Below are 115,343 nucleotides of genomic sequence, written 5' to 3' on the forward strand. Positions count from 1 at the left end.
CAACGGTTACCGCTACCAATTTTGTTACTGCTAATAAAGCCGCTTACGCGCTAAGAGGGTTAACCCTTACATCAAACGGCGCTCAGTTAATATGGACTATTGCCGCCATACCGGCACCGCTTGCGGGAAGTACTGTGCCACGTGCAGCACCTGCCGTTGGCCAGACAGGCACGGCTATTGGCGTACCGTATGACCCGGCAACGGTAACAAACCTTACCGGTGATCTTGCTGGAAACCCGCAACCACAGCAGAGTGGTAACTTTTTATCTGATCTGCATAATCGCCAATTCAGAGATATTTTAATCTCCATGGATGCTAAACTTAAAGCAGCAGGTTCCGGATTAAGAGTGGTGTACTTTAAACGACTGGATAACATTACCGGCCCAAGCCAGGTTACTTTGGCAAATTTTAATAGCATTACTTATGATAATGAGTTCCCCACAATTTTAGCTGATGTGGAAACAACCGGTAAATTATATACTGATGCGCTTGGATTTAGCCAGGTTTGGGGTTTTTCGATGAATGATGGAAGAAAAGGCCTGATCAGAACGTCAGATAATTCATATACAAACCCGGTAACCGGTGGTGTAGAAACTGTTGATTCATTTACTGGTGGTAATTATTTATTATTTGGTGTTATAAAAGTGCAACAGAAACCATAGCCCATTATAAGCAATTAGACGTAATTGTTAATACATTAATATGAAAACAGGAAAAAGAAACAATGTAAATATACAGGCCATTGGAGGCCCATAAATAACATTAATACCTCCTCCGCCTATACCCCTATACCTATCTAATTAAATTATTGATCACTAGACTAAATGAGAAGCCCCGCCTGTAAACAAGTGGGCTTCTTTATTTCATCACTCCTTTGTAAATACGCTTGTTTCTGCCATATTAAAGCAGGCTTAGTAATAACTAGTAAAACATTTTTTAGATTATGTGGAATAACACTAATACTCCGAACCGAAGAAAACAGAACAATTATTTGTTAAACACTTGTGTTATATGTATTTGTTTTTGTTATAGTGCGGCTTCGGCTCAAAATGCACCACGCAGTGCAAACACTCAATTACCAGGCAAACTGGCTGATGTTGCTAGTAGTTACAGTAAAATAGTGCCTACAGAGAACATTTTTCTGCATACAGACAGATCTTATTACTCCCTGCCTGACACAATATGGCTTAAAGCCTACCTTTTAAGCGGGTTAACACATACTTTTTCAACTATCAGCGGACTGATATATGTAGAGTTAATTTCTGATAGGAACAATGTGGTTAAACGCATTTCAATGCCGGCCGAAATAGGTTTATCGTGGAGCCAACTAGCGTTGGACAAGAATCTTCCGGATGGTTATTATACCCTGCGTGCTTACACAAACTGGATGCAAAATGCGGGTACCGACAAATTCTTCACCAAAAGGATATACATATCAAATCCGGCTACCAATAAATGGCTGGTGAACCAACATTCACACCTATCAACTGAAGGAAAGAAATCTTTTGAAACAATAGATGTGACATTGAAGGACTATAACGGAAAGGAATATGGCACAGACGATGTTACCTGGACATTTAAAGCCGGTGACCTAACGTTGGACAAAACTACTGTAAAAACTAATGCCGACGGAAGCTTTACGGCAAAGTTATCCTTGCCGGATACCAGTAAAGTTAAGGGCCCTTTTAACCTTATTATCAACGGCAAACTGCCATCGCAAAATGCGGTAATACCCGTACTGGGTGATATTGACGGAGTCGATCTTCAATTTATGCCTGAAGGGGGGTATTTAATTGCCGGTTTGCCAACTAAAATTGGGTTTAAAGCCATAGGGACCAACGGCCTTGCTAAAGATATTGAGGGATATATAATAGATAATAAGAGAAAAAATATCGTTTCCTTTAAATCTGCACATAAAGGGATGGGGGTATTTAATTTAACTCCCGAAAAGGGAGAAACTTATACAGCCATTGTAGCTAATAAAACATTTGCATTGCCGTTAGTGTCTACGTCGGGGATTAACCTGCAAGTGGTAAATACACTTGGTTCCGATTCGGTAAAAATTTCAATAAATAGTAGTATAGATCTATTAAATAACCAACCTCTTTTATTAGCAGGTTTTGTAAACGATGTACCATATTACGAAACCAGCATTATTGCTTCGGGCCAGAAAAAAACAGTTTCTTTATCAAAAGACCTGTTTCCATCAGGCATTGTACATTTTACGGTATTTAATAGCCTGGGCCAACCGATTAGTGAACGTGCGACCTTTGTTGATCATAGTGACCGGCTTATAATTTCGGCCATGCCATCAAAAACAGCATACCACACCAGGGATAGTGTCTTTCTTGCTATCAGTATGAAAAGTAAAATTGGCGACCCGATATCTGCTGGTAGTTTATCAGTAGCTGTTACTGATGATGGGCTTGTAAAGCAAGACAGCCTTGAAAATAATATCGTTTCATCTATGCTTTTAACTTCGGGCTTAAAAGGTACAATTGAAGATCCGGCTTATTATTTTAGCGATGCGCCATCTGCAACCACCGATATTGACCTGCTGTTATTAACCCAAGGTTGGGTAAGTTATAACTGGCCTGAAATATTACAACCGGGTGCCCAAACTAAATTCACTCCAGAAAAGGGATTAATATTAAGTGGTGCAGTTACCACAATGGCAGATAAGCCGGTTGTTGGAGGACATGTTTTGGTTATGATTTCCGGAAAAAAAGTTTCTATTATGATGGATACCGTTACTGACGCCAACGGTCGTTTTGCTTTCAAAAAATTGCCAAAAACAGATTCGTTGTCATTTTATATTCAGGCCCGCAATGAAAAAAACAAGAAAGCCCGATTGCAGGTTAAAGTCGATCAGTTTACGCCTGCCGGCGGCATTAAAAAAGCATTGCCGGGGATGCCATGGTATGTAAATACCAAAGACAATACGGCAGTTAAGCTGGCCGAAGATAAACTGGAATTTCTGAAGAAACAATTCTTATTCGAGGGAAATAATTTGCTGGATGAGGTAAATATTGGAAACAAAAAAGGGATACGGGGTTCGCGTAATTTGAACGGGCCGGGTGGTGCTGATGAAGTGATAGATCAGTCGCGAATAGAAGCTGCCGGTGAAATAACGCTGCTTGACTTTCTACTGAAAAATGTTCGGGGAATGAATATGCTCGATAACAAAGAGGGCCGGAGCTATCGTATACGTGACAAGACGGTGCAATTTGAAGTCGATGGGTGGTTATCCGACAGGTTTTTAATTGATGATGGCGGTGGTCCCAGCTCGCGATACGACCAACTTACAACAGCACTTAACGGTATCAAAATGAAGGATATATTGGGTATAGAGGTACTGACATCTTCAAAATATACCAATGCTTACGCATTGATGAATTCTTTAGATTTATCGGACAAGAATAGCAGGGATGGCGCATATATCGAAATAACCACACGCGGGGGTAAAGGCCTGTCATCAAATGTATCATCTGATGCTACTGATTACAAACCTGTCCCTATAACATGGCCAAAGCAGTTTTATCGCCCGCGCTATACTGCCTCAAGCGTAATTACCGACTTACGCCCAACTATTCACTGGGAACCGCAGCTGGCAACATCTAAAGCGGGCAAAACCGGTACATCTTTTTATGCTGCTGATAAACCAGGTATCTACACAGTAATAATTCAGGGGGCTGATCTTAGAGGTTTAGTAGGATTTAAGCGGTTAAAACTTTCTATTATTAAATAATCCAGCAAGAATGTATTGCTGATATGGTTTGTTTGAAATTTGGCATTTGATACCGCGTCTTGTTTACTGGAGTAAATACCCCCCACCAAATGTGGGGGCTTTGAATAAACCTTATAGTTTTTTTGTACAAACAAATTTGGAATCGGCGAACATATCAAATCTATAAAGTAAGTACAGATTGGCATAGCTTTTACCCCTAACCTACCGCCTTTGACAGTGGTTTTTTAGTGGAATAAAAATGCCCCATAGTACTATGGGGCATAATGGATATTCTTAATTTTTTTTATTTCTCCGGATTTGCGCTTTGCAACTTTACCGGGCCAATTAACCCCGATGGATACAGCGGCGTATCTTTATTAAACTTGTGCATATTGGTTAGCGTAAAGCGTTGATCTACTGGTAAACCCTCATCGCCAATTAAACGGTTGGGCCAAAGGTTTACAACAGTGATTTCTAACTTGTTTTCGCCTGCATGTATCGCTTTGCTTACATCTATTTGCGCGGGTTTGGTCCACACCACACCCAAGTTAATACCATTAACTTTTACAACCGCTTCTTCATGCACTTCGCCTAGATCAAGGATAATCTTTTTGCCGATTGCTCCCTTATCCAAATTAAAACTTTTATAATAAACTGCCGTACCCGAGTAATGTCGGATATTAAAGTCAGTAAACTTTGTCCAGTCCATTAACGAGTCTATCTCGATTTTTGCCGGGCCGCCCCATTTAGGGTCGAAATGCAGCTCCCATTTTCCGGTGAGTTTAGCAGCGGTCGTAAAGGTTGGGTAATTCGAAGTTGTTGTGCCTTTGGCTATTGTTGAGATTGGTTTTCTAAACACAACAAACACAGATCCGCGCGGATCAAACTCCAACGGAATTATGGTGCGACCATTTTTTTGACTAAAAGCCGTTATAGTTCTTGTCTCGCCGGTAACCGCGTCCCATAGCTCCGGTTGTTTCCCGCTTACGCGGAAAGTGCAATTGATCTTCTCTTTTGCATCCCACCGGCTGGCTACAAAGTAAATATCTTCGCCCCCTGCTTTACGGTGTATCCAGTCAATATCGCCGTCTTTGCTTAGTCCGCTGTATTCAAAATCTGGCGCAACACGTAAGGCCTGCAATACTTCTGCCGGTGTTTTATCTGCAATTACATGGGCTGATCCATTGTTACCTGTCGGCCATAACTTGTCTATCGACTTTTCCAACCTGGCTTTTTGAGTCGTATTGCCTGCAAGCCCGACAATACCTTCGGGGCGCGGACCAACAACTGTACCGCCAGCGGCCACTAATGCTGCAATTTTGTCCAACACTTCAGGAGCAATTTTTGAATGATCGGGCAATATCAATATTTTATAGTTCATGCCATCGGGCAATACAAAACGACCATTTTTAACACTTACGCGGGTAAGCAGGGCATCCAGATTGCAATTATCATGGTCGTAGCCCGGTGCGGGTATAGCGGGTTCTGTTTTCATGGGTTCGCCGTGGCCAATGTCATCGCCACGGTAATAAAGCGCATCGGCAACAAAAAGCCCCTGCTGCAGCATGTAGGAGCAACGACCAATATAGGCGTTAAATGCCGGTGTTTGTTCCCACCAGGTAACGTTGCGGCTGTAATGTGTGCCTGCAAAATAAACAAAGCCAGGTTTGGCCGTTGTTGATGATGAATGACTAAAATTGTGGAAAACATCCAGATTAGCGCCATCGCAAAATGCCTGGTCGGCGGTATTTTTTAAATCGAAAAAGCTTTCTTCCCAATGCGGGCCCACGGATGTAAACGCTTCGCAAGCCGTTATTAATTTGCCATAGATATGGTTGGCGCTTGCGGTATTGCGCAATAAAAAGCGCCTATCAGGCGTAGCACGATGTACTGATGGGATCCAAAACTCGCCCATGGCTACATCCATCCCCCTAGAGTTTTGCATGCCATCCAATTGCGCCGAATTTGGCCCCGAGGCCTCCGAGTAACTTAACAAGCCATTTTTATTTGCCAGCTCGCGCAAATGGCCGTAATGGTTTTTGGCTATCAGGTCGGCAATGGTTCTGTAATAATCGCGTCTTACACCGGCAGATTGAGTGGTATCTCCAATGGTCATACCTGCAATTGCCGGCAGCCATTTTATCAGGTCATAATTGTGTTGCTGTTTAAATTTGTCGGCAAAAAATTTGGTCCAGGTTGTTTCGCCGCCTTCCCAGCTATCATCCTCAATACCTATTAAACCCTTTTTCTCTTCGGGTTTCATTTCTTTTAAGACTTTACCTATGGTGATGCTCCAGGTGGTGTCTAAAGCCTCGGCGCTCATGCCATCGGTAAACAAGCCCCAAACATCGCCTTTCATGGTTGGCTGATAGGCAAACCGCATAATTTTCCATTTTCCCGCAGGTGCATCCCAATGCAGGCGGCCCTCGCTATCCATTTTATCGGATAAGTTAATGATCTTTGACACATCACTTATACCATCGGTAATAGCAAGCACCGCGATTTCATGCCCTATAAATTTCGATTTTTTTAATGCCATTGCTTCATTCGCTGCTTTTTTAATATAGTCCAGGCTTATCGCCGCAGGCGATAAATTGGTTGCAGAAATGGTTTCTTTAGGATCGGGCAGCATATCATTAAATGATACGCCACCTTCAATATCTTTTTCAGACCAAAGCATCCGTTGCTGTCCAAACTCGGCTGGTATTGGGCCTGATGTGCCTGCCAACCCTACGCTTAAAACAAATTTTATCCCTATGCGCCCAGCCTCTTTGGCGGCAAATCTAAACAACTGGCGTACGCGGCTATCCCAGGGTTGCAAATGCTCGGTGGGCAGCTCGGTCATGTAGGCCCCTTTAAAGTCCTGGGTTGGGGTAACTACATATTTTTTATCCTTCAAAACCATGGTTGCCTTGGTCGAGCTTAGTTCGCTGCCCACACCACTTTCGTATAGTATGGTGCCCTCAATGCCTTTGGCGTGCATTTCTTCCAGGTCCTTAGTTATGGCTTCCTCACTGGTGTTTACGCGCAGCCACATCCAAAAAACCCATGGGCGGGCACTTTTAGGCGGTGTTTTAAAATTGCTTTGCATTGCCGCGTCAGGAAGGGTTGATGTGGTATTAAATGCTCGCTTTTGTGCGGATACCTGGTTAATTACCAGCGCGGTCACGATTATAGCTAAGTACTTTTTAGGGCTCATTTTATTGATTTGGTCTTATTTTTCATGATGAATAATATTTGCTCTCATAACTTTTTTTAAGTTACTATTTTGGCGGCAAATTTTGTCCGAAATAATAGCTTATTGTGGTTGAACAATAAGCGGCCACACTTTAAGTTGCAATGTTTCTTTTTGGTTTAATACAAACGGCGGCCAATTTTAAAAATCAAGTCGTATTTAAGGCAAGCAATTTCTGATAGACATCTTCCCAATAGGCTTGCAAATCTTGATCTATTGCTTTGCGATGGGATCAAGATGAAAGCCCCTGCATGTCCGTGGGGCTTTTTATGCTTATTATTTTTTACTGTACATTAGTAGGGCGGTGATAACAACCACCATAGACTGAATTATGTTTTGTTTATGAAGTCTAATTTATAACACCAATTAATATTCAAATGAAAATAGTCTTTGCCTTTATAACTTTACTTCTACTTATTCCAAATGTTGTTTTTTGTAAACCATCAGATGTAAAAATTGAAAACCTTAAATGCGAATATCTTTTAAATCCAATTGCAATTGAGAGCCAGCATCCAATTCTTAGCTGGCAATTGGTTTCATCGTACCAGGCTAAAAGTCAAAAGGCATATAGAATTATAGTAGCGAGCAATATCTCTTTATTAGCGCAAAATAAAGGCGATTATTGGAATAGCGGTATCGTATATTCTTCTAATTCTACCCAAGTTAGCTACCAGGGTAAGGCGTTAACCTCCCGGAAGAAAGTGTATTGGAAAGTAATGATCTGGGACGAAAAAAACAGCCCGTCTAATTGGAGCCAGGCAGCTTCCTGGTCTATGGGTTTACTGTATCCTACCGACTGGAAAGCTAAATGGATCGGGGCTTTCGAAAATCCATACCCTGACTCGGCTATAACTTACCCGGCGCCTTTTTTCCGTAAAGAATTTATAATCGCAAAAAAAATAAAAAAAGCAACAGTTTATATAAGTGGCCTGGGTTTTTATGAACTGTTTTTAAATGGGGAAAAAATTGGCGACCAGGTATTGGCTCCTGCTGTCACCAATTATGATCAACGGCCGCTTAAAAAATTGCTTTACCCCTATGATGATCAGTCCACTCAAAGAGTGCTATACAATAGTTTTGATATCACCGGTAGCCTTACGCAAAAAAACAATGCTATTGGGATATTACTGGGTAATGGCTGGTATAACCAACGCGACAGAACAATTGAAGGTAATATGTGGTATGATCTGCCAAAATTGATCTGCCAATTGGAGCTACAATATACAGACGGAACCACAACCGTCATAAGTTCGGACAATACCTGGAAAACCACAACCGGCCCGTTAATAAAGGATGGTATTTTTACGGGCGAAAAGTATGATGCACGTTTAGAATTAGGCGATTGGAATAAAACAGCATATAATGCTATTAAATGGAAATCAGCCATTTTTGTAAAGCCCCCTACCGGCGCTTTACACCCGCAACTGGCACCTTTTGATAAAGTTACCCGTACGTTAAAACCCACTTTTGATGGTAAAATAAAAGACTCTGTTTATTTATATCATTTAGATGAAACTGTAGCAGGCTGGGCATCCTTAACTGTTAAAGGCAAAGCTGGAAGCAAGATTAAAATAAGATATATAAGTGAAGAGGGCAATGATTATGGGCAATATGATAGTTACATTTTAAAAGGTAACGGAATAGAAACCTGGGAACCCAAATTTACCTGGCATGCTTTTCGGAAAATGGAAGTTGTTTCCAAAGATGTGATTCTCGATGCGGAAAGTATCCAAGTAAAAGATGTACATACCGATGTATCATCAAATGGAAGTTTTGAGTGCTCTAATCCATTCCTGAATAAAATAAATACAGCTTATTTAAAAACACAAAAAGCCAATCTGCATGGAAGCGTTAGCAGCGACTGCCCACATAGAGAAAGGCTTGGTTATACAGGTGATGGACAGGTGGCTATGGAAAGTGCCTTGTTATCATTCGATATGTCGCGATTTTATCCTAAATGGTTTGATGACATGAATGATGCCCGAAATAAAAAGACGGGGTTTGTTACGCATACTGCGCCATTTGCCGGTGGTGGTGGCGGCCCGGCCTGGGGATCGGCCTATGTAATTATGCCATGGTTGTATTTTTCTTATTATGGTGACACCACCATATTAAGGAAGCATTATAATGGCATGAAACAATGGGTTGAATATTTAGAAACAAGAACCGATAAAAATGGGCTGATATCCCATGAAGAACCTAAGGGCTGGTGTTTAGGCGATTGGTGTACACCTACAAAAGTTCAAGTTCCGGAGCCTTTGGTTAATACAGCTTATCTTTATCATGTTACCGATCTGATGACACAAGTTGCCGGGATATTAGGGAAAGATGATGACCGCTTAAAATTTGCAAACCTTGCCCGGCAAATCAAGACCAATTTTAATAACGCCTGGTATAACGCTTCAACAAAAACCTACTGGGAAGGCAGGCAGGGCGCTGATGTATTTGCATTGGCTTTCGGCCTGGTGCCGAAGGAAAATAATGCCACCGTTTTTAATTCTTTACTAAACCATCTGGATAAAATAAATTATCATTTTGACACCGGCATCCTGGGGACGCCGCTATTGTTAAAAGTGCTATCACAAAACGACAGGGATGATATTGCCTACAAAATAATGAATCAAAAAGATGCTCCGGGTTTTGGCTATTTATTAGACGATAAAAACAGCACCTTATGGGAAGAATGGAAAGGTGGCGGGTCGCATAGCCATCCAATGTTCGGCAGTGTCGTAACGTGGTTTTATTCTGCTATTGGCGGTATAAAACCCGACGAGGCAAATGCAGGTATGAAGCATTTTATTATCGAACCCAAACCCCTAGCAGATCTAACTTATTGCAAATCATCCTATAACAGCTTGTTCGGTAAAATACGTTCAGAATGGAAAAGAAATAAAAAAGGTACTTTGGAGATACTGATCGAGATACCTAAAAACACCTCGGCAACTTTTGTTTTACCCCATCATAAAACGAAAATAAAGGATGACGCCGGTAAGGATATTATGGTTAAAAAATTAAATGATAATTATGAGATTGAGTTTAGATCCGGGGTTTATCGGTTTGAAGTGTTGTAAAACACCTGTTGCCATCTTACATAAAAAGCCCTGCTCCACATTCTCCCCTTAATTGCTATTTTTGGTAAAACGCATTATGGCTACACAATCGCTCACCAAACCCACCTTTTCTATTTATTATTTGAGTGAGCGGGCCGTTACTATTGACTTTGGGCAGCAAATAGCCGAACACTTGTTAGATGCGATCAGCGATTTTAACGCATTACTTCATCAGCACCCCTTTGCGGGCTTTTGTACAACCGTACCGGCTTATGCTACTTTAACTGTTTTTTTTGATCCGTTAGCGGTGATCAAATCGGCTATGCCGGGTGCGGGATGTTTTGAGAAGATATCAGGCTATCTAACTAATTTAAATCAGCAGAAAAAAAAGAGCATTAAAACTATTGGGACTACAGTCACCATTCCGGTTTGTTATGGCGGCGCGTTTGGCCCCGATCTGGAGGAGCTTGCCCATTTGCATCAATTAGGTATAACCGATGTTGTTAAACTGCACACCTCAGTAATTTATACGGTTTACATGATAGGCTTTGTGCCAGGGTTTGCTTATTTGGGCGACATGGATGAACGGCTGGCCACACCGCGCAAAGCCGCTCCCCGGCCGGTCATACCGGCAGGATCTGTTGGTATAGCGGGGCAGCAAACAGGTGTATATCCGTTGCAAACTCCGGGCGGCTGGCAAATTATAGGACAAACACCTTTGAAATTATTTGATGCAACCAAACTGCAGCCATCGCTATTAAAAGCAGGTGATAAAGTTGTGTTTAAACCCATAAACCTGAAAGAGTTTAACCAATTAGCATCCGGGTAATATGCAGATACGAATAGTAAAACCTGGCTTATTGAGCACTATACAGGATATGGGGCGTGATTTATATTTATCACAAGCTGTGCCCGTATCCGGCGCGATGGATAGCTTATCAGCCCGGATTGCAAATAAGGCTGTAGGTAATACTGATAACGAAGCCGTAATAGAGTTTACTTATGCCGATGCCGAGTTTATAGCAGAAACAGACCTGCTGATTGCCTATGCCGGAGATGGCGCTATTTTAAAAGTGGTCGATCAAAAACTCCCGCCGGAACGCCCAATATATATCCCGGCTGGCACCAATATTAAACTAACCAATAACCCTACAGGCAGCCGTACTTACATGGCCATTGCCGGCGGTTGGGATCTACCCGATGTTTTAGGCAGTAAAAGCACTTTTATTACTGCCGGGTTTGGTGGATTAGAGGGCCGGTCGCTAAAAGCCGGTGATCAGTTGACTAACATAGATAAGTTATCAAGCATCGCACAAAAAATATTTGACAACCTTAACGCAGAACATATCAATTATCCCAACTGGAGTATCCCGCGCCAATTGCTGTTACCTGCTGATCGTAAAAGCATCAGGGTGGTTGCGGCAAACGAATTTGACTGGTTTGATAAGCAAAGCATTGTCGACTTCTTTACTATCCCATACGTCATCGGCCAGCGTAGTAACCGTATGGGTTATCATTTGGAGGGCGCAATTATTAATCGCGTAAAAAAAGATGAGTTATTAAGCACCGCAGTAACGCCCGGCACCATCCAAATTACCGGCAACGGCAGCATGGTGCTGTTAATGGCCGATTGCCAGATTACCGGTGGCTACCCGCGTATAGCCCAGGTGGCTGCGGTTGATATGCCTTTATGCGCCCAGCTTAAACCCGGCGATGCCATTTATTTTAAACAAATCAATCGGGATGAGGCAGAAATGCTGTATCTTGAACGGGAACGGGATTTACAAAGGCTAACAACCGCTGTACAGTACAAATTTTTATAAATTAACAACACCATGCAAAGCATAGACCTTAATTGCGATATGGGCGAGGCATTTGGCAACTACCCAATGCCCAATGATGATACGTTGATGGACTATATTACATCGGCCAATATAGCCTGCGGTTATCACGCCGGCGACCCTGAAGTAATGCAGCATACGGTTGCTATGGCTATTAAAAAAAATGTGGCTATAGGCGCGCATCCTGGATTACCCGATTTGCAGGGTTTTGGCCGTAGGGATATGAAAATATCGGCTAACGAGGCTTACCAAATCACCCTATATCAGATTGGTGCTTTATATGGTTTTGTAAAAGCGGCAGGCGGCAAATTACACCATGTTAAGGCACATGGGGCGCTATACAATATGGCCGCTAAGGATGCCGCGCTGGCTAAGGCTATAGTACAGGCTGTACATGATTTTGATTCGTCATTAATATTATATGCCCTTGCAGGCAGCGAAATGGTGGAGGCCGCCAAAAAAACCGGGATAGTAACCGCGTCTGAAGTATTTGCCGACAGGACTTACCAGGACGATGGCTCGCTTACCCCACGTACCCAAAGCAATGCTTTGATAACTGATGAGCAGCAGTCTATTGCCCAAGTTTTGCTGATGGTGAAGAACCAACAGGTAATATCAGCCAATAAAAAAACTATAAACCTAAAAGCCGAAACACTTTGCCTGCATGGCGATGGCGCGCACGCCGTAGAATTTGCCAAAATGATAAACAAAAAACTAAAAAGCGAAGGCATTACCATTAAAGCCCCTGCGCAGTAAATGAAAAAACAGTACAACTGGAGCGTATTAATTGGTGCTGCTTTCCTGATGGCATCATCGGCCATTGGTCCGGGATTTTTAACGCAAACGGCTGTATTTACGGCGCAATTAGGTGCCAGTTTTGGATTTGTAATATTACTTTCTATTATACTGGATGCAATTGCCCAGCTAAACATTTGGCGCATAATTACCGTTGCCGATAAACCGGCACAGGATATTGCCAACCAGGTTTTTCCGGGGTTGGGTTATTTTGTATCGTTCCTTGTTTTTTTAGGGGGAATGGCTTTTAATATCGGCAATATTGCCGGGGCCGGTCTGGGATTAAACGTGTTGCTTGGCGTAAGCGTTGGGCAGGGTGCCATCATGAGCGCCATTGTGGCCATAGGCATTTTTGTATACAAAGAATCGGGCAAAGCCATGGACTTGTTTGCCAAATGCATGGGCTGCCTTAAAATAGCCCTGGCGCTATACATCGCCTACGTCAGCAAACCACCGTTGGCCGAAGCCGCTATAAGGGCTATAAACCCATCACAATTTAGTTTTACCGCAGTGTTGACTATAGTTGGCGGAACAGTCGGCGGCTATATCACTTTTGCCGGAGCGCATCGCCTGCTGGATGCTCGTATAACCGGCGAGAAAAACTTGCCTGTTGTTAACCGGGGAGCGTTAAGTGCCATAGGTTTAGCATCTGTAATGCGGTTATTGTTGTTTATCGCCGCGCTGGGTGTAATTACCGCAGGCGGCAAGCTTGATCCATCTAACCCGGCTGCTTCGGTATTCCGTTTGGCTAGTGGTGAGTTGGGGTATAAACTTTTCGGCGTTATCATCTGGGCGGCGGGCATCTCATCAGTAGTCGGTTCGGCTTATACTTCGGTATCATTTATAAAAAGTTTTAGTCCGGTGATATTAAAACGTAACCGCGAGATCATTATCGGGTTCATTATCGTATCCTGCGCTATATTTTTGGCGATAGGTAAGCCGGTTAAAATATTGCTTGCAGTTGGCGCCATCAATGGTTTTATACTACCTATTGCATTGGGTGTTATGCTGATAGCCGCCTATCGTTCAAAAATTATAGCTACCTATAAACAACCACTGCTATTAACTATTTTAGGCGTACTGGTGGTAGGCACTATGACGTGGATGAGCGTTGGCGCAATCGCCCAAATGTTAAGTCATTAATTAAAAATCTGTAAATGAAATTGTCTTTAAAAATCATCTTATTATTACTTTGCTTAAGTACCGTAGTATATGCACAAAGATCTATTAAACCGGTTACTATAGAGCCGGGAGTATCGTTGCAATTAGCTACATATCGCCATTCGGCTATCAGCAATATACAATACACGCTTGATTTTAATATCCCTGCAGACAAAAGCCAGCCAATAAACGCGAATGAAATTATCGATTTCAGCTTATCAACTACCCCTCAGCCATTACAAATAGATTTTAAGCAAAATGCAGATCACATAAAAGAAGTAAAAGCTAATGGCAAAATTATTCCTGTTGAGTTCAAAGCCGAGCATATCATCATCGCGCAGCAATACCTGCATAGTGGTTTAAATAAAATTTCTGTTGAATTTATTGCCGGTAACGAGTCACTTAACCGTAACGCCGATTACCTGTACGCTTTATTTGTACCCGACCGCGCACGAACCGTTTTCCCATGTTTTGATCAGCCTGATCTGAAATCACGTTTTTTACTAACCTTAAGTGTCCCTATCGGGTGGAAAGCATTGGCTAATGGTATCAAAAAAGACTCGATAGTAAACAGTATACAAACTGTTTATCACTTTGCCAATTCGGATAAATTACCTACTTATTTATTTTCGTTCACCGCAGGCAAATACACCGATCTGAAACGGCAGATTGACAATCGGGACATAGAATTTTTACACCGCGAAACCGATCCTGTAAAAATAAAGTTAAGCGTTGATTCTGTTTTTAAAGCACACCAAGATGCTATCAGTTTTTTAGAGAATTGGACGGGCATACCCTTCCCATTCCAAAAGGTAGGTTTTGTGGGGATACCTGATTTCCAGTTTGGCGGTATGGAGCATCCCGGCGAGGTGCAGTATAAATCGTCGGCTTTGTTTTTGGATGAGGGTGCTACTAAAGATCAGTTTATAGCACGGTCAAATCTGATCTCGCACGAAACCGCACACATGTGGTTTGGTGATATGGTAACGATGGAGTGGTTCAACGATGTGTGGATGAAAGAGGTATTTGCCAATTTTATGGCTGATAAGGTGACCGAAAAATTAATGGGTACCGAGACCTTCAACCTTAAATTTTTGCAGGATCATTACCCGGCAGCGTATGGGGTTGACCGTACTATGGGTGCAAACCCTATCAGGCAGCAACTGGATAACTTGCAGGATGCCGGCTCGCTGTATGGCAATATTATTTACCATAAAGCCCCTATTATGATGCGTCAGTTGGAGAAGCTGATGGGTAAAGACAATTTCCAGAAAGGCATACGCGAGTATCTGAAAAAATATGCCTACGGCAACGCCACCTGGAACGATCTGATAGCTATTTTGAGCAAGTACAGCAGCACAAACCTATACACATGGAACAAAGTTTGGGTTAACCAGCCAGGTCGCCCGGTATTTGATTACCATATTAATTATACCGGTAATAAAATTAGCAACCTAACCATTACCCAACACCCCGAAGTTGGCGCGCCGCGTGTATGGCCGCAGGCATTTAGCATTACGCTGGTTTATCCCGATCACAGTAAAACCATCCCGGTTAATATGAACGCGCGGCAGATAGTTTTAAAAGCTGTTACGCGCCTGGTAAAACCATCGTTCATTTTGTTTAATGCCGATGGCATGGGTTACGGGTTGTTCCCTGCGGATAAGGCCATGACGGGTAGCTTGTTTAATTTAGAAAGCCCTTTACAACGCGCGTCCGCTTATATTAATGGATATGAAAATATGCTGGCTGGCCGTGCCTTTAAACCCGCGGAGTTGTTAAAACTTTATCTAAAAGGCATCAGCATAGAACAAAACGAAATGAACCTGCGCCTGCTTACCGGCTACATCACCAATATTTATTGGAGCTTTATTTTACCTGCGGATAGACTAGTATTAAGCTCCGAATTAGAACACACCTTATGGGCAGCCATGGAACAGCAAACCGCTACCAACAATAAAAAGATATTATTCGGTGCCTATCAAAGTGTTTATTTAAGCGCCGATGCTAAAAGCCGTATCTACCAGATCTGGCAATCGCAAAAAGCACCCGAAGGTATTAAACTGGCCGAGGATGATTACACTAGCTTGGCGCTTACCATCGCCCTAAAAAGTGATACCGTTACTTCGGTTTTAAAACAACAGATGGACAGAATAACCAATGCTGACCGCAAGGCCCGGTTAACTTTCATGATGCCGGCACTATCTCTAAACGTGCAGGATCGCGACAACTTCTTTAACAGCCTCGCCAACAGAAAAAACCGCCAAAAAGAAGCCTGGGTTACCGCCGCGCTGGCTTATTTAAATCACCCGTTAAGGCAAAGCACTTCGGTAAAGTATCTGCCTAAGAGTTTGGAATTGGTCGAGGAGATACAGCGCACGGGCGATGTATTCTTCCCGCAATCATGGCTGGCGGCTATATTCAGCAGTTACCAGACTAAAGATGCCTACCGTGTGGTAAGCGACTTTTTGAAGCGGCATCCACACTATAACCCTAAGTTAAAGGACAAAATATTGCAGGCTACGGATAATTTATACCGTGCACAAAAAATGTTATAGTATTCTTTATTAAGTTTGGGCTCATTTTAAACCGATTATGAAAAAGCTGTTTGTATCATTAGCGATCATAGGGTTGCTAACCTCGTTCGCTCCAAAAAAAGATATGTCTTGGGCGGCTATTGGCGACTCGATAACTTTCCATAACGGGCGAATACAATATACAAAAAATCGCATAACCAAAGCTTACCTGGACAGAGTTACTGATGAGTTGCCGTATATCCACTCTTTTAACCATGGATATGGCGGCTGGACAGCAAAAGCTATGGCCGACAATATTAATAACATAGGCCTGGAAAAGGCAGACTTTTATACCGTATTTTTAGGCACTAACGACTGGTGGACCGCCTTGCCTATCGGTACGTTCAGCGATTACCAGAATAGTGCCGGCAATAGCACCGTATATGGCTCATATCGCACCATTGTAAACAAGATAAAGACCTTAAACAGCGATGCCGTGATTATATTAATGACACCACTACAACGTACAGACTATGTTGATATAAATGATATTAACAGTATTATACCCGGTGCTTACAAAGCCAAGAATGGTCATTTTTTATCAGAATATGCCGATGCTGTTAAGACTATCGCTCAAAAAGAAAGCTTTAAGCTGGTTGACCTTTATTACAAAAGCGGCATAACTATAAAGAACGCCGTTAATTATAAAAGACTACGCGACCCCCAAACCGGCGAATATAAAAACTATACCTACCCCGATTATATCGGCATCCCATTTAACCCCAAAACGGATGATTACCCCTACCCTATTGATGCCATGAATTTTATGTATGATGGGCTTCATCCATCTGATAAAGGCCATGCCGTTATCGCTAAAATGCTGGTTAAAATCATGAAGAAGTATTAGGCTTAATTAAACACAATAGTGGTGATTGAACGTGGCAGTAGCTGTATAGCTCCGCTTAAATTTTGTTGGGCCGATGGTTTAAGATCATCGTTTAAATTTGCCGTGGTTATATAAGTTCGATACTTTTTTATCGCTTTAAAATTCTTTAGATCAGGTACAATTGATCTGGGTTGTTGGGTATAATTAATTACCACCATTACCAGTTTATTTTCACCTCCTGTAAATGCAGACACCATTACATCTTTGGCAACCTGTATGGGGGTTAACCCATCATTACGGCTGGTGTTTAACCTTGTCACACCCGGGCGAATGAAACGGCTGTAATTACCCAGCCCCCATAAGTTTTTGGTGATGGTAAACTCGCCATCAGTATAGGCTGTATTGGGTTTTAAGGCAAGCAGGTAATAACGCGTATCCCATTCGGCGTTGCCCGGCTCCCAGGCGTTCCATAATTGCCAAGCCGAAGCATTGCCTATGGTTAGGTCATGATTAATAACTTTAGCTAAAAACAAGGCGCAATCCATTTGGCTCCGCTTTTGTTTAGTGCCATCTCTAAATCCCTCGCCAAGCATGGAGTATTCCGACTCCCAATAAGTCACCCCATATTTACGGGCAGTATCTGCCAGATGTTTACGTACGGTATATAAAATGCTATCGCCATTATCGGTAAAGTAACTATGGCCCGCTACTATCCTGGGTACGTGTTTTAGTTTACTAAAACTATATTGACCGTTATCGGCAAAAAGCTGTTGTATCTGGCTTGCCGATGGCGATTTACCATCATACAAATAAGTAAGGTCGCCTGCTTCGGGCGTAAGTATTTTTGTTGTGAGTTTCTTTTGATCTAATGAAGCATCCAACAAAGTAACTACATGATTAATTTCGGCATTGCTCCACGGGCTTCCTTCCTGGCTGGCCTGGCCGGGTTTGTTTGCCCAATCCCATTGTGGCTCATTAACCGGGCTTATGTAACTAAAATGCACACCCTCGCTATCAAAATGTTTAATTACTTCGGTTATGAAATCGGCGTAGGCATTATATTTATCAGGCTTTAAATTGCTTTTATGATCTTTTACCGTTTTATAACCCAGTCCGTTTTGCGTAAACTGCACCGGCGGTGTATTTATAAAAGCAATCAGGTTTTCTACTCCATAACTTTTCGCCTTGTGTAAAAACCATTGGTAGCCGGCTTGTTTGTTCCAATTGTAAGTGCCATCGGGGTTTAAAAAACATTCTACTCGCTTCCTAAAATCTCTGATACCACTGCTATCGCCCTGCTCTGCCGTACCGCCGCCAATATTAAAGCGCCATGCCGAAAGCCCAATGCCTTTAGGTGTACCATCAGCCGCAGTTTGTTTGCTAAATAGCAATTCAGCCATTTTTTCGCGTTTCTCCACAGGCCAGTTTTTGCCGATTCCCTCACTGAACCAACAACCGGACGCGCCTATGTTTTGTATGGTTTGGGCGGTATTTTTAGCATCAACCGTTATTATCAACGGTTTGTCTGGTTCTGTTTGCGCCTTTACGCAAATTGATATAAAAAGTAATGAGACGAATAAAAAATATGTTTTCACAAGCGCAATTTATCAATAAAACAGCTTGAAATAGAGACCTGAGTAAACCATTTTAAGTCGTTTCTTTTTATAGAATTGTATAGGTTTGAACTGCAAAATATACATTTCATGTAGCAGGCAGGTATAAGTGATTCACAAAATAGTGAATCACCTGAATCACTATTTGCTTGTAACCTATTAACAATCAATATTTTGACAAAGCCGAGTAATCACCCTGAATCAGTACAAAAACTTGAGGTAAATAAATATAAGTTTCTTTAAATAAACATTTTAAAGATCTTTTTGACTTTTCGACTAATTGAGGTGAATCATACAAAGTGAATCACTATCCTGGTGAATAGCACCCACATTCAATATACAGATTTCAGATCGTACTTTCGATAGTGATCTTGCCTTCATGATAAAAGTCCGCTTGACAAGGATGTAATTATTTATGAACGCTATTTACCACCACTTCAACGGAAATTTAATTTCATCAACAGAGCTAACGACCATATCTGGCTTGAATGCATAATGCCCAAGTCTGTCTTTAGTGGATATCCCGGATAATACCAAAATTGTTTTATACCCCATTTGGACGCCGCCCTGTATATCTGTTTCCATTGTATCTCCTACAACCGTAGTTTCTGCTGTTTCCAGTCCCAGAAATTTACGTGCCGAACGCATCATAACCGGGCTTGGTTTTCCTGTTACAAAAGCTTTCCTGCCGGTTGCTTCTTCAATCATAGCTGTAGTTGCAGCAATACCTAAATTATTCCATCCCGGTTTTTTTGGAGACGGGTCGCGGTTAGTTGTAATAAACTTTGCGCCGGCTAATATCATATCTACCGCCCGCTGAACCATTTCTAAAGTAAAATTCCTGCCCTCTCCTAATACCACAAATTCAGGGTCGGTATTTACAAGGGTAATACCGTTTTCATGTAAACTGCTTAATAAACCGCCTTCTCCTAATACATAAGCCGTTCCATTGGGGCTCTGGTCTCCTAAAAATTTACCTGTGGCCATAGCGCTGGTATAAATATGCTTGTCTTCCACAATAATCCCCAATCCTTTAAGCTTCCGTACTACTTCCAGGCTGGTTCGCTGGCTGTTGTTTGTCATGAAAGCAAATGGTATATCCTCGTCAATTAAATGCTTGATAAATTTATCGGCACCAAATATAAGCTCCTCACCGCTATAAATAACGCCATCCATATCAATCAAAAGTCCCTGTTTCATATAATTATAATCTTATCATCAAAAACGAATAGTTATTCGTACTACACAAATATACCATTTTGACAATACCTATCTAAGGTATAGGGTTTGGTTATATTTCCTGAGCGAGCATCCCAACTTTGGTTCGATAACGCAAGTCGCAATTGCCCCCTTAACTTGTCCTTTTTGCACATTTGCACGTACGTGGCGTTGCTGTATCTTTGAATAAACTAAATCAGAAAACACTTATGGCAACTCAAATTTTTGTGAACCTACCCGTTAAAGACCTCAACAGATCTGTAGCGTTTTTTACTAAACTTGGTTATACTTTTAACCCGCAATTTACCGATGAGAAAGCAACATGCATGATCATCAGCGATACCATTTACGTAATGCTGCTGACAGAGACCTTTTTTCAGACTTTTACTAAAAAGGAAGTTGTAGATGCCCACAAAGCGGTAGAGTGTTCTATTGCCTTATCTGCCGATAGCAAAGATGCCGTTAACAAAATGGTAGACAAAGCAGTAGCAGCGGGCGGCACGATACCTAATGAGGCCAGCGACTACGGCTTTATGTACCAACACAGCTTTGACGACCTTGATGGCCATCATTGGGAATTTGTGTGGATGGACCCTAACGGCGTGCCCGAGCATCAGGGGTAACAACCGGTAGTTTCAAAAGGCAGGGCAAACTTGTTCAGCTTGTGATCGGCAGGATATAAGCCCGCTATTATTAAACCAAAAAGCGCCGTCCAAATAACCGGGGACGGCGCTTTTACAATTTACTGTATATCGCTATTGCTAATTATTTTTTAGCATTTAATTTATCATGCAGCATTTTCATATAGTAACCGCCAATTACGCTACGCGCCTGGAAACCGGTTTGTTTACCGTTAGTAGTTTCGTGCCAATCGCTAAGCGGTACACGGGTTGGAGTTTCTAAAGCGTATTTGTAAACCGGGTCAACCAATGCGTCAAACTCTTTGCGGGTTGGTGCAAAGGTGGCGGTCCATAATATCCAGTCAGATTTGGTGTAGGTTCTGCGGCTATCTAATGGTAAACCAAATTCGTTTTGTTTGCTGATGTAGTATTTAGTCTCGGTATCATAAACCGACTGCGGGAACAGGTCAAGACCCAAAACTTTATCCCAAACCAGGTTATATTTCTGGCTCCAGGTTCCGGGGTTTTCAAATGTTAAGGTATAGTGATCTTTATCGCCGGCCAGTTTCATCCAGCGGCCCACCATTTCTTTTGCAATAGCGCGGTATTTGGTAGCTGTCGCTTTTTCGCCTAAAGCATCTGCCATCTGCGCGTAGCAGCCAATACCCACAATGGCTTTTACAGATAAGTTGGCATTACGCGCCAAGTGGCCTGCAAAGTCATCGGTACAAAGTTGGTTGGCCGGGTCAAAACCTTCTTGCACTAAGTAATCAACCCAGGTAGTCAAAGTTTTCCAGTGCAGTTTGGCGTAAGCAGGGCTTCCTTGTGCTTTGCAAATAGCAGCGGTAAGGATGGTCATGTTGCCCGATTCTTCAACCGGCATACCCTCGCCATAAGTTTGGCCGTTTGCATGCGGGTAGCTACCCAGATCATGCGCTGCAAATTTATGATCGAATTTACCACTTTCGCTAAAGTAGAAGATCCCATTCAGCATACCCTGCATTAATTTAGGGTTGTAGATCAGGTATAACGGAGCCGATGGGTAAGTAACGTCAACCGTATTAACAAAACCACCGCTAAAGTTTTCTTTAGAGAACCAAAGGATCTCGCCCTGCGGACTTTTTACCAATATATGCGCGGCTATACTTTGGCGATATGCCAGTACGCAAAGATCAGCGTAAGCTTTACCGCCCGATTTTATAGCATCAGCATAAAGGCTTTTGTTTAAAGCACTGCATTTTTGCAGTATAACCGGGTACTCGGTAGCAGCTTTGGTAAGCTGGCCCTCTATAGTTTCTTTGCCAGAGTTGTTCCACCACGGCCTTAGATTTGTTTTAAAGTACTGCATAGAGTAGATATCATCATACCCTATCTCTATAAATTTAGATACCGCCACCGCACCAACTTTACCAAAAGGTATTATAGTGTTTAATGCCAGGCGAGTGCCTTTGGTATCTGTAGTTTCGGTGCTGCCTTTACGGAAAGCATCAACAGATCCACGTCCGGTAGTTATAAATTGAGTAGCACCGGTTGTTTTAGGGGCAGCTATATAAACATACCCCCAGTCGATACGCACATCATCACCATTTTTTTGCAGGATAGGCTGCTCGTCAGTTCCGGCTTTAAGTATAGATAATCCGGCGGTGCTGTATTTGGTAGCCGTAACAGGCTGTGTTGGCTTGTTAACCGCCAGGTCTGTAGACGCGCTAAAGAATACTTTTACATTATGCGTTTTGCCATCATTAGCTTTTACTTTGTAGGCGATGTATGATACCGGCCTTGACAACAAGTTCAGATCAGACAAAATCAATGGCGAAGTAAATGTTACGTCCAGATCAACCTTACCGCATTTAAAGCTGTAAATGGTTTGGGTAGCGTTGATAGATACATTTTTCTGATCGGCAACTTCAAGCTCTTTAGTGATAGCAGGTTTTTCTTTATCAACCAAACCCATATCGGCCCGTGTGCCGCCGCCTGTGTTTACCACATGCATAGCCAGGATATTCTCGCCTATTTTTAGTTTGCTTTTTTCAAGCGGCACCATTTCATAGCCTTTGCTAACGCCAACTTTATCAAATATTTTTTCGCCGTTAAGTGATACTTCTATGTTATCATCCCATGATAATTTTAAAAGTAGTTTATTAATATCATCCGTTTGGGTGATGGTAAAAGCCCTCCTGATCCAGATATCATGTGACCGCCATCTTATTTTATTCTCACGGCCATCACCTATTGGCGCCATGCCTTCTTTCCAGCCGGTAGCAGCATATTGTGCTGCTGTCCAGTCGCCATCAGGTTGGGTTTCGGTATATTTTACCGCGTAAGATTTCTCATCAGATGCAGGTAATATGGTTCTGAAATTTTCAGGCTCTTTACCTAAAAAGCGGTAATCGGTACCGTCCACATTAATTAAACCTATTAATGATTGCTCTGCACCTGTCCAATGGGTAGTGGTCGATCCGGTCAACTTATCAGAGTTTGACCATACACTGAAATAAGTATTGTGTGTTATCAGCGGGTAAGAAGGCGCTTTCCTTTCTTGTGCCGATGCATATTGAAAGCTTGTTAAGAGTACCAGGAATCCAAATAGCAGATTTTTTCTCATGAATGTAAATGTTTGAAAGTTTTGTTTATTGTACAGTTGGTTTAACACATTTATCCTGCGCATTAATAGCGGGGCAGAATAATTGGCTAAATAACATCATTTTATGCTAAAATCGCTTAATTATTTTCAATATGTTAATTGTAAATGTATTCACAAAGCATTTATTACTTCACCAACGCAGGCCAATCATCCGTACGGAAAGGCCTTGCAGGCAAACCATCTTTATTATACAAATTGCCCGGCGGGTTATCGGCCCAGTTATATCTTACTGCTTCCGGGTTTGTAACACCATCGGCAGTAATAACAACCTTATTCCCTTGTATAGTGGCTTTGGCCCAAACAAATTTATGGTCGGCACCGGCTATGCCGAAGCCTTTTAAGTCAGGAGTATCACTGTTTACCACCTCATCGCCAACCAAACCGGCAGCAACCAAGCCTTTATTTATTTCATTAAAGCTGATAATGATCTTGTTGCCATCAACTTTCATTGATTTATATATGGGGCCCGATGCTACTATCTTTTCGCCATAAACATTGTGGCGGGCAACTAATACCAATCTATTAGCCGGAACCAATTTATTAATTGGGTGTATATTCAATTGTTCTCCCACATCTATAACTACAGGCATGCCTGTTTTAGCCAACGATAATGTTTTTTCCTGCGCCTCGCGCACCCACGGCCAGTTGTTTTCTGACGGTGTTACGGCAGGCTGCCTGAAGTTGGGCAGCTGCATGTACAGGAATGGGAAATCGCCCTGGCCCCATTTTTTTCGCCAATCATTGATCATCCGCGGGAACACATTTTTATAATCAACAGCATCAGCAAGGTTATCACCGTTTGATTCGCCCTGGTACCATATCGCCCCTTTTATGCCATAGCCAAAAATTGGTGCTATCATCGCGTTAAAACAGTCGGCAGGGGTAGAATTATTACCGATAGGATTACCCGGCGAAATTGGCGCGGGACGCGATGGTTTTGGGCGTACAGGTATGGGCTGCGCGGTTGCTTTTGCCTGCAATACATCAGCATCCCATTTCTTTATGATCTCATTAAATGCGATGCCAACTTCAGTGTTCCATATTGTCAAACTATCGCGATAAAGCGCTTGTCTTCGCGGGTAAGTAGCTTTATCAGCCTCATAATTATCAATCAGTTTTTGCCGGGCATCCACATATTTGGTAAACGCCGGGCTTTCCTGCAAACCTTCGGCGCTTATCCAGGCCTGGGCAGGTGTACCACCTATATAACTGCCGATCATCCCGACAGGTACACCGGCTGACTGACGTATTTGCTGTGCGAAATAATAACCAACAGCAGAAAACCCGTGCCATGCGAACCTTGGATTTGCCAATACTTCGGGCGAGCAAACCAACCATTTGCCGTTAGGCGAATCTGCAGATTGTTTAGCTATGTCAGCTATCGGCTGTAATGACAGCGACATCGGCACATAAAAAAAATGTATCAGCCCGTCAGTAGCTTTTGATATAGCATCTGCACCATGTTTTTCGGTTTGTATACCAAACTCCATGTTCGATTGGCCTGATGCTACCCATACATCGCCTATTAAAATGTTGGCGTAAGTTAACGAGGTGCTTTTACCTTTAACATTCATGGTATAAGGGCCGCCCGCTTTGTACGATCCTAACTTTACCAGCCATTTACCATCGGCACCGGTGGTGGTTTTATAGGTTTTACCCATAAAATCAACCTGTACCTGTTCGCCGACATCGCCCCAGCCCCATACCGGCACTTTCATACCGCGCTGTAAAACCATGTTATCACCAAATATGGCGGGTAATTTAAATTGGGCAAATGCTTTAGTGAAGCCTGAGATTAAAAAGCAAATAATCAGAAATTTATAGGTCGATGTTTTCATTATTGAATATAAAAAAATGAAAGCTCCCACACAAAGGCGAGGCTTATATTTAAAAATTATTTAATTTACTGTAGCTGCCGACATAGACGGCGCGGCATCTGCCGGCGCGCTGCCCCAGTTTTTGTTAGGACGCGATCCCATTACCAACGTCAACTTGCCGCCTTTTACAACATCGCTGTTATTCATCCACGGCTTGTTCCATGCCATACCATTTAAAGTAGCCGACTGGATATATTTATTAGCTGCTGATACATTTTTAGCTTCGATAACAAAGCTTTTGCCGCCGCCAACATTAATAGTACTCTCCTGGAATAGTGGGCTGCCTATATCAAATACCGGCCTGCCGGGGCATTGCGGGTAAAAGCCCATGGAATTAAACACATACCAACTTGACGTAGCACCGCCATCCTCATCGCCTGCCAAACCTTGTGGGGTTACGTCATACCAAAGATCCATCAATTGGCGCAAACGGCTCTGGGTTTTCCATGGCTGGCCTGCGTAGTTGTATAAATATGGAATATGATAAGCAGGCTCATTACCCTGCGGATACATACCCACCAAACCTGTCATATCAGGGAACTGGCCCAAAAACGCCAGCTTATCCATAGAGTGACCTGTCGAAAACAATTCGTCCAGTTTATCAACAAACGCCTGGCGGCTGCCCATCAGGTTAATTAAGCCTTGTATATCGTGCTGTACACTCCAGGTATAAACCCATGAATTACATTCGGCAAAGTATCCCTCGCCGGCAAACCCGCCCGAGTATTTTGGGTCAAACGGCTCAACCCATTTACCATCGGCAGTTTTTGGTGCCATTAAACCGATAGTCGGTTTATAAAGGTTCTGGTAGTTATGCGCACGGTTCATAAATAGAGTATAATCATCGGTTTTACCTAATGCTTGCGCTATTTGCGCCAGGCACCAATCGTCATAACAATGCTCAAGCGTTACCGATACCGATTGCCTTCTATGCCATGAGTCAACCTCTGGCACCCATTCTTTAACCTCCATCGTGGGTGTCCACCTAACCTGGTAAGGCAGGCGGTTATATATGTCTACTGTAGCTTTCGGATCAGCATCCGCGCGGATAGGCAGTGCCGGGTAAAAGCCTTTATCATAATAACATTTCTCTAACTCTGTTGTACCCGGCCCATCTTTCCATGGGATCATGGTGGCTTCCATAGCGTTTTTGCGCATACCGGCATAGGCTTTCTCTACATCAAAGCCACGTAAGCCTTTAAAATAAGCCTCCACAATAACTGATGTGGAGTGATTACCTATCATAGCGCCCGAGCTTGGCAGCCAGCCGGTAGTTTCATAAGCCTTAATAAACCCATTAATGGCTTTTTCAGATTCTTTTGGTTTGATCAAATCCTGCAAGGCATAAGCGCTGCGATAAGTATCCCACACGTTACCCATACGTAACGCACGGGTGCGATAAAGGGTGCTGTAAAATATGCCGCGTTGGCGCTCTGTACCGCCTTTAATTTTGATCAGGTTTAGCTCGGCGTTCCAGCGGTCCTTCAGTTTACTTTTTACTTGTTCAAAGGTTGATCTACCTATTTCTTTGTTAATTGATGCTTTAGCATCGTCAATACTGGTATTTGAGATACCAACTCTTAACTCTAAAGTTTGTGGCTGTGAAGATGCCGTCCAGCGCAAATAAGTGCCGCTGCTCGCACCACCACGATTACGTCCTACACCCGTTGGTGCCTCTTCTTTCCAGTCGCCATGGGTTGATGCGGCTTTACTTACTTCGGCATAAAAATATCTTTTTTCCGCCGCTCCGCCGCGTCTGCCAAAAGACGCGCCAGAGCCTTGAAGAATTTTATTGTCTTTCACCTCGACCGCAGAATTACCAGACAATAACAGGTTTGTAGCCTGATTAGCCGGAATTGTGAAGCGGAATATAGCCGCATTATCGGTCATAGTGTACTCAGTATTAATATTCGGATCTTCCAACAAAACCCGGTAGTAATATGGGGTAGCTGTTTCCAGGTCATGGTCAAAATGCGATGCGTTCTCGCGGGCGCCGCTTTTGAAGTCGCCTTCACTAATCATCAGATTGCCAAAACCAAGCGGGAAGTCGAAAATTTTATCAGACAAATAAAAATCCTCAATGGCCGGATTAAACGCCGGGAAGATATTCATGTTACCACCCGGAGCTTTTATAATGGGTGAGGTACTACGTGTTTTTGGATTGATAGAGCCTATGTACAAATCAACATAATCGGCTGGCGTTTTGCCGGTTGAAGCGGCTGTTTTTTTACCGGCCTTTTGTTGTGCAAACGCGGTGCCGCACAGCACAAACAATGCTAAAAGGGTATGTTTTAGTTTCATAATATTGGTTTACCTTATTACTGATAATAAGTGTATTACTTGGTTATACTTTGGTATCTCAATACTATGAAAATTAAATAACTTAATGAAAAGATGGAGAGGTAATTGTTTTGATACAAAGCCTTGGGTTATGAATACGCGCCGTCGACTCACCCGGTCTACGCCAAGGGTTAACGCGGTGTCAATATTTTAATCCCGTCCGGGCCGGCAATTATCGCTTTGGTCGCCAACTGATAAAACAGCGAATGCTCCACCACACCAGGCACCATTTTTACGGCGTTTATTTTATCTAAAGGCATAACTTCTGCAAAATATACATCCAGCAGGTAGTTGCCGTTTTCTGTAATAACAGCGCCGTCTTTTTGGGTACTCATACGCATTACGGTTTTAGCATCGGGGATGTTTTTGGTTAGCCATTGGCTTACCAATTGTAAAGCGGTGGGTAAAACTTCAAGTACCAACGGATAGGTAGTATCTAAGCTCTTTACAGATTTACCGGCATCGCCCAATAAAATAAACTGTTTCGCTAATGATGCCATGATCTTTTCGGATGTATGGATACCTCCGCCAGATTTCAAGGCATTCAACCTGGCATCAAACTGATCGCAGCCATCAAAGTAAATATCTATGTATTTTACATTGGCACTCCCCAATAAATTAAAACCATGATCCATTATTAAATTGGCAGTTTTGAAGGAGGACGTTGCAAAAATAAGTGAACCAGAAAGCTCACTATCCGCAGCCAATAACGAAAGTAAATTGGCAATGGTCGATCCTGCCCCAACACCTATGCTTTGCCCCGGTTTTATAAATTGCAGGGCAGCTTTGGCGGCTTCCATTTTATAGTCTGTCATAGTTGTTTAATTGATAGGCTAATATCTGTTTAATTATTAAAAACAGTAGCCAACATTTAAGATTATTGTATTTTTAGCATTATTATAAAACCCGTTAAAATGCCGCTTAATCTTATTATACGCCCTGTAACTCAACAAGACTATGACCAATGGCTTCCTTTATGGGATGGTTATAATGCATTTTATGGCCGTTCTGGAGATACCGCGCTAGCACCCGAAATAACCCAAACCACCTGGGCCCGTTTTTTTGATATTAATGAACCTGTACACGCGCTTGTTGCCGAACTTGATGGAAAGTTGTTGGGACTAACGCACTATATTTTTCACCGTAGCACCACTTCGCTCACTACAAATTGTTATTTACAGGATCTGTTTACCACACAAAATTCGCGCGGAAAAGGTGTAGCAAGGGCGCTAATTAATGGGGTGTATGAAAAGGCAAAACTAGCCGGATCTGGCCGTGTATACTGGCAAACCCACGAAACTAATGCCACCGCCATGCTGCTTTATGATAAAGTTGCAGACAAATCAGGCTTTGTAGTTTACCGCAAGTTGATATAAAAAAAGCACCTGCAAACTAATACAGGTGCTTAACATGAAACTATCAACTGATCTTACTAATTGATGTCTTTACCCTCTTGCAGGCCTTTTACTATTCTATCCAACGTAGCCTGATTAGGCCCTGCCGGAGCTTGTGCACGGGCCTTTACGGCATAAGGCAAAGCTTTTTTATAATCGCCTAGCGCAGAATAACCTCTTGCCATACCCACATTGGTAAAAAACTGATCGGGGTATTTATCATAATCCATTTTAAATACATCAAAAGCCTCTTTACCTTTTTTGGCGCGGGTTAAACCACGGCCATAAAAATACAGCTCGTTCATATCGCCATAAGGCAATGCTTTTTTCATTGCGGCAATAGCTTCGGAGCCACGACCAAGGCTATCTAATATAGCCGCTTTGGTGCTCCAGGCGGTGAAGCTATGGCTACCACCAAAGTTTACACTGGTGGCGCTATCGGCCCATAATAAGCCTTCTTCCAAATTGGTTTTATGTTGGGCGCAGTATTGTGCGGCCTGGTCCCACGGCTGCCAGGTAAAGCCGGTTTCGGTACGCAATTGCTTTCTTAAAGCCGCTATCACATTTTGATCCAAATCAATCTCTACTTTAAAAGGAATGATCAGTTTTTCCCATTCTAATTGTATGGTAGCGCTGTTATCGGTTTGGTTAGTAAATTCATACCTTAACCACTCAACGCTTTTGTCGGCAGGTACAGGTTTTACTTTTACACGTAAAGCGTCTTCGGTTTGATTATAATAAAAGCTACCCCATGAGGATGAGTTTTTAGAGAAGATTAATGTACAACCCAGCGGATCATACGATATAAAAAAACCGTACTTACCCGCAGCTAAAGGCTGGCCTTCGATCTTTACATCGGTAGAGAATTGGATGCTGGTACTCTCGTTAGCGCCTGCACGCCACGGCGCTGCTTTTGAGGTACCGAATCCCTGGTCTACATAACCAACCGGTACCAGTTTGCCCCAGATCTGGCCCTCGCGCTTGTTAACGTGCGGACGGTTGTAAATAATATTGATATCGGTCAAACCAACCTGCTCATAAACCGATGCCCGCTTGTTGCCACCGCTGGGTGATACTTTTAACTGCGCATGGCCCGGGGTTGTAAATTCGCATACCAGCGTTACCATTAAAATGGCTGTAAATAATTTTTTCATATCGGAAAAGTTTTAAGTGTTTGTGGTTTCAATAATTTATGGAATAAAGCTTGTTTTAAAAATCCGCAAGCGCAAAACATTTCAACCCGTGGGGCTTTATTTTAAATGATTGACGCAAAAAAATCAACGGTATGAATTATAAAACACCACGCAACTATTGAATAAAGCGACCAGTTTGTTTAAAACAGTTGGGCAAACTAAAAAAGCTTTGTAGATTTAAAAATGAATTTTATTAAGAACATGGCTATCACTACGCGCCTGCAATGGCTCATTTGGATAGCTGTTTTCCTCATCCTGTTTTTCTCCATTTTACCGGTTGATGGTTTTATACACGCCATTACTTTCACCCCTATAAGTTTTGCTTTTTACCTAATAGTTATTTATGGTAATATTAGTTTCCTTTTCCCTCGCTTTTATCAAACGGGGCGCAAAGTTCAATATGTAATTTATGTAATTGTATTGCTGGTAACAGCGGGCATGGCGCGGGGTTATTTGATCATGTATTTATACAATAAAACCATGGCTAAGCCCGAACCGATAATGATAGGCAGCATGCTGAACTTCATTATAGCCGGCTTTTTAACTTATCTATTAAGTTTTATTTTCCGCATAGCGATAGCATATTTCTCGTTAAAGCAACAGTCAGAAAAAATACTGGCGCAAAAAAGCCAGGCCGAGCTTGATCTCTTAAAATCGCAGGTGCAGCCGCATTTTTTGTTTAATACACTGAATAATATTTATTACGAGGCCTATCGCGAAGCGCCAAATACGGCCAAACTGATAGAACGCCTATCAGACATTATGCGGTATTTTGTAGATGAAAGCCCCAAGGATCTGGTATCGATAACCACCGAGATTCAGTTTTTGGAGAATTACATCGCCTTAGAAAAAATAAGGATGCGCCATGAGCTTGACCTAACCTTTGTACAGGATTGTAACGCCGACCTTCGCATCCCACCAATGCTGCTCATGACCTTTGTAGAGAACATTTTTAAGCATGGTATTGATAAGTCAAGCAGCGATAATAAAATCGATCTGTCTTTAATTCAGCAGGATGGCTATTTGGTGTTTCAAACCAAAAATCCGGTTTATAATATCGCTGGGGGTGCCGAGCATAATGGTTTCGGTATAAAGAATTTAGAGAAACGCCTTAACTTGCTATACGGAACGGCGTTTGAGTTATGGACCGGCACAACCGATAATTTTTTCACAGCTTATTTAAAAGTACCCCTAACATGAGTTTAAGCTGTATTATTATTGACGATGAGCCTAACGCGGTAAACCTGCTGGAAATACTGATCACCCAAAATACCAAGTGGAGCCTGCTTACAAAATGCTATAATGCTTTAGAGGCCATGGCGTTTTTAAAGGATAATCAACCCGACTTTGTTTTTTTGGATATCAATATGCCGCAGCTAAGCGGCATGGAACTGGCCAGCTTACTATCAAAAGATATTAAAATTGTTTTCACCACCGCCTACTCTGAATATGCTGCCGAGAGCTATACTTTTCAAACTATAGATTACCTGTTAAAACCCATAACCCTTAAACGTTTTTTAGCGGCGATGCAAAAGATAGAGGGCTATTTCACTAATCCTGAAACTAGCGCAAAAACTGCTGCTGCGATAAGCGATGATTATTTCTTTGTAAAATCGGGCAAGGTGCTGCGCAAGATCTTACTGGCCGAGATCCAATATTTTGAAGGCGAGAAAGAATATGTGCGCCTGGTAACCCCTGCCGAGCAGATATTGATCTATCGCCGGTTAAAAGATATTGAAGAACAGTTGCAGCCGCCTTTTGTGCGCGTGCATAACTCGTACATCGTAAACACAAAACAAATCAATAAAATACAAGACAACCATATTTATATATCCGATAAGCAGATACCCATAAGCGAGAAGTTCAAGGACGGGTTTATGCAGGTGATTCAGCAAAGGATATTTTAGCGGGGCTGTCTTTTCTAAGTAATACTATCAACCCCAAAACAGGCCCAACAGCCAACAACACATAAATGTACTGCGCGTTCTCTACCGTACGCAAAGCATTTATTAACTGTATGCTGATGATAGTAATAGCAAACCCAATGCAATTTACAATAGTTAGAGAAGACCCTTTGGATACCGCAGGCGCATTTTGAGCAACAAGGGTTGAGAACAATGGCGAATCGGCAATTACCGCCATGCTCCATATAAACAGGAAAATGATAAAGGTTACCGTAGCGCTGTTAAACAACAACAGTGGCGAAATAATACAACATACACACGAAGTAAATAAGGCGATGGTCGCCATTCTCTTTACTCCAAAGCGTTGGGATAACAACCCGCTTAACGCGCAGGAGATACTGCCGATGCCGATAACAAAAAACGATAACAAAGGGATATTCAGATTGGCCGAGGGATAATGCGCTTTATAGGCTGTTAATATAACCGGCACAAATGCCCAGAAAGCATATAGCTCCCACATGTGGCCGAAATAACCAAACGCCGCAGCCCTGAATTTTTTATCAGCAAACCCATTTAAAAACCCGGCGAAGTTTAGCTTTTGGCTTTGTTTGCGGCCCGGTCCGTCTGGCACTAATAGCAGCATGGCGCAGCCGCCAATGGCCGACAGTAACGAGGTTGAGTAGATCACATATTTCCATGGCAAAGCCGCCGTCATGCTTTTTAATAAATGTGGAAATGCCGTACCCAAAACCAATGCGCCTACCAAAAACCCTAACGATTTGCCTAGGCCCTGCTGGTAATGGTCAGATGCTATTTTCATACCTACGGGATAGATCCCCGCCAGGAAAAAACCGGTGCAAAAACGGCATAACACCAGTGTTGCCGGGGTTATATTAGCTATACTCGCGCCCAGGTTAATTACAGCGGCTATCAATGCGCAGGTAAAGAAAACTTTAACCGGCGAGAATCTGTCGGCTATACTCAGTATGGCAAATATCAGCGTGCCCGTAATAAACCCTAATTGTACCGCGCTGGTTAGGTGGGCCAGGTAGGTTGGCTCTAAATGGAGCTGTTTGGCAATATCGCCCATAATGGCATTGCCTGCAAACCATATTGAGGTACAAAAAAACTGCGCGATAACTATAGTAGGTAGTATTCTTTTCATTTAAGTAGTTGCGACAAATATCTATAAAAAAACCAATTGATGATTAGGATGTTAATGTCTTGTATGCCCTTTATAATTGGCTATTATAACCATTACGTATCAACCTAAACAAAAGTAACTTAGCAAAAAACAAAATTATGTTTAAGGATTCAAAAGCATTCAGCAGTTTTTCTGTAAACGATTTACAGGCCGCCAAAAAGTTTTATAGCGAAGTTTTAAGTTTAGAGGTAAGCGATAACCCGATGGGAATTATCGAGCTGCACATAGCAGGCAGCAGCAATATTATGGTTTACCCAAAACCTAACCATGAGCCTGCGACTTTTACCGTACTCAACTTCCCGGTGGCTGATCTGGAAAAAGCCGTAGACGCACTTATAGCCAAAGGAATTGTGTTTGAGCAATACGATAGCGAATACATGAAAACCGACAAAAAAGGCATTGTTCGCGGCAACGGTCACGGACCGGATATAGCCTGGTTTAAAGATCCCGCAGGTAATATTTTATCGGTGATAGAGGATAAATAGATTACGTTTTTTTTGTTTTAGCATTTGCCGCTATTAAAAAAGCGATGCCGCTAAATGCCAGCGCCTCAAAAACGCTTACAATTTCATTGCCGTTGCCGCTTACCGGGTCGGCAATGGCGCGGGGAATGTGCAGGGTTATAAGCCATATAAATATAATCGCACCCAATAAATTAGCGGCTAACTGTCGTTTAATATTAAGGATGATACCTGCCGCACCTGCAATAAGTGCTACCCCTGCCAAATACCCTCAGAACGTATGCCAGGGTAGCCACGCGGGTACCAGCATTGCTACAAACGGCATATATAAAAAGTGCATTATACCTGCTACCAAAATATCTATCGCAAAAAAACACTTGCCATACGGAATAAGTTTAGCTAAGACTGCCATAAACCCGTTTTGACTTCCGGTTGTTGGCAATGACCCCGCCACCACGAATGCCCCGCCACTCAACGCTAATATTTTAAGTGGGTTTGACCATCCGGCCAGAAAATGCCAATTATTTTGAACCTGGCAAGGCAGATGCATGGTTATAAACAACAGCAACAAAAAAGCACCCAGCAGCAAAGCCGCCGTGCGAGCATACTTACTAAAGCCGGTAGCCAAACCTGCTGTCACTATCATAAAAACACTAACCAGCCAAATACAGGATACACAACCGGATAAAAAAGGGATGCTTGACGGCACAATTACCGGCATAAGGCTGTGTAACACTAATTGCTGCACGGCAATACCTATTATAGCTATGCTATAAAATAAACGCCATGTGGTGGTATATTTTTCCATAAAGCTGCTGATTAGGTGCGATTTGCTTATTGCAATTTATAAAATTATCCGCAGAAAAAACTAACAGACTATTGTTATTAAGGCATTACACAGGGTTTCAATCTCCTCTTTCGTATTGTAATAATGCACCGATGCGCGTACAATGCTGGTTAAATGATGCTTATCCATATAGATCAATGTAGATTTTGCCAAACCTACCGATACATTAATATTTTGCTCGAACAACCTGGCTTTTACTGCCGGACTGTCTATACCGCTAACAGAAAACGTTACGATCCCGCATTTTTCATCACCCATGTCGTGAACGGTTATGCCATCAATTGCTGTGAGTTGTTGACGCAGCGCATCCGCTAAAAACTGTACTCGTTGCCAGATCCGGTCAACACCAATATTTAAAGCATACTCAACCGCTTTGCCCAGGCCAAGGGTTATGGCGCGGTTTTTCTCGTACAGCTCAAACCTACGCGCATCCGGCCTAACTTTATAATCTGTTTGGCTGATTGTGGGCGTACTAAAACCATCCATAAACAATAGCTTGAATTTGTCCTGCATGTTTTTGCGCACATATAGAAAACCCGTACCGCGCGGCGCGCGCAAGTATTTACGACCGGTTACCGCTAACATGTCACAACCTATTGCTTCCACATCTATAGGTGCCTGGCCAGCTGTTTGGCAAGCATCAACCAAATATAAAATACGATGCTTGCGGGCTATTTTCCCTATCTCAACTATAGGTATCATCCCGCCTGCTGTAGATGGGATATGTGTTACCGCTATAAGTTTTGTTTTGGGCGATATGGCAGCCTCCAATGCGCTCAACATAAAATTACCCTGCTCATCATTAGGGATTATGTGTAGTATAACGCCATGCGTTTTTCGCATATTGATAAACCCGATAAGGTTGGTTACATATTCCATTTCGGTAGTAATGATCTCATCGCCTTCATTAAAATCAATACCATGAAATACCAATCCCCACGCTATGCTGGCATTTTCTACCAAGGCAATTTCATCTTTGCCTGAGTTGATGAGTTTAGCTATCAGATTATAAGTATACTCTAACTGGTCCTTGTATTTAAACTCGGTTTCATAGCCGCCCAATATGGCTTCTTCTTGCAAGTAGTCTATAACAGTATCTACCACAACATCAGGCGGTAAAGATGACCCGGCATTATTAAAGTGGATGCGCTGCGCGGTTCCTTTTGTTTCGGCGCGGAGTTGTTGTATTTCCTGTTCGGTTATGATTTTCATAGTTCAGCTTTAAAAATTATCTCCATCATAATGTCAGATCGCTCATAGGTGCCGGGCAGTACCGGTATTTCTGTAAACCCCAGTTTGTGGTAAATGTGTATGGCATTTTCCAGTCGGCGATTAGAGTACAATATCAATCGCTTTAAACCCATCTCTCTGGCTTTATCTATACCCGCCTGGCATAAAAATTTACCCGCGCCGCCACCACGATAGTTTTTATCTACCGCCATTTTGGTTAGCTCAAAAACGCCATCCTCAATAAAACGCAGACCTACGGTACCAATAATAGTTTCGCCCGCTTTGGCGAAATATATTTTGCCCCCGGCTTTTATAATAGCTTCATCAGGGTTTTCTAAAACGTATTTGTCAAATGCCTCAACAGTAAAATACTCTTCCAGCCAGGCTTTGTTAAATTTTTCAAAATAGGGCTGGTACTTGAGTTCGTAGTCTATCAATTTTAGTTGCATCTCGTTATCAATTATCAATATACAAAGTAAAAACATTGACAATTAGTAAAACAGATTCAGTTTTATTAATTTTGACCATAACAGATTAACATGAAAATGCAAGCTACCGAATCCGACACCGATTTTTTATACGTACAAATAGTGTCGCGTATTGAAAAGCAGATCAAACAAAACCTGCTTAAAACCGGCGATAAGCTGCCATCTGTAAGGGCTTTAAGCCAGGAACAAAACATCAGCATAAGTACCGCCTATAAAGCATATGTAGAACTGGAGAACATGGGCATGATAGAAGCGCGGCCAAAATCAGGTTATTACGTAAAGTTCTCGGCTGCGCAGCATACCAAAGCGCCACAGATCAAACCTCCACTTAAAAAAATAGCACAAACCAGCGTTACCGAAATGATAGCCATGGTTTACCAAAATATGGATGAGGCTGAAGTACTGCTTCTGTCGCGTTCAATCCCGCCCATCAATTTAATACCGCTGGCAAAGCTTAATAAATCTATGATGGAGGCTATCCGTAAGAGTCCGTCCGGAAACATTCATTATGAGAACTTGCAGGGCAATGTATCCTTACGTAAGCAGATAGCTAAAAATGCGTTTAACTGGGGTGTAAACATAACAGAGAACGATGTGGTAACCACCCAGGGTTGCATGGAAGCATTGGTATTTTGCTTACGGGCCATAACCAAACCTGGTGATACGGTTGCTATTGAGAGCCCAGCCTATTTTGGTATTTTTAATGTAATGCTTAGCCTGGATCTGAAGGTTTTAGAGATTCCCGTTAACCCGGAAACCGGCATAGACCTTGAATATTTAACCCATGCCATGGATAAAGTGGATATTAAAGCCTGCCTGTTTGTGCCCAATTTTAGCAATCCGGTAGGCAGTTGCATGCCCGATGAGCGCAAGCAACAATTGGTAAGCCTTTTAGCCGAACGGCAGATCCCGCTTATTGAGGATGATATTTATGGCGAGATATATTTTGGCAAAAGCCGCCCGCGCAACTGCAAGAGTTATGATAAAGATGGTTGGGTGATCTTGTGTTCATCAGTTTCTAAATCATTAGCGCCGGGTTATAGGGTGGGTTGGTGTATCCCGGGCAGATTTAAAGATCAGATCATCAATATTAAAATGATGCATACCATCACATCGGCCACCCCTACCCAGGCAGCCATAGCCCATTTTTTTGAGACAGGCCGGTATGATCTGCATATGCGCAACCTGCGCAAAGCTTTATACACCCAATGTTTAAAATATATCCAGGGTATAGCCACTTATTTTCCGGCGGATACAAAAATTAGCCGCCCGCAGGGTGGTTACGCTTTATGGGTAGAGCTAGGCAAAAATGTAAATGCTTTCGAGCTTTACCAAGCCGCAATGGCGCATAATATCAGCATAGCCCCCGGCCAGATATTTAGTACTGATGGAAGGTTCACTAATTTTATACGCATTAGTTTTGGTTTGCCTTACGATACTATGGTGGAGAATAGTTTTAAGGTTTTAGGGGAGTTAGTAAAGGAAATGGAGTAATACTGCGTATTATACTGCCGCTACCGCATCAATCTCTACCAAATAACCATGATGCAACTCTGGTACGGGCACTACCGCACGGGCGGGTTTATTGTCGCCCAGCATTTCGATATAGATCTGGTTAAAGGCTTTCCAGTTTTCAACACCTACCACATAAACAGTTACTTTAAGCAGATCTGACGCATCACTACCTGCTGCTTTAAGTACAGCTAATAAATTACTTAGGGCAACCCGTGCCTGTACCTCGAACGGTTCGGTATAAGTATGTGTGCCATCAGCATTCACAGGCAATTGGCCCGAGATAAATAACATGCCGTTATAAACTACACCCGGTGTATAATGCCCCGCCGGTGCCACAGCTCCATCTATATATATTTTTTTTATTGCTTCTTTCATATTACGTTAAAAAGGCAGCTTACCCAGGTCCACATTACCGCCGGTTATAATAATACCTATTTTTTGCCCGGCAAATTTATCCTTATGCTTAATAACTACCGCCAACGGTACCGCGCTTGATGGCTCTATAATAATCTTCATGCGCTCCCATACTAACTTCATAGCCGCAATTATTTCTTCGTCAGATACGGTTAAAATATCGCTCACATGCTCGCGGATTATGGCCAGGGTGCGTTCGCTTAAATTGGTCAGCAAACCATCAGCTACAGATTTTATGTAAGGAGCCTTTTCGACGTTACCGGTTTTAAAAGACAGTATCGCATCGGCAGCACCTTCGGGTTCGCAACCAATAACTTTTGTTTGGGGCGATAAGTAATGAACTGTTAGTGCGGTTCCGCTTAACATACCGCCACCGCCTACAGGAGTAAAAATGGTATCGAATAGATGATCCTGCCCTGCATCTTCCAGCAGCTCTTTGGCCGCCGTAGCTTGCCCTGCTATTACCCGGTCATTATCAAACGGATGTACCAGTACCGCGCCGGTACGGTTTATTACTTCAGCTACACCATTCTCACGGGCGGCAAGGTTAGGTTCACATTCAATTACCTCGGCACCGTAACCTTTAACCGCGTCTTTTTTAACCTGCGGAGCGTTGCTGGGCATCACAATATAAGCTGGCAAACCCACCAATCGCGCAGCAAAAGCAACCGCCTGGGCATGGTTGCCTGATGAATGTGTAGTAATAGCTTTACCTTCCTTATTTGCCACTATCTGCAAAATGGCATTTATACCACCGCGGGCCTTAAAAGCGCCTATCTTCTGAAAATTTTCGCACTTAAAAAATATCGATGCGCCAACCAGTTCATTAATGGTTTGATTAGTAAGTATAGGGGTGCGATGGATATGTGGTTTTATACGCTCATGCGTTTGGATAATAGTGTCTAAGGTAATTTGCTGATTCATTACCGTAAAAATAGCGATTAACAGCTTTATTAAGTTGATTTAATTTGATAAACAAAGCATTGCAAAAATTTAACAGGTATATGCTACTTTAGCAGTGCAATTATAAGCCGGATGTTTATGAAAAACAGGTTGATTTTTAAAAAGCTACAGATAATAGTTTGGCTATTATTTATAGGTAGCATGGCGCATGCCGCGCAAAAAAGTATCAGGGTTTTAATTGTAGGCGGCGGCACTTCGCACGATTTTGACCGTTGGTATAAACAAGCCGATGCGGCAACACTTAGCGCAGGTGGTCTTTACATAGTTACCTATACCGCCAATACAGATTCGATAGCTATTTATTTAGCTAATACCGATGTGCTATATTTAGCTACCAACCAAAACATCAACCCTGCAAACCGTGCCGCTATTTTCGCCTTTGCAAATGCGGGTAAAGGTTTAATATTTGGCCATCCCGCGTTATGGTATAATTGGAAGGACTGGCCCGAGTACAACCAACAACTGGTAAGCGGCGGAGCCAGTGCGCACGATCGTTATGGCAGTTTTGACGAAGAAATAGTTAACTCAAATCATCCCGTTACAAAAGGCATCGAACAAAAGTTCACACTTAAAGATGAACGCTATCATTATGTTGCTGACCCGGCTGGTCCCGGTATTGAGGTCCTAGCCAATAATCATGTCGCCGGATCAGACGTTGTATACCCATCTGTATTTGTTGTTAAAAACCCCAAGGCACGTATTGTGTGCATTGCTTTGGGCCATGATACAGCATCGCACGATATTAAACCCTACCAAACCATTTTGCGCAATGCGGTAAAATGGGTGGCACACCAATAAAATATTACCTTATGAAATACATTTTATCGCTTTTACTTACAGGCGGTTGCTTTTTACAAGTTAACGCTCAACAAAATTTTGATGTCGAAGCACATCGCGGGGGACGCGGTTTAATGCCGGAGAATACTATCCCTGCCATGCTTAACGGTGTGCGCCTTGGCGCGCGTACGCTGGAGTTAGATACCCATATTACTGCTGACGGCAAAGTTGTGGTATCGCACGATGGGGTGATGACCGCGGCAATCATGCAAAAACCAGACGGTACTAACCTAACCAAAGCCGAAGAAAAACAGCACGTGCTTTATAAAATGACCTATGACAGTATCAGGATGTATATCGAAGGAGTTAAAAACTACCCGATGTTTCCGCAACAGCAAAAGGTTAAAACTTATAAGCCATTACTAGCCGATCTGATTGATAGTGTCGAGGCTTACGTTAAAGCCAATCACCTTAAACCGGTTTATTATAACATCGAAACCAAAAGTAAAATTACCGATGATAACATAGAGAACCCCATCCCAGCCGTATTTGTAAAGCTGCTGATGGATGTTATTAATCAAAAACATATTACCGACAGGGTGATTATACAATCGTTTGATGTGCGCACATTACAGATACTGCATCAGCAAATGCCAATGGTTAAGACAGCTTTACTTATCTCAACCGGCGATTACGATACCAACATTAAGCTGCTGGGCTTTACCCCTACTATACTTAGCCCTGAGCAAAAAATTGTTACTGCCGATATGGTAACTACCGCCCATAAAAATAATGTACAGGTTATCCCCTGGACAGTAAATGATGAAGCCGCTATGAAAGCACTTGCAGATTTGAAAGTGGATGGGTTGATATCTGATTATCCCGACAAGTTGGTTAAACTGTTTGGCAGTTATCAAAAATAACAAGCAACAAAAAACCCGCCTTTAAAGCGGGTTTTTCTTTATATAATGTTGAGTTGATTATAGCCTAATTTTCTGCGTAGATGGGTTTTTTAACACCGTTATCATAAGCTTTAAGGTTTTTCTTTAGCAACTTGCGTGCCACGTGGATGCGGGTTTTAACTGTACCTATCGGGATAATTAAATGCTCAGCGATCTCGTGGTATTTATGGCCCTCAAAATACATGGTAAAGGGTACATAATAATCAGCAGGCAGTCTGTCTAAAGCTCTTTTAATGTCATCCATTACAAATTTGGCCTCGCCTTGGTTTTTGGTCGAACTAAATACCAGGTTAGGCGATGATATCTCATCAGACTTGGTAACGAATGTGCTCATTTTAACAAAACGGCGGTAATTATTGATAAAGGTATTTTTCATGATGGTATATAACCATCCCTTTAAATTGGTACCTTCTTTAAACTTATTGTAATAAGTTATGGCTTTCAACATGGTGTCCTGGACAAGGTCGTTAGCATCATCTGCGTCATGTGTAAAGTGTAAGGCATATGACCTTAATGAACTTGCCTGACGTAGTACTAGGGTGTTAAACTCAATCTTTGTCATCTTGTTAATGTTTTAGTATTGGTATGTAGACAAACCTCATACCATTAAACAAATCCATTAACTACACTCCTTACTCATATTATCAACGAAAATACAAGTGTACAACATACACCAATATTGAAATAATATACTTATTTACAGATATTTACATGCAAATAAAAATAACAATAAAACTCCATGACAATAGGATTACATTGCCGAATATTTACCTGAAATGAAAATAAATTAATTTATAATATTCACCTCGCGTTGTAGGGAAACGCCAAATTTGGTGTACACACTGTCTATAATTTGCGACGAAAAGTTGTACACTTCTTCGCCCGTAGCTCCGCCATGGTTCACCAAAACCAGGGCCTGGTTCTTCCAGGTACCGGTGTTGCCAATCACTTTACCCTTCCAGCCGCATTGCTCAATCAACCAGCCTGCCGCTAATTTAATAAACCCATCACCAGCCGGATAGTTTACAATTTCAGGGAATTTATTTTGTATAGGCTCAAACTCGGCAACGGTGATAACCGGGTTCTTAAAAAAGCTGCCCGCGTTGCCAATTGTTGATGGATCAGGAAGTTTAGCTACGCGGATGTGGGATACTACCTGCGATACATCTTTTATAGTAGGTGTTATTATACCACGGTTTTGCAGTTCCTGCTCTATCGCGCCATAACGCAAGTTAACATTGGGGATAAGCGATAATTCAAATTTTACCGATACAATAATATACTGCCCTTTCAACTCGCTTTTAAAAACACTTTCGCGATAGCCAAACTTGCAATCTTGTTTGCTGAAAGTTTTAAACTGACCTGTGCTGATCTCGAACGCTTTGCAGCTATGGAAAACGTCTTTAAGCTCCACGCCATAAGCGCCGATGTTTTGTATGGGTGATGCACCTACCGAGCCGGGTATCAGGCTCAGGTTTTCCAGCCCGGCATAGTTGCGCATTACGCAAAAGTTTACCAGGTCGTTCCAAACCTCGCCGGCACCGGCCTCTATGTATACCTGGTTATGGTTGATACGATGCTCGATACCACGGATATTTATGCGGATAACCAACCCGTCAAAATCGTTTATTAATAACAAGTTGCTGCCGCCGCCAATAACCAGGCGTTGGGTTTGCTGCCATTGCGGGTCCATAAATAGTTCCACCAGTTCGTCTTCGTGGTTTATTTCGGCAAAAAAGCTGGCATTAGCTTCTACCCCGAAAGTATTAAAGTTTTTTAACGAAACGTTTTGTTGGATTTGCAGCATGGTGGCGAATTTCGGAATAAAATTTATAATTATCATGGTGCTATTGTAGGGTTCCACTTTAAAAGTGTAAACCTATTCAGGACAAGTCAATCGATTTGGAACGCCCCTTCTTGCGATTCGGAACACCATAATAATTAAGTATGTTAACTTTAAATGGAGTGACAGAATGTTGTCAGTATTAGGTTCGATATAAGACTTACGAAGTTTTAAAAACTTCGTAAGTCTATTTTCAGGTAATAATTTCACTAATAGTTGGTCCGGATTTGTAATCTCAGACTAACGTAACGTAAAACGTCAACAAAAAAGCCTCCTACCGGTAAGTAAGAGGCTTCAAAAGGGGCTATCTAATTAACAACCTTTTTTCTTGCATTCTTTAGAACCTTTAACGCATTTGTCGCTTTTAAGGCTTTTGGTGGTTGTTGCTTTAGGGGCTGGCTTTTTAACCGGCGTTTTATCTAAAGCCATTACTGATGATGCCGCGATCATTATCGCCAGCATACTTAATGTTATCTTTTTCATATTGGTTTTTTTAATGTTGTAATCAATTGTGCTATTTCAAATGTAGTTATTTAATTCATCAATACCCCCTCGTTAATTTAGTTTTTTGAGAGTGATAACACAACACCAATTGTTAATTCTGATTTGCAATCCCGGATTTAATAGACATAAAATATTCCGCGTAGCGATATAACAATAGTATGGAATACTTTTGATCGGGATCGGGGTGAGTCCATGGCGCGCGTTAATCACCGCCACCATTAATCCACTTAAATTTTCGTATATTGTTACAACCCCATTAATATTCTAGTAAATCATTTAACAATAAAAAACTAGTACTTAATTTTCTTAAAAACATCTCCCGTTCTTTAATTTTTAAATAAAAATTTCATTTACAGTTAGTTACCAAAAAAACCTACTACCGGAATAAGACATTATACCCGATAAATGATAAAAATCACTACCGACACAACCCCAGATACCCGAAAAACTGCATTTTTTACTACCGGCAAAACCTCTGATACCCGAAAAATGGCAAAAATCACTACCAGCTAACCTATCAATACCAGTAGTAATTGTTGCATTGGCGTACGTACAGTAAATCCAACCCCGATAGTTATCGGGACGAACATCCGAAATCTCCGGGCAGACGCATTAAAATATAAACCTTTTCCCAACCCTCTTTGCGTTTAGCGCAGAGAGGGTCGACAAGTGTAACGATGTCGGTGTGAGTCCACGGCGCGTTCTATATCAACAATATTTTTGTAGCTTTAAACAACCAATCAGCACTACCAAATTATGAATAATATCTCCCGCAAAAATTTTATAAAAGGCGCTGCTATCGCCGTAGCGGGGATACCTTTTGGCAAATCTGCTTTGGGTAGTGTGTCTAAATTGACGTCTGCTCCTTTTAAAACGGAAGCGATAGTTGATAAAGTAAGTTTAAGCATATTCTCTAAACACCTGCAATGGCTTAATTATAAAGACATGGCCAGCCTCGCGGCACAATTAGGTGTTGATGGTATTGATTTAACCGTACGTGTAGGCGGGCATGTATTGCCCGAACGGGTAAAAGACGACTTGCCGAAGGCTGTAGAAGATATAAAACAGGCAGGCTTAAATGTGTATACCATTACTACAGATATACGGGATGCCGATGAAAAATATACGGCTGACGTATTAAAAACGGCATCGATGCTGGGTATTAAAAGCTACCGCATGGGTTGGTATAGTTATGATAGTAAATTAGATACATTAGCCAATATAGCCGTAATAAAAAAACGCATTACAGCTTTGGCGGCTATTAATGAACAATATAAAATTCATGGCGATTATGAGAATCATACCGGGCGTTTTGCCGGACCGTTATGGGATTTGTGGGAGGTACTAAAAGACCTAAACTCCCAATGGATGGGCTGCCAGTTTGATATACGCCACGCCACCGTTGATGGCGCCGAAGCGTGGCCCGTAACGCTTGATCTGCTGAAAAACTATATCGGCTCTGTCACTATAAAAGATTTCCGCTGGACAAAAATCAATAACAAATGGGTAATAGAGGATGTACCGCTGGGGCAAGGTATGGTAGACTTTAAGAAATATCTGGCCCAGCTAAAGAAACTAGATTTACTGCGGCCTATATCATTGCATTATGAATACCCACTAGGTGGCGCAAATGATGGCGCAACCAAACTAACCCTACCTAAAGAGGATGTTATTAAAGCGATACAGCGGGATGTAAATACGTTGAAGGAGTTATTAAAGGATAGTGGGTTGGTATGACACCCTTCGCCAAGTCTATTAATCTTCTAAATCCGAAATCGAACATCCGAAATCTTTACATTATATTCTCTAAATACTTATACCCACTACCCGTATTCAGCAACAGCACTTTTTCGCCGGATTGTATCCATTGGCTGGCTTTTAGCTTTTTGTAAGCTTGCCATAAGGCCGCTCCTTCCGGTGCGAAAAGCAATCCTTCGTTTCTGGCAATTTCTTTAACTGCGGCGCTCATTTCATCATCGCTTATGGTGATGGCGCTGCCGTTGCTTTGGTGCAGTACTTTTAATATTATTTTATCAGCATAAGGTTTAGGCACACGCAGGCCGTTGGCTATGGTAAAGCCGCCATCCGTAAATTCGGACACGGTTTGTCCAGCGTGGAACGCCTTAACAATACCATCGCAACTTTCAGACTGTACCGCTACCATGCGCGGACGCTTACCGCCAATCCAGCCTAGCTGTTCTAATTCGTCAAAAGCTTTCCAGATGCCTATTAAGCCTGTACCGCCACCGGTTGGGTAAAAAATAACATCGGGCAGTTGCCAGTTAAACTGCTCGGCAATTTCATAGCCCATCGTTTTTTTACCTTCCAGGCGATAAGGCTCTTTTAGTGTTGATACCTGGAACCAATTATTAATTGCCGCATACTCGTTAACCAATTTGCCGCAATCGCTAATGCTGCCATCTATCTCTACCAACTCGGCACCATACAGGTGGCATTCGTCTTTAAAAACTTTTGGGGTTTGTTTGGGCATGTACACAATAGCCTTTACACCTGCGGCAGCCGCGTAAGCCGCCAGCGCGCCGCCTGCATTGCCTGCAGTTGGTGTGGCAATAATTTGTATACCCAATTCTTTTGCTTTTGATACAGCGGCGCTTATACCTCTTGCTTTGAAAGACCCGGTAGGGTTGCCAGATTCGTCTTTCCAGAAAACTTCGTTATCGCCGGTAAATTTCTTGAGATTGTTAACCGGAATTATTGGCGTAAAGCCCTCACCAAGCGTTACAATAAATTTTTCATCAATAACCGGTAAAAACTCTTTATAGCGCCACATGGTAGCGGGCCTGCCGGTTAAAATATCCTTGCTGACGCCGGTGCTTAAATTGTATTGAGCAAATAAGGTAGATGTACAATTAGTGCAAACCGTGTTCACCACCCCGGCATTGTGTATGGTTCCACATTCGGGGCATTCCAGATATGTCAGTAACGATGCCCGTTCCAGTTCAATGTTGTTGATCATTATTATATTTTTTAATTCTATTACAGGCTATCTCAAATGGTAGAGAGCACGTTGTACAATACGCTGACTTTGCGCATTAGGTTGTACAACATTAGCCTGGCTTGTAAAATTTGCTCATAATATTTCAACTTTACAACATTTCAACCCTACAACAACATTATATATGTATCGGCCTGTTGTCCGTTGCTGCTAAACACGCTTCACGCATGGCTTCTGTATAGGTTGGGTGCGCGTGGCTTATCCGCGATATATCTTCAGCACTTGCCCGGTATTCCATGGCTACTACTGCCTCGGCAATCATATCCGCGGCGCGTGGGCCTATCATGTGCACACCTAATATTTCATCGGTAGTAGCATCTGCCAGTACTTTTACAAAACCGTCTAAATCGCCACTGGCTACTGCCCTGCCACTTGCACGGAACGGAAATGAACCTGTTTTATATTTTACGCCTTTTTCTTTTAATTGCTCTTCGGTTTGGCCTACGGCTGCAACTTCGGGCCAGGTATAAACTACGCCCGGTATAAGGTTATAGTTAATGTGTGGTTTTTGGCCTACAATGGTTTCAGCAACGTAAGTACCCTCATCCTCGGCTTTATGGGCCAGCATGGCGCCGCGTACAACATCGCCTATAGCATAAACACCTTTAACGCTGGTTTGCATGTGCTCGTCAACAGTAATTTTGCGTCCACGCTCTTCAACGGTAATACCAATTTTATCCAGTCCTAAACTATCCGTATAAGCAATACGGCCGACTGCAACCAGGCAATAATCGCCTTTTAATTCTTTTTTATCACCGTTAGGGGCATCAAAAGTGACTGTTACCTCTTTACCTTTTACGGCAGCGCCGGTAACTTTATGGCCCAGGTAAAACTCCATTCCTTGTTTTTGCAGCACCTTTTGCAATTCTTTGCCCAGGCTTTTATCCATAGTTGGGATAATGCCATCCATAAACTCAATTACCGATACTTTAGCGCCTAAACGCGCGTAAACCGATCCTAACTCCAAACCGATAACACCACCACCTATCAATATCAAATGCTTAGGTATTTCCGGCAGGTTTAATGCTTCAGTTGAAGTGATGATGCGTTTTTTATCTATCTTAATAAACGGCAGGCTTGACGGTTTTGAGCCGGTAGCAATAATGATGTTCGTTCCGGTTATTTCTTGCGTAGTACCATCAGCTTTAGTTATAATGATGGTGTTTTTATCTTTAAAAGATCCCATGCCCTGGTAACCGTCAATTTTGTTCTTCTTAAACAAAAAGCTAATACCGGCAGTATTTTTGGCTACTACATCGGCTTTACGTTTTATCATCTGGCCAAAATCAACCTTTAAATTACTTAGGTTGATACCATGGGTAGCAAAGGCATGGCCAGCATTGTAAAAATGTTCGGACGAATCAAGCAACGCTTTCGATGGAATACAGCCCACATTTAGGCAGGTACCGCCGTAGGTAGCGTATTTTTCAATACAAGCTGTTTTTAAACCAAGTTGGGCACAACGTATAGCGGCTACATAACCACCCGGACCAGAACCTATAACGATAACATCATATTGCATAGTAGTACTTTTTTGTGGGGCAAAGTTACGTTTTTTAGAGATTAGAGATTAGTTAATTGGAGATTAGTTGACTTAGTAATTACCATTTTACGCTATATTTAGTTTCTTTTATGAAAAAGCTGGTTATTTTACTGTTTGTCTTCATCTTTTCGGCAGGTTATAGCTGGGCTCAAACGCTTTATGGGGCCGATGCTTACGGCGTTAAAACCAAAGCCATTGGATTTTTAGAAGAAGGTAAAATTTATTCGGCTGATGTATATGGGCTAAAAAACAAGGTGATTGGCTTTTTGCAGGACGGTAGGATTTATTCAGCAGACGCTTATCAACTTAAAAATAAGATAGCCGGGCATGTAGAAGGCAAAATCATATACTTTGCAGATGCTTATCAATTAAAAGACAAACCCGCCGCGTTTTTAGAAGATGGCAAGGTGTACGCGGCAGATAGTTACGGAATTAAATCTACCCTGATTGGGTTTTATGATGGTGGTAATAACGCTGGTGTGGCTTGTGCCTCGGTTATATTGCTTTTGCATCGCCATAAATAACCCACATAATATTATATTTGGATATAATTAACTTGATTTCATGAAACTATACCGATCACTGCCGGCTCTGCTGGCAATTATCTTTATTGCTATTAGCGCCAAAGCACAGCTAGGCATTCCTAAAGAAAATTTTACCCGCGCCGACACCTTGCGCGGAATGTTAACCCCGTTACGTACTTGCTATAATATTAACTACTATCATTTGGATGTGAAGTTTGATATCGATAAAAAATTTATCAGCGGCAGCAACCTTTTTAAGTTTACTGCTACGCAGGATTTTACCAAACTACAGTTTGACCTGTATGCCAACCTTAATATTGAAAAGGTGATATACAAAGGCAAAGAGCTGCCCTACACTCGCGAGTTTGGCGCAGTTTTTATCACCTTCCCGCAAACTATTGCTAAAGGCAGTAAAGACGAATTTACGGTATACTACTCGGGCAACCCAACCATTGCCAAAAATGCTCCCTGGGATGGTGGCGTAGTTTATACTACCGACTCGTTAGGCAGGCCGTTTGTGGCGACAGCCTGCCAGGGTGCCGGTGCCAGTATTTGGTGGCCCACTAAAGACCACCAGGCTGATGAGGTGGACAGCATGCTGATCAGCATTAGCGTACCTAAAGGATTAACCGACGCGTCAAACGGGCGCCTTCGTAAAAAGACAGAATTAAAAGATGGCTATACTCGTTTCGACTGGTTTGTTGGGAGCCCTATTAATAATTATGATGTCGAGGCTAATATTGCCAATTACACCCATTTTGGTGATATATACAATGGCGAAAAAGGTAAGCTGACTACCGATTTCTGGGTGTTAAGCTACAACGTTGATAAAGCCAAAAAGCACTTTGCCGCCAACGTGCCGCGTATGTTAAAAGCTTTTGAACACTGGTTTGGCCCCTACCCCTGGTATGAGGATGGTTATAAATTAATAGAAACACCGCACCTGGGTATGGAACACCAAAGCGGTGTTGCTTATGGCAATCATTACGTCAATGGTTATTATGCTGGCCATCGTGGTACGCCAATGGGTATAGATTTATCGGGTACCGGAATTGGTTTGACCTGGGATTATATAATCGTACATGAAAGCGGGCACGAGTGGTTCGGTAACAACATAACATCCAAAGATTTGGGCGATATGTGGATCCATGAGAGCTTTACAGATTATTCTGAATCCTTATTTGTAGAGAATACATCGACCAAACAAATGGGCCAGCAATATGTAAGCGGCCAACGCAGAGGTATACAGAATACCAGTCCCATTGTTGGCCCTTATAATGTAAACAAAGAAGGATCTGGTGATATGTACCCAAAAGGCGCGGTAATTTTAAATATGATCCGTACTATAATTAATGATGACGAGAAATGGCGCGGGATTTTGCGGGGGCTTAATAAAACCTTCTACCACCAAACGGTTACGTATGATGATATTACAAAATACATAAGCGACCAATCAGGCATGAACCTGCTGCCTGTATTTGACCAGTATTTACATTATGCCGATTTGCCGGTGGTTGAGTTTGCTACCATCAACGGTAAACTGTCTGCTAAATGGATTGCCAACGCAACCGGCTTTAATATGCCGATAAAAGTAAGAATGAAAGGCGGCGAATATAAATTTATTAAACCCGGCAAAGGCTATTTTACCCCCGTAAATATTGATGGTATTACTAAAGATAATTTAGAGGTTGATACCTTTAACTATTATGCAGGTGTAATTGTAGACTAACTTTATTTTTAGTGTAACGCCTTGGATAAAAAAAGCGTCATATATCAAAACTTAAACAAAACTATTATGAAACTGATCAGAATTTTTATGGCCTTGTTGCTTGTTGGCACCGCGGCGCAAACATTTGCTAATACCGAAGACCGCCATCTTACTGGCTTTCATGCTGTTGATGTAGCCGGATCATTTGATGTGTACATCACCCAAGGATCGACAGAATCTGTTAAGGTGGAAGCACCCGCGGATATCATCGGTAATATATTAACTGATGTTAAAGGCGGTACTTTAATTATCCACACCAAAAATCATTTTAGCTGGAACAATATTTTCGGCAATAAAAAAGTGGTAGTGTATATTACTATAAAAGACGTAACCGGCATAGCTGTAACCGGCTCTGGTGATGCTTATTTTAAAGATGGTATAACTGCTAACAACCTAAGTTTACATGTAACCGGTTCTGGCGATGTTGCCGGCAAGATTAATGCAAAAACTTTAGAAAGCAGCGTAACCGGATCTGGCGATATAAAAATATCGGGGCATGCTGATAGTCAGAGGGTATCTGTAACCGGATCGGGCGATTACGCTGCCAAAGGTTTAACTACTGCAAGCACCACGGTTACCGTTACCGGATCCGGCGATGCAAGTGTATATGCAAGTGCAACCCTTAAAGCAGGCGTTAGCGGATCAGGCGATGTACATTATGCCGGCAACCCTAAAAATATTTCGAAAAGTAAAAGTGGTAGTGGCGATATTGAACGCGATTAATCGCTTTTTACATTAGCAAAAAAGGAGACGCGAGTGTGTCTCCTTTTTTGTTAGATAGCAGCTTATAGAATGCGCCGTAGCGCTCTTAGCGTCGCAACACGGTAGTTAAATGAATATTTATTTGGGGATTATCCGCATGCAAATTAATCCTGCGAAAATCGTTTCAACACTTTCCTGCCCAGATCATAACTAATTCTAAAAACCTCCTGGTTATCATTCAAATTACCCGGCGAGAAATGGAAACTTGCTACAAATTGCCCCTTTATCCTATTAAATAAAAACGGCGTGTAAATAATATCAATACGGTTATAGGTTGGTTTTGAATAGTATGAATCGCCATAAACAATAGTACTGCCCTGGCCTTTGTAAAACTCTTCGTACAACGCTAGTTTATGATAGCTTAAGTAAGCGCTAAACACAAAGCCTGCCGGTGTTTTAAAGCCATTTACGCCACGCTCGCGTTCTAACGAGAACATGCCGCCTGCTTCAAAGGTTAATGAGTCTAATACAGTTTTATGGCTAAAATCCAGTCCCAGCTTTACTTCTCCTGCGCCGTTATCGTTAATATGGTCATTTGATACAGATATTTCTGCCCCGGCATCATGCATCAGGAAAAAATAATGCGACAGGTAAAACGGCCCGTAAGCATTAGGTTTATATACGCCTTCAAATCCAAATAAAAACTGCTCGCGGCGGGTAGCGGTTTGCCTGCTTACCCAATCTATCCAGCCGGTTTCTGTAAAGTTTTCGGTTTGATAGCGTGCTAATAATCCTTCAACATTAGGTCGATAATAGCGCAATGTATCATTCAGTAAAGCTCGCGGATAATTGCTTAACAAGCCCTCGCGAGGGAACTCTCCGGCATAAAACTGCCATTTGGCACCCTGGTATTTATAATACGCTACCGGATCTACCTTGCCAAAAAACGGTTGGGCGCCAAACTCGTGCAGGGCAGTCGCGCCAACTATAAAATGGTTAAGGCTATCTAAATTCAATCCAAAATCAAGTGTTGTAAGCGTACCAGAGTAGGTGCGTGAGCGTGGAATAAACGCTTTATACTCGCGGTTATCTAAAAAACCAAGCGCATTAAAGTTAACATCCAAACTTTGCTGCGCTAAGGCCGCTGTGCTGGTAATTATAAAAATGGCAAGGAACAGGTATATTTTTTTAAACATAAGTCAATTTTATTGTGCTACAAGATTAATGATCTTGCTATTCTTGCTCCCTTCAAAAGGCTGTGTACGTATAGAGAAGATCATCTCGTACTTTCCTTTTATGCGGGGGGCTATCAGGTAAAAAGTGTAATGGGTACTTTGGCTGGGCTTTAACTTTATGTTGTTAAAATTATCGCCGCTTTTCCGCGCAAATATCAAACCATCGCTCTTAAAAAATACAGATGCCAGTATTACGTGGTGCTTTGCTTTTTTATTGCTAAAATCCACGCTGTAAGGATATGGATTTGTGATGGTTAAATCAATAGGGGTTTCCTCACCTACATGTAATTTTAAATTGCTGATATTAGCGGCAATTTGTATTTTTTGATAAGTGCGCACATCATCAATCCAGGCCGCATACCATTTACCGGCTTTGGTGTTTATAGTATCAGTAACAAAATTAAAAGCCGAATCTATTAAATGATAAGCGCGCTGGTGCTGCATCTGGTCTTCAATTGGCCATATATCAAACTGGGTATGGCGATAGTAGCGCGAGTCGTACGAGAATGCTTTCAGGCTATTGGTATAGTAATTATACTTAGCCGGGTTCTGGAAACCATCGTCCATAATAACAAAGTTGTTGCCTGCCTTTTGTTTTACTACTTGCGCCCATTCTTTAAAGCCATAATAACTTTTTATCTGCCCTATACGGGTAACAACCGGTATCGAAAACACCATACCCAACCGTAAAGCTACAATCAGTATGATATTAATTATCGCAACCGTATTAAACCACTTAGAGATACTACCCCATTGATTAAAGCGGATAAGCACCAGCATAATTAAAGGCGCGAAGGCTATCAGCGTCCAATGTGGTTGGGCTTCGCCCCTAAAAGTGGTTAGAAAGATAAAGACGAATGTCCCTATGGAGTTTACCAATAAACACCTTATAAAAGCGTCTTTTATTTTTATGCTGAAAGCCGAGTAAAACAAGAACCAGCCAATTAACGGCCCCGCCATTAACAACTGACCAGGGATATATAAATAGCTATTCTCGGGGTTATAGATCTTTACCGCGCGTTCATACAAATGATAATTTACCGATGGAAAATCATGGTTTATCTGCCATAAAATATGGGGGATGTATAGCGCAACCGCCAATATCGTGATAGCATAAAATGATGGGCGTTTTAATAGTTTGATATTACTTACCACCGTAAAAGCTACCAGCAATACCGCGTGATATTTACTGTACAGCATACAGGCAATAATCACTCCCAATATTATGGCTAGCGACCATTTATCTTCATCAATATAACGCTGATAAAAGTAGTAGAACAACACCGCAAAGAAAAACAACGGCGCATCGGGTGTGGTGGTAAACCCATAAATATGAAATATCAGCGTACCTGATACTACCAATATAAACGCCCATACATTAACCGTGTATTTTTTAAGGGTGAGCCATAATATATATATGGCCGCGCTGCTGGTTATTACGGTAATGAGCCGCAGCCCAAATTCGTTATGCACCAGGCTATCGCCTATGCGAATAAACAGCGCCACCATGGGTGGATGGTCGAAATAGCCCCAGTCTAAAAATCTGGAATACATCCAATAGTATGCCTCATCGGCATGCAGTTCGAGGGTGTACGCCTGTACAATGTTTAAAATAGTCCAGGCCAACAAAAAATACCAGATTGGTTTGTCAGATTGTTCTAATTTTTGTGCAGGCGATATAGACATTTAAGCGGCTAAATACATTTACGCAAATGTATATAAATGTATTTAAGTGGATAATCATAAATTAGCCGAAATTATAAAACCATGACCAAAGCAATTGAAATTATAAAAATGCCCCGGCTGCGTATTCTCGAAGCCGTTGATGGATTAACTATTGACCAGTTAAACAAGATCCCCGCAGAATTTAATAACAACATTATATGGAACCTTGGCCATATGGTAGCTGCGCAACAAGGTGTATGCTATAAACGCGCCGGAGTCACCGCTATTATTGACGATGAATTTTGGAATACTTTTAGACCGGAAACCAAACCCGAGCGCTTTTTTGATGAAAGCGACTTTGAAAATATAAAAAGGCTATTTATTTCGACCATTGACCAACTGGAGATTGATCTTGCAAATAACCTTTTCCCTAACTATACTCCATGGACAAACCGCTATGGCGCCGAGTTAAGTAATATACAAGAAGCAGTTAGCTTTTTACCTTTTCATGAAGGATTTCATACGGGCTATATTTTTGCTTTGAAACGGGTGATATAAGCCCCTAGTCCTCTGTAGGGGAAATGATGGCGGGAGGTTGTTCAGTTCTTTTCTAAAACTGCTTTATGGTATTAGTTAAATGCGCCAAATGGTGCTTGCCATGCCAGGCGTATAAAGCCAGGTTTCTTTTTAATGGGACGTTGGCCCCGGTTTCCGGGTGTACAAAATAGCGGTTCCATTGTTCCTCATTAAAACTTTCAAATAAAGCTACCAGGTGCTGATGTATTCCTTCCAACATTTTTAGTGAGGGCTCAACGGGCAGTTTATAATCGGCCTGTAGGGCCCAGCCGGCTTGGTCATATGCTTTTATAATTGGGCTGTCTTCGGTTAATGCCCATTTAAAACGAATCAGCGAGTTCATGTGGCTATCGGCCAGATGATGAACTACTTGCCTAAGCGTCCAGCCACCGGGACGGTAAGGCGTATCTAACTGTGTTTCATTTAGGCTGATGATAGCCTGGCGCACTTTGCCAGGTAATTCTTTGATATCATTTATCCAACCTTGCATATCCTGACTTGTATAAGATACAGGTACACTAAATTCTCCAATAGGGTATTTAAGTTGGTCGTCTGTCATAAATTAATTGCGTTTTTGGATATTATTATAAGGTTTTTATAACGTTTGCACTAAATTAGCGTTTTAAACGCGTTTATTTAGTTGATGTTGAAAAAATTACTAGTACTAACCTTAATTATATATTCTACTTTCACCTATGCCGAAACTATAAAAACCGATGTGCTGGTTATTGGTAATGGTGTGGGCGCGGTATCGGCGGCTTTACAAAGCTCGCGCAGTAAATTAAGAACGGTTTTGTTGTGTAAAGGCAATTGGTTGGAAAACATGCAAGGCAAAAGCATGATCACTATCGGGGCTAATCGTAATATATCGTCAGGGATATGGGGCGAGTTTCGTAAACATGTGCATTTGCTTTATAAGGGTACACCGGGCTATGATACCGCTTACAACGCGCCTTTAAAATTTGAGCCCTTTGCAGGCGCAGGCATATTCATGAAAATAGCCGATACCACACAAAGACTCACCTTAAAATTAAATACACCGTATACGGCTATTAAAAAAGATGGCACAGGTTGGCAAGTAAGTATTACCGAAAACGGGACTACAAATTATATTAAGGCAAAAACAATAGTAGACGCTACCGAAGCCGGTGATATAGTAACAATGGTTGGCGCCCAATTTCCATTACCAATAGCTAATAACGATAACTTGTATCGTACCTCCATAGTCACTGGCGATGTGTTGGAGCAAGCAGATAACCGGTTTAAAACTTCATATCCACCGGCTCCGGCATATTATTTACCAGTTTATGCACTAATAGCCAGGGATGCTGATAATTTATTTATTGCTGATAAGGCTTTACCTGTTGCACCAACGCTTCAAAATTTGCCATTGCAAATTGCAGTGGGCCAAGGTGTTGGTACAATGGCTGCCTTTTGCGCGTTTTTTAAAACCACTCAAAAAAACTTACGGGTAAGAATAGTGCAAGGCGAGTTATTGGATTTTAAAGGCTATATATTGCCTTTTGATGATGTTAACCTAACTGATACCTACTTTAGAGCGCTGCAGCAAATAGCGGCTACGGGCCTGCTTAAAGGTGTACAAAAAAGAGAGGGGAACAATTTGCAGTTTCTTTTTATGCCCGATGCCCCGGTTAATACCGCCGAAATAAAGTCCGCTTTAACCGAAATATACAGTCGCGCTTTTATATGGTTCAACAATACTAAGCCCGGTAATCAGTTTACGATAGATAACCTGCTGTCATTCATTAGCGAAATAACACTTGCTGATCCTCAATCGTTTAGGATAACCATACAAAAGGACTGGAAAACTAAATATAAGTTTACTTCAGATTTTGATCTGCAGCACCCCGTCACCCGCCGCGAATTTGCTATATTGGCTAACCAGTTTCTTAATCCTTTTGGACGACTGGTTGATTTGAATGGGCGGATGATTAATTAAGCTTACTATTTATCGCTTGGTGACGCTCATGGCCGCTAAGGCCTAGTTCTTTTTCCTTAGATGAAAAAGAACCAAAAAATCAAGTCAGCCCAATCGCTGCCACCTCACAGGCCATACTCCCGGCCGCGTGTGCTGACAGGCCTTTGCGCTTCTTTTTTGATTTTTCATAATTTGCAGAATATTGGTTCTGGCCCTGATGTCAGACGAAAAGCTTCGGGTGAAAGCAGGTAAAACAAGTTGGGCCGTGCGGCGGCAAGGGCATTGGTAATTTTGCCTGAAGCGGTGGCCTTGTGCGACAACAAGGGGCAAAAGGACCGGGCCCTGGGTTTTACCTGATTTGCCGGGCAAAGGCCCTGTGCGGCAGAGAAGCATCTCGTCTGACTTGATTTTTGGTTACTTTTCATCAAGGAAAAGTAACTAGGCCTAGCGGCTATGAGCGCTACAACGCTATCTAAGCATCCACACTATCCAACACCATAACTCTTTTGCAAAGCGGCCCGGCATAATCATCCCTGAAAATATCGTGCAACGGATCTACCTGGTAATGGTCATGATCTGCAATGTTATTGAAGGTAACCAACAGCGAAACATCATAACTGTTTTCAATTACATCGCGCTCTTCTGTCGCGGCAGGTATGCCAATATGTATATCGCGTATAGATGTTATGGGAACCATTACGTTTAAACCTTCTACTAATTTTGGTAAGTCGGCTTTGTTATTAAGCCAAAAATACACCTGGTGAACAACAATGTTTTTTAATTGCATGGGTTTTATATAAAAGTATAAATGCTAAATAATTATGTGAAAGTTGCTACGGCAATATTAAAACAATGCTTCCAGTTTTTCAACTGTCAATTCCGTAAAATCGGTTATAACCAGGTTTGATGGCTGTAGTTTATCTGCCGTCTGTCCGGTGGTTATACCAACAACTTTCATTTGGGCGGCGTTGGCTGCTTTAATACCAGCCAGCGAGTCTTCAAAAACTACGCAATCCTGTGGTAGTATGTTTAAATCGGCTGCGGCTTTTAAAAAAATCTGCGGATTGGGTTTCCCTTTACTAACGCGATTACCGTCTATTATAACATCAAAATATTGCCTTACGGGTACATGGTTCAACACAAAGTCAATATCATCCATCGTTGCTGATGATGCTATGGCCAGTTTAAAGCCTGCCTCTTTTAATTCGATCAGTAAATTTTCAAGACCGTTTATCGGGGCAATGTATGGCGCATAAAATTCGCGGTAAAGGCCCTCTTTTTCTTTCAGTAGCGATCTTAACGTTGCTTCATCAGCATTGGCAAACAAGCTTTTTAAAGTATCTATTATAGGTATGCCGCTAATTTTGGTATAATAGGTTTGAGGTTGTAAGTCGCTTAAACCATATTTTTTAAAAAGAGTTTGCCATGATTTTAGGTGATAAGGGGTATTGTTTACCATGGTACCATCCATATCAAAAATTGCCGCTATATTTTTCAAACTGATATTTGTTTATTACGGGCCTAAATTAAAATAATAGGTTAGTTTTATTCATTTAAATGTTGCCCTGATGTCAAATATTGGATATATAGTGTACATTAAACCAAATAAATTGCAAATTTGTGGGTGCTGAAATCTTATGAGTGAAAAGACAATACTGGTTTGGTTTAGAAATGACTTGCGTATTCATGATAACGAAATACTGTTAGAGGCTACACGCAAGGCCGATAAAATTTTACCCGTTTATTGTTTTGATCCCTACTATTTTAGTGTTGCAGCCGATGGTACACCCAAAACCGGCGCGCTACGTGCAAGGTTTTTAGTAGAGTCGGTGGCTGATCTGCGCACAAACCTGCAAGCCCTGGGAGGCGAACTCATCATCCGCATAGGTAATCCCGCCGAAGTTTTGCCGCAACTGGCAGAGCAATATGCCGTAAACGAAGTTTACCATCACCGCGAGGTGGCTTACGAAGAGACCGATATATCCGAAAAAGTGGAAACCGCGTTATGGAACTTGAAGCTTAACCTTAAACATTTCATCGGTCATACTTTATATCATAAAGAGGACTTGCCATTCCCGATAAAAGACATCCCGGATAGCTTTGCAATTTTCAAGAAAAAGGTAGAACGCGACAGTAATGTGCGCCCATGCATAGCAACCCCTGTAAATATTGTAACACCCCAAATTACCGATGCCGGCGAACTGCCAACACTACAACAATTAGGTTTAAATGAACCGGTTGATGATATACGCGCAAAGGTGAAATTTAAAGGCGGCGAAACCGAAGGCTTACAGCGCCTGGAAGAATATTTTGCCAACAATAGCCAAATAGCGCCAACAAAAGGCAGAAACGGCGCAACGGTTGATAGGTCATCCAAACTGGCACCGTGGCTGGCGCTGGGCTGCATATCAATGCGCCAGGTATATTGGGCCGTAGTAAAACACGAGCATGCTAACAATGTACACAATACCGGTATGTTGGAGCTTGAACTACTGTGGCGCGATTACTTTAGGTTTATGTTTAAAAAGCACGGCAAGCAATATTTTACTACTGATGAACAAACCGAAACCACATCAACAGAAAAACAGGAGTTATTTGAAAGGTGGAAAAAGGGTAATACAGGCATACCATTTATTGACGCCAGTATGCATAAGCTAAATGCAACGGGCTACATAAGTAATTTTAGCAGGCAAATGGCGGCAGGCTACTTAGTGCGTGACCTGGAGGTCGACTGGAAAAAAGGTGCTGCCTATTTTGAGGAGAAGCTGATAGATTATTCGCCGGCCAGTAACTGGGGCAATTGGGCTTATGTTGCCGGCCTGGGCCATGATCCGCGCGATAACAAGTATTTTAATATTGCTAAACAGGCTAGTGAGTTGGATGTAAATAGCGAGTTTATCAATATATGGCTAGCCGAGGAGGCGAAAGTTGGGCAGGTTATTGCTGTGTAGCGATGATCGGGTGAGTAATCGCCATCTATCCCCCAACAAAAACATACAATAAAATGATACGCTCCGCGTCAATCCATTGTATATTTGATATATGAATACCTTCGAACAATTTACGATCATCATTGGCCTCCTGGCGGTGCTTTTTGAAGGCTTTGGATACCTGCGCAATTTGGTGCGCAAAAATTTACGCTAACAACTCTTTTTGCTAAGTTTTCCACCTATTGGTATTAATGTGGCTTTTTTTGCCATTTAAGCGTTTTTTTGTGGGAAAAGTAGTAAATCATTTACAATTAAATTTAAAGTTTATAATACGTTATGCTTACTTTTGCATCATCTTTAAGATTGGTTTACAATGGATAGCCTCAATTATATAAATAACAGCAACGCAGCTTTTATTGATTCTTTATACGAAGCCTATAAACAAGACCCTGAATCGGTTGAGTTTGGCTGGCAAAAATTTTTCGAAGGGTTTGATTTTGGGCGCGGAGCGCAGGCACCCATAGTTAGTGCCGAAACACCCGAACACTTTTTAAAAGAGATCAATGTACTAAACATGATCGACGGTTACCGGGGAAGGGGGCATTTATTTGCCCAAACTAACCCGGTGCGCGAGCGTCGTCACTATTTTCCCGGTAAAGAGCTGGAAACTTTTGGTTTAGCCAAATCTGATCTGGATACTGTATTTAACGCGGGCGTTGAAGTAGGCATGGGCCCATCTAAGTTGCGCGATATTGTGCAAATGCTGGAAGAAACTTATTGCGGCACCATAGGTACAGAATATCATTACATCCGTAACCCTATAAAGGTTAAATGGTTCCAGGACCGTATGGAGAGCCAGCGCAACAAGCCCAATTTTTCTGCAGATGAGAAAAAGCTGATGCTACGTAAAGTTAGTGAAGCTGTTATTTTCGAAAACTTCCTGGGCACTAAATTCCTGGGCCAAAAACGTTTTTCGTTAGAAGGCGCCGAGGCTTTGATACCTGCAATGGATTCTGTTATCCAAAAAGGGGCAGCCCTTGGTATTGAAGAGTTTACCATTGGTATGGCACATCGCGGACGTTTAAACGTGTTAGCCAACATCATGAAGAAAACCTATAAAGAGATCTTCTCTGAGTTTGAAGGTAAAAACTATGATGAGGACTCGACCGCGGGTGGCGATGTTAAATATCACTTAGGTTTCTCTACCGATGTTGAAGCCGAAAATGGCAAGAAAGTACACTTAAGCCTTTGCCCTAATCCGTCGCATTTAGAGGCGGTTGATCCGGTTGTTGAAGGTTTGACCCGATCAAAAATTGATTTTAAATATAACGGCGATCATACTAAGATAGCCCCTATATTGATACATGGAGATGCTTCTGTAGCAGGCCAGGGTATTGTTTACGAAGTTTTACAAATGGAAAAACTGGATGGCTATCGCACTGGCGGCACCATACACCTGGTTATTAATAACCAGATAGGTTTTACCACCAACTTTGTTGATGCCCGTTCAAGTACCTATTGTACAGATGTGGCAAAAACAGTTTTATCGCCGGTTTTCCATGTTAATGGTGACGATGTTGAGGCGCTGGCCTATGTAATAAATTTGGCTATGGAGTATCGCCAGGTTTTCCATGACGACATATTTATAGATATATTATGTTACCGCCGTTATGGCCATAACGAGGCTGATGAGCCTAAGTTTACCCAACCGGTATTATACAAAGCTATAGATGCACATCCAAACCCGCGCGAGGTTTATTTAACTAAACTAATGGCCGAAGGTGTTATTGATGATGCCGAGGTTAAAAAGATGGAAAAAGATTTCCGTGCGTTATTGCAGCAAGATCTTGACGAATCAAAAGCCGAAGATAAATTTACCGAGTCTATCCCAATGTTTGCCGGTGCCTGGAACGGGTTGCATTTGGCAACCGAGCGGGATTTTAATGCCCCGGTAAATACCACAGTATCTAAAGAAGAATTATTGGTTATCGGTAAAAAATTAACCGATCTGCCTAAGGATAAAGCGTTCTTTAAAAAGATTGAGAAACTTTTTGAGGACCGCAGCAAAATGGTTAACAGCACCCATTCTTTTGATTGGGCCATGGGCGAGTTAATGGCTTATGGATCGTTATTAAAGGATGGGCACCCGGTACGTTTAAGTGGCGAGGATGTTAAACGCGGTACTTTCTCGCATCGCCACGCGGTATTAACGCTGGCCGATTCTGAGGAAGAATATACACCCTTGGATACTATCGGCGGCGAAAAGTTTAGCATTTACAACTCTTTATTATCAGAGTACGGTGTTTTAGGTTTCGAGTATGGTTATGCTTTAGCAAACCCTAATGCGCTAACTATATGGGAAGCGCAGTTTGGCGATTTCTTTAACGGCGCGCAAACCATTGTTGACCAATATATAGTAAGTGCCGAAACTAAATGGCAGCGTGGTAACGGTTTGGTAATGCTATTGCCACATGGTTATGAGGGGCAAGGACCTGAGCATTCATCAGCTCGTATTGAGCGTTTTATGGAGCTTTGTGCCGATAACAATATCCAGGTAGCAAATTGCACTACTCCGGCCAACTTCTTCCACGTGTTGCGCCGCCAGATGTACCGCGATTTCCGCAAGCCACTGATCATATTTACACCGAAGAGTTTATTGCGTAACCCTAAATGTGTATCGCCTTTGGCTGATTTTACAGATGGTGTGTTTAAAGAAGTTATTGACGATACTTATGCTGATGCTAAAAAGGTTAAGCGCGTATTATTCTGTTCGGGCAAAATCTATTATGATCTGTTAGAGAAACAACAGGCTGATGAGCGTAAGGACGTAGCGATAGTTCGGTTAGAGCAATTATATCCAACCCCGGTGCAGCAGTTAGCAGCAATCAGGGCTAAATACAGCAAGGCTACAGATTTTATATGGGTACAGGAAGAGCCTGAGAATATGGGCGCATGGCCGTATCTGTATCGTAAATCGCGTACCGAAGAAGCTTTGAAATTTGATATTATATCGCGTAACGAAAGCGCGAGTACGGCCACCGGTTTTGCTAAACAGCATGCCGCGCAACAATTGTACATCATATCAAAAGCATTCGAATCGCCGGCAGGCAAAAAAGTAAAAGAAACAGTTAAAGCAACAGCCGAAAAAATGGCAACTGCAGGCGCTGACTAATAACATGATGAAATGGCAATTACTTTGGGTAGTAGCTGTACTATTTATAATAGCTTGTAAAAAAGAAGCTGCAACCGTTAACAAATCGGTAAATGCAGCTAAAATTATTGATAGTACATTAGCATTTAATAATGTAGTAATATTAGGTAATAGCATTACTTATACAGCACAAAATCCTGCGATAGGATGGTATGGAGATTGGGGTATGGCGGCCACAAAACAAGATTCTGACTATGTACATCTTTTAACAAAGCATTTCCAGGTGAAAAACCCGGATGTTAGGGTACAGATTAAAAATATTTTGCCGTTTGAGGTTGATGCCGAACATTATAACTTTGATGACGAGTTAAAAAGTTTAAGAGATTCAAAACCTGATCTTGTAATAATAAGAATAGGTGAAAACATACCGGTAAATGCTGATTTGAATATGTTTGATAAGCGGTATACCGCATTGATAAACTATTTCAAGACCGGTAACCCTAACGTTATCGTTTTAGGAGGCGGTTCTGTATGGGGCAGTGTAATTGATGATGTAATGGTAAAATACCCGCCATTTATTTTGTTGAAATCTATAGTGAATGATGGGTCAAATTTTTCACACGGTTTATATGCTGATCCAGGGATCCAGGCCCACCCAAGTGACAAAGGAATGCGCAACATAGCTAATATGTTGTGGACAAGAATAAAGATGCTTAGATTGGCTGATAGCCATTAACTATAAATAACATACCGACAGAAATATGAGTTTAGAAATTAAAGTCCCGCCGGTAGGCGAATCAATTACAGAAGTAACGTTATCAAGTTGGTTAAAAAAAGACGGCGATACCGTAGCAATGGATGAAGCTATTGCCGAACTGGAATCTGATAAAGCTACTTTTGAGCTTACAGCCGAAAAAGCGGGCGTATTAAAAACAATAGCTAAAGAGGGCGATGTGTTAGCCATTGGCGCTGTTGTTTGCAGCATTGAAGAGGGCGGGGCCGCCGCGCCTGCACCTAAAGCCGAAGCTGCACCAGCCGCGAAAGCAGAAGCCGCACCGGTTGCTCCCGCTGCCGAAAAAGGAGCTACTTATGCATCGGGTACACCATCGCCTGCTGCTGCTAAAATATTGGCTGAAAAAGGCGTTGAAGCTACTGCCGTAAGTGGCACGGGCGTTAACGGACGTATCACCAAAGAAGATGCTTTGTCAATTGATAAGGCATCAGAAAACCCGCAAACAAGGACTGCTGTTGCTGCTGCACCGGCCCCGGCCCCGGTAAAAGCCGGCGAAAGAAGCGAGCGCCGCGAAAAGATGTCGCCGTTGCGTAAAACAGTTGCCAAACGTTTGGTTACCGTTAAAAACGAAACTGCCATGTTAACTACTTTTAACGAAGTAGACATGTCGCCTATAATGGAGATCCGCAGTAAATACAAATATAAATTTAAAGAGACACTCGGTGTTGGCTTAGGCTTTATGTCGTTTTTTACCAAAGCCGTTACCGAGGCGTTGAAAGATTGGCCTGCAGTTGGCGCACGTTTAGAAGGTGAAGAAATAATTTACAGCAACTTTGCTGATATCTCTATCGCTGTATCTGCACCAAAAGGATTGGTAGTCCCCGTTATTCGCAACGCGGATACCATGAGCCTTGCCGAAATTGAAAAAGCGGTAGTAACGCTTGCAGGCAAAGCCCGTGATAACAAACTATCATTAGAAGAAATGACAGGCGGAACATTCACCATCACTAACGGTGGCGTATTTGGTTCAATGCTGTCAACACCTATAATTAACTCGCCGCAATCGGCAATATTAGGTATGCACAATATCATTGAACGTCCAGTAGCTGTAAATGGCCAGGTAGTTATCCGCCCAATGATGTACGTTGCCCTGTCATACGATCACCGTATTGTTGATGGCCGCGAATCGGTTAGCTTTTTAGTAAGGGTTAAACAGTTACTGGAAGATCCGGCAAGGTTGTTATTAGGCGTATAAAGCTCCCTCTAAATCTCCCCCGGTAGGGGAGACTTTAAAATATTGCAAAGGTCCGATTTATCGGGCCTTTGCTTATTTTACTACTCTGGTGCGGTTTCTTCCTACAAAAAGTCAATCACCACATCATCACTAACCGCATGCCCGGTACAGGTAAGTATCAATCCATGTGTCAGGTCCAGATCGGTCAGTACATCATTAACATCCATATCAATCTTACCGCTAACACACTTAGCCGTACAAGCCGAACAAATACCGGCGCGGCAACTATATGGCAATGCGATATTGTTTTGCAGGGCGGCTTGCAGAATAGTTTGGTTCTCGCCAACTACCAAATCATGCCACTCATTATTAAAGCGAATGCGTATTTTTTGCGGCGGATAATTAACATAACCTGCTGTTACGGGTACGGTTTCCAATACAAAGTTCTCTTTGCGTATCTGGCTGTTATCTAACTCCATATATAAAAGTGTTAACCGCACCATGCGCATATAAACAAATGGGCCACATAGATAAAAACCCGCTTTATCTAAACTGTAGTGGATGTTTTGCTTTACTAGTTTTTCAACACTGATGTTATTAAGACGATTACCTTCGCTGCTTAATAAATAGAGGATCTTTAACCTGTCGGGATGTTTGGCTTGTAAGGCATCCAACTCATCTGCGAACAAAACTGAAGCCTGATCCTGGTTGCTATAAATTAGGGTGATATAACTCTCGCCTTCGCGGGCAAGTATATACTTTAACTGAGAAAATACAGGTGTTATCCCACTACCGGCGGCAAAAAGCACGATGTCTTTTTTCGCTTTAAAATCAGTAATAGTAAACCGTCCTGCGGGTTCAACGGCATTGATAATATCGCCGGGTTTTACTTTGGTTAGCATAAAACGCGAGATCTCGCCGTTAGTGATACGCTTAACGGTTATGGCTAACAATTCCTCATCAGGCGATGAACTAAGGGAGTACGACCTGCGGATCTCTTCGTCATGGTGCGTAAATACCAGCGTGATAAATTGCCCGGCTGTATAATTAATTTCCTTGCCTGATATTTCAGCTAAATAAAAAGTAGCTGTATCGACAGTATCCCATTTTATAGCCTCAACCTTTAACTGAAGCATTTTGTCTAGGCTTTAAGTACAATATTTCCAAAATGCGATGATGTACCCATCTTCTCAATTGCCTTACCGGCTTCTGCTAGAAGGTAAACCTCATCAATAATAGGTACAATTTGATGCTCGGTCATAAACTTGAGCATCGCTTTAAAATCTTGGGTAGTACCCATGGTGGTACCTAATATTTGCAGCTGTTTCCAGAATATCTTGCGTCCGTTAATAGCAGGCATATCACCGGCCGTACCGCCAAAAAACACAATGCGTGCACCGGGGTTACAAATGTCCGGAAATTTGGCAAAACCTGCGCCCAGTGCGCTGTCAATAATTACATCAAAACCGCCTGCCAGGTGGTGCAGCTCTTCGGCCCAATCCTGCGCTTTATAGTTTACACCGGCCAAGGCACCGTGTTGTCTTGCCTGTTCTATTTTCTCGCCACTGCCTGATGTTACAAACACCCGGCATCCGGCAGCAACTGCCCATTGTAAAGCAAACGCGCCGGTGCCGCCGCCAACACCTGATATTAATACGGTATCGCCTTTTTTGGCCTTGCCTTTTGTAAATAACGCTCTGTAAGCCGTTAACCCAGCCAACGGAAACGCCGCCGTCTGCTCCCACGTAAGATAAACCGGTTTATCGTATAAATATTCAACACGGGTTTTAACATATTCCGCAAAAGTGCCGTCATCAGGCAGACCTAAGATTTTAAAATCTTTGCCCTGGAAGTTGTCATTATCACCCCAATTATTACCGGGATTTATAACTACTTCCTTATCTAGCCACTTGGCATCAACCCCCTCACCTATTTCCGCTACTATGCCTGCGCCGTCTGACCCTAATATGATTGGATATTTCAAACCGGCGTATTTGCCAATACTTATCCAGTAGTCGCGGCGGTTTAGCCCGGCTGCTTTAATTTTTATTAAAACTTCGCCCGCCGCAAGGGGTGGGGTTTCAACTTCTTTCCAAACTATTGGTTTGTCGGGTGCTTCGAGTACGTTGGCTTTCATAAAATATCTTATTAAAGCCGTCATTGCGAGCGATAGCGTGGCAATCTCTACCCGAAAGGTATACGAATTACCTATCGTGTAGAGATTGCCACACTCGTACCTCGTTCGCAATGACGCGCGGGTGTGTGGTTTTAAACAAAAAAGGCAGCATATGATTGCTGCCTTTTAAAATTAGTCTGTTGCTTTATGCTATCGCTTTAGCATATAATTCAGAAACATGAGCCCAATTGATCACGTTCCAGATAGCCGCCAAATAATCAGGGCGACGGTTTTGATATTTTAAGTAGTAAGCGTGCTCCCAAACATCGATGCCTAAAATTGGCGTGCCTTTTACTTCGGCAATATCCATTAAAGGATTGTCTTGATTTGGAGTTGAAGTTACCGCCAGTTTTTTATCAGCAGTAACAATTAGCCATGCCCAGCCAGATCCAAAACGGGTAGCACCCGCGTCTGATACTTTTGTTTTAAACTCGGCGAATGAACCAAAGGTGCTTTTTATAGCATCGGCCAAAGTGCCAGTTGGCTCGCCGCCGCCACTTGGCGAAAGCAATGTCCAAAACATGGTGTGGTTATAATGACCACCGCCGTTGTTACGCACCGCGGGCGGAAATTTTGAAATGTTTTTAATGATATCGTCAATGCTATGGTCAGCTTCTGGCTTGCCTTCTAACGCTTTGTTAAGGTTAGTAACATAAGCATTGTGGTGTTTGCCATGATGAATTTCCATGGTAAGTTTATCAATGTGCGGTTCTAATGCATCCGTAGCATAAGATAACGCCGGTAGTGTAAATGCCATATTTTTTTTATTTAAAGTTTAAAGATTGTGTAGCAAATATAAGGTGTGAAGATGGTTTTTGTTCTAAATTAATGTCACAAAATTCATTCTTTACAAACCCTCTTTCCGCCAAAGGCGAAGAGAGGGTCGACAAGCAAAGTGATGTCGGGATGAGTAACCGCCGCCAAGCCGAACGCGTGCCATTGACTCACCCGGTCTACGCTGCGCTGGCCCCCCTCTTTTACAAGCGAGAAAGAGGGTTATTTATCTGTAATTGTCTACCTTTTACTCTTAAAAAAATCCCTCACCAGCTCCGCGCACTCATTCTCTCTTATCCCACCCGTTATAATAGTTTTTGGATGCGTTATTTTTTGATTTAATCGCCCAAAACCCAACCGGGTATCATAAGCGCCGAAAACAATTTTGCCTATCTGGAACCAATAGGATGCACCGGCGCACATTACGCAGGGTTCCAGCGTTACATAAAGTGTACAGTCCTTTAAATATTTCCCACCCATAAAGTTGGCAGCCGCGGTTAGCGCCTGCATTTCTGCATGAGCAGATACGTCAACTAGCCGCTCGGTCAGGTTATGGCCCCGGCCTATGATCTTGCCCTGGCAGGTAACTATGGCGCCAATGGGTATCTCGTCTTCGGCTAAAGCCAATTTGGCTTCTTTAAGTGCCTCGTTCATAAAAAAATCATCCGGCGACAACGCGGGCTCATCCTCGAAACTAACGTACCTCATCCTCGTTATTAAAAGTTTTCTTTAAATGTTTTTCTGTTATCACCAACACCAATATTGCCGGTATTATGGCCGAAAGCAAAAGTGATACCGCTAAAATTTGACTTCGTGTTCTGGCAGGTGGTATGTAGATATATACCACCATCGTTAATACTATCCCAAAAATAAAAACCAATATACCACAGCCCGCCATCCATCGCGCCGAGAAACGGTTGGCCTCATCCCATGTTTGCTGGTTTTTCATGGACGATATTGTTCTGTAACCATACAAGCTGTTGATCTGTTTTGGCGGAAAGCGCTGCATAATAACACCGGCCATATAAAATATGATGCCTATTAATTGTGGACCTATTATATAGTTTATAAAATTCATATTATACCAATTTACTGCCGTTAGGTACCGGTTTATCAACGGCAGTTAATACAATATCACCGTTTTCATCGGCAAAACCTGTCACCAAAAACTCCGACATGAAGTTAGCTATTTGCTTTTTAGGAAAGTTAACCACACCTACTATCTGCATGCCTATAAGTTCTTCATGTGTGTAATGCTTCGTGATTTGCGCGCTCGACCATCGGATACCAAACTCACCAAAGTCTACTTTTACTTTATAGGCCGGTTTTCGGGCTTCGGGGAAATCGGCTGTTTCAAGTATAGTACCTACCCGTAATTCTACTTTTTCAAAGTCGGCCCAGGTGATGTTTTCCATGGTGTAGTTAAGTTGATTGGGTAAATATAATTTATTTAGAATTTACCTGTATATAAATATAAAACACAGTGGAACAATTTGATAACGATTGTCGTATAAAGCAATATCACAATTAATTTTGAAGATGCAAACCAGATCCAAACAGTTACTTGTAGTCACCGAAGATGCAGCAAGTATTACCATCCCTTTTAAAAAGAACGTTGTAAATATTAACAGCCTTAGCCGTATTTTTCCGACGATACATGAGTTGAAGCCGGTCGGTATTGTGCTCGATTACGACTTTATAGGTAACGAGACCGAAAAGGTTTTGCGCCGTCTCACATCCAACCCATTTTACAGCGATATAAAAATATATTGCTATAAATCGCGTCCGCATACCAAGGTTGATGGTTTGTTAACCGTCTTGGGCGTTAAGCAATTTATTTATGCCGACACAGCTAAAAAACAAAAGTCAAACATCACCAGCAAACTGTTTGGTTATGTATTAGATGGTGTAATGGCTCCCAAACTTATTGATACCACTCATTAATCTATCCACTCGAACCTGGTATAAGGCACCAATACTTCAGGTACTTTAATACCTTTTTCTGTTTGGTTATTTTCCAATAACGTAGCTACTATACGCGGTAAAGCTAAAGCGCTGCCATTTAGCGTATGCGCCAGTTGTGTCTTACCTTCGGCATTACGGAAACGCAGTTTTAACCTATTACTCTGAAAAGTTTCAAAATTTGATACCGATGACACCTCTAACCAGCGCTGTTGTGCGGCACTCCAGGTTTCCATATCATAAGTTAAAGCCGATCCAAAACTCATATCACCCCCGCAAAGGCGCAATACGCGATAATGTAATCCTAATTTTTGCAGTAAGCTTTGTACGTGCAGACTCATTTGTTCTAATACATCGTAAGATGTTTCGGGGTTTACCACCTGTACTATCTCTACTTTATCAAACTGGTGCAAACGATTTAATCCACGAACGTGTGCTCCATAAGAACCGGCCTCGCGGCGGAAACATGGTGTATGCCCACAATTTTTAACAGGCAACTCATCCGCTTTTAAAATTACATCGCGATATAAGTTGGTAATAGGCACTTCGGCGGTTGGTATCAGGTATAAATTATCTTCGGTAACAAAATACATCTGGCCCTCTTTATCAGGCAACTGCCCGGTGCCAAAGCCCGATGCTTCGTTAACCATCAGCGGTACGCTTACTTCTTTGTAGCCCGCTTTCTCGGCCTCATCAATAAAGAAATTAATTAAAGCGCGTTGCAGCTTGGCCCCTTTGTTGGTGTAAACCGGGAAACCCGCGCCGGTTATTTTAACCCCCAACTCAAAATCAATTAGCTTATATTTTGCAGCCAGTTCCCAATGCGGTAAGGCGTTTGCAGGCAATTGGGGTATCGTGCCGTTTTGCAGCACTACCTCATTTTCTTCGGGTGTTATTCCTTTTGGTACAGATGAGTGTGGCAGGTTAGGCAGCAAAACCAGTTTTTGATAAAGGCTATCCTCAATTATCGCTAACTCGTCATTATACTTTTTAATATCTTCTTTCCAAACACCGGTTTTTGCTTTGATGGTTTCGGCTTCCTCTTTTTTACCGTTGCGCATTAACTCGCCAATTTGTTTGGCTGCTGAGTTTGCTTCTGCGGAAGTATTATCCAATTTTACCTGGGTTTGGCGGCGGCTATCATCCAATTGGATAATTTCATCGACCAAATCAGGTTGTTTAAAATTTTTTACAGCCAAACGTTCTAAAACTTTGTCCCTGTTTTCGCGGATATAACTAACTTGCAGCATTGATATTATTTTTAGGCAAAGATATAATCAGTTGGCGGTTTGCAGTGTTCAGTTTGCAGTTTTTTTGTGTTATGGATATTTTAAACTGAAATGTGAGCTTTGCCAACTGCAAACTAATAACTGCAAACTAAAAAAATGACCGGCAAACTATACCTTGTACCAACCCCAATAGGCAACCTGGAGGATATGACCTTTAGGGCCATACGCGTTTTAAAAGAAGCCGATTTGATATTGGCCGAAGATACCCGCACATCCGCACCTATGCTGAAGCATTTTAATATTCATCAAAAGGTATTTTCGCACCATCAGCATAATGAGCATCAATCATCTAACGAGATCGTAAAGTTTTTGCTGGAAGGAAAGAATATCGCGTTGATATCTGATGCAGGCACGCCTGCGATATCCGATCCTGGTTTTTATTTGGTACGAGAGGCTTTAAAATTTGATATCCCGGTTGAGTGCCTGCCCGGCGCTACGGCCTTTGTACCGGCGTTGGTTAACTCGGGGTTCCCTACGGATAAGTTTTGCTTTGAAGGATTTTTACCTTTAAAGAAGGGCCGCCAAACGCGTTACAAGTTTCTGGCTGATGAGGAACGGACCATTATACTTTATGAGTCGCCGCACCGTTTGTTAAAAACATTGGATGAGATGGCAACTTATTTTGGTGACCGACAAATATCCGTATCGCGCGAGTTGACCAAAATGTTTGAAGAAACCGTCCGCGGCACCGTTACCGAAGTTAAAACCTACTATGAAACACATCCCGCAAAAGGCGAGTTTGTGATTTGCATTGCGGGGGCCTTGCCCAACGAGGCCGATAAAAAGAAAAAGAAGTATGAGGATGACGAAGAGGAGGATTAACAATAGATAAAGGGGTTTAATGAATCTGAATTATTATGGATGCTTATTTAAACAGTGCGAAAAAACAGTTTCAGTACTACAAATCGCTTGGTGAAAAAACAATGGCACAATTACAAGACAAAGATTTGTTTTGGTGCTATAATGAAGAGAGTAACAGCATTGCCATCATTATACAACACCTTTGGGGCAATATGCTTAGCCGGTGGACAGATTTTTTAACCAGCGATGGCGAAAAAGAATGGCGCAACCGCGACCTTGAATTTGAAAGCGTAATTAATACCCGCGAAGAACTAATGGAGAAATGGAACGCCGGCTGGAAATGCCTGTTTGATGCTCTTGACTCTATAACACCTGCTGACTGGGATAAAGACATTTACATACGCAATGAGCGCCATAGTATAGTTGACGCTATAAACAGGCAACTGGCGCATTACCCTTACCATATTGGCCAGATAGTTTTTATTGGCAAAATGGCGGCGGGTGATTGGAAAGCGCTTACTATACCTAAAGGAAATTCGGCGGCATTTAATGCCGAGATGTTTAACAAAAAATAAACGCGCGTCATTGCTTCGTTCCTCGCAATGACGTGACGGCAAACAAAATATGATGAAGAAAAATATATTGCTATCCGTATTCTCGGGCTTGTTGCTTTGGTTAGCTTGGCCACCCATGCATTATACCACAGTATTTTTATTTTTTGGACTGGTACCGATGCTGGTAGCGATAGAAAACATCATTAAATCAACCTCGAAAAAAAAAGGGAAGTTGATATTTAACACCACCTTCCTGGGATTTTTTATCTGGAACACGTTAAGTATTTACTGGGTTTATAATTCGCTAAAAATTGTGGGCGAGGTTGTGGCTATACCTATTTCATTAATCCCTTATGCATTAGGACCATTATTAATGGCAACGGCTTGCTGGCTCTATTATAGGTTAAGGCTAGCAACTAATCGCAACTGGAGCTTGGCTGGCCTGGTTTGCTTTTGGATAGGCTATGAATACCTGCACCAAAGCTGGGACCTTAGTTTCCCCTGGATGACTTTGGGTAACGGTTTTGCGGTTACACATCAATGGATACAATGGTATGAATACACCGGCGTTTATGGCGGCACCATTTGGATATGGATCATCAACATATTGATATTTTTAATTTACTCCGGACTTAGCGAAGCGCAAACTAAACCTGTAAGACAAAAGCTGATCATCGCGTTGGTAGCCATATTAATATTACCACTAAGTTTTTCTTTATACCGATATAGCAGCTACCAAGAGCAATCAAATCCATCAAACATAGTAGTAGCGCAGCCTAATATTGACCCTTATGCTAAAGGCGGCGATATACCGGCTTATCAGCAGGTAGAGACTTTAACTAAGCTATCAGACTCCTTAGGCCAAATTAATACCGAGTTCTTTATGTGGCCGGAAACGGCGATACCTGACCCCATCAATGAGGACCATATCCGTACCGATAATTACTTTGTACAGGCACAGCATTTTTTAGCTAAATACAAAAACGGCAACATTATAACGGGTGCCGAAACTTATAAGCTTTATAATACCCAACAAACTAAAACGGCTAATGTTATACCGGGCACAACACAATATATAGACAGTTACAATACCGCGGTTAGTATTGAAAACTCGGCCGAGGTGCATTTTTACCATAAATCGAAACTAGTACCCGGGGCCGAATCATTGCCTTTCCCGAATGCTTTAGCATTTTTAAAACCGGTGTTTGCGCACCTGGGTGGTGCAACCGGAACATATGCCGGGCAGGATGAACCAAGCGAACTATATTCTGCCAGCGGTATTGGCGCCGCGCCGGTTATTTGTTATGAATCTATCTGGGGCGAGTGGGTGGCTAAGTCCGTTCGTAATGGTGCTCAATTCATTGCTATTATTACCAATGATGGCTGGTGGGAAAATACATCGGGCAAAGACCAGCATCTGGATTACGCCAAGCTGCGCGCTATTGAAACCCGCCGCTGGGTTTGCCGGTCAGCCAATACCGGGATCTCTGCTTTTATTAACCAACGGGGTGACATTGTGCAGCAAACCAAATGGTGGACCAAAACTGCTATTAAACAAAATATTAACCTAAACTCTGACATAACGTTCTATGTTGCCCATGGCGATTACTTGCCTAAAACCGCAAGTTTATTGGCTATTTTACTGGCTTTGTTTTTATTGGTTAGGGTTAGGCTAAAGAATAATAAAAACGTTGTCATTTCTGAAACGAGGCACGAGTGAGACATGACATATGGGGTTGGGATATATATTTACTTCCCTTCTTCCCTACTCAAAATAAACGCTAACAGATCATTAATGGGTTGTTTAATGATTTTGCCGATGTGGATGTCCTGAGTTGCGGCGAGGGCGTTTAGCTCTTCGGCAAATACAAAGGCTATGGAACCTACAAAGTGACTTTTATAGGTATGGTATTCGGGATATGATTTGATGTTAGTGTCAATAAACTCTTGCAGACCTTTTTTTATCAGGCTGCTGCCGTATTCTGTTTTACGGATAACATTAAAAAACCGCGCGAACGATGCTAAGTAAGAGTTTGGCGAAGGTTTTTGGTAAACGTTCTGTATTACCTCTTCTTTAGTTAGTTGATAGGTGTTATTAAATAATGTGTGTATATCTTCGGGCATCAGGCCGTATAAAAAGTCGGTTATCAGGGCTTTGCCAAACCAGGTACCTGAGCCTTCATCGCCCAAAATAAAACCCAGGCCGTGCTTGCCCGAGTGTATCTCCTCGCCATCAAAAAAAGAAATGTTTGAGCCGGTGCCCAGTACGCAGCACAAGCCTTTCTCGTGCCCACAGGTGGCGTATGCCGACCCTAACAGGTCGCTATCAACACTTATATAGGCTTTAGGAAATAATTGGCTTAGCGCGTTAGATACGATCTCATGCCTGTCCGGACTAGAACAGCCCGCGCCAAAAAAGTAAATTTCTTTAACATCTGCGCTATGGGCCACCATATCGGTTGCCTGGTCCTGCAGTATTTTTACAATTTCTTTTTCTGTTAAAAAGTATGGATTTAGTCCCGGTGTTCTAAATGCCGTGGCTTCCTGCCTCGGTTGCTTAAGTAACCAATCTGTTTTTGTTGATCCGCTATCGGCAACTAAGATCATGGTAATTCCTCAAGAATTTTAATGGTAAGCGGCTTATGGATGAAATGAGTGATGTATTTATTGTCTGATGATCTTTTTATATCTGTAGGATCAAAAGATGATGACAATAAAAATATTTTTATGCTGTTTTTATCAATATTTAATTTATCGTAAGCCTCTAAAAATTCAAAGCCACTCATTACCGGCATCCTGATATCTAAAAAAATAACATCGGGTTTTACAGAGCCATTGCCCAGCATCTTGATGGCTTCTGTCGGCGATTCGGTTACAATAATATTTTCGGCAAACTTGCTGCTCTCCAATAGCCGACGTGTGACGAAATTATCTATGTAATTGTCATCAACTAGCAGGCATGTTTGATAAGATGCAGTCATTATGCATCAAAAATAACTAAATATTTGATTATTGGATACTTATGTTGTTAGTAATTTGCTTTAACGTTATTTCTGCCACTTTGGATTGGTATTGCGCAGCAAAAAATGTGGATTGTGCATCTAAGTAATTCCTTTGCGCTTCGCGGATCTCTAACGGGGTTATCGTTCCTATTTTATACTTATCCAGCGATATTTCGAGGTTACGTTTAGCTATAGCTACGTTTGATTGTCCCAGCCTTATCAAATCAAGGCCCGATAAATAACTTACATATAAGTTATTAATTTGTGCCTCTACATTTAACCGGCTTTGCTTTATATCAATAACCGCATTATCAATCTGTATTTTGGCATTGCGCTCTTTACGGGTTTGGTTAAAGCCATCAAAAATATTTATTGAAGCAGTAAGGCCGTAGTTTAAGCCATGTACATCCTGCTGCTGGGTAAAGCCTGCAGGTGTTTTACTATTGCTCCAGGCGTAACCCGCGTTTACACCTACTACGGGGTAACGTGTGGCTTGCACTTGTTTTAAGTTAATATCAGCAATACGCTTGTTTATTTGTGCCGATATAATAGTTGGGTTTTGCGTTTGCGCACTGGCAATAATATCGCCTAAAACCATTTTGCTATCTACAACTATGGTATCGGCTACGGTAAAATCGGTTTGCAGATCGCGCACCAACAGTTGATTAAGCTTTATTTTTGATGCCTTGAACGTCTGTTGTAGTTTTAATAGGGTAGCGGTATCGGTATTTAAATTTACCTGCGCATTTAATACATCCAAACGCGAGACGGTCCCTACGCTAAACTTATCGCTGGCATATTTTAATTGCGTATGCGAAATGGCAATGGCACCGTTTTGCGCTTTTATTTGCTCGTTTTGGTTAATCAGATCGTAATAGGTTAATATTACATCGCCGGTGGTGCTTAACACGGTATCGTGCGTGGTTACCGCGCTCAACTCATTTAATTGTTTAAGCTGATCATAATTGGCAAACATAGAGAACCCATTAAAAATGGTCCAGTTAAGGTTTGGGCCATAACTTAAACTGCTGTTTTTAGCACTGGGTATGGTAACTGTTGTACCGTCTGACTTTGTTTGAACAATATGCTGCCTGCTGTTGTTTTGTGTAAAATTACCCGTAACTACCGGTAAAAACCCGGCGTTACCAATGGTAACATTATTTTGTGCTATGTCTTTATTGTTTTTAGCCAATACAATGTTATAGTTGTTTTTTAAAGCTATTTCAACGGCTTCCCTTAGCGTTAATAAAGGCGCATTTTGTGCTTTAACAGTGGCAATAACTGCCATATAGCAAAACAGCAAGCAAGCTAATTTTTTAAGTTTCATCATTGCCTATTCGTTTTCAATAGTTTTTACTTTTCTCTTTTTCTTTGTTGATGTTTCTGCAGGATCTTCCGCATCAGGGTCATGACGCACTTTTGAAGCAATAAGCACATACATCATCGGGATAACATATAAAGTTAACACCAACGAGAATAACATTCCGCCAATAATTACGATACCTAATGATACCCGGCTTTTTGCACCGGCACCCAATGCCAATGCAATAGGCACTGAGCCCAGTACAACCGCCATACTAGTCATTAATATTGGGCGCAAACGCGCGGTAGCAGCTTCAACAACAGCTTCGTATTTAGCTAAGCCATGCTCCATACGCTGGTTGGCAAACTCAACAATTAATATACCATTTTTGGTTACCAAACCTACCAGGGTTATAATACCTATCTCGCTAAAAATGTTTAATGTTTGGTCAAATAACCACAATGATAGAAACGCCCCCGCAACCGCTAGCGGCACGGTAAGCATAACGATAACCGGGTCTTTAAAGCTTTCAAACTGGGCGGCCAACACCAGGTAGATCAATAACAGCGCGAAGATGAAGGCGTACATAATGTTAGAAGCACTCTCGGCAAAATCCCTTGATGCACCGCTTAATTCTGTACTAAAAGTCTCGTCCAATTGTTCTTTGGCAATCCGGTTCATTTCGTTAATACCGTCGCCCACCGTATGCCCCGGCGATAAATTTGCCGAAAACGTGGCCGACTTAAACCTGTTAAAATGGAATATAGCCGGTGGTGTAGCATCTTCATCAACCTTAACCACGTTATCCAACTGTATTAGTTTACCAACGTTGTTACGTACATAAATAGTTTTCAAGTCCAGCGGCTGATCGCGGTTGGCCCTATCGGCCTGGGCTATTACCTGGTATTGCTTACCATTTAACAAGAAATAGGCTAAACGGCCATTACTATAATATAACTGCAGCGTTTGCGCGATATCTGATACCGATACGCCCAGATCGCGAGCACGGGCACGATCTGTAACTACTCTTAACTCGGGCTTGGTAAATTTTAAATTCACATCCGGCGTTAAAAAAACCGGGCTTTTACTCACCTCGGCAAAAAATGCGGGCAGTACTTTACGGATCTTTTCAAAATCCTGGTTCTGTATTACAAACTGCACCGGCGCACCGCTTTTGGCACCGCCGCCACCGGCACTTATAGTCTGTTCCTGCTGCACATTTACCCGTGCATCGGGCATACGGCTTACTTTTTTGGTTAGCCAATCGGCAATATCCTGTTGTGATCGTTTCCTTTCGCCTGGTGGTACCAAACCAATACGGCCAAAACCACTATTTACAGCGCCATTACCACCGCCACCTGCGGCTATGATCTCCAGGTTTACATTCGCTTCGGGTATGGAGTCGGCTATCATATTGGATAAGTTATCCATATACCTCGTCATATATTCGTATGATGCTCCTTCTGCGCCGGTTACGCCATATCGCAGCATGCTTTTATCATCAAGCGGGGCCAACTCAGATTTGATCACTTTGTTAAGCCCTATAATTATACCAACCGATGCTACCAGGATGACTATTGCTATCCACCTGCGCTTCATAAAGTCAACCAGTGTTTCCGTGTAGGCATTGGTCATTTTTACAAAGAATGGCTCGGTGCGTTCGTAAAACTTTGATTTTTTTGAGTCCTTACGGATCAACTTAACGTTAAGCATCGGGGTTAATGACAGTGATACAAATGCCGATATCAATACCGACCCCGCAACTACTACCGCAAATTCGCGGAACAATCGCCCTGTAAATCCTTGTAAAAACACAATGGGTAAAAACACTGCTGCCAACGTAATGGAGGTTGATACTACTGCAAAGAAGATCTCGGCCGAGCCTTCAAAAGCGGCTTTACGGATCTCCATCCCAGCCTCTACTTTTTTGTAGATATTCTCCGTTACCACAATACCATCATCAACCACCAGCCCCGTGGCGAGGACTATCCCCAACAACGATAATATATTAATGGAATAGCCAAAAACATACATGATAAAGAATGCCCCTATCAATGATACCGGTATATCAATTAACGGCCTGAAAGCTATGAGCCAATCTCTAAAGAAGAGGTAAATAATAATTACCACCAGTATAAATGATATGCCCAGCGTTTCTTCAACCTCGGTAATAGATTGATTAATGAACTGGGTATTATCTGTTAATACTTTTACGTGGATATCGGGCGGCAGGTCCTTCTTTAATTGTTCAAACCTTTTATAAAAGTCTTTAGCTATTTGTACATAATTTGCGCCGGGTTGCGGCACAATGGCTAATGCCACCTGCAATACACCGCCTTCTTTAAACGCCGTTTCCTCATTGGCTGATCCCAGTACCGCGTAACCTACATCGCTTAACCTAATAACCCGGTTACTATCGGCACGGATAATTAAGTTGTTAAACTCTTTTTCGGTACTCATTTTACCAATAGCACGGATGATGAGTTCGGTATTATTACCTTCAATTTTACCGGCAGGCAGCTCTACGTTCTCTTTATTTAAAGCATCGGTAATATCACTCGCGGCTAATCCTAATGATGATAGTTTAGCAGGATCTATCCATAAACGCATGGCATACTGCCGCTGACCTTGTATATTAATGGAGCTTACACCGGGTATAGTTTGCAGGCCTTCCTGTAATACGTTTTCTGCATAATCATCAACCTGGGTTATGTTACGCTTGTCGCTGGTTACAGATACAGTGATAATGTTATCAGCGTTGGCATCAGCCTTGGTAACTACCGGTGGGGCGTTAATGTCCTGCGGTAGCTGACGCTGTGCCTGGCTCACTTTATCGCGCACGTCATTAGCGGCGGTTTCCAGGTCGGCATCCAGATCAAACTCAACCGTGATATTACTTGAACCAACCGAGCTTTGCGATGATATGTTACGGATACCCGGTACACCATTAATGGCTTTCTCTAATGGCTCGGTAATTTGCGATTCAATTACATCGGCGTTAGCACCCGAGTAACTGGTACTAACGGATATAATTGGCGGATCTACCGAAGGGAAATCACGGATACCTAAAAAACTGTAGCCTATAATACCAAATACAACAATTACAATAGACATAACTGTTGCCAATACCGGCCTTTTTATACTAACTGAGGATAAACTCATGATGGGCAGCTTATTTAATTACTTTAATAATTTTTAAAGGAACTTTAGGACGCATTTGTATAATGCCCGATATCACCACACTATCACCCGGCTTTAAGCCGCTGATGACCTGGATCTTTGTATCGGTACGCACATCTGTTTTTACAGGTTTTGCAACTGCCATGCCTTTATGATAAACATACACTACGCTGCCCTTCAGATCGGGCACTACACACTCAGTAGGCAGCATAATTGTTTTGGGTACTTGGTCGAGCGCCAGGTTGATCTTGGCAAAGGCACCCGCTTTAAGCAATCCTTGAGGGTTATCGGCCTTGGCGCGGATGGTAATGGTGCGCGAGTTTACATCAATAGATGGCTCTATAGCATACACAACCGCTTTAAATTTTTGCTGTGAGCTAGGTACTGTAAAGCTCACTTTGCTTCCTTTGTTAATCAGCGATAAATATTTTTCGGGAATCGAAAACGTAATTTTAGCCGGATCAATATTTACCAGCGAAGCTATCGAGGTATTTGCTGATAGATACCCCCCCGGACTTACCGAACGCAAACCAATTGTACCTGAAAATGGCGCCCTAATCTCCGTCTTAGCTATTTGAGCTTTTATTACATCACTTTGCGCTTTTAACGTATTTAAGCCGGTAAGCGAGGTATCATACTCCTGTTGGCTTATGGCCTCTTTTTGCAGCAATATTTTGTTACGGTATTCATTTTGTTTAGCTAATGCTATTTGATACTCGTTTTGCTTTAAAGCGGCCACCTGGTCAAGGGCATATACTTTAACCAATAGCTGCCCCTTACTAACATGCGACCCTTCTGTAAAATATATGCCGGTAATGTTGCCCGCTGTCTCGCTTATCAGGTTTACCTTTTCGTTAGCATCTATGGTACCGGTTATGTCAATATTGTTATCAAGTGTGGTATCTTTAACTATCATCAGCTTTACCGACACGGGGCCGTTACGGCCGCCGCCCTTACCTTTACTACCTTTGGGGTCGCCGTCTTTGCCTTTGGTAATTGCATCCCGTTTTTTGGCATTATCGCTAAATAGCTTATTGTAAAGTAAAACGCCGACCACCAATGCCAGCAAAATGAATATGTAATACCTGGTTTTCATATCGTGATAATAAATTAGATGGTATAAGATGCAGATTCTTTAAATTGTTCTAAGTTGTCCCTCATTTTAGCTAATACGCTTTCAAATATTTCCATATCATGTGCTGACACGTTTTTTGAGGCGGACCGATTCATGTGTTCAAAAACTCTTATAATGTGGGGTACAGCTTTTTTAGCTTTATCTGTTACACCTAACAAATGCTGCCGCCTGTCAGCAGAGTTAACTTGCCGGTATACAAAACCTTTCTCGGTAAGCTCATCAATAATCTTTACAATTATTGATTTGTCCTTGTCCAATTTTTCGGCAAGAGCTTTTTGTGTGAGTTCACCATCATAGAAACAAATAACCGTCAAGGGGTAATAATAACGGTTAATGTCTAAATGCGCCATGTGGTTGCCCAGCACAGTTAAATATGCCTTGCCTAAAACATTTAGCTTTCGCGATACAGGCTCAATTAATTTCACTTTCATAAGTTAGATTTATAAAAGTAATTAGTTACAAAGTAAAATAGTTGCGTGTATCAACCATTTTACAACAATTTAATTACATTAGCCTATTAAGGCAAATAGTAAAATTTATACATTGCGCCATGAAAAAAAGTATATCAGTTATTTTTTCTTTAATTCTACTTTGTATGGCTACCATTGCTAATGCTGCAGATAATACCAATATTACATATACCGTTTCCTTCGCCGAGGCACAAGCGCATTATGCTGATGTAGAAATGAAAGTTACCGGGTTAAAGCAAAACACCCTTGAACTTAAAATGCCCGTTTGGACACCCGGCTCATACCTGGTGCGCGAGTTTGCTAAAAACATTGAAACACTTAGCGTAACTGCCAATGGAAAGCCACTTTACGCACAAAAAATCCGTAAAAATATATGGCAGCTTAATACCGAGGGTATTGCAAGCGTGATTGTTAAATACCGCATTTACGCTTTCGAAATTTCGGTACGTACCAGTTTCATCGATGCATCGCACGCGTTTCTGTCATCGCCTGATATTTTTTTATATCCGGGCAATATGCTGCATGCGCCTGCAACCATACATATTATCCCTTATAAAGGATGGAAAACCGTATCAACCAGTTTAGAAAAAGTTAATGGGGATGCGTTTACACGATACTCGCCTGATTTTGATATTTTGTTTGACTCGCCTATAGAGGTGGGTACACAGGATGTTTTTGGCTTTGATGTCGACGGCGTAAAATATGAGGTTGCAATGGTTGGCGGCGGCAAATATGATAAAGAAAGGCTTAAAAATGACCTTGCAAAAATTGTAGCCGAAGAGGTGGCCATTTTTGGTGAGAACCCAAACAAGCACTATACCTTTATTGTACATAATGCCTTAAAAGGAGGCGGCGGTTTAGAGCATTTAAGCTCAACAACGCTGGGTGGATCGCGTGATGCGTATGCAACCGAAGTTGGCTACCAAAATTTTTTAAGCCTGGCCGCGCATGAGCATTTTCATTTATGGAACGTTAAGCGCCTGCGCCCGATAGTATTAGGTCCATTTGATTATGATAACGAAAACTATACCACCAATCTATGGATAGCCGAAGGCTTTACTGCCTATTACCAGGATATTATAGTGCGCCGCACCCAGCTTTATACACCGGATAACTACCTGGATGTTTTAGTAGATGACATTAACCAACTAGAAAACATACCGGGTGCTAAAGTGCAAACGCTATCGCAATCAAGCTATGACGCGTGGATAAAGGCTTATAGACCTAATGAGAACTCGGTAAATACCGGTATATCTTATTACACCAAAGGTGCCATAGTTGCCTTAATGCTCGACCTTGAGATTATTAATAACAGCAAAGGCAAAAGCTCATTAGATGATGTAATGAAGTACATGTACAACGAGTATTACCAAACAAAAAAACGTGGTTATACCGATGCCGAGTTTAAACAGGGTCTTGAAAAATTTGTCGGTAAAAATCTTGATGATTTTTATGCCAAATACATTAATGGTTTAACACAGGTACCTTATGATAAATATCTGGCGTATGCAGGGTATAAAACTACCAATACGCTGGCCGATAATAACGAAGCATATTTAGGCATAACGCAAATACCGCTTACCTCCCGGGTAATTGTGGCAACGGTGCAACGCGGCAGTGCTGCCTGGATTGATGGCATAAACGTTAATGACGAAATAGTTGCCATTGATAACAAACCATTACCCGAAACAGCCAACATTATTGCCGACAAGAAACCCGGCGATAAAATTGAAGTAACCGTTATACGCGATGGCCTGGCGGTAGTACTACCTGTAACATTATTAAAAAGCACCAAGGTAAAATATAAAATCGAAGAGCTGCCAAACGTTTCTGCTGAACAACTTGCAGTACGGAAGAAATGGTTATCGCTTAAATAAAACTATTACAAACGCAAAAGGCTCCCGATAAAACGGGAGCCTTTTTGCATTTTCCAATGTGCTATTAGAGTGCTGTCGGTCTTCTTATTAAGCCTATTAATAATGCAATTACTGCAATTACCAGCAATACGTGGATTATTCCACCTGCCGAATAAAGAAAGAAACCTAACGCCCATCCTATTACCAGGATAACCGCTATGATATACAATAGTGAGTTCATAATTTGTTGTTTTTAGTTAATGTTTTCATAGATGTAACTATTTATTCAAAACCAATGCCATTACTTGCCCACTAATTATTTTATTGATCAATAACTTAATAATCGGTATAAAAACATTCTTTTATGGAATAATCTATTACTCCACTGTTGTATTTATTAAACATTGTGTAGCAAAACCAATAAAGCGCTAAGCACCTTTTTTAGTTTTTAAACTTTCCATCAATTGATCATAAAGATCAGTGCCGGTTGTTTTATGCGGCTTTAATTTTTTAACGGTAGCGCGTTTTCCTTTTGATTTTGCCTTGATGATATTTAGCAATGAATCATTGTATTCATCTTTAAATTTAGATACATCAAACTTTTCGGCATATTGGTCTATCAGTGCCAGGCCCATATCCAATTCTTTTTTGCTGATGGTCATATCCGCTGCAATGTTAAGATCATCCGTATCACGTATTTCTTGGGCAAAGCGTATGCGGGTTACTACCAATATGTTTTTAACAGGGTGTACTATACAAAGGCTTTCGGTACTGCGCAATACAAAGCGGGCCAGCCCGGCTTTTTTTGATTTTACCAGGGCTTGCAATAAAAGGCCGTAAGCTTTATTGTTTTTGGTATCAGGCTCGGTATAATATGATGTTTCGTAAAACATGGGGTTTACCTCATCAACATTTACAAAACTTTCTATAGTGATAACCTTGCTTTTTTCGGGTGCGGCATCCTCAAAGTCATGCTCATCTATTATTATATATTCATCATCCAGCTTATAGCCTTTTACAATTTTATCGTAGGGCACTTCTTTGTTCGTATGTTCATTTACACGCTGGTAACGTATGCGCGAATGGTCGCGGCTATCCAGCATATCAAAATCAAGCGAGCTGGTTTGCACCGCCGAAAACAATTTTACCGGTATACTTACCAAACCAAAACCAATTGAACCTTTCCAGATAGATCTCATAGCTAATGTTTTATTAAGCTATAACTGTAAGTGAGGGAAAAGGGTTTTAAATTGTTATAGCAAAACGGTTTTAACGCGGGCTAGTTAAAGATCAAATAATAAAGAACACCGAATATCCAATGTTGAATAAAGAAGGAATTCGGGGTTCGATATTAATTTACTTCCTAACTTGACAACATTGCTCATAACTTTACCCTAAACAAAAAAGCCACCCATCGGGCAGCTTTTTATTTGTTATTTATAGGTGCTAATTTTTTATTGCTTATTCAGGCACGCTTGCAATGCGGTATGCTGTGTTGCCATTACTGTCTGTTATAGCTTCATAATAAACATCATCAGGCCCTACATAATATTTCTTTTTATTTAAAGTAATTACTCGTGAGTGATCAGGCAGGTGATTTACAATATCACCAACTTGCGGAGCCTGTGCATTATCTGTACCGGCATTATCGGTATTTAATACACCATCTTTTCCGGCCACAACATATACTTTATCTCCCTTGTCATTAATTACTATTTTATAGTATATACCATTATATTCAAAATATTGCTGGTTATCTATCATGATAGATTTAGCCCTATTGGGCAATTGTGGCACAGCTGCACCAACTGGCGGAGCGGTTACTACATAGCCTTCATCATCACCATAAGGGCGATAGAATATGCCATTTGAGTAATAGTACAATGATGGCCCCATGTAAAATGGGTAATACCCATAAGGCAATGTATTTAAATAAAATCCTAATGACGGGTAGCCATAAAAACCATAAGGACTATAAGCCGAGCGATAACCCAAATTTAGTCCTAAACCAATACCACTACGGAAACCGCCGCCAATACTTACGCTCCCGCCACCACCACCACGGCTAAAACTTCCGCCGCCGCTACCGCCACTGCTGGCATGTGCGCCGCCACGTTGTGCATCTGCGTTTAAAACCACCATTACCGAAAGCGCCCCGGTTAACAATAACGCTGACGCATATTTATATAACTTTTTCATATCACTTAAAGAATCATAAACACAATTTAGAGCTATATAGTATCTGTTTGTTAAACTTTAACATTTATCTTTGGTTTGTTAGACAAATTTAGGTTGAAAGGGTTTAATTGAAGGTAAGAAATATTTTATAAAAAAAGCAGCCCCTAAATCCGATAGCTATTGGATCTCTCCTGGCAGAGGAGACTTTTTTAAAGCCCTACCTACCGGGGAGGTTGGGTGGGGCTTATTCAATCACTTCCGCCGGAAAGATCAGCCTGAAATTACTGCCCAGGTCCTTAACCGAATCAACCTCAATTTTAATATGATGGAATGTTGCTATCGATTTTACAATAGGCAGGCCAAGGCCAAAACTATCCTGCTGCATTGATTGCCTGAATTTTTTAAAGCGATTAAATATAAAAGGCATATCCTCTGTACTTATCCCAATGCCGCTATCGGTTATATTAACTATTAAATTACCGTTTTCATGCTCGGTGGTAATTACAATCTCGCCATCAACCTTGTTATATTTTATGGCGTTGTTAACCAGATTAAAAAACAGGTTAAATATTAAAAACTTGTTAACGTTTACCAACACCACATCCTGCGGGATCAGGATATCAAACGTAAGGTTCTTATCGGCTAAACGAACAGATATTTCATCATTAACCTCCTGTAACAACTCACTTATAGAAATTTTATCTTCTTTTAAAAACTGCTCGTTTTCTATTTGCGATATCAGCAACAACGTTTTAGTAATACTTTTTAGACGATTTAATATTTTCTGCATTTCCAGCAAACGCACTTTTAGCTCATCCACAATATCCTCGCGCTCGAACATGTTTTCGATCTTTGATTGCAGGATAGATATTGGTGTCATTAACTCGTGCGATGCGTTTGATATAAACTCGCGCTCTTTTTGGAACGCCGCCTCAATCGTCTCTATCATTTGGTGGATACTGATATCCAGATACTGAAAATCAGATGTGCTGGTTTTAACCTCTTTGTACGACCCGAATTTTGGGAACTTCTGCCCTATCAGCTTGGTTTTAATGATAAGGCCTAGCGGCCTTAATACCCGGTTGGTATAAAATAAATCGGCCAGGATGGTTAATAATATCATTATTACCAATACACCAAAGGCAATGTTTTGCAGCGGGGTACTGGTTTCATCAAGTGTGGCTATACTTTTGCCAATCTCTAATAAATACTGTTTGTTGTTAAGTTTAAAGGTGTGGCTAAGTATGCGATATTCTATCGTATCGCGCTCAACCAGGCGTCTTTCGTTTTTAATGTTATCTGCAAAATGCCCGGGGACGGTATCATTCTCTATAGTAAGATACTCTTCTTTAAGCGGCAGGTAATAACTGCCATAAGTTTCACCATCGGGTATATAGTTTTTTATACCCCTGGTCTTTACTATCTGCAGGAATTTATTTTTTTGCTTGATTAAGTTATTATCAACATAACTACGGCTTATATTTTTTATTAAAACCGGCACCAACAATACAAACAGTACTACTATTACCAGTTTTGATATGGCATTAAACAGCGTAAGTTTTGTTTTTAGTTTCAATGTTAAGTATTCATTTTAACTTTATAACCCAGGCCACGTACTGTTTCCAACCAATCGGGCGGTGCATAAACATTTAACTTTTTGCGGATGTTTTTAACATGCGCGTCAATATAGTTTGAATCGTAATCGTCATTAATAACGCTGCCCCAAATATGCTCGCTTAGCTGCGTACGCGTTAGCGTCCGGTTTTTATGCAGGATGAGGTAAGCTATCAGGTCGAACTCTTTTTTGGTAATACTGCTTACGGCAGTATCGCCGCAGGTAATTACCCTGTCGGTAAGGTTTATTAAAAAATCGCCCAACTCAACAATACTTTGTTTCAACCCAAATTTACGGCGCATAATAGCCTGCATGCGGCTTTGCAGCTCTAATAACGAAAACGGTTTGGGCAGATAATCATCGGCACCCAGATCAAGACCACGCACACGATCATAAACTTCGGCACGGGCGGTTAAAATTATACAGGCTGCGTCGGGATTGTTTTTTTTGGCTTCTTTAAGCAGGTCAAGGCCATCATAATCTGGCAGGCCCAGGTCTATCAAAATAAAATCGTACAGGCTGGTGCCAATTTTCTCAGACGCTGATCGGCCGTTATAGCAAACATCAGTAACGTAGTTATGATTGGTCAGAAATATTTCCAGTTCATGCGCCAATGCTTCCTCATCTTCAATAATTAAAACATTCATACCTGTTATTAATAAAAAACGTAGAAAAATGATGCATTTAAAAAAGACTCGTGCTTATTCTGCAAAGCGCCCTCTACATTAACCGGTATAGAGTATTTATAAGAAAACTCGAACGTATAATGCGGACGGTTATAAGCTATAGGTAACTTAAAGCTGTAGTTAAGTACATTAAGGCGCCCGTTATTAAAATCGTCATCAACACGCGGGCTGGCATTTAACTGCTTTTCGTGCTCTATGGAGTAACGCTGAACAAAGTTTTGTGTACCCACAATAAAGCTTATGGCCGGGTTAAACGACAAGTAGTCTTTATCATCAAAAATATTGCCTTTAGTTTCAAAATATTTAGATTGGGTAACAGTCATAAAGAAATCGCTTGATTTACCAAAGAGATAATCTAACAGAACAGTTGATTTGAAGGGTTTCCAATCGTAGGAATTTTTCCAATTAATATCATTTGACGTGGCCGACTCTATGATCAACTCTTCTTTATTGAAGATAAATCTATTATAGGATATAGCACCTGCAAACCTTTTGGTTGGATGATAGGAATAACCGCCACCCAGGTCAACTTCATCAACAGAAGTGCGATAACCTATCAGCCTTAATGCCGAGCCATAAATAAAAAAACCACCTTTGGTGTTATACACTACATCGGTTGTGAAAAACGGGTAAGTAATAGGGCCCACACGGCCAAAAAACATAGCATCGCTACCATAATTAAAACCAACCGAAAGTGATTGTTTCCTGATAATGGTATCGGTATCTTTTGCAGTGTAGTATATGCTGTTATAGGCAAAGCTATGCCTTAATACCGCTGCTTTGGTAGCGGTGGTACAGGTTATAATTAAAAGCAGTATACGCAGGTATTTCATTTAGTATCAGCTATTAGTTTAGGTTAATTGCCATTTCGTCTCGGTATTTCCGGCGGTCTGTCCAAACCTTCAGGGCGTCGCTGCCTTTTAGGTTTAGGTTTAACTTTAGAGTCCTGCACATTATCGGCGTCACCTATTTTTTCGGGCTTTGCTTGTCGTTTTGCTTTTGATATTTCCTTTATTTTTTTCGGATCATCGTCTGGCTGATGTTGTTTTTTGGTTGTATCTTTTTGCAATTGAGCATTCAAAATAAACCGCATAGCGTTGCCCTTAACAAAGCCATCATTGCCGGTTTTTATTTTAGCGGATGATAAGCCTGTTGCAAATATCAACAACATTACAATATATGCAAGCCGCTTTATCATTGAAGAAAAGAATTTTGTAAAATTTTTTCCAAAAAATCAGTTAATTAGTTAATTAAAGGTTACAGTGAGGCCACAGTTCTAATTTATAGTAATGGATTTAAACTTTATAATTTTTAAGTGGATTTTTTGAAGCACAATCAACAATATCCCGTTACCGGCATAAAAATGATTCATTACATTAGTTACAGCTTACCTGTAATTATGCAATAGTAATACCTTTTGATGGATATACACGGTGGTGGTCATCAATAATTACACAACCTATCTGGTTTAATTGATTTATCAGGTAAATACCGGCATTAACACCAATGGTCATTACAGGAGTAGCCATGGCATCGGCAAACTCGGCAGTTGGGCTAATTATGCTTACGCTTTTAATTTCGCTTACGGTAAAGCCATTTTTAGGTTTACTGGTGCTTAGTTTTTTATCTGTTATGGTAGCATACTTTTCAACGTTTACAGATGTAGCTACAGCCATATTGGCTATATCCATATCAGCAAATGGTTGAGCCTGCTGGCGCGGATCAGCAGTGGCAACGGTCCACGGTTCCATATCTGGCTGTAAACCCCAGGTAAGCAGGTCGCCGCCGGCGTTAATAACACCATTGCTTACTCCCTCTAACTGTAATATATATTTTGCTCTATCCGCAGCATAGCCTTTACTGTTGGCGCCAAAGCCAATACGCATACCTTTTTCTTTTAAAAATACGGTGGTAGCTGTAGCATCCAATACTACATCTTTATAGTTTACAGTAGTATAGGTTGCAACTGCTGTATCATTATGGTCGTCAGCTTTATCGGCAGAGTAATAGGTAATATCAAACGCGCCATAGGTAAGTTCTGATATTTGCAGGGAACGGTCTATCAGTTTATAAATCTCGGCACTAACTTTTACCGGTTTTTTACCCGCGCTACGGTTAATGGTATTTACTTCGCTATCCTCGCTAAAAGTACTAAGTAATTTCTCAACCCTGTTAATTTCGGTAATGGCGCTGGTAATACGCTCGCCGGCCCAAACAGGATCATTTCCTACCACACTAATTTCAAACTTATTTCCCATCAGGCGCACTTCGCGTCTGTATATGGTTAAGTTATTTGCTAATACCTTTTTTAGAGCCAGCATAATCCAGTCTTTTATATCCGACAACTAAATTAGTGTCGCTTTATGAAAACAAGATGAAAAGCCGATTATTATAAGTGCAAAAACCCTATTATAATTATGCTTAAATTAAGTTATTTACAAATTGAATAAGGGTAGAGAACCTGCCCTTCGCCCATTAATAGCTGTACATTATCTTTATAATTGGCAGAACTAACATCTTTTGCAGGGTTTTGCTTAGGATAAGTGATACCCGCAAGGCTGGTTAAAGTATAGATAAGGTTTTCTGAAGACAGTTTTGAATTTTTATGCGCTAACAGGTTTGCTACTTTAGCCGGATACTTTTGTTGAAGTTGGCCAGAGTACCACACAAAAAAAGGCACATGGGTAACATGTTTTGAAGGTGGTGCCCCTGTCATGTGATAGGTAGCATTACTTTTTCCATCTAAAAGATCCTCACCGTGATCGGCGATGTAAGCAACTGCCGAAAATTCATTCAATTTGTTTGCCATACTAATAGCACTATCTATTACCGCGTCGGTATATACAATGGTATTATCGTAAGTATTTACCAGTATATTTTTGAATTTTCTATCGTTAACATCTTCGGGCTGGGTTTTATAGCTTGGTTTAAAAACATCAAAGCTATCCGGGTACCGCTCTGTATAATCAAAATGGCTACCCATTGTATGGATGATAATAAATTTCCTATCCCCTGGTTGTTTTAATATTTTACTTAAAGTGTCCAATAAAGTCATGTCTCTACCAAGATCCTTCTCAGGCAGTACACTGTATTTATTTTGCGCTTCATTGGCATGTACTGATATATTGCCCTCGTCGCCGGGCTGATTGGAAATCCAATACGTATTGAAACCCACTTCGTTAAAAGGAGCAAATATTCCCTTTCGTTTTACATGTTCATCAAAATTTTGAGCCCCTACGCCGCTTAAAATTAACGGTACTGAATGTTCTGTTATAAAAGCACCGGTAGCAACGTTGCTAAATGATATCAAATTTGCTCTTTTATCCAAATGTGGCGAGGTGTTCCTTGAATAGCCATTAATACCCCAGTTATCATACCTGCAGCTTTCGCCAATAATTAATAACACCACTTGCTTTTGATGAAGTGAAGTATCCAGCAACGCGTTAAATTTAAAAGCATCACGCTCTTTTTGTGTGCTTTTAATTAATTGTTTTTCAACCAAAAATCGGTTTATACCTTTGCCAATGCTGGTAGGAAAGGTGTTGTTTATGGTAGTCCTAGCAACATCGTAGTAAGTGTTTGTTTCAAATTTAATGTCCAGGAACGGTAGCAATAGTATTAACACTAAACTTATACCAGCTATATAATAAGCCACCTTTGAAGGCACAACCCTTACGCATTTATACACCAAAAAAACTATTAAGCTTATATATATTGCATAAATAGTTAGCAACGGAATCCAATAACGCTTAAATAATTCTGTTGCCTCATTTTTATTTGTATTTAAAAAAAGCAGTGTAAGATCAGACGAAGCGCTGGTACTAAATGTTAGCGTATACAATAAATTTAAAGGTATAATTAAGAATAGTGGTGATAGTATTGCCAGGTATATTATTATATTTCTTCTGAATATAATAACCGGAAATAAAAAAATGCTCAGAAAATAAAAAAACATCACCAGGGCCTGGAAATAACGTCCTAATAATGCTTGATGAATGAGTTCTGAGAGTGGGATTAATGCAATTAATAATACAAAAGCTATCGGAAAAAGAAGTCGTTCCTTGTCAGATGTATTTAACTTACTCATAGCTGTGATCTGGTTTTAATTAATACATATCACACCTTTAGGGGAAGGAAATGAAGGTATGCCTATCACAAATATAATATTACAATACCATAAGTTAAGAATAAGTTAAAATTATTACATACTTACTGTAATTAAGCCACCGTTCCTTCTTTTAATTTCTCGGCGTTCTCTGCAAACTGCAGGGCCTCCATAATTTCCTGTATGCCGCCGTTCATAACTTCTGATAAATTATAAATGGTTAAACCTATGCGGTGTTCGGTTAAACGGCCTTGCGGATAGTTATAGGTACGTACCTTAGCAGACCTATCGCCGGTGGCAACCATGGTTTTACGTTTTTTAGATGCTTCTTCCAGGTGCTTTTGCAGCTCCAGCTCGTATACTCTTGAGCGTAATACAGCTAAGGCTTTGTCGTAATTTTTTAGTTGTGATTTTTGATCCTGGCATTGTGCAACCAAACCGGTAGGTAAGTGTGTTAACCTTACTGCCGAATAGGTTGTGTTTACAGACTGCCCACCCGGACCTGACGAACAGAACAGATCTTTACGGATATCGCTTACATTCAATACAATATCAAACTCATCAACCTCGGGCAATACCACTACCGATGCTGCCGAGGTATGTACGCGGCCCTGTGTTTCAGTATCAGGCACACGCTGCACACGATGCACGCCCGATTCATATTTCAATGTTCCGTAAGCATCCTCCGCGTTTACGTTAAATACAATTTCTTTATAGCCGCCTGCTGTGCCTTCGGTATAATCAACCAGTTCGGTTTTCCAGCCACGTTTTTCACAATACCGCATGTACATGCGGTAAAGGTCGCCGGCAAAAATAGATGCTTCGTCACCACCTGTGCCACCACGTATCTCAACAATAGCATTCTTAGAATCTTCCGGATCTTTAGGGATCAGCATTAAGCGTATCTGCTCTTCTTTTTCTTCCTGTTGTACCAGCAATTCGTCCAGCTCAGATTTCGCCATTTCGCGAAACTCTTCGTCTTTCTCGGTAGATAATATTTCTTTATTGGTATCTATATTGCTCATAATGTTGCGGTATATATTATACTCGTGAACAATCTTAGCAAGGTCTTTATATTCTTTATTCAACTGGGCAAAGCGCTTCATATCAGCCATTGCGTCCGGGCTGCTTAGCTCGGCTTCTACTGCTTTCCAGCGTTGATAAATTAATTCTAATTTTTCTAACATATTCTATTTATTCAATCGGGCCAGGTAATCGGTCCGGCTTTAAAAAGCCCACAAAAATACAGTTTTTTAAGCTGAAAGTCTAAAGCAAAAAGCGTAAAGCTAAAAGGTTAAGTTATAATGACAAAGCTTTCTGCTTTCAGCATTACGCTTTGAGCTCCTTCTCGAAGTATTGCAGGGTTAACTGCTCGCCATCAAACACCGCATACGAGTTATAATTAACCCACTCGCCCAAATTAATATAGCGGCTTTTGTCGTTTAGTTGTATATCAAGGGGCAAATGGCGGTGGCCAAATACCAGGTAATCATAAAAATGGGTTTGTAATAACTCACGGCTGTAAACTACCAGCCACTCCTTTTCCATGCTTTTGCGTTTCTCATTGTTCTCGCCTGCTATACGGCTATGTTCCGACCAGTAATTAGCTATACCAACACCAAAATTGGGATGCAGCCTGGCAAATAACCACTGGCATAGTTTACTGCGAAATATTTTCTTTAACACCTTATACAGGCCATCGCCGGGGCCAAGGCCATCGCCATGATGCAGGTAAAACTTTTTGCCATTGCGCTCTATTTCCAGTTCGTTACTTATAATGGTTGCGCCTAGTTCACGTTCAAAATAATCAAACATCCACATATCATGATTACCTTTAAACAAGGTTATTTTTATACCCAGATCGGTCAACTCGGCCAACTTGCCTAAAAAGCGGATATATCCTTTTGGCACTACCGTTTTATACTCAAACCAAAAATCAAAAATATCTCCCATTAAAAACACTTCTGCAGCATCGGCTTTTATCATATCCAGCCAACGTACCAAACGGTCTTCGCGCTCGCGGCTTGAGGCATAGCTACCGGTACCTAAATGAAAATCAGAAGCGAAATAGAGTTTATTGCCTTTGGACATATTGCATCAAAAGTACGTTTTTATAGGAGAAAGGCGAAAGGTTTTTAGGGTTGATATAACGGTGTTCCATTTTGAAAGAGTAAAACAAAGCGCGACACTCTGATGCGATTACTCACTCCGACCAGAGAAGCGATGTTCGGGTGAGTCATCGCTGTATTCCAAACAAAAAGCCCTTCATTACTGAAGGGCTTGAATTATATTATTTGACTGTAATTATTAGTTATCGCCATGTCCACGGCCATTATTGCCATGTCCATTACCATTATCATGGCCATTACCTCCTTGGTTACCACGGCCATTATTGCCGTTACCATGACCATTTCCATTATTTCCACGATCATCATGACCGCGTCCGTTATCTCCTTGGTTACCTTGACGATGACCATAATCGCTGTTTCCAGGTCCACGGCCATAATTGTTACGATCTTGCCAGTGGTTACGGTATTTTGTTTCACGGCTATCGCGAATTACTGTTTGACCGCCACGGCCCCTATAGTTTGCATATCTTGTTCTGTAAGTTGCAGCACGTTCCCACGGGTTACGCTCATTAACTACTACTTTGTAGCTGTTGTAGGGGTCAAAATTGTACCTGCCGGGCAAAACTGAGCCACGTACCCATGCATTGTTTTGAAGATAAATGTATTGATGGTTTGATACGTCATAATAAGAGTCAACATCAGGCATATAATAATAGCTTGCATGGTCATAACCTACCGGGCCCCAGTCTGGCTGGCTACCAATATTGAACCCTAAACTAATTCGTAACTGCGCATCGGCTTTAAACATTAAGCAGCTAACTAGTAGTACTGCTGTTAAAATTATTTTTTTCATAATTGTAGTATTTGGTAGTATGACAATTATTCGGAGAAATAGTTTAGTTTATTTTTTGGCTATGATTTTTAGGGCGTAAGGATTATAGGATTACATGCCTATTGTAATCCTATAATCATAGTCAACAAAAAAGCGACAGGTAATCCCATCGCTTTTCTTGATTCTTGTATTTTGACTCTTGCTTCTTTACTCCTATTGCTCAGGCTTATCTTTTACTTCTTTTTTATCAGGCACTGCTGCAAGTACAGGTTTACCTATTACTTTATAAGCCCCATCGCCTTTTAATATAGCTGCAAGCTGGTTTTTGTCTTGCATTGTTTTAACGGCTTGTGCCAACACATTATCATATTTAAAGTTGGTTTCATAACGGCCTTTGTCAAAATAATATCGGCCCACTATTTCATTCTCTACAGCTTGTTTAATTTCGGCTTTATGCAATTGCAGATCATTCTTTTTGCTGTTAAGCATTTTGGTTTTTAAAGCATCATATTCACCTTGTATCTGGTCAAACTGCTTTTCTTTAGTAGCCTCGGTTTTCAAAGCGGTTAATACCTTTTCTGATATAGTATTATAGGTATAGTTTTTATCTGCCAGGTATTTTACAAAATCTTCATACTCGGCATCTGTTAAAGCAAACATGCGCGCATCTGCAATTTTTGGGTGGGCCAAACGGTATTTCGTAGCGTAATCAAATATAAACAGCTTACCTACCAGTGTTTGTGTTATGTTGGCAAATGTTTCGGGCTTAACAAAAACATCAGGGTATATGCCACTGCCATCATAAACAGAGCGGCCGTTTTTAGTTTTAAACTCGTGCATTAATGAGTCGGCAACTTTTACAACGGTACCGTCATCTTTACGGTGGGTATAATCAATCTCTTGTATGCAGCGTCCGGACGGAACGTAGTATTTAGCAATAGTGATCTTTACCAAACTATTATAAGGCAACGGGAAAGTTTGTTGTACCAACCCTTTACCATAACTGCGCTGGCCTATAATTATGGCACGATCCAGATCCTGTAAGGCACCGGCAACGATCTCGGACGCTGATGCCGAGCGCGGGTTTACTAATACCACCAATGGCAAATCGGGTGCTAATGGTGTAGTTGCTGTTTTGTACGTGTAGTTTTTATCTCTTACTTTCCCTTTTTGCGATACAACTTCAATATCCCTTTGCACAAAAAGGTTAACAATTTTTACCGCTTCCTGTAATATACCACCACCGTTCGAACGTAGGTCTAATATGATACCGTTAGGGTTATTCTTTTTTACGGCGATAAGTGCATCGGTTACTTCCTGGGCCGAGTTTTCTAAAAATCTATCCAGTTTTATATAACCCATGTTACCATCAACCATACCGTAATAAGATACGTTAGGCTGTTTAATTTCATCGCGGGCCAAGTCCTTTTCAACCGGCTTATCTTCATTATCGCGCTTAACCAGTAGTTTTACTATAGCGCCTTTTGATCCTTTTAGCAATTGGCTAACCTGGTCGCTGTTTTTTCCATCCAGTACAATATCATTTATTTTGACAACCTGGTCGCCGGGGCGTATGTCTGCTTTTTGGGCCGGGAAGCCTTCAAATACACTGGATACATATACTTTGTTATTGCGCGAAAAAACGCTTGCGCCAATACCACCATATTGTGTACTTACATAGTGCAGCTTATAATCTTCAATTTCAGATTCGGGTACAAATTCGGTATATGGGTCAAGGCCATCCAGCATGGCATCGGCACCGGTCTTTAAAAATTTGGCCGAGTTAATATCATCAACATAGTTAATATTAACCTCTTTATATAAGGATGCAAATACCTCCAGGTTTTTTGATATCTGGAACAGGTCATCACTAAAACTCCATATACCCAGGGATAACGCTATTATACCCGCAGATAAAATGAACCCTTTATACTTAACTATCACACCCTTTTTCATCAAATAAAAATCTTAAAATATAAAGCTACAAAAAACTGCCTGTAAAATAGTTAACTCATTTTATAGCCTATTATTGTCAATATTCACCAAAGCTTTTTTTAAGGTGAATACCACATATTCGCGATTACGATTAACCAGCTTCATTATGTTGCTTATCAGAGCCTCTTCCTGCCCTTCTGTATAGTTTAACTGCGCATCTGTTAAATGGTTGTACTTACGTTGCACTTTAATTTTAACGCGTTCCCACTCTTTGTTGGTCATGCTTATTTCTGCCATAAATAAAATATTTTCAACAAAAATATAAAAATACCATGTAAGGTAGCGGTAATTTTTTTGGTACAGCTATTGTTAAACCAATGTTGATGGTTATAATCAAACCATCACTTATTATAAATTAAATATCTAACACTATGAAAAAGTATGTATTAAGCGCAATATTGCTGGTAGCTGTAAGCATTAGCACAAAAGCGCAATTTAGCCTCGGCGTAAAAGGCGGAGTAAATTACTCGAAAATAAGTACTGATAATGTTAACTCAACATCAGTTGCAGGCTATCAGGCTGGTTTATTTGCCCGCTTTGGTGGAGGTTTTTATGTACAACCCGAGCTTTATTTGAGCAGTAAAGGCGGCAAATTCGATTCGAACGCCAATGGTACCAACTATACCGGCAATGTTAAATTCACTACTTTAAATGTTCCGCTTTTGTTGGGCGGCTCATTTGGCGCTAAAAATTTAAACTTCCGTATTATGGCCGGCCCTGTTTATTCTTATTTAATGGATAAGAAAGAAAACTTCTCGGCAAACTTTGCCGGTGCCTATGCCGATTTTGGCAATTATAAAAACAGCACCCTAGGTTACCAGGCCGGTGCCGGTGTGGATATTGGCCCCATTACTACCGATTTACGGTATGAAGGTGATCTAACTAAAGTTAACGACAACTATGGCCAGCGCCAAAACATCTGGGCGCTAAGTGTTGGTTTTAAATTCTTTTAATATAAGCCAATAGCCTAAGGCAAAAAACAAAAAGCCGTTACATCTTAGCTGATGTAACGGCTTTTTTGCGTTTATATATAATATTGCATCCATTTTTTGCATAACATTGTAATAACCAATCAATTTACATGAGATCTAAATTCACCTTAATTATATTATTGTGCTTTATGGTGTGCTTTAGCGTAGCAATTAAAGCAGCAGTAATAGCCGATACTGTTCGCGTTAACAAATCATTAGATAGTTTAAAGATCGTATTCTTTGGTTCGTCTGTACCTTTTGGGTTTGGTGCCAAAAAAGACCGGGGGTACACCTATATGTTTACCGATATATTAGACAAACGTGCGGCAGATGGCACCGGAAAAAAATGGAAAACCGCCAACATATCCAAAGGGGGCGATAATACAGTACGCTTAACGCAACGATGGAAAAAAGAACTTGTACCGCAAAAGGCCAAGTATGTTGTTTATGCTTTATCATTAGGTAATGAAATGATACATGAGCAAGGCGGATCACAACTTGTTCAGTTTGAAAAAAACATGACCAAGCTTATAGTTATGGCGCGCGATAGTGGCTATGTACCTGTGGTAACCAACTGTTATACACGCAACGATTTTAATGCGAAAGACTATAATTTTGTAAAACAATTAAACACCTGGATCAATACGCTTGATGTACCCTCTGTAAATTTACTGGGCGGTATTGATGATGGCACCGGCAAATGGGCACCGGGTAATTGGTATAACGCCGGCCACCCTAATGATGCCGGGCACCAGGAACTGGCCTATACTATTGTACCGTCACTATTTGATGCTTTAAGCAATGGCAAGCCTCAGCCAAAAATGGTGGATGGATCAGGCATCGCATTTAAAGGTCAAACAAAGCTGATAGATTTTAAGCCTGATAATATTACGCATCCCTTTACTACCACTATAACTATTAAAGCTGATAGTAAAGGGCATATCTTACAATTAAAAGATAGCACCGGTAATATTAGCGCTATAAATATTACAGCTAAGGGTTTTATTGATTATACATCGCCGCAGTACCAGGAAATATTGGGCACCACCAAAGTAACCGATGGCCAATGGCATAAAATTACTTTAACCCACTACTATGCCCGCAACGAAACCCAACTTTACTGCGACAGTACACTACAGGGTAGCGTAGCCGAAAGGCTTTCTATAAAAGAGCTTTATTTGGGCGATAAAAACGCTAAAAATATCTGGGCAAAGAATTGGTTCTTTTTCCGCGCGGGGCTGAACGCGGATGAGATAGCGGCGCTGACTAAGAACACACTTTTAAAATCGAGCTTGGAACTTTATGCACCACTAGATGATAAAAACGTATTGACAAACCTTGCCCAAAGCACTAATACCATCAGCTGGTTAAAGGATTAATAAATGTGCCGATAACACCAATCAATAGCTAAATGGCTTCATTTTATACAGATGAAGCCATTTTTATTTTAACCAATGGCTATATTTTTATACTTTGTGCCAACTGATCTGTTTCTCGTAATTAACATGAAAAAATCTCTTTTATCATTGATGGCGATATTCGCTATCGGTACAGCCGCAAACGCGCAAAACGTTATGGATAAACCCATGGATCTGCCGGTGACCAACCCTTTCTTCACGCCAAGTAAATTGCACATGCAGGCGCCCGATTTTAGTCGTATTAAAAACAGCGATTTTAAACCGGCCATAGAAGAAGGCATACACCAGCAAATGGCCGAGGTACAAAAAATAGCCAACAGCTCCGCCACCCCTACATTTGAAAACACCGTAGTAGCAATGGAAAAAAGCGGACAACTGCTTGGCCGCGTTAACCGGGTATTTAATGTACTAACCGGCGCTAATACCAACCCCGAACTACAAAAAACCGAAGCGGAAACAGCCGCCATGCTGTCGGCAAATAATGATGCTATATATCTAAACACCAAGCTGTTTAAACGGGTTGAGGCTATTTATAATAAACGCAATCTGATTAAAGACGCTGAATCAAAACGGTTAATTCAGATCTATTATGACAACTTCACCCTGGCAGGCGCAAGGCTATCTGATGCTGATAAAGAGATCCTAAAAAAATATAACCAGGAAGAAGCTACCCTGCGCACCAAATTTAATCGCCAGCTATTAGCAGGCACCAAAGCCGGTGGTTTGGTAATAACCGATAAAGCCGAGCTTGCCGGTTTAAGCGATGCAGAAATTGAGTTTGCCGCGCAAGCCGCAAAAGCTGCCGGGCAACCGGGCAAATGGTTAATTGCTTTGCAAAACACTACACAGCAGCCTTTTTTGCAAACGCTAACCAATCGCGCTACGCGGCAGAAATTATTTGAGGCATCCTACAATCGTAACGAAAAAGGCGATGCCAATGATACCCGCGAAACTATTACCCGCATGGCGCAGATCCGCGCGCTAAAAGCTAAATTATTGGGCTACCCAAGCTACTCGGCCTGGAAACTGCAAAACCAGATGGCTAAAACTCCGGCCACTGTCGAGAAGTTTTTAAATGATATGGCTCCGGCAACTATTGGTAAGATAAAAGTTGAGACGGCAGATATACAAGCCGTTATTGACCAGCAAGGCGGCGGCTTTAAAGTACAGCCATGGGACTGGGACTTTTATGCCGAACAAGTGCGTAAAGCCCGCTATGACCTTGATGAAAACCAGGTAAGGCCCTATTTAGAGATAGATAACGTATTGCGCAACGGCGTGTTCTATGCCGCTAATTTACTATACGGACTTACTTTTAAAGAGCGCAAAGATATCCCCGTATATAACCCTGAAGTACGCGTATTCGATGTATTTGACAAAGACGGCAGCCAACTGGCCCTATTTTATTGCGACTATTTTAAACGCGACAACAAACGCGGCGGCGCATGGATGAGCAACATGGTTGGTCAGTCAAAGCTGTTGGGAACCAAGCCGGTTGTGTATAACGTGGCCAATTGCGCACACCCTGCTCCCGGCGAACCGGCTTTGTTGACTTTTGATGAAGTACGCACCATGTTCCATGAGTTTGGGCACGCGCTGCATGGTATGTTTGCCAGCCAGAAGTATCCTACGCTATCGGGTACCGCTACCGCACGCGATTTTGTGGAATTCCCGTCGCAGTTCAATGAGCATTGGGCGTCTGATCCGAAAGTGTTTAAACACTACGCCGTTCATTATAAAACCAAACAACCTATGCCGCAAGAGCTGGTTGATAAAATAAACAAGGCCGGTAAGTTTAATCAAGGCTATTCAACCGGCGAATTGTTGGCTGCCGATTACCTTGACCTGCAATGGCATAGCCTTGCAGAAGATGCCCCACCCGTTGCAGATGTAGACAAGTTTGAAGCAGACGCGCTGCATAAAACGGGCGTTGATTTGCCGCAGGTGCCCCCGCGTTACCGCTCGTCATACTTTCAGCATATATGGGGCAGCGGATATGCATCCGGTTATTACGCCTATATGTGGACATCGATGCTAGAGAACGATGCTTACTATTGGTTTAAAGAACACGGCGGCTTAACCCGCGCAAACGGCCAGCGTTTTAGGGATATGGTGCTATCGCGCGGTAATACCGAGGACCTGGGTAAGATGTTTCGTGATTTTAGGGGCCATGATCCGAGTGTGGTACCGATGATGTTGCAGAGAGGGTTGATGAATAAGTAATTTAAAATACCTTTATTTTTATCCCTGCATTTATAACTACACCATCCAACGGTGCGTATATATCTTTAAATATTGGCGAGCTGATTGGCTCATTATATATGCTGCCCCAGCGCGTTTGTCGTTGGTCGGTTATGTTTTCGCCATTGATGAATAGATCGAAATGCTTCCACATTTTTTGTATAAGCAGGCCAAAAGTGTAATATCCCCTACCGGTGGTACCGTCTGATAAAAGCTGTGGGCTGGTGTAAAACCCTTCTATACCAGCCCTAAAGCTGTTTTCAATTTCGTAAGTAACATCGGCGCTTATTCTGTTTTTGGGAGTTAATGTTTGTGCCGATACTATGTTATTAAAATGCTGTTTGGTATCGGTATACGTATAGCCCAGGTAGATACCCAGCTCGTCCATTAAAATTTTAATATTTGTTTCGGTGCCTTTAGTATTAATGTAACCCGGCGCATTACTAAAGCTGTTATTAATTAAAATAAGCGGCTCATCTACCCGCGTATAAAAAAACAACTGATTTACATTAACAACCGCATCGCCCAATACATTTCGGTAGTTAATATCGCCGTTTAACCCCACTGATTTTTCGGCATTAGTTTGTCCGGTTACCAGCGGCTGTATGTGTTGATACCCTTGTTGTTCGCTTTCATCATTAAATACGGTCGGCATTTTATAGCCCATGCCGCCGCCAATCCTACTGGTTAAATGATCATTTAATTTAAATAAAGTATTTATGCGGGGCAGTAGTATCAGACCATTGCTATGGTTAAGCGGTGCAGGGGTATTATAGTCTATTCTTAAACCACTTTCTACCGAGAACCATTTAGTTGGTTTATACGTGTTTTGCACAAAAGCGCCAAAGGTATTAAGCGTATAACCTAATTGTGCATAGGGTTGTTGTAGGGTTAGATAATCGGTCCATGCATCGGCACCAATAACCCAGTTGGCCTTTTTGCCATTATAAACATAATTAACCTCGCTGTAGGAAGAGGTTTGCTGTGCCGAAAACCTATAATTAGGATCTGCCAGTCCGCGGTCGAAATAGCCTATTGTATTTTTAACATTAAACTGGCTTGCCGAGTCGATTATATGTGTAAACGACAATTGTGTAGAAAAGCGATAGGTTTTATTACGCTCAAAATATTGATGTAATGGATCTGTATTACCATTTACTACCTGCACATCGCCCCCTAGCCTGTTTTCGTAAGTCGCGTTTACGCCAATCCACGCTTTATTTTTATCATCAAAGTATAAAAACAACTTAGGGTTAACACTGATTCGGTTTGTCTTTGGCACTGCCGTAAACTCGGTATTAGCCGGCGAGTAGGCCCCATTGTAATTATAAGTGGTAAAAATTGTAGTACCTACATGCTGCCACTTTTGTGCATAGTAGCCACTGGCATCAACACCTTTGGCGCTATTACCATTTAATAAAAATGTTAGCTCTGGTTTATCTTGCGGAGTTTTACTTATTAAGTTAACCAAACCGGCTATGGCACCGCCTCCGTACAATGTTGAAGCAGAACCTTTAATAAACTCGACCTGTTTTAAATTTAATGGCGATACCTGCATTAAACTTAACCCGCCCGAAAAGCCTTGGTATAAGGGCATACCATCCTGCAATAATTGCGTATACCGGCTATCAAGCCCTTGTATCCTAAAGTTTGATGTGCTGCTAACAGCCGATGTTTGTTGTACATGTATACCGGTAGTTTCGCCAAGCAGCATCTTAATATCGCCGGGCCGCATGGTGCCTTTTTCGTCCAATTCTTCCTGGGGCAAGGCTTCTATTCGGGTAGGTATATCCCGCAAATTTTGATTAGTACGGGTGGTTTGTACCATAACCTCGGCAAGCTCGCCTGATTCTGGTTCTAAGTAAACCTCCGCTTCAGCGCCGGTACTAACAAGAGGGAACACAACAGTTTTAGTTTGCGAAAGATAACCTATCAAACTAAATTTAAGTTCGAACTTGCCGTTTGGTACATTGGTTAATATAATTTGCCCTTCGGCATTTGCAGTGGCGCCAATGTTTAACGCAGGTATGCTAGCGGATACTTGTGGTAAAACCTGTTTAGTTTTATCGTCTTTAACAATTACCTTGTATGTGTTTTGAGCGTAAATGCAATTACAAGTTAATATGGCCAGTAGTAATAAAAGATATTTCATAAAAAATGCTGTGTCTATGCTTACACATTGATGGATAGGAAATGCTTCAATTGTATGAAGTTTAATAATTGTTCAGCGGCAATTATCAGGCGAGTGGTGGTCGGAGTATTTTTTTATGAAATTCTGATATCGTTTTCGAAACATAAATATCCTGATAGGTAACCCGATATTCGTTAACAATAACAGTATTAAGTTGTGGGGGAATAATTATAGCACTGCAAACTCCCGCAGTATGTTGAAATTGAATACCCGATCCGGAATTTTGCGGAGCATCTCCTTTATTATGCCCTAAAATATCTTTACCGCCTAAAAGGTAATCGCCAATAAAATCCAACGCTCCTTTTTCATCTTGCGACACCAGTTTTTCATAAGAATGATACATAGTGGGCAAGTCGCTCATGAGCGAAAAATCGCCAAGAGGAAAAATTACATTCCCGGCTAAAAAATAAATACAGAGGATATATACCGCTATTTTTTTGAACATTCTGAGTGTAAAAGTATGATTATTTTAGTGTTTACAAAAAGGTATAAAACAAGTAAAGCCCCTGATGGGCAGGGGCCTTTACTAACCAATTATAAACCTAAATTATGAGAAGAGCTGTAGGAGAAGGAGTCGAACCTCCACAGAGTGGTTATTCTTATTGCTAAGAGTTTCCCATGATCTCCGCCACCGCGACGAGGAGGTGTGTCTGCCAAAATTTCACCATCCTACAATATTTATTAATTAATTCACGCCAGTGAATTGCTGTTGGGGAAGGATTCGAACCTCCACAGAGTAGTTAGCCCGCTTCGGGTTTCCTATGGTCTCTACCACCGGGACAAGGAGGTGTGTCTGCCAAAAATTTCACCACCCAACATTATGTGATGTTATTTATTTTAAAGAACGATTAAGCTTTTAGGTCCAATTGCTTGTTACAAACATAACAGACTTAGCAATTCCTTGCAAATATTTCAACAAAAATATTTTATTTTTATTCAAATTATAATTATACTTGTATTTCAATAAAGATATTCAAATTTATGTCCCACAGAAAAGCTCAAAATTTAGAAATTGATAATCTGGATATTCAGATTTTATCAATATTGATGAAAAACGCCACTACCCCCTACACGGAAATCGCTAAAGAATTGATCGTTTCCGGCGGAACAATACACGTGCGGATGAAAAAGTTGGAAGAAATGGGTGTAATTAAAGGTGCCAGTTTAGAGGTCGACCCACAAAAACTGGGTTATGACATTACCGCGTTCCTGGGTATATTTTTAGAGAAAGGCTCGCAGTATAATGATGCCGTTAAACAGCTAAAAACCGTTAAGGAGATAGTTGAACTGCATTATACAACGGGCAGCTATAGCATTTTCGCTAAAATTATTTGCCATGATACCACCCACTTGCGCGAGGTATTGAACGAGCAGATACAAGGCGTAAAAGGCATACAACGTACAGAAACATTTATATCGCTTGAAGAAAGCATCAGGAGACAGATAACTTTGGAGTAATCCTTACTTAATACTTTATTATATACTACATAAGACTTACGAAGTTTAAAAACTTCGTAAGTCTTTTTATTTATAAGGGGGATTGTCGTAGTAATTAGGCCGTGAACTCGATTAGAGCCTTCTCCACCCTATCAATAGTTTCATCCTTACCCAACAACGCCGCTATATCAAAAACATGCGGACCAAACTTACCGCCAACCAGCATAATGCGGAACGGCAGCATCACATCGCCGGTTTTTAAACCTTTTTCTTCGGCTAATGCTTTAAATGAAGCTTCAAAATCGGCGGCTATCAATTTTTCTGTTGATTTTAACTGTTCTATTATCGCTTTAAAGAAATCTGTTTTCTCATTCGTCCATTTTGGTTTAACGGCGTTGAGGTCATACCCGGCAGGGGTTTGAAAAAAGTATGCCGACTGCTGATAAAAATCAGGCAGTAAAGTACAGCGGTCTTTTATCAATTCAATTATAGTTAATAGATAGGTATCGTCTTCAACAATAATACCTTTGTCGGTAAGCACCTTTTTAACTTCAACCTTTAACCTTTCGGCTTTTACCTTCTTTATCCATTCTGCATTGAACCATTTAGCTTTTTCAAAATCAAAACGGGCGCCTGCCTTGCTGATCCGGTCTATAGAGAATTTCGTAACCAGTTCATCCAATGTAAAAATTTCGTGCCCTGATCCATCATTCCAGCCCAACGTAGCCAGGAAATTAACAAAAGCTTCGGGCAGGAAACCCATACCGCTAAAACCTTCGGTACCTTCCCAATCTAACGCAAACACCGGGAAACCCAGGCGCGCTCCATCGCGCTTGCTTAGTTTGCCGTGGCCATCGGGTTTTAATATTAATGGTAAGTGAGCCCATTGCGGCATATCGGCTTTCCATCCCAGGTAATCCCATAATAATAAATGTATGGGTGCTGATGGCAGCCACTCCTCGCCCCTAAAGGCGTGCGATATCTTCATTAAATAATCATCAACCACAACCGCTAAATGATAGGTTGGCATTCCATCGGCTTTTAATAAAACCTTATCGTCAATCGTGTTAGTTTCAAAACTAACGCGGCCGCGTATCATATCTGTAAAGCTAACCGTTTGGTCGGCAGGTATTTTTATGCGGATGACATGCGGGGTATGATCAGCCAATAATTGGTCAACCAAATGCTGCGGTAATGATAGAGAGTTACGCAAACCATCCCTATAAACCTGCCCGTATTGAAAGTTAGGGATCTCCTTACGGTTCTTATCCAGTTCTTCGGCAGTATCAAAAGCATAATAGGCATGGCCCTGCATTACCAGGCGCTCGGCGTATTCTCGGTATAGCGTTTTACGCTCGCTTTGGCGGTATGGCGCATATTGACCCGGCGTAACCGGGCTTTCATCGGGCGTAATACCGCACCAGTTTAAGCAATCAATAATATATTGTTCGGCACCTTCTACGTAGCGGTTTTGATCGGTATCTTCTATGCGTAAAACAAAATCGCCGTTATGTTTTTTGGCGAAAAGGTAATTAAACAAAGCAGTACGTACGCCGCCCAAATGTAAACCACCCGTAGGGCTGGGTGCAAATCTTACTCTAACTCTTTTATCTGACATTATGGGGCAAAGATAATTTTTTAGTCGGGAAGTCTGAATGTTGGAAAGTCGGGATGATGTAAAGTTTAGCCTCACCTCAGCCCCTCTCCTTTGGAGAGGGGCTTTAAAGCGTTAATTTTAACACCTTGCATTCGAAGTCCTCTCCTTTGGAGAGGATTTAGGTGAGGCTATTAGAAGGATTTAGGTGAGGCCAAATAAATTATAAGATACAAACCTATTTTACGTTATTTGAAACTGATATGATAAACGCCTACCAAAATAAAAGACTTTGGAAATATATACTGCTTGCCTTTGCAGTAATTATAGCCAGCGGGTCTTTATTTTATACTAATTATTTGGCGCGTAATATTGCCAGGTCTGAGCGTACACGCGCGCAGGTTTGGGCAATGAGTATCAAGCAGGTAATATCTGCCGATGATAATGACTTTTTGCCTTATGTTTTTGCCGTTAGGGACAGTTCTTTGGTACCTGCAATTGTTACTGATGAGAAAGGCGATTTTCAATTCTCAAAAGGATTGGATACTACCAAAACATTTATCCCCCCGGTGCCTGATGCTGTAAAGGATAAAAATGCCCCTAATTATGACCCTGATTATTTTAAGGCCGAGCTGGCTACTATGAAACACCAGCATGAGCCTATAAAAATAATTTTACCCAGGGGATATTGGCTTATATATTATAAAGACTCGCCATTATTAAGCCAGTTAAAGCTGTTCCCTTATGTACAGCTTTCGGTTATCTCGGTTTTCTTGTTATTGGCATATACGGCCTTTAACTCATCACGAAAATCTGAACAGAACCAGGTTTGGGTAGGTTTGGCTAAAGAAACCGCGCACCAACTAGGTACGCCCATATCATCATTAATGGCGTGGATTGAATTGATAAAAGATAAATTTAATGCCGAGGATGACCCGCTGATTGCCGAAATGGAAAATGATGTACAGCGGCTGGAAATAGTGGCCGATCGTTTCTCGAAAATAGGCTCGAAACCAAAGTTGGAAGAGACCTCTGTTTTTGATGTGATTGAAGATTTTGTAAACTATTTTAAAGTGAGGGTTAGCAATAATATCAGCTTTGAAATAACCGGCGACCACGATCTGGTAGCAGGGTTAAACATACCACTGTTTGATTGGGTAATAGAAAATTTATTAAAAAATGCTGTAAACGCCATCGAAGGCAAGGGCAGCATTAGAGTAAATATAGGCACCAATAAAGCGAAGGACCATATAGTGATAGATGTGATTGATACGGGTAAAGGTATCCCCAAATCTAAATTTATAACTGTGTTTCAACCGGGATATACCACGCGTAAACGTGGCTGGGGCCTGGGCTTATCATTAACCAAACGCATTGTTGAAAATTACCATAACGGACACATCGTTGTGCGCGACTCTGAATTAGGGAAAGGCACTACCTTTAGGATAACATTAAAAAATATACGCTACAATGGATAGACCAAAAACCGAAGATTACGCGCCATTTTATGGCAAATACATTGCCCTTGTTAATGACGAACCTGTTTTAAACACGCTGGAAAAACTAAAAGACAGCACTTTTTATTTTTTTAACATGTTGACTGATGAGCAGGCCAACTATGCCTACGCCGAAGGTAAATGGACCATTAAAGAAGTGGCCGGCCATTTAACAGATGCCGAGCGTACGTTTGCTTACCGCGTACTAGCCTTTTCGCGCGGGCAGGAAGAGTTGCCGGGTTTTGATGAAAATACTTATGTAGAGCGGTCAAACTTTAACAGCCGTACCCTACAAGATCTGGCTGCCGAGTTTAAAACGGTTAGAGAAGCTAACCTATACATGCTGCGTGCCTTAACCCCTGACCAATTAGCCGCCACTGGTATTGCCAATGGCAGCAAAATAGCGGTAAACACTATCATTTATATAATGGCCGGCCATGAGCTGCACCATTTAAATATTTTGAAGGAAAGATATTTTTAAGGTAAAAGGTTGAAAGGCGAAAGGTAAAAGATTTTTGCGCCCTTTTACATTACAGCCTTTTACCTTTTTCAATTATTCTTCTTCACGCTTTTTAGTATCTTTCTTTTCTATCAGATAAGCTACAAATAGGCCTGTTCCGCCAAATATGGCTATTAAAGAAAAATACAATCCTGCAATAATGTCTTGGGTTTTTGAAGTCGGCATACTATAATCCAATAAAAAAGCCAGAAACAAACCCACGCCGGCACCTATTAACAGCAAACCCCAGGTAAGCACATAATTACGGTTTATTGGTTTAGCTTCTTTATTGCTGCGTGGGTCCATGCCGCGCTCTATCATGGCCATTTTTTCGCGGTTATACAGGTAAAAAATACCAAACACCATTGCAAACATAGCTGTGGTTACCACCATTGGTATAAGTAACGCCATTTGTTGTGTACTCATCATATTTAAATTTTAAAGGTTAATTTTTTCTGTTTCATTACACCATAATTGGTGTATTTGTAAGCTATGACTACATAATTTTAAATGAGGTTACACCATATTTTAAAAAAGTTAGCAGTTCTTGGTATGCAGTTGGCAGTGCTGTGTATTTACGCTATCTTTATTAAAAGCTGGGGGTTATGTTATATAGTATGGTCTTGCCAACTGCCCGCTAAGAACTGCAAACTAAAAAAAGTTGTAACCTAACCAGAAGACATGTAGTCAGAGAGCATATAAATGATGCAGAGCAAGCTTTCGGATATTGAATTGATTAAACTATCTCTTAAGGGGAACCAATCCGCCTATGCCGATCTGGTAAGGCTTCATCAGCGTTTTGTGTTTACACTGGCTATGCGTTTTACCAAGAGCCGCGAAGATGCGGAAGAAGTAGCACAGGATTGTTTTGTTAAAGCCTTTCGTTCTTTAGAGTCATTTAAACAGGAGTCGAAATTTAGCACCTGGTTATATAGTATTGTATATACCACGGCCATGACATCGCTGCGCAAAAAAAGACTGGATACTTCATCAATTGATGATGAGGAAACATATATACAAATAGAAAACGTATCGTCAGGTTATGATACTGATAATATTGAGAACAAGTCGAGATCATTTTACCTTAACCAGGCTATTGAACAGTTAACACCTGATGATGCTACTATAATTACGTTATTTTACAAAGGCGAACAATCTTTAGAAGAGATTGCACAAGCCCTGGGTATTGAAGCTAATAGCGTAAAAGTTAAACTATTTAGGGCGCGCCAGCGTTTGAAAGAAAGGCTGGAGCACAATTTAAAAAATGAGGTGAAAGAATTGATATGAACACCATGGAAGAAAAACTCTGGAACTATATTGATGGAACCTGCACACCAGTTGAACAGGATGCCATTGCCAGGCTTATTGAGCAGGATGAAGTGTACGCCAAAAAATATCAGGAACTGCTGGCGCTTAATCAGGAGCTTGCAGCCATAGAACTGGATGAACCGCCTATGGCCTTTACCTATAATGTAATGGAAGCCATACGCGCCGAAAACGCGATGCAACCCCTTAAGACCGCCATTGATAAACGGATCATTTTGGGCATATCTATTTTCTTTGTGTTCACTATACTGGCATTATTGGTATTTTCATTTGCCAATATCAATATTTCAGATATTCATGTAAGTACTGCTGACATCAAGTTGCCGGCTAATGTAAAACTACCCAGCACCAACAGCCTTTTTAACGGACCATTTTTAAAATGGTTTTTGATATTTGATGTAGTACTTGCCTTATTTTTAACAGATGCCTACCTGCGCAGAAAAAAAACAGCAAAACAAGTATAAGTGTTGTACAGTCTGTACAACAAAACCGACAAGTGACCATACAACTGGTCAGTTTACAGGTAATTATGTAATCTGAATATCAACTTTTGCATAGTGTTAAAGTAACACTAATAGTATAATCAAAAAAAAATATAGAGCCAGCTATTTTTGGTATAGTAATTGTACAACCTTACATGAACTGGTAAACTTACCGGTTTAATTGTGATAAGGTTTAGGTTGAAAGTCCCCCGGAGCAAGTCTAGGGGGCTTTTATTTTTTACGGAGACTTAACTTCTGCCATTCGGCATCCTTGCCATGTGTATTATAGGTAATAAGTTTAAACGGCCGACCTGCACTTTCAATAAACTCAAATTCAATAGGCGCTTCTTTTATATAAAACCTGTTACTGCTTTTAGCATATAGCCTAACTTGTGGTAAACGGTCTTTAGGGTTACTGGCTTCTACAAATAATTGATTGTCTTTAAACGTAACAAGCATTTGGTGTTCAGTATTATAAATATAAGTTCCAGCATATCTACCCAAGCTATCAACCTTTAATTTGAGTTCGTGCTGCAGTGGTTTATTGATAGCAAGTCTTGCAATATCATTGGACAGTGTAACAAAATCCATGTCCTGTTCAAAACCGTTAAATAAAGCAGCTACAAAAACATCTTGTTCGGGTAAATAGATTTCATCAGTTTGATAACCATCGGTTGATCCACTGTGTTCAATGGTCTTGCTTCCATCTAAATTTCTGATGAACCAGCCATAACCATATTCAGATAAGGAACCATCAGGAAATTGGTACGGTGTATAGGCTTGTTGTAAAGTTTTAGGAGATACCAGCTTCCCGGCAGACAGAGCCTGGTGCCATTTAAAAAGATCTCCTGCATTAGTCATAATACCACCGGCCGCATACATTATAGTCGGATCCTGAAGCTCTGCCGAATCCCAGTTCTTACCGCCAGATCGGGAATAGCCTGATGCTATATTTGTTGCAGTTGCATCCTTATGAATATAATAAGTGTGTTGCAGCCCGGCAGATTCAAATAAGTGCTTTTTTATATAACTTTCATAGGTTTGCCATGTTACCTGCTCAATAATATAACCCAGTAAGTAAAAATTAGAGTTACTATACTCGAATTTACTACCAGGTTTAAAATTTAAAGGTTCATCTTTAAAATAATCTACGCCTTGTGCCGGGGTATATTCATTACGATTTTTGGCGGGATCATGATTTTGAATAGTCATATAATCGGGTATCCCCGATGTTTGAGTCAGTACATTTTCAATAGTGATCGGGTAACCTTTAGATGGAAACTCCTTTACATATTTCTGTATGCTGTCTTGTAATGATATTTTACCCAGCTCTACCAGCTGAAGGATGGCTATTGCTGTGTATTGCTTGGTCATAGAGCCAATCCTGAAAATCATGTCGGTTTGCATTGGTTTTTGGGTTTGTGGGTCGGCCATCCCAAAAGCCTTTGTATAAATGATCTGCCCTTTTTTGGCAACTAAAACAACACAACCAGGGCCAACAAACGGAAATCTTTGTTTAATTAACCCATCGATAGCATCCTGCGATGATTGAGCGTAAGAGACTGCTGATGCAAGAAAAAAGCACCAGGACAAGACCAACATTTTAAAGTTGCAGTATTTCATGAAGCATTTTAGCGTGTAAAGTAAAGATACTAAATCTCCACCTCGCCACTAAACACCTGCACGGCGGGGCCTTCTAAAAAAATATCTGTAAACGTTTTGCCGTCGTAATTAAAGCGGATGTTGAGGTTGCCGCCCAATACTTTGATGGGGGTAGTGATCTGTCCGGTTTGTTGATGATGTTTGGCCATAGCCAGGGCAACGGCGGTAACACCGGTTCCGCAGGCAAAGGTTTCATCTTCCACACCGCGTTCAAAGGTACGTACAAAATAACCGTCAGTAATTGGTTCAACAAAATTTACATTGATACCTTTTTCACGGTAAGTAGCATTGTTACGGATAGTCTTACCTTCTTGGTACACGTTACGATGCTCCAGATCCTCCACCTGTTTTACATAATGGGGCGATCCGGTGTTGAGGACGTAGGCATCCTTATCGGTGTTAATCTGTTCAACATTAATCATTTGTAGGCTTACCCAATCGCCGCTATCGGAAATTTTGGCATGATGCGGGCCATCAACGGCCAAAAATTCAGTATCGGTTTCAATAATACCTAAAAATTTAGCGAAAGCCACAATGCAGCGACCGCCATTGCCACACATGCTGCTGGGCTGCCCATCGGCATTATAATAAACCATCTCAAAATCAAAACCTTCTTTATTTTGCAGAAACATCATGCCGTCGCCGCCAATACCAAAACGGCGGTCGCACAGGTCTGAAATCAACTTTGGATTGGTATGATCTATCCTGGTTTCACGGTTATCAACCAATATGAAATCATTGCCGGCACCCTGGTATTTATAAAATCGTATATTCACAATAATGTCATTTATTATCAGCTACTTACTGTTAAGTAACAGTATTGTTGCCGGGTAATTTTAATTTAACAAAATTTAACAAAAAAACCATTAACTAATCGTTGATAATGTAGTCTTAATGGTATTAAATTTGAGTTGTTAAATTATATAAACATAAATAAAGAAAGGCAAATATAAATGAAAAAGATAGGTTTAACACTATTAACCGCATTTGCAGGAGGTGCACTGGCTTTAGGCGCATATAAGGTAATTGAAAGTAAATATGCCGATAATATGAGCTTTGAGGATAAGCAAAAAGTGTATTTCACCAGTAATAAAACAGCGCCTGTTGTATCATCAACCGGGGCGCTTGATTTTACAGAAGCTGCCGCGGCGGTAACCCCGGCGGTAGTATATATCAAAACAACATACAGCAGTCAATCAGGCGGTGGGCAAGACCAGTTAGAGCAAATGTTTGGTGATATGTTTGGCCAGCGTTCGCGTCCGCAGGGTCAGCAACAAGCTTCGGGCTCTGGTGTTATCATTTCAACCGACGGATATATTGTAACCAATAATCACGTGGTTGAAAAAGCGGATAAAATTTCCATAACCACCAATGATCACCGTATTTTTCAAGCTAAGGTGATCGGCACTGATCCAAACACTGACCTCGCCCTGATCAAGATCAACGCTACAGACTTGCCTATTGTAAAATTAGGTAACTCTGATGAAACCCGTGTAGGGGAGTGGGTATTAGCCGTAGGTAACCCATTTAACTTAACATCAACCGTAACAGCTGGTATTATAAGCGCCAAGGGCCGTAATATTGGTATTATTGGAAGTGAGGATAACCAGGACGATAATCCGTTTGGCCGTACCCGTAACCAACAAGCAGCACCCAAGCTGAATAAAGCTATTGAATCATTTATTCAAACAGATGCGGCCATTAATCCTGGTAACAGCGGTGGCGCCCTGGTAAATACTAAAGGCGAACTGATTGGCATCAATGCGGCTATAGCATCGCACACCGGATCATATGAAGGTTATGGTTTTGCCATACCGGTTAATCTGGCCAAAAAGGTATTGAACGATATTAAAAAATACGGTACCGTAAAACGTGGCTTTGTTGGCGTAAGCTTTACAGAATTGAATCCTGATGTTGCCCAGCAGCTTGGCGTAACCAATACCAACGGTTTGTATGTTAACGATCTGGTAGCAGGCGGTGGCGCCGAACAGGCTGGTATTAAAAAAGGCGATATCATTGAAAAAGTAGAAGGTGTAGCCGTATATGAATCATCAGACCTGCAGGAGCGTGTAGGCCGTTTACAGCCTGGCGATAAAATAAACATGACCGTACTACGCGATGGCAAAGAGAAAAACTTTGCGGTAACGCTTAAAGCCGATGCTGCACCAACCACACGTACCGCTGTAGTTTCAAAATCGGCCGAGGAGCTGTTTAATAAACTGGGAGCAGGCTTCCAGCCGTTAACCTCTGCCGAAAAAGCGAAGTTCCATGTTAACTCAGGTGTTAAAGTAACACAAGTTCGTCCGGGCCGTGTGTTTGATAATTTTGAGATCCCTGTTGGCTCTATCATTACCAGTATCAACAAATCGCCCATAAACAGTGTGGCCGATATTGATAAGGCGATCACCAATCTGCGTAACGGTAACCTGGTAATTTCAGGCTACTATCCCGACGGAACAAACTTTAATAATATGTTCCAGGTACAATAAGTAAATTTTAATAAGAGTGATTAATAAAAAGGACCCGGCCGCAAGCCGGGTTTTTTGTTGGAGAGAGGAACCCTTATATCCACGCGTCATTGCGAGGTACGAAGCAATCCCTAACTTTACAGAGCGGCTCTGCATATCGGGGATTGCCACGTCGTTCCTCCTCGCAATGACGTTGTTTTTATTTTTTCCCCATTGCTTGTGTCCTCCTCACAAGCAATCATTCATCAAAAGAAACTCAACCCCACAGTCCAGCCAACCCAGCCGCTCCAGCTATTACTGCTGGATATAAAACTATGGTGCAGATCTCGAACGTAAGCATACCCATTAACCGGATTGCGCTGATCCGAATAAAAAAGGTTTAATGATGGCCCGGCGTTGATAGCAAACCATTTGCTAACCTTATAGGTTAAACTGGCATCCAACCGGCTCAGCTGATTGGTCCGGGTCCAGTTACCCTGGTAAACATATTGCTGGGTGAGTTCGGGATTAATGGCCAAGTGCCTGCCCAGGCTAAACTCCCTGCCAAAACCAAGGCCGAAGGCATATAGCTTGCTGTTATCATTTACCCGAAGGCCGCCAGTCCAGATACTATATAGTTTTTGACTGCCCGATTTGAAGGCCAAATTAGCATTCATGGTTTCGTTGCTTGACAGGGCCAGTTTATGGTACCCGTAACGCACAATGTTTATTAAGCCAATGCTGTAGCCCGATGAGGTATCGGCAATATTAATCAGGCCAATCTGTACGCCGCGCAAATTGCGGGCATAGTTAAAAAGCCCGGCTACCTGTACACCACTAAATTTTTGCTGCGCTATATTGCCGATACCAGCCAGCTGCAAAGCCGCAGCCTTTTGACCGGCTATATTGCCCAGCGCGGCGGCCTGTACGCCATTAACCCGGCCCCGGGTATGGTTGTATAAGGCAGATAGCTGTATGCCATCCAGATCGCGTTTTACGCTGTTGTGCAGTCCCGCGATCTGAAAGCCCCGAACACTGCCCAATACGTTATTATATAGGCCACCCAACTGAAACCCGTTAACATTGCCACCCACTACATTGAATATACCGGCTAACTGAAAATCGCCAACATCGCCTTTATCAAGGTTGAAAATAAGACCTAGCTCAAAACCATCAACTCCGGCATTATATCCGCCTACGGCATTTAACGAAACGGTGTTAACCACCTGTCCGCTAAACTCGGCATGGGTACTTACTCCCGGAATGGCCGATGCCTGGAAGGGGGCCTGCGCTATGAGGCCATGCAGGTTGGCTGCCTGTATTTGTTGTTTGGTGGAGATAAAAAGCCTCCCCAACGAT

100 protein-coding genes and 1 tRNA gene (2 of these 101 cut by a window edge) are annotated in these 115,343 nt (G+C 41.6%); 41 read left to right on the forward strand and 60 right to left on the reverse strand.

Annotated features, from left to right (window positions below; translation table 11 throughout):
• On the forward strand, positions 1-662 hold the final stretch of the coding sequence (locus JWQ34_RS07705; RefSeq protein WP_299356145.1) for a hypothetical protein. Its footprint begins 904 nt before the window's first position; only the last 662 of its 1,566 coding nucleotides appear in the window; its start codon lies beyond the left edge, outside the window; its stop codon occupies positions 660-662.
• A 458-nt stretch (positions 663-1,120) separates the two neighbouring features.
• A complete protein-coding gene (locus tag JWQ34_RS07710; RefSeq protein ID WP_299356147.1) occupies positions 1,121-3,748 on the forward strand; it encodes a hypothetical protein in 2,628 nt (875 codons plus the stop codon).
• Positions 3,749-4,031: 283 nt separating this feature from the next.
• Here the strand turns inward: JWQ34_RS07710 and JWQ34_RS07715 are convergent, their stop codons facing one another.
• A complete protein-coding gene (locus JWQ34_RS07715; protein WP_299356149.1) occupies positions 4,032-6,926 on the reverse strand; it encodes a glycosyl hydrolase in 2,895 nt (964 codons plus the stop codon).
• 413 nt (positions 6,927-7,339) lie between these two features.
• On the opposite strand from JWQ34_RS07715, the gene JWQ34_RS07720 reads away from it, so the two are divergent.
• The 7 genes from JWQ34_RS07720 to JWQ34_RS07750 all read left to right on the forward strand — a co-directional run bounded on the left by JWQ34_RS07720 (position 7,340) and on the right by JWQ34_RS07750 (position 17,232).
• Entirely contained in the window at positions 7,340-10,033 is a 2,694-nt protein-coding gene (locus JWQ34_RS07720; protein WP_299356151.1) for a family 78 glycoside hydrolase catalytic domain, read from the forward strand.
• A 76-nt stretch (positions 10,034-10,109) separates the two neighbouring features.
• Positions 10,110-10,841, forward strand: a complete 732-nt coding sequence (gene pxpB, locus JWQ34_RS07725; protein ID WP_299356153.1) for a 5-oxoprolinase subunit PxpB — start codon at positions 10,110-10,112, stop codon at positions 10,839-10,841.
• A 1-nt stretch (position 10,842) separates the two neighbouring features.
• Positions 10,843-11,835 carry a biotin-dependent carboxyltransferase family protein gene (locus JWQ34_RS07730; RefSeq protein WP_299356155.1) on the forward strand — a complete coding sequence of 331 codons (993 nt, stop codon included), beginning with the start codon at positions 10,843-10,845 and terminating at the stop codon, positions 11,833-11,835.
• 12 nt (positions 11,836-11,847) lie between these two features.
• Positions 11,848-12,609 carry a 5-oxoprolinase subunit PxpA gene (locus JWQ34_RS07735; protein ID WP_299356157.1) on the forward strand — a complete coding sequence of 254 codons (762 nt, stop codon included), beginning with the start codon at positions 11,848-11,850 and terminating at the stop codon, positions 12,607-12,609.
• Positions 12,610-13,791 carry a divalent metal cation transporter gene (locus JWQ34_RS07740; RefSeq protein WP_299356159.1) on the forward strand — a complete coding sequence of 394 codons (1,182 nt, stop codon included), beginning with the start codon at positions 12,610-12,612 and terminating at the stop codon, positions 13,789-13,791. It begins immediately after the preceding gene.
• A 14-nt stretch (positions 13,792-13,805) separates the two neighbouring features.
• The gene (locus JWQ34_RS07745; protein ID WP_299356161.1) at positions 13,806-16,367 is read left to right on the forward strand and encodes a M1 family aminopeptidase; all 2,562 of its coding nucleotides are present in this window, start codon (positions 13,806-13,808) and stop codon (positions 16,365-16,367) included.
• Positions 16,368-16,404: 37 nt separating this feature from the next.
• Positions 16,405-17,232 (forward strand): SGNH/GDSL hydrolase family protein, encoded by an 828-nt coding sequence (locus JWQ34_RS07750; protein WP_299356163.1) that lies wholly within the window; start codon positions 16,405-16,407, stop codon positions 17,230-17,232.
• A gap of 2 nt (positions 17,233-17,234) precedes the next feature.
• Here the strand turns inward: JWQ34_RS07750 and JWQ34_RS07755 are convergent, their stop codons facing one another.
• The gene (locus tag JWQ34_RS07755; RefSeq protein WP_299356165.1) at positions 17,235-18,806 is read right to left on the reverse strand and encodes a glycoside hydrolase; all 1,572 of its coding nucleotides are present in this window, start codon (positions 18,804-18,806) and stop codon (positions 17,235-17,237) included.
• 444 nt (positions 18,807-19,250) lie between these two features.
• The gene (locus tag JWQ34_RS07760) at positions 19,251-20,024 is read right to left on the reverse strand and encodes an HAD-IIA family hydrolase (protein WP_299356167.1); all 774 of its coding nucleotides are present in this window, start codon (positions 20,022-20,024) and stop codon (positions 19,251-19,253) included.
• A 227-nt stretch (positions 20,025-20,251) separates the two neighbouring features.
• Here JWQ34_RS07760 and JWQ34_RS07765 point away from each other — a divergent pair, with 227 nt between their 5' ends.
• Positions 20,252-20,665 carry a VOC family protein gene (locus tag JWQ34_RS07765; RefSeq protein WP_299356169.1) on the forward strand — a complete coding sequence of 138 codons (414 nt, stop codon included), beginning with the start codon at positions 20,252-20,254 and terminating at the stop codon, positions 20,663-20,665.
• A gap of 142 nt (positions 20,666-20,807) precedes the next feature.
• Here the strand turns inward: JWQ34_RS07765 and JWQ34_RS07770 are convergent, their stop codons facing one another.
• The 4 genes from JWQ34_RS07770 to rpiA all read right to left on the reverse strand — a co-directional run bounded on the left by JWQ34_RS07770 (position 20,808) and on the right by rpiA (position 28,338).
• Positions 20,808-23,267 (reverse strand): glutaminase family protein, encoded by a 2,460-nt coding sequence (locus tag JWQ34_RS07770; protein WP_299356171.1) that lies wholly within the window; start codon positions 23,265-23,267, stop codon positions 20,808-20,810.
• 164 nt (positions 23,268-23,431) lie between these two features.
• Positions 23,432-25,144, reverse strand: a complete 1,713-nt coding sequence (locus JWQ34_RS07775) for a sialate O-acetylesterase (protein ID WP_299356173.1) — start codon at positions 25,142-25,144, stop codon at positions 23,432-23,434.
• A 60-nt stretch (positions 25,145-25,204) separates the two neighbouring features.
• Positions 25,205-27,484, reverse strand: coding sequence for a GH92 family glycosyl hydrolase (locus JWQ34_RS07780; protein ID WP_299356175.1), 2,280 nt, complete (start codon positions 27,482-27,484; stop codon positions 25,205-25,207).
• A gap of 170 nt (positions 27,485-27,654) precedes the next feature.
• Positions 27,655-28,338: a ribose 5-phosphate isomerase A gene (gene rpiA / locus JWQ34_RS07785; protein WP_299356177.1), complete on the reverse strand. Its 684-nt coding sequence runs from the start codon at positions 28,336-28,338 to the stop codon at positions 27,655-27,657.
• Between the two features lie 99 nt (positions 28,339-28,437).
• Here rpiA and JWQ34_RS07790 point away from each other — a divergent pair, with 99 nt between their 5' ends.
• Positions 28,438-28,899, forward strand: a complete 462-nt coding sequence (locus JWQ34_RS07790) for a GNAT family N-acetyltransferase (RefSeq protein WP_299356179.1) — start codon at positions 28,438-28,440, stop codon at positions 28,897-28,899.
• Positions 28,900-28,955: 56 nt separating this feature from the next.
• Here the strand turns inward: JWQ34_RS07790 and JWQ34_RS07795 are convergent, their stop codons facing one another.
• Positions 28,956-30,071, reverse strand: coding sequence for a DUF2911 domain-containing protein (locus tag JWQ34_RS07795; RefSeq protein WP_299356181.1), 1,116 nt, complete (start codon positions 30,069-30,071; stop codon positions 28,956-28,958).
• 222 nt (positions 30,072-30,293) lie between these two features.
• Here JWQ34_RS07795 and JWQ34_RS07800 point away from each other — a divergent pair, with 222 nt between their 5' ends.
• Together JWQ34_RS07800 and JWQ34_RS07805 are read left to right on the forward strand one after the other, a co-directional pair.
• Complete coding sequence (locus tag JWQ34_RS07800) at positions 30,294-31,310, forward strand: sensor histidine kinase (protein ID WP_299356183.1); 1,017 nt, start codon at positions 30,294-30,296, stop codon at positions 31,308-31,310.
• A complete protein-coding gene (locus JWQ34_RS07805; RefSeq protein ID WP_299356185.1) occupies positions 31,307-32,017 on the forward strand; it encodes a LytTR family DNA-binding domain-containing protein in 711 nt (236 codons plus the stop codon). Before JWQ34_RS07800 ends, JWQ34_RS07805 begins: the two co-directional genes overlap by 4 nt.
• On the opposite strand, the gene JWQ34_RS07810 is transcribed toward JWQ34_RS07805, so the two are convergent.
• A complete protein-coding gene (locus JWQ34_RS07810) occupies positions 31,986-33,179 on the reverse strand; it encodes a nitrate/nitrite transporter (RefSeq protein ID WP_299356187.1) in 1,194 nt (397 codons plus the stop codon). The two genes, JWQ34_RS07805 and JWQ34_RS07810, sit on opposite strands and share 32 nt — an antisense overlap.
• 137 nt (positions 33,180-33,316) lie before the next feature.
• On the opposite strand from JWQ34_RS07810, the gene JWQ34_RS07815 reads away from it, so the two are divergent.
• A complete protein-coding gene (locus JWQ34_RS07815) occupies positions 33,317-33,703 on the forward strand; it encodes a VOC family protein (protein ID WP_299356189.1) in 387 nt (128 codons plus the stop codon).
• A gap of 1 nt (position 33,704) precedes the next feature.
• On the opposite strand, the gene JWQ34_RS07820 is transcribed toward JWQ34_RS07815, so the two are convergent.
• The 4 genes from JWQ34_RS07820 to JWQ34_RS07835 are packed head-to-tail and all read right to left on the reverse strand — an operon-like array spanning position 33,705 to position 36,241.
• A complete protein-coding gene (locus tag JWQ34_RS07820) occupies positions 33,705-33,944 on the reverse strand; it encodes a hypothetical protein (RefSeq protein ID WP_299356191.1) in 240 nt (79 codons plus the stop codon).
• Positions 33,945-33,950: 6 nt separating this feature from the next.
• On the reverse strand, positions 33,951-34,487 hold the full coding sequence (locus JWQ34_RS07825) for a hypothetical protein (protein ID WP_299356193.1): 537 nt from the start codon (positions 34,485-34,487) through the stop codon (positions 33,951-33,953).
• Between the two features lie 60 nt (positions 34,488-34,547).
• On the reverse strand, positions 34,548-35,738 hold the full coding sequence (locus JWQ34_RS07830; protein WP_299356195.1) for an aminotransferase class V-fold PLP-dependent enzyme: 1,191 nt from the start codon (positions 35,736-35,738) through the stop codon (positions 34,548-34,550).
• Complete coding sequence (locus JWQ34_RS07835) at positions 35,735-36,241, reverse strand: GNAT family N-acetyltransferase (protein WP_299356197.1); 507 nt, start codon at positions 36,239-36,241, stop codon at positions 35,735-35,737. The genes JWQ34_RS07830 and JWQ34_RS07835 overlap by 4 nt, the downstream gene beginning before the upstream one ends.
• 54 nt (positions 36,242-36,295) lie before the next feature.
• Between JWQ34_RS07835 and JWQ34_RS07840 the strand changes: the two genes are divergently transcribed.
• Complete coding sequence (locus tag JWQ34_RS07840) at positions 36,296-37,738, forward strand: PLP-dependent aminotransferase family protein (RefSeq protein WP_299356199.1); 1,443 nt, start codon at positions 36,296-36,298, stop codon at positions 37,736-37,738.
• Between the two features lie 9 nt (positions 37,739-37,747).
• Here JWQ34_RS07840 and JWQ34_RS07845 read toward each other — a convergent pair whose 3' ends face one another.
• Positions 37,748-38,134: a RidA family protein gene (locus JWQ34_RS07845; RefSeq protein ID WP_299356201.1), complete on the reverse strand. Its 387-nt coding sequence runs from the start codon at positions 38,132-38,134 to the stop codon at positions 37,748-37,750.
• A gap of 6 nt (positions 38,135-38,140) precedes the next feature.
• A complete protein-coding gene (locus tag JWQ34_RS07850) occupies positions 38,141-39,097 on the reverse strand; it encodes a threonine/serine dehydratase (protein WP_299356203.1) in 957 nt (318 codons plus the stop codon).
• Positions 39,098-39,214: 117 nt separating this feature from the next.
• On the opposite strand from JWQ34_RS07850, the gene JWQ34_RS07855 reads away from it, so the two are divergent.
• Together JWQ34_RS07855 and JWQ34_RS07860 are read left to right on the forward strand one after the other, a co-directional pair.
• On the forward strand, positions 39,215-39,934 hold the full coding sequence (locus tag JWQ34_RS07855) for a ThuA domain-containing protein (protein ID WP_299356204.1): 720 nt from the start codon (positions 39,215-39,217) through the stop codon (positions 39,932-39,934).
• 11 nt (positions 39,935-39,945) lie between these two features.
• Positions 39,946-40,836 (forward strand): glycerophosphodiester phosphodiesterase family protein, encoded by an 891-nt coding sequence (locus tag JWQ34_RS07860; protein ID WP_299356206.1) that lies wholly within the window; start codon positions 39,946-39,948, stop codon positions 40,834-40,836.
• A 64-nt stretch (positions 40,837-40,900) separates the two neighbouring features.
• On the opposite strand, the gene JWQ34_RS07865 is transcribed toward JWQ34_RS07860, so the two are convergent.
• The 3 genes from JWQ34_RS07865 to JWQ34_RS07875 all read right to left on the reverse strand — a co-directional run bounded on the left by JWQ34_RS07865 (position 40,901) and on the right by JWQ34_RS07875 (position 43,201).
• Positions 40,901-41,437, reverse strand: coding sequence for a sigma-70 family RNA polymerase sigma factor (locus JWQ34_RS07865; protein ID WP_299356207.1), 537 nt, complete (start codon positions 41,435-41,437; stop codon positions 40,901-40,903).
• 225 nt (positions 41,438-41,662) lie between these two features.
• A complete protein-coding gene (murB, locus tag JWQ34_RS07870) occupies positions 41,663-42,682 on the reverse strand; it encodes a UDP-N-acetylmuramate dehydrogenase (protein ID WP_299356402.1) in 1,020 nt (339 codons plus the stop codon).
• Positions 42,683-43,030: 348 nt separating this feature from the next.
• On the reverse strand, positions 43,031-43,201 hold the full coding sequence (locus JWQ34_RS07875) for a hypothetical protein (protein ID WP_299356209.1): 171 nt from the start codon (positions 43,199-43,201) through the stop codon (positions 43,031-43,033).
• Positions 43,202-43,978: 777 nt separating this feature from the next.
• On the opposite strand from JWQ34_RS07875, the gene JWQ34_RS07880 reads away from it, so the two are divergent.
• Positions 43,979-44,959: a sugar phosphate isomerase/epimerase family protein gene (locus JWQ34_RS07880; RefSeq protein WP_299356211.1), complete on the forward strand. Its 981-nt coding sequence runs from the start codon at positions 43,979-43,981 to the stop codon at positions 44,957-44,959.
• Positions 44,960-45,014: 55 nt separating this feature from the next.
• Here the strand turns inward: JWQ34_RS07880 and JWQ34_RS07885 are convergent, their stop codons facing one another.
• Together JWQ34_RS07885 and lpdA are read right to left on the reverse strand one after the other, a co-directional pair.
• Positions 45,015-46,199, reverse strand: a complete 1,185-nt coding sequence (locus JWQ34_RS07885; protein ID WP_299356213.1) for a threonine synthase — start codon at positions 46,197-46,199, stop codon at positions 45,015-45,017.
• A gap of 157 nt (positions 46,200-46,356) precedes the next feature.
• A complete protein-coding gene (gene lpdA, locus JWQ34_RS07890; protein ID WP_299356215.1) occupies positions 46,357-47,760 on the reverse strand; it encodes a dihydrolipoyl dehydrogenase in 1,404 nt (467 codons plus the stop codon).
• 110 nt (positions 47,761-47,870) lie between these two features.
• On the opposite strand from lpdA, the gene JWQ34_RS07895 reads away from it, so the two are divergent.
• The 3 genes from JWQ34_RS07895 (at position 47,871) to JWQ34_RS07905 (ending at position 50,796) form a co-directional block, all read left to right on the forward strand.
• Positions 47,871-48,305, forward strand: coding sequence for a hypothetical protein (locus JWQ34_RS07895; RefSeq protein WP_299356217.1), 435 nt, complete (start codon positions 47,871-47,873; stop codon positions 48,303-48,305).
• Between the two features lie 40 nt (positions 48,306-48,345).
• Entirely contained in the window at positions 48,346-50,034 is a 1,689-nt protein-coding gene (locus tag JWQ34_RS07900) for a M1 family metallopeptidase (RefSeq protein WP_299356218.1), read from the forward strand.
• A gap of 66 nt (positions 50,035-50,100) precedes the next feature.
• The gene (locus tag JWQ34_RS07905; RefSeq protein WP_299356219.1) at positions 50,101-50,796 is read left to right on the forward strand and encodes a head GIN domain-containing protein; all 696 of its coding nucleotides are present in this window, start codon (positions 50,101-50,103) and stop codon (positions 50,794-50,796) included.
• A 143-nt stretch (positions 50,797-50,939) separates the two neighbouring features.
• Here the strand turns inward: JWQ34_RS07905 and JWQ34_RS07910 are convergent, their stop codons facing one another.
• A complete protein-coding gene (locus tag JWQ34_RS07910; RefSeq protein ID WP_299356220.1) occupies positions 50,940-51,971 on the reverse strand; it encodes a hypothetical protein in 1,032 nt (343 codons plus the stop codon).
• Positions 51,972-51,980: 9 nt separating this feature from the next.
• Entirely contained in the window at positions 51,981-53,696 is a 1,716-nt protein-coding gene (locus JWQ34_RS07915; protein ID WP_299356222.1) for a glycosyltransferase family 39 protein, read from the reverse strand.
• Between the two features lie 81 nt (positions 53,697-53,777).
• Between JWQ34_RS07915 and JWQ34_RS07920 the strand changes: the two genes are divergently transcribed.
• Positions 53,778-54,233 (forward strand): DinB family protein, encoded by a 456-nt coding sequence (locus JWQ34_RS07920; protein ID WP_299356224.1) that lies wholly within the window; start codon positions 53,778-53,780, stop codon positions 54,231-54,233.
• 52 nt (positions 54,234-54,285) lie between these two features.
• Here the strand turns inward: JWQ34_RS07920 and JWQ34_RS07925 are convergent, their stop codons facing one another.
• Positions 54,286-54,810, reverse strand: a complete 525-nt coding sequence (locus JWQ34_RS07925) for a YfiT family bacillithiol transferase (RefSeq protein WP_299356226.1) — start codon at positions 54,808-54,810, stop codon at positions 54,286-54,288.
• Positions 54,811-54,894: 84 nt separating this feature from the next.
• Here JWQ34_RS07925 and JWQ34_RS07930 point away from each other — a divergent pair, with 84 nt between their 5' ends.
• Complete coding sequence (locus JWQ34_RS07930; RefSeq protein WP_299356227.1) at positions 54,895-56,211, forward strand: FAD-dependent oxidoreductase; 1,317 nt, start codon at positions 54,895-54,897, stop codon at positions 56,209-56,211.
• A 451-nt stretch (positions 56,212-56,662) separates the two neighbouring features.
• Here JWQ34_RS07930 and JWQ34_RS07935 read toward each other — a convergent pair whose 3' ends face one another.
• The gene (locus tag JWQ34_RS07935) at positions 56,663-56,977 is read right to left on the reverse strand and encodes a Dabb family protein (protein WP_299356229.1); all 315 of its coding nucleotides are present in this window, start codon (positions 56,975-56,977) and stop codon (positions 56,663-56,665) included.
• A 57-nt stretch (positions 56,978-57,034) separates the two neighbouring features.
• The gene (locus JWQ34_RS07940) at positions 57,035-57,688 is read right to left on the reverse strand and encodes an HAD family phosphatase (protein WP_299356231.1); all 654 of its coding nucleotides are present in this window, start codon (positions 57,686-57,688) and stop codon (positions 57,035-57,037) included.
• 139 nt (positions 57,689-57,827) lie between these two features.
• Between JWQ34_RS07940 and JWQ34_RS07945 the strand changes: the two genes are divergently transcribed.
• The 4 genes from JWQ34_RS07945 to odhB all read left to right on the forward strand — a co-directional run bounded on the left by JWQ34_RS07945 (position 57,828) and on the right by odhB (position 64,259).
• The gene (locus tag JWQ34_RS07945) at positions 57,828-59,141 is read left to right on the forward strand and encodes a DASH family cryptochrome (RefSeq protein ID WP_299356233.1); all 1,314 of its coding nucleotides are present in this window, start codon (positions 57,828-57,830) and stop codon (positions 59,139-59,141) included.
• Between the two features lie 352 nt (positions 59,142-59,493).
• Entirely contained in the window at positions 59,494-62,292 is a 2,799-nt protein-coding gene (locus JWQ34_RS07950; RefSeq protein ID WP_299356235.1) for a 2-oxoglutarate dehydrogenase E1 component, read from the forward strand.
• A 4-nt stretch (positions 62,293-62,296) separates the two neighbouring features.
• A complete protein-coding gene (locus tag JWQ34_RS07955) occupies positions 62,297-63,007 on the forward strand; it encodes an SGNH/GDSL hydrolase family protein (RefSeq protein ID WP_299356237.1) in 711 nt (236 codons plus the stop codon).
• Between the two features lie 25 nt (positions 63,008-63,032).
• A complete protein-coding gene (gene odhB, locus JWQ34_RS07960) occupies positions 63,033-64,259 on the forward strand; it encodes a 2-oxoglutarate dehydrogenase complex dihydrolipoyllysine-residue succinyltransferase (protein WP_299356239.1) in 1,227 nt (408 codons plus the stop codon).
• A 101-nt stretch (positions 64,260-64,360) separates the two neighbouring features.
• Here the strand turns inward: odhB and JWQ34_RS07965 are convergent, their stop codons facing one another.
• From JWQ34_RS07965 to JWQ34_RS07990, 6 genes are all read right to left on the reverse strand, one after another.
• Positions 64,361-65,374, reverse strand: coding sequence for a ferredoxin--NADP reductase (locus JWQ34_RS07965; protein WP_299356241.1), 1,014 nt, complete (start codon positions 65,372-65,374; stop codon positions 64,361-64,363).
• Between the two features lie 5 nt (positions 65,375-65,379).
• Positions 65,380-66,375 (reverse strand): zinc-binding dehydrogenase, encoded by a 996-nt coding sequence (locus JWQ34_RS07970; protein ID WP_299356243.1) that lies wholly within the window; start codon positions 66,373-66,375, stop codon positions 65,380-65,382.
• A gap of 184 nt (positions 66,376-66,559) precedes the next feature.
• Positions 66,560-67,171: a superoxide dismutase gene (locus tag JWQ34_RS07975; protein ID WP_299356245.1), complete on the reverse strand. Its 612-nt coding sequence runs from the start codon at positions 67,169-67,171 to the stop codon at positions 66,560-66,562.
• Between the two features lie 257 nt (positions 67,172-67,428).
• The gene (locus JWQ34_RS07980; RefSeq protein ID WP_299356247.1) at positions 67,429-67,896 is read right to left on the reverse strand and encodes a nucleoside deaminase; all 468 of its coding nucleotides are present in this window, start codon (positions 67,894-67,896) and stop codon (positions 67,429-67,431) included.
• Complete coding sequence (locus JWQ34_RS07985) at positions 67,883-68,266, reverse strand: SdpI family protein (RefSeq protein ID WP_299356249.1); 384 nt, start codon at positions 68,264-68,266, stop codon at positions 67,883-67,885. The genes JWQ34_RS07980 and JWQ34_RS07985 overlap by 14 nt, the downstream gene beginning before the upstream one ends.
• A gap of 1 nt (position 68,267) precedes the next feature.
• On the reverse strand, positions 68,268-68,603 hold the full coding sequence (locus JWQ34_RS07990) for a tRNA-binding protein (RefSeq protein WP_299356250.1): 336 nt from the start codon (positions 68,601-68,603) through the stop codon (positions 68,268-68,270).
• 124 nt (positions 68,604-68,727) lie between these two features.
• Between JWQ34_RS07990 and JWQ34_RS07995 the strand changes: the two genes are divergently transcribed.
• Positions 68,728-69,132 carry a hypothetical protein gene (locus JWQ34_RS07995; protein ID WP_299356252.1) on the forward strand — a complete coding sequence of 135 codons (405 nt, stop codon included), beginning with the start codon at positions 68,728-68,730 and terminating at the stop codon, positions 69,130-69,132.
• On the opposite strand, the gene serS is transcribed toward JWQ34_RS07995, so the two are convergent.
• Positions 69,129-70,400 carry a serine--tRNA ligase gene (serS, locus tag JWQ34_RS08000; protein ID WP_299356254.1) on the reverse strand — a complete coding sequence of 424 codons (1,272 nt, stop codon included), beginning with the start codon at positions 70,398-70,400 and terminating at the stop codon, positions 69,129-69,131. The genes JWQ34_RS07995 and serS overlap by 4 nt on opposite strands.
• 135 nt (positions 70,401-70,535) lie before the next feature.
• On the opposite strand from serS, the gene rsmI reads away from it, so the two are divergent.
• Genes rsmI through lnt form a run of 3 tightly spaced genes read left to right on the forward strand, consistent with a single transcriptional unit; the run spans position 70,536 to position 73,514 of the window.
• Complete coding sequence (rsmI, locus tag JWQ34_RS08005) at positions 70,536-71,261, forward strand: 16S rRNA (cytidine(1402)-2'-O)-methyltransferase (RefSeq protein WP_299356256.1); 726 nt, start codon at positions 70,536-70,538, stop codon at positions 71,259-71,261.
• Between the two features lie 35 nt (positions 71,262-71,296).
• Positions 71,297-71,815, forward strand: a complete 519-nt coding sequence (locus JWQ34_RS08010) for a DUF1572 family protein (protein ID WP_299356258.1) — start codon at positions 71,297-71,299, stop codon at positions 71,813-71,815.
• Between the two features lie 52 nt (positions 71,816-71,867).
• Positions 71,868-73,514, forward strand: coding sequence for an apolipoprotein N-acyltransferase (gene lnt, locus JWQ34_RS08015; protein ID WP_299356260.1), 1,647 nt, complete (start codon positions 71,868-71,870; stop codon positions 73,512-73,514).
• 29 nt (positions 73,515-73,543) lie between these two features.
• On the opposite strand, the gene JWQ34_RS08020 is transcribed toward lnt, so the two are convergent.
• The 6 genes from JWQ34_RS08020 to JWQ34_RS08045 are packed head-to-tail and all read right to left on the reverse strand — an operon-like array spanning position 73,544 to position 80,845.
• A complete protein-coding gene (locus tag JWQ34_RS08020; protein WP_299356262.1) occupies positions 73,544-74,401 on the reverse strand; it encodes an N-acetylglucosamine kinase in 858 nt (285 codons plus the stop codon).
• A complete protein-coding gene (locus JWQ34_RS08025) occupies positions 74,398-74,775 on the reverse strand; it encodes a response regulator (RefSeq protein WP_299356264.1) in 378 nt (125 codons plus the stop codon). Before JWQ34_RS08025 ends, JWQ34_RS08020 begins: the two co-directional genes overlap by 4 nt.
• 28 nt (positions 74,776-74,803) lie before the next feature.
• Positions 74,804-76,126, reverse strand: a complete 1,323-nt coding sequence (locus JWQ34_RS08030; protein WP_299356266.1) for a TolC family protein — start codon at positions 76,124-76,126, stop codon at positions 74,804-74,806.
• A gap of 3 nt (positions 76,127-76,129) precedes the next feature.
• The gene (locus tag JWQ34_RS08035; protein WP_299356268.1) at positions 76,130-79,261 is read right to left on the reverse strand and encodes an efflux RND transporter permease subunit; all 3,132 of its coding nucleotides are present in this window, start codon (positions 79,259-79,261) and stop codon (positions 76,130-76,132) included.
• A 10-nt stretch (positions 79,262-79,271) separates the two neighbouring features.
• Positions 79,272-80,375, reverse strand: coding sequence for an efflux RND transporter periplasmic adaptor subunit (locus tag JWQ34_RS08040; RefSeq protein ID WP_299356270.1), 1,104 nt, complete (start codon positions 80,373-80,375; stop codon positions 79,272-79,274).
• Between the two features lie 14 nt (positions 80,376-80,389).
• On the reverse strand, positions 80,390-80,845 hold the full coding sequence (locus JWQ34_RS08045; RefSeq protein WP_299356272.1) for a MarR family transcriptional regulator: 456 nt from the start codon (positions 80,843-80,845) through the stop codon (positions 80,390-80,392).
• Between the two features lie 119 nt (positions 80,846-80,964).
• On the opposite strand from JWQ34_RS08045, the gene JWQ34_RS08050 reads away from it, so the two are divergent.
• Positions 80,965-82,761 carry a M61 family metallopeptidase gene (locus tag JWQ34_RS08050; protein ID WP_299356274.1) on the forward strand — a complete coding sequence of 599 codons (1,797 nt, stop codon included), beginning with the start codon at positions 80,965-80,967 and terminating at the stop codon, positions 82,759-82,761.
• Between the two features lie 64 nt (positions 82,762-82,825).
• Here the strand turns inward: JWQ34_RS08050 and JWQ34_RS08055 are convergent, their stop codons facing one another.
• From JWQ34_RS08055 to JWQ34_RS08120, 14 genes are all read right to left on the reverse strand, one after another.
• A complete protein-coding gene (locus JWQ34_RS08055) occupies positions 82,826-82,981 on the reverse strand; it encodes a lmo0937 family membrane protein (RefSeq protein ID WP_299356276.1) in 156 nt (51 codons plus the stop codon).
• A gap of 187 nt (positions 82,982-83,168) precedes the next feature.
• On the reverse strand, positions 83,169-83,939 hold the full coding sequence (locus JWQ34_RS08060) for a Ku protein (RefSeq protein WP_299356278.1): 771 nt from the start codon (positions 83,937-83,939) through the stop codon (positions 83,169-83,171).
• Between the two features lie 262 nt (positions 83,940-84,201).
• Positions 84,202-84,939, reverse strand: a complete 738-nt coding sequence (locus JWQ34_RS08065) for a DUF6515 family protein (protein WP_299356280.1) — start codon at positions 84,937-84,939, stop codon at positions 84,202-84,204.
• Between the two features lie 223 nt (positions 84,940-85,162).
• Positions 85,163-86,494, reverse strand: a complete 1,332-nt coding sequence (locus JWQ34_RS08070; protein WP_299356282.1) for a HAMP domain-containing sensor histidine kinase — start codon at positions 86,492-86,494, stop codon at positions 85,163-85,165.
• A 2-nt stretch (positions 86,495-86,496) separates the two neighbouring features.
• Positions 86,497-87,180 carry a response regulator transcription factor gene (locus tag JWQ34_RS08075; RefSeq protein ID WP_299356284.1) on the reverse strand — a complete coding sequence of 228 codons (684 nt, stop codon included), beginning with the start codon at positions 87,178-87,180 and terminating at the stop codon, positions 86,497-86,499.
• An 8-nt stretch (positions 87,181-87,188) separates the two neighbouring features.
• On the reverse strand, positions 87,189-88,052 hold the full coding sequence (locus JWQ34_RS08080) for a hypothetical protein (protein WP_299356286.1): 864 nt from the start codon (positions 88,050-88,052) through the stop codon (positions 87,189-87,191).
• A gap of 23 nt (positions 88,053-88,075) precedes the next feature.
• Positions 88,076-88,417: a hypothetical protein gene (locus tag JWQ34_RS08085; RefSeq protein ID WP_299356288.1), complete on the reverse strand. Its 342-nt coding sequence runs from the start codon at positions 88,415-88,417 to the stop codon at positions 88,076-88,078.
• A 199-nt stretch (positions 88,418-88,616) separates the two neighbouring features.
• Positions 88,617-89,540: an FAD:protein FMN transferase gene (locus JWQ34_RS08090; RefSeq protein WP_299356290.1), complete on the reverse strand. Its 924-nt coding sequence runs from the start codon at positions 89,538-89,540 to the stop codon at positions 88,617-88,619.
• Between the two features lie 110 nt (positions 89,541-89,650).
• Positions 89,651-91,306 carry a phosphoethanolamine transferase gene (locus tag JWQ34_RS08095; RefSeq protein ID WP_299356292.1) on the reverse strand — a complete coding sequence of 552 codons (1,656 nt, stop codon included), beginning with the start codon at positions 91,304-91,306 and terminating at the stop codon, positions 89,651-89,653.
• 131 nt (positions 91,307-91,437) lie between these two features.
• A complete protein-coding gene (prfA, locus tag JWQ34_RS08100; protein WP_299356293.1) occupies positions 91,438-92,511 on the reverse strand; it encodes a peptide chain release factor 1 in 1,074 nt (357 codons plus the stop codon).
• A gap of 142 nt (positions 92,512-92,653) precedes the next feature.
• Positions 92,654-93,415, reverse strand: coding sequence for a UDP-2,3-diacylglucosamine diphosphatase (locus tag JWQ34_RS08105; RefSeq protein ID WP_299356295.1), 762 nt, complete (start codon positions 93,413-93,415; stop codon positions 92,654-92,656).
• A gap of 216 nt (positions 93,416-93,631) precedes the next feature.
• Entirely contained in the window at positions 93,632-94,246 is a 615-nt protein-coding gene (locus JWQ34_RS08110) for a hypothetical protein (RefSeq protein WP_299356297.1), read from the reverse strand.
• A 192-nt stretch (positions 94,247-94,438) separates the two neighbouring features.
• Positions 94,439-96,181, reverse strand: a complete 1,743-nt coding sequence (locus JWQ34_RS08115) for a S41 family peptidase (protein ID WP_299356299.1) — start codon at positions 96,179-96,181, stop codon at positions 94,439-94,441.
• A 60-nt stretch (positions 96,182-96,241) separates the two neighbouring features.
• Positions 96,242-96,457 carry a hypothetical protein gene (locus tag JWQ34_RS08120; protein WP_299356301.1) on the reverse strand — a complete coding sequence of 72 codons (216 nt, stop codon included), beginning with the start codon at positions 96,455-96,457 and terminating at the stop codon, positions 96,242-96,244.
• Between the two features lie 134 nt (positions 96,458-96,591).
• On the opposite strand from JWQ34_RS08120, the gene JWQ34_RS08125 reads away from it, so the two are divergent.
• The 3 genes from JWQ34_RS08125 (at position 96,592) to dcp (ending at position 100,832) form a co-directional block, all read left to right on the forward strand.
• Entirely contained in the window at positions 96,592-97,173 is a 582-nt protein-coding gene (locus JWQ34_RS08125; protein WP_299356303.1) for a porin family protein, read from the forward strand.
• A gap of 128 nt (positions 97,174-97,301) precedes the next feature.
• Positions 97,302-98,570 carry an SGNH/GDSL hydrolase family protein gene (locus JWQ34_RS08130; protein ID WP_299356305.1) on the forward strand — a complete coding sequence of 423 codons (1,269 nt, stop codon included), beginning with the start codon at positions 97,302-97,304 and terminating at the stop codon, positions 98,568-98,570.
• 75 nt (positions 98,571-98,645) lie between these two features.
• Complete coding sequence (gene dcp, locus JWQ34_RS08135; RefSeq protein ID WP_299356307.1) at positions 98,646-100,832, forward strand: peptidyl-dipeptidase Dcp; 2,187 nt, start codon at positions 98,646-98,648, stop codon at positions 100,830-100,832.
• Between the two features lies 1 nt (position 100,833).
• Here the strand turns inward: dcp and JWQ34_RS08140 are convergent, their stop codons facing one another.
• The 3 genes from JWQ34_RS08140 to JWQ34_RS08150 form a co-directional block, all read right to left on the reverse strand.
• On the reverse strand, positions 100,834-103,002 hold the full coding sequence (locus tag JWQ34_RS08140; RefSeq protein WP_299356309.1) for a TonB-dependent receptor: 2,169 nt from the start codon (positions 103,000-103,002) through the stop codon (positions 100,834-100,836).
• Between the two features lie 85 nt (positions 103,003-103,087).
• Positions 103,088-103,486 (reverse strand): hypothetical protein, encoded by a 399-nt coding sequence (locus JWQ34_RS08145; RefSeq protein ID WP_299356311.1) that lies wholly within the window; start codon positions 103,484-103,486, stop codon positions 103,088-103,090.
• A 261-nt stretch (positions 103,487-103,747) separates the two neighbouring features.
• A tRNA-Asp gene (locus JWQ34_RS08150) sits at positions 103,748-103,859 on the reverse strand.
• 163 nt (positions 103,860-104,022) lie between these two features.
• Between JWQ34_RS08150 and JWQ34_RS08155 the strand changes: the two genes are divergently transcribed.
• A complete protein-coding gene (locus JWQ34_RS08155; RefSeq protein WP_230548356.1) occupies positions 104,023-104,499 on the forward strand; it encodes an Lrp/AsnC ligand binding domain-containing protein in 477 nt (158 codons plus the stop codon).
• A gap of 94 nt (positions 104,500-104,593) precedes the next feature.
• Here JWQ34_RS08155 and gltX read toward each other — a convergent pair whose 3' ends face one another.
• The gene (gltX, locus tag JWQ34_RS08160) at positions 104,594-106,096 is read right to left on the reverse strand and encodes a glutamate--tRNA ligase (RefSeq protein WP_299356317.1); all 1,503 of its coding nucleotides are present in this window, start codon (positions 106,094-106,096) and stop codon (positions 104,594-104,596) included.
• 242 nt (positions 106,097-106,338) lie between these two features.
• On the opposite strand from gltX, the gene JWQ34_RS08165 reads away from it, so the two are divergent.
• A complete protein-coding gene (locus JWQ34_RS08165; protein ID WP_299356404.1) occupies positions 106,339-107,550 on the forward strand; it encodes a HAMP domain-containing sensor histidine kinase in 1,212 nt (403 codons plus the stop codon).
• Positions 107,543-108,049, forward strand: a complete 507-nt coding sequence (locus JWQ34_RS08170) for a DinB family protein (RefSeq protein ID WP_299356319.1) — start codon at positions 107,543-107,545, stop codon at positions 108,047-108,049. The genes JWQ34_RS08165 and JWQ34_RS08170 overlap by 8 nt, the downstream gene beginning before the upstream one ends.
• Before the next feature lie 72 nt (positions 108,050-108,121).
• Here the strand turns inward: JWQ34_RS08170 and JWQ34_RS08175 are convergent, their stop codons facing one another.
• Positions 108,122-108,496 (reverse strand): DUF6249 domain-containing protein, encoded by a 375-nt coding sequence (locus JWQ34_RS08175; RefSeq protein ID WP_299356321.1) that lies wholly within the window; start codon positions 108,494-108,496, stop codon positions 108,122-108,124.
• Between the two features lie 273 nt (positions 108,497-108,769).
• Here JWQ34_RS08175 and JWQ34_RS08180 point away from each other — a divergent pair, with 273 nt between their 5' ends.
• Both JWQ34_RS08180 and JWQ34_RS08185 read left to right on the forward strand, forming a co-directional pair.
• Positions 108,770-109,354, forward strand: a complete 585-nt coding sequence (locus JWQ34_RS08180; RefSeq protein ID WP_299356323.1) for an RNA polymerase sigma factor — start codon at positions 108,770-108,772, stop codon at positions 109,352-109,354.
• A 5-nt stretch (positions 109,355-109,359) separates the two neighbouring features.
• A complete protein-coding gene (locus JWQ34_RS08185; protein WP_299356325.1) occupies positions 109,360-109,857 on the forward strand; it encodes a hypothetical protein in 498 nt (165 codons plus the stop codon).
• Positions 109,858-110,106: 249 nt separating this feature from the next.
• Here JWQ34_RS08185 and JWQ34_RS08190 read toward each other — a convergent pair whose 3' ends face one another.
• Positions 110,107-111,498: a serine hydrolase domain-containing protein gene (locus JWQ34_RS08190; protein WP_299356327.1), complete on the reverse strand. Its 1,392-nt coding sequence runs from the start codon at positions 111,496-111,498 to the stop codon at positions 110,107-110,109.
• Positions 111,499-111,527: 29 nt separating this feature from the next.
• Complete coding sequence (gene dapF / locus JWQ34_RS08195; protein ID WP_299356328.1) at positions 111,528-112,313, reverse strand: diaminopimelate epimerase; 786 nt, start codon at positions 112,311-112,313, stop codon at positions 111,528-111,530.
• A 177-nt stretch (positions 112,314-112,490) separates the two neighbouring features.
• Between dapF and JWQ34_RS08200 the strand changes: the two genes are divergently transcribed.
• Complete coding sequence (locus JWQ34_RS08200) at positions 112,491-114,026, forward strand: Do family serine endopeptidase (protein WP_299356330.1); 1,536 nt, start codon at positions 112,491-112,493, stop codon at positions 114,024-114,026.
• Positions 114,027-114,250: 224 nt separating this feature from the next.
• Here JWQ34_RS08200 and JWQ34_RS08205 read toward each other — a convergent pair whose 3' ends face one another.
• On the reverse strand, positions 114,251-115,343 hold the 3' portion of the coding sequence (locus tag JWQ34_RS08205; RefSeq protein WP_299356332.1) for a hypothetical protein. 620 nt of this gene lie beyond the right edge of the window; the window shows 1,093 of its 1,713 coding nt (coding positions 621-1,713); the start codon falls outside the window, past its right edge; it ends in the stop codon at positions 114,251-114,253.

The sequence above is a fragment of the Mucilaginibacter sp. genome, assembly GCF_028288185.1.
Taxonomy (GTDB): Bacteria; Bacteroidota; Bacteroidia; order Sphingobacteriales; family Sphingobacteriaceae; genus Mucilaginibacter.

Bases quoted from the DNA above. Each gene is read 5' to 3' on its own strand.
- JWQ34_RS07715 (WP_299356149.1), bottom strand. From the start codon at position 6,926: ATGAGCCCTAAAAAGTACTTAGCTATAATCGTGACCGCGCTGGTAATT.
- JWQ34_RS07720 (WP_299356151.1), top strand. From the start codon at position 7,340: ATGAAAATAGTCTTTGCCTTTATAACTTTACTTCTACTTATTCCAAAT.
- pxpB (WP_299356153.1), top strand. From the start codon at position 10,110: ATGGCTACACAATCGCTCACCAAACCCACCTTTTCTATTTATTATTTG.
- JWQ34_RS07730 (WP_299356155.1), top strand. From the start codon at position 10,843: ATGCAGATACGAATAGTAAAACCTGGCTTATTGAGCACTATACAGGAT.
- JWQ34_RS07735 (WP_299356157.1), top strand. From the start codon at position 11,848: ATGCAAAGCATAGACCTTAATTGCGATATGGGCGAGGCATTTGGCAAC.
- JWQ34_RS07740 (WP_299356159.1), top strand. From the start codon at position 12,610: ATGAAAAAACAGTACAACTGGAGCGTATTAATTGGTGCTGCTTTCCTG.
- JWQ34_RS07745 (WP_299356161.1), top strand. From the start codon at position 13,806: ATGAAATTGTCTTTAAAAATCATCTTATTATTACTTTGCTTAAGTACC.
- JWQ34_RS07750 (WP_299356163.1), top strand. From the start codon at position 16,405: ATGAAAAAGCTGTTTGTATCATTAGCGATCATAGGGTTGCTAACCTCG.
- JWQ34_RS07760 (WP_299356167.1), bottom strand. From the start codon at position 20,024: ATGAAACAGGGACTTTTGATTGATATGGATGGCGTTATTTATAGCGGT.
- JWQ34_RS07765 (WP_299356169.1), top strand. From the start codon at position 20,252: ATGGCAACTCAAATTTTTGTGAACCTACCCGTTAAAGACCTCAACAGA.
- JWQ34_RS07770 (WP_299356171.1), bottom strand. From the start codon at position 23,267: ATGAGAAAAAATCTGCTATTTGGATTCCTGGTACTCTTAACAAGCTTT.
- JWQ34_RS07775 (WP_299356173.1), bottom strand. From the start codon at position 25,144: ATGAAAACATCGACCTATAAATTTCTGATTATTTGCTTTTTAATCTCA.
- JWQ34_RS07780 (WP_299356175.1), bottom strand. From the start codon at position 27,484: ATGAAACTAAAACATACCCTTTTAGCATTGTTTGTGCTGTGCGGCACC.
- rpiA (WP_299356177.1), bottom strand. From the start codon at position 28,338: ATGACAGACTATAAAATGGAAGCCGCCAAAGCTGCCCTGCAATTTATA.
- JWQ34_RS07790 (WP_299356179.1), top strand. From the start codon at position 28,438: ATGCCGCTTAATCTTATTATACGCCCTGTAACTCAACAAGACTATGAC.
- JWQ34_RS07795 (WP_299356181.1), bottom strand. From the start codon at position 30,071: ATGAAAAAATTATTTACAGCCATTTTAATGGTAACGCTGGTATGCGAA.
- JWQ34_RS07800 (WP_299356183.1), top strand. From the start codon at position 30,294: ATGAATTTTATTAAGAACATGGCTATCACTACGCGCCTGCAATGGCTC.
- JWQ34_RS07805 (WP_299356185.1), top strand. From the start codon at position 31,307: ATGAGTTTAAGCTGTATTATTATTGACGATGAGCCTAACGCGGTAAAC.
- JWQ34_RS07810 (WP_299356187.1), bottom strand. From the start codon at position 33,179: ATGAAAAGAATACTACCTACTATAGTTATCGCGCAGTTTTTTTGTACC.
- JWQ34_RS07815 (WP_299356189.1), top strand. From the start codon at position 33,317: ATGTTTAAGGATTCAAAAGCATTCAGCAGTTTTTCTGTAAACGATTTA.
- JWQ34_RS07825 (WP_299356193.1), bottom strand. From the start codon at position 34,487: ATGGAAAAATATACCACCACATGGCGTTTATTTTATAGCATAGCTATA.
- JWQ34_RS07830 (WP_299356195.1), bottom strand. From the start codon at position 35,738: ATGAAAATCATAACCGAACAGGAAATACAACAACTCCGCGCCGAAACA.
- JWQ34_RS07835 (WP_299356197.1), bottom strand. From the start codon at position 36,241: ATGTTTTTACTTTGTATATTGATAATTGATAACGAGATGCAACTAAAA.
- JWQ34_RS07840 (WP_299356199.1), top strand. From the start codon at position 36,296: ATGAAAATGCAAGCTACCGAATCCGACACCGATTTTTTATACGTACAA.
- JWQ34_RS07845 (WP_299356201.1), bottom strand. From the start codon at position 38,134: ATGAAAGAAGCAATAAAAAAAATATATATAGATGGAGCTGTGGCACCG.
- JWQ34_RS07850 (WP_299356203.1), bottom strand. From the start codon at position 39,097: ATGAATCAGCAAATTACCTTAGACACTATTATCCAAACGCATGAGCGT.
- JWQ34_RS07855 (WP_299356204.1), top strand. From the start codon at position 39,215: ATGAAAAACAGGTTGATTTTTAAAAAGCTACAGATAATAGTTTGGCTA.
- JWQ34_RS07860 (WP_299356206.1), top strand. From the start codon at position 39,946: ATGAAATACATTTTATCGCTTTTACTTACAGGCGGTTGCTTTTTACAA.
- JWQ34_RS07865 (WP_299356207.1), bottom strand. From the start codon at position 41,437: ATGACAAAGATTGAGTTTAACACCCTAGTACTACGTCAGGCAAGTTCA.
- murB (WP_299356402.1), bottom strand. From the start codon at position 42,682: ATGCTGCAAATCCAACAAAACGTTTCGTTAAAAAACTTTAATACTTTC.
- JWQ34_RS07875 (WP_299356209.1), bottom strand. From the start codon at position 43,201: ATGAAAAAGATAACATTAAGTATGCTGGCGATAATGATCGCGGCATCA.
- JWQ34_RS07880 (WP_299356211.1), top strand. From the start codon at position 43,979: ATGAATAATATCTCCCGCAAAAATTTTATAAAAGGCGCTGCTATCGCC.
- JWQ34_RS07885 (WP_299356213.1), bottom strand. From the start codon at position 46,199: ATGATCAACAACATTGAACTGGAACGGGCATCGTTACTGACATATCTG.
- lpdA (WP_299356215.1), bottom strand. From the start codon at position 47,760: ATGCAATATGATGTTATCGTTATAGGTTCTGGTCCGGGTGGTTATGTA.
- JWQ34_RS07895 (WP_299356217.1), top strand. From the start codon at position 47,871: ATGAAAAAGCTGGTTATTTTACTGTTTGTCTTCATCTTTTCGGCAGGT.
- JWQ34_RS07900 (WP_299356218.1), top strand. From the start codon at position 48,346: ATGAAACTATACCGATCACTGCCGGCTCTGCTGGCAATTATCTTTATT.
- JWQ34_RS07905 (WP_299356219.1), top strand. From the start codon at position 50,101: ATGAAACTGATCAGAATTTTTATGGCCTTGTTGCTTGTTGGCACCGCG.
- JWQ34_RS07910 (WP_299356220.1), bottom strand. From the start codon at position 51,971: ATGTTTAAAAAAATATACCTGTTCCTTGCCATTTTTATAATTACCAGC.
- JWQ34_RS07915 (WP_299356222.1), bottom strand. From the start codon at position 53,696: ATGTCTATATCGCCTGCACAAAAATTAGAACAATCTGACAAACCAATC.
- JWQ34_RS07920 (WP_299356224.1), top strand. From the start codon at position 53,778: ATGACCAAAGCAATTGAAATTATAAAAATGCCCCGGCTGCGTATTCTC.
- JWQ34_RS07925 (WP_299356226.1), bottom strand. From the start codon at position 54,810: ATGACAGACGACCAACTTAAATACCCTATTGGAGAATTTAGTGTACCT.
- JWQ34_RS07930 (WP_299356227.1), top strand. From the start codon at position 54,895: ATGTTGAAAAAATTACTAGTACTAACCTTAATTATATATTCTACTTTC.
- JWQ34_RS07935 (WP_299356229.1), bottom strand. From the start codon at position 56,977: ATGCAATTAAAAAACATTGTTGTTCACCAGGTGTATTTTTGGCTTAAT.
- JWQ34_RS07945 (WP_299356233.1), top strand. From the start codon at position 57,828: ATGAGTGAAAAGACAATACTGGTTTGGTTTAGAAATGACTTGCGTATT.
- JWQ34_RS07950 (WP_299356235.1), top strand. From the start codon at position 59,494: ATGGATAGCCTCAATTATATAAATAACAGCAACGCAGCTTTTATTGAT.
- JWQ34_RS07955 (WP_299356237.1), top strand. From the start codon at position 62,297: ATGATGAAATGGCAATTACTTTGGGTAGTAGCTGTACTATTTATAATA.
- odhB (WP_299356239.1), top strand. From the start codon at position 63,033: ATGAGTTTAGAAATTAAAGTCCCGCCGGTAGGCGAATCAATTACAGAA.
- JWQ34_RS07965 (WP_299356241.1), bottom strand. From the start codon at position 65,374: ATGCTTCAGTTAAAGGTTGAGGCTATAAAATGGGATACTGTCGATACA.
- JWQ34_RS07970 (WP_299356243.1), bottom strand. From the start codon at position 66,375: ATGAAAGCCAACGTACTCGAAGCACCCGACAAACCAATAGTTTGGAAA.
- JWQ34_RS07975 (WP_299356245.1), bottom strand. From the start codon at position 67,171: ATGGCATTTACACTACCGGCGTTATCTTATGCTACGGATGCATTAGAA.
- JWQ34_RS07980 (WP_299356247.1), bottom strand. From the start codon at position 67,896: ATGAGGTACGTTAGTTTCGAGGATGAGCCCGCGTTGTCGCCGGATGAT.
- JWQ34_RS07985 (WP_299356249.1), bottom strand. From the start codon at position 68,266: ATGAATTTTATAAACTATATAATAGGTCCACAATTAATAGGCATCATA.
- JWQ34_RS07990 (WP_299356250.1), bottom strand. From the start codon at position 68,603: ATGGAAAACATCACCTGGGCCGACTTTGAAAAAGTAGAATTACGGGTA.
- JWQ34_RS07995 (WP_299356252.1), top strand. From the start codon at position 68,728: ATGCAAACCAGATCCAAACAGTTACTTGTAGTCACCGAAGATGCAGCA.
- serS (WP_299356254.1), bottom strand. From the start codon at position 70,400: ATGCTGCAAGTTAGTTATATCCGCGAAAACAGGGACAAAGTTTTAGAA.
- rsmI (WP_299356256.1), top strand. From the start codon at position 70,536: ATGACCGGCAAACTATACCTTGTACCAACCCCAATAGGCAACCTGGAG.
- JWQ34_RS08010 (WP_299356258.1), top strand. From the start codon at position 71,297: ATGGATGCTTATTTAAACAGTGCGAAAAAACAGTTTCAGTACTACAAA.
- lnt (WP_299356260.1), top strand. From the start codon at position 71,868: ATGAAGAAAAATATATTGCTATCCGTATTCTCGGGCTTGTTGCTTTGG.
- JWQ34_RS08020 (WP_299356262.1), bottom strand. From the start codon at position 74,401: ATGATCTTAGTTGCCGATAGCGGATCAACAAAAACAGATTGGTTACTT.
- JWQ34_RS08025 (WP_299356264.1), bottom strand. From the start codon at position 74,775: ATGACTGCATCTTATCAAACATGCCTGCTAGTTGATGACAATTACATA.
- JWQ34_RS08030 (WP_299356266.1), bottom strand. From the start codon at position 76,126: ATGATGAAACTTAAAAAATTAGCTTGCTTGCTGTTTTGCTATATGGCA.
- JWQ34_RS08035 (WP_299356268.1), bottom strand. From the start codon at position 79,261: ATGAGTTTATCCTCAGTTAGTATAAAAAGGCCGGTATTGGCAACAGTT.
- JWQ34_RS08040 (WP_299356270.1), bottom strand. From the start codon at position 80,375: ATGAAAACCAGGTATTACATATTCATTTTGCTGGCATTGGTGGTCGGC.
- JWQ34_RS08045 (WP_299356272.1), bottom strand. From the start codon at position 80,845: ATGAAAGTGAAATTAATTGAGCCTGTATCGCGAAAGCTAAATGTTTTA.
- JWQ34_RS08050 (WP_299356274.1), top strand. From the start codon at position 80,965: ATGAAAAAAAGTATATCAGTTATTTTTTCTTTAATTCTACTTTGTATG.
- JWQ34_RS08055 (WP_299356276.1), bottom strand. From the start codon at position 82,981: ATGAACTCACTATTGTATATCATAGCGGTTATCCTGGTAATAGGATGG.
- JWQ34_RS08060 (WP_299356278.1), bottom strand. From the start codon at position 83,939: ATGAGATCTATCTGGAAAGGTTCAATTGGTTTTGGTTTGGTAAGTATA.
- JWQ34_RS08065 (WP_299356280.1), bottom strand. From the start codon at position 84,939: ATGAAAAAGTTATATAAATATGCGTCAGCGTTATTGTTAACCGGGGCG.
- JWQ34_RS08075 (WP_299356284.1), bottom strand. From the start codon at position 87,180: ATGAATGTTTTAATTATTGAAGATGAGGAAGCATTGGCGCATGAACTG.
- JWQ34_RS08080 (WP_299356286.1), bottom strand. From the start codon at position 88,052: ATGAAATACCTGCGTATACTGCTTTTAATTATAACCTGTACCACCGCT.
- JWQ34_RS08085 (WP_299356288.1), bottom strand. From the start codon at position 88,417: ATGATAAAGCGGCTTGCATATATTGTAATGTTGTTGATATTTGCAACA.
- JWQ34_RS08090 (WP_299356290.1), bottom strand. From the start codon at position 89,540: ATGCTGGCTCTAAAAAAGGTATTAGCAAATAACTTAACCATATACAGA.
- JWQ34_RS08095 (WP_299356292.1), bottom strand. From the start codon at position 91,306: ATGAGTAAGTTAAATACATCTGACAAGGAACGACTTCTTTTTCCGATA.
- prfA (WP_299356293.1), bottom strand. From the start codon at position 92,511: ATGTTAGAAAAATTAGAATTAATTTATCAACGCTGGAAAGCAGTAGAA.
- JWQ34_RS08105 (WP_299356295.1), bottom strand. From the start codon at position 93,415: ATGTCCAAAGGCAATAAACTCTATTTCGCTTCTGATTTTCATTTAGGT.
- JWQ34_RS08110 (WP_299356297.1), bottom strand. From the start codon at position 94,246: ATGAAAAAAATAATTTTAACAGCAGTACTACTAGTTAGCTGCTTAATG.
- JWQ34_RS08115 (WP_299356299.1), bottom strand. From the start codon at position 96,181: ATGAAAAAGGGTGTGATAGTTAAGTATAAAGGGTTCATTTTATCTGCG.
- JWQ34_RS08120 (WP_299356301.1), bottom strand. From the start codon at position 96,457: ATGGCAGAAATAAGCATGACCAACAAAGAGTGGGAACGCGTTAAAATT.
- JWQ34_RS08125 (WP_299356303.1), top strand. From the start codon at position 96,592: ATGAAAAAGTATGTATTAAGCGCAATATTGCTGGTAGCTGTAAGCATT.
- JWQ34_RS08130 (WP_299356305.1), top strand. From the start codon at position 97,302: ATGAGATCTAAATTCACCTTAATTATATTATTGTGCTTTATGGTGTGC.
- dcp (WP_299356307.1), top strand. From the start codon at position 98,646: ATGGCTATATTTTTATACTTTGTGCCAACTGATCTGTTTCTCGTAATT.
- JWQ34_RS08140 (WP_299356309.1), bottom strand. From the start codon at position 103,002: ATGAAATATCTTTTATTACTACTGGCCATATTAACTTGTAATTGCATT.
- JWQ34_RS08145 (WP_299356311.1), bottom strand. From the start codon at position 103,486: ATGTTCAAAAAAATAGCGGTATATATCCTCTGTATTTATTTTTTAGCC.
- JWQ34_RS08155 (WP_230548356.1), top strand. From the start codon at position 104,023: ATGTCCCACAGAAAAGCTCAAAATTTAGAAATTGATAATCTGGATATT.
- gltX (WP_299356317.1), bottom strand. From the start codon at position 106,096: ATGTCAGATAAAAGAGTTAGAGTAAGATTTGCACCCAGCCCTACGGGT.
- JWQ34_RS08170 (WP_299356319.1), top strand. From the start codon at position 107,543: ATGGATAGACCAAAAACCGAAGATTACGCGCCATTTTATGGCAAATAC.
- JWQ34_RS08175 (WP_299356321.1), bottom strand. From the start codon at position 108,496: ATGATGAGTACACAACAAATGGCGTTACTTATACCAATGGTGGTAACC.
- JWQ34_RS08180 (WP_299356323.1), top strand. From the start codon at position 108,770: ATGATGCAGAGCAAGCTTTCGGATATTGAATTGATTAAACTATCTCTT.
- JWQ34_RS08185 (WP_299356325.1), top strand. From the start codon at position 109,360: ATGGAAGAAAAACTCTGGAACTATATTGATGGAACCTGCACACCAGTT.
- JWQ34_RS08190 (WP_299356327.1), bottom strand. From the start codon at position 111,498: ATGAAATACTGCAACTTTAAAATGTTGGTCTTGTCCTGGTGCTTTTTT.
- JWQ34_RS08200 (WP_299356330.1), top strand. From the start codon at position 112,491: ATGAAAAAGATAGGTTTAACACTATTAACCGCATTTGCAGGAGGTGCA.